The following is an 84,286-nucleotide window of genomic DNA, read 5'->3' as shown; positions in this document are numbered from 1 at the left end:
GGAACGTTCGTATAGTACGAGAGGAACTACGAATGGGTGCCACTGGTGTATCGGCTGTCCGCAAGGGCACGTGCCGAGCAGCCACGCACCACGGGGTAACGGCTGAACGCATCTAAGCCGGAAACCCACCTGAAAACGAGGTTCCACTGATCGGCTTGTAGAAGACAAGCTCGATAGACTCGGGATGTACGCGTCGAGGCAACGAGACGTTGAGTCCGCGAGCACTAACCAAGATCGCCACACAGTCATACCGCATTGGCTCAGTTTCGAGACGAACGGTCGTCTTCGAGAATGAGTCCAGGCGTAAACTGGATCGCACGTACATTAACATCGTCTTCGACCGATGGCTGGCGCCATCGTCGGCGGTTCGATTCCGCTGGTCGGCGTTAAGGCGGCCACAGCGGTGAGGCAACACCCGTACCCATCCCGAACACGGCAGTTAAGCTCACCCACGTGGCAGCAAGTACTGGAGTGCGCGAGCCTCTGGGAACACTGCCTCGCCGCCTGCCACTCATACTATCACCCTCACGAGCACACCGCTCGTGGGGGTGTTTCCATTTCGAACGCACAGCGACAGCGCCCGCCTCGCGACAGCACAGTAACCCCACAGCGGCCGCGCTGGTATGGCTGCGCCATACAACCCGCGCCATCCCCGAAACGTAGCGCTTAAGCGGGCGACGGATGTAGGATAAACTGCGCCAAGGTGGCAGAGTCCGGCCGAACGCAGCGGCCTGCAGAGCCGCCCACCGCCGGTTCAAATCCGGCCCTTGGCTTCTATCGACGCCTAACCACGCGAGAGGTATCGCCGGGGTAGCGACGGGACGCCGGAGCGACGATCCGTTGTCCGGCCCAGCACGATCGACGATTTTCGCTCGCCGCCCAACGTCAGCCGACGGAACGCCGTAGAAGTCGGGTGGCATTTGAGAACGGTCCGAATGGACCGGTTGCTACTTACTCCAGGAACGAGTAGCGTCGGGGAAGCAATCGCATGCAACGTTGCACCTTCCTCCGCACCGGAGCGATCGGTTTGGCGGGGATCGCCGGTTGTCTGAGCGGCGACGACGGTACCGATCCGAACAGTACTGGCGACGACGACACCGGTGCCGGTCAACAGGACGACGGCTGGCCGCCCGAGCTCGATGAATCGCCCGAGGAGCGCTCGATCGATACGGATGCGTTCGAACGTCTCTAGGTGAACGGTCAGGACGTGCCGCTGGTTCCGATCGACGTCGCGTACTACTGGTACTAGCGCCAGGAGGCTCGGTACGTCGACGCCAGGGGTGCCGGCCAGTACGAGGCGCTGCACATCACCGGCGCGGTCCACAGCCCGGCGCGAGGACGGGGCTCGGACGATCTCGTCACCGAGTGGCCCGTCGAAGACCGCGTCGTCTGTTACTGCGGGTGTCCTCATCACCTCTCGACAATGCGAGCCGCCGACCTGCTAGCGAACGGCCACGAGGAGGTGTACGCGATCGACGAGGGGTTCGTCCCGTGGGTTGAGAACGGGCACCCCGTGACCGGCGAGGACGAAGACGAGTACAGACTGGTCGGGACGATCGTCGGCGAGGCGCCCGAGGCAGCCACGGGATCGTACGCCTGGGCCCGGCACGCTCCGTCCGAGCAGTACGAGGCCGCACCGATCGACGCCGATGGTTCCTACGAGTTACACCTGCGGTTCGACGAGGCGTCGGCGATCCGCGTCGCGACGCCGAGTTACGAAATCGAGAAGCCGCTGGGCGAACTCACCGGCGGCGTGGTGACGGGTCCCTGAGGCGTCGTCGGTGACGATCGCGGGTCGGTCGCCTTTTTGTCGCGTCGCTCCTCGAACGGGGTATGGACGAACGTATCCGCGAGCACGCCGAGGTGCTCGTCGACTGGAGCGCTCGCATCGAGTCGGGCGACGACGTCGTGATGGCGGTCAGCGGAGGGGCCCACGAACTCGCGGTCGCCACCGCCGAGTTGCTCGGCGAGCGCGGGGCGAACCTCGTGGCGACGTACAGCTCCGGCGAGGTCCAGCGAGCGTACCTCCGCGGACACGACGACGAGTTCGACGCCGACCCCGCCCACGAACTCGCGCTGTTCGAGAACGCAGATGCCTACCTCGCACTCGGCGGCGGGCACAACACGAGCGCGACGGCCGACGTCCCCGGCGAGCGGCGTCGCGCCCACGCTCGCGCGACCGAGGAGATCCGCGAGGTTCGCCTCGCGACCGACTGGGTGAAGACGGTCCACCCGACGCGATCGCTGGCCCAGCAGGCCGGGATGGCCTACGAGGAGTACCAGGACTTCGTCTACGACGCCGTCCTGCGGGACTGGGAATCGTTGGCCGATGAGATGGAGCAACTCAAGCGGATCTTCGACGACGGTAGCGAAGTCCGCCTCGTCACCGAGGACGCCGACCTGACGATGTCGATCGAGGACCGGACTGCGGTCAACAGCGCCGCGTCGGTCGCGTACGACTCCCACAACCTCCCCAGCGGCGAGGTGTTCACGGCGCCGTACGCCACCGAGGGCGAAGTGCTGTTCGACGTGCCGATGACGATTCGGGGCAAGCGCGTCAATGACGTCCGGCTGACGTTCGAGGACGGCGAGGTCGTCGACTTCGCGGCGGGCCAGAACGAGTCCGTGATCGCCGACGTGTTAGAGACCGACGACGGCGCTCGCCGCCTGGGTGAGCTCGGCGTCGGGATGAACCGCGGGATCGATCGGTTCACCGATAACATCCTGTTCGACGAGAAAATGGGCGATACCGTCCACCTCGCGCTGGGCCGGGCGTACGACGCGAACCTGCCCGAGGGCGAGTCGGGCAACGACAGCGCGGTCCACGTGGATCTGATCACCACCGTGGGCGAGGATTCGCGGCTGGAGGTCGACGGCGAGGTCGTGCAGCGGAACGGTCGGTTCCGGTGGGAAGACGGGTTCGAGGAGTAGGGTACTGCGGGCGTCCGGATGTCGTTTCCGGCCGATCCGGCCCGCGCCGTCGGAACTATGCCCCTCCAGCCGTACGGTAGCTGATATGATCACCGAGGGAACGCAGGCGCCCGATTTCACCGTACCGGCTGCTATCGACGGTGATATCCGGGAGCTGACGTTCAGCGAGTACGCCGAGGGTCGGATCACCGTCCTCGCGTTCTACCCCGCCGACTTCAGCCCGGCCTGTACGGAGGAGCTATGTTCGCTGCGCGACATCGACCTCTTCAATCTCCAGCGCGACGTGGCGATCCTCGGCGTCTCGACGGACAGCGCGTTCAGCCACCGGGAGTTCGCGCGACAGAACGGCCTTGAGTTCCCCTTGGGTAGTGACGACGACGGCCGGGTGGCCGAGCGGTACGGCGTCCTCGGAGAGGACGTCCACGGGCACAGTCGCCTCGCGAAGCGGTCGGTGTTCGTCGTCGACGACCGCGGCGTGATCCGCTACGCCTGGACGACCGACGAGCCGACCCAGTTGCCCGACGTCGAGGCGGTCAGGGCGGCGGTCGATTCGATCCAGGACGACCGCGGCGCGATCGAGCGCTACCGGGCGGCCCACGAGCATCTCGAGTACGGCCGCTCGGAGAACGAGAGCGCGCTCGACGCCTACGACGACGGGGAGTGGCAGGTCGCCGCCGAGGCGTTCGGCGAGGCCGAGTACTACTTCCAGGAGGCCGAAACCGGGTTCGACACAGCCCGTCGATTCGCCGAGTCCGACAACATCGCGCAGGCGAGCGACCGGGCCAAACAGAAGGCGAGCCACTACCGGCAGGCGGCGCGCTGGTACGCCGCGGCAGCGCGCCGGCAGGCCGACGGGAAACGGGTCGCCGCGGAGGACACCGCCGAGGACGCCGAAGCCGCGCTCGACCGCGCTCGCGGAATGGAGCCGATCCCCGACCTCTACTCGTTTTGACGGCGCGGCTCTCGGGCGTACCGGTGGCGTGACGCCGAGCAGCGGCGCCGCCGTGCTCTCGTACCGTACTGTGGTCCGTGGTACCGCGCATACTATAATGGTCCTTAATGAAAGATAGGGGCTGTAATCCGATGGGTGACGTACTAGGCAACGTTTATAATTATCTATCATCCATTATTCGGTGATGACGCGACCCACCCAAGAGATGCTGGCCGAGACGGAGTATCCCATCACGACCGACGAACTGATCGAGCGACACGGCGACCGGCGGATCGACCTCGACGACGGCGCCGAGACGCTCCGCGAGATCCTGACGCGGACCGCCGCCGAGACGTACGAGCGTCCGGAGGACGCCGAGTACGCCATCTACTCGGCGGTCAGCGAGCACGCGATCGGCCGAAAGGGGTACAGCGACCGCGATCCGACGCCGCCGGGCAGCCCGCACGGCCCCGATCAGGTCTCGTTCTGACGCGATCGGTCCGGTCGCCGTCTCCCATTTTCTGGCTGCTGCGACGTTCGGGCGGCGGCGCCGCCGCTGGTGGAGTTCACGGCAGTCGTTCGGAAACTCGAAGCGGCCGCTCAGGCCAGATTGATGCCGTCAGCGAGGTCGAGCGGCACGGTGCCCGTCGCGTACCCCTCGATCCGGCCGGTCGGCCGCGCGCGAAACACGATCGCCGGGTGATGGGGGAGCGTCGGTCGCTCGCCCCGGACCGCGGCCCACTCGTCGTCCCGGAAGCTCGAGCAGTCGACGAACAGCACGGCGTCGCCGTGCTCGCTGAGCTGCCCGCTGGCCTTGCCGTCGGCGGTCTCCCGTACCGCGGCGGTCGGCGTGTTCGCGTTCCGTCGCGTCGGCGGCTGGGGCCGTGTCACCTCGACGATCGTCCCCCTCACGTCAGTTCCGCGGGGGTCGCCGCCGTCGGCCGCGGGGCGGTCCTCCTCGACCGCCCGGAAATCCAGCGAGTGGCCCGTCCCGACCTGTATCTCCGGCGTGATGCCGTAGCCCGCGTCGGTGAGGATCTTCGCGGCGTTGAACTCGCCCATCGCCGCGGTCATGCGCACCCGGTCGAACACCTCGCTGGTGCCGAGCTTGCCGGCCATCACCTCCCGCTCGTCGTCGAACACGCCCGTCGAGAGAAAGTCGTCGTAGAACGCCAGCGCGTCGTCGCGATCCGCGTCCGGAAACCCGGCCGCGTGCTCGCGGAAGAACGTCCGCGTCGTCTTCCGGCCGTCCTTGGACATGAAGACCGGCAGGAAAAACCACGCAAGGTGGTCGTACGGTTCGAGCCACGGCTCGGCGTCGAGCAGTTCGGTCAGCAGTTCGCGCTGGCAGAAGCGCGCGACGTGGTACGGCACCTCCGTCCAGCCGAACTTGTCGGTGCGCCAGAGCGTCTGGGGCGTCTCGGTGTTGCCGAGCCAGTACCCCTCGCCGTCGCGCCAGAGAAACAGCGCGATATCGCCGTTGTCGACGTCGAACCGTCGAACCGACCAGCCGCCGCCGGGATCGAACCGGGGGTCGACGGCGTCGGCCCCCAGGTTGTCGTCCAGCGGGGCCAGAAGCTTGCGCTCGACGCGGTCGGGCGTCCAGCGCTCGGTCGACTTGCGGAAACGAAGCGGACTCGCCACGAGGGGACGTAGGTCACCGGCCCGTATACCTGTTTTCCCCCGCGTCCGACTCCGAATCGACGTCGCGATCGGGCCGTCGGTTCCGAGGTCGGCGGCGCTCCCCGGCGGCGCCGTTTCGCTCCCCCGTTCGGCAGTGTGGTACCGTAGGAGCCCATTTCCGGCGCGGTCTCGGTGTGAACAACCGTTACATTGATAAGTGACAGCGGCCTACTATGGTTGTACTTACCATGTCAATGGGTGCCTATGACGAAGACGAGCACGAGCGCCGCGAGCAAAAGGCCAGCGAGGTCGACGCCGATTTCGACGGAGCCCGATCGGAGTACCGCGGCACCGTCGAGTACGACTCCGGCGACTCCGCCGAGGAGTTGCTCGACGCGTTCGAGCAGATCAAGTCCGAGTGAGCGTCTCTCCTTTCGAGCGCAGTAACAGGACCGACAGCCCGGTGGCGATCGTGACGGCCGCGACGTGTCCCAGCAGCGCGACGACCAGCACGGGCCGGTCGCCGACGAACGGGACGAGCGAGAGCTGAGCGGCGGCGAAGGCGACGTTCCAGGCGTCGACGCGGCTGTAGGCGTTCGCCTCCGCGGGCGTGAAGCTTCCTCGGTACCGGTAGGATCGCCAGACGGCGACGACGCTCGCCCACCAGCCGGTGCCGATGCGGTAACAGACGTCCCAGCCGATCAGCAACGCGAGGTAGACGGCCGCCAGCGGCGGGTCGACGCCGAACAGCGCCTCGACCAGCGGCTGGCCGCCCTGCCGCGGGTCGTAGACGAACAGGTGCGTGACGAACACGAGAAACGCCAGCAGCCCCAGCACGACCTCGAAGCGCGAGCCGAACAACAGCCCGCGGTACGGCTCGGGCGCCCCGAGCGCGCGGATCCGGTCGCTGACGTGCAACATCACGGCGCTGCCGACGCCGGCGACAGCGACCGCGACGGTGCCGAACGCGGCGGCGTCCCACAGGCCGTAGACGGCCGCCAGCACCAGGACGGCCGCCTCGAACAGCACCAGCTGCACCGCGACGGCCGCCGATTTCGAGAGGGTCACGCCCGGAATCGCCCCGACGATGCTCTCGTAGGTCCACGCGTCGCCGTAGTCGACGCCCCTCACTCGGCCTCCGTGGTCGTCCATCACTCGGCCTCCGCGGCCGGCGCCGCGTCGCCCCGATCGCGCTCGAACGCCCGCTCGACCGCGGTCGCGAACGGCGTCAGTTCGACGTCGACGTGCTCGCGGATGCTGTCGTTCTCGACGACGACCGGCGTCTTCAGCCCCTCGATCAGCGGGTGGGCCACGCTGCGGGGCACGTCGGTCACCAGATCGACCCAGTACGCCGACAGCCGCGGCGTCAGCACCGGCACCGGCACGATCGTCAGCCGCCGGCCGGCGACGCGGGCGGTCTCGACCAGCATCTCCTGGTAGGACAGCACCTCCGGGCCGCCGATCTCGAAGCTCCCGCCGGCGGTCGCCGGGGCGTCGAGAACCCCGGTGAGATACGCGACCACGTCGTCGACCGCGATCGGCTGGCAGGGCGTCCGCACCCACTTCGGCGTCACCATGACCGGGAGCGACCGGGTCAGCTGATCGATGATCTCGAACCCCGTGCTGCCCGCGCCGACGACGATGGCGGCCCGGAGCGTCGTCAGCTCGAACGTCCCGTCGCCGAGGATCTCGGCGACCTCCTGTCGCGACCGCAGATGGCCCGAGAGCCGCTCGTCGTCGCCGCCCTGCTCCCCGAGGCCGCCGAGGTAGATCACCCGCTCGACGCCCGCGGCGTCAGCCGCGCGCGTGAAGTTGCTCGCCGCCCGTCGGTCGCGCTCGGCGAAGTCGCCGCCGGTCCCCATCGAGTGGACGAGGTAGTACGCCGCGTCGACGTCCGCCAGCGCCGCCTCGAAGCTCCCCGGATCGAGGAGGTCGCCCTCGACGACGCCGATTCCGGCGGGCGCGTCGTACCGATCGGCGTCCCTGACCAGCGCCGTGACCCGGTGGCCCGCATCGACGAGCGCCGGCCCGAGGCGTCCGCCGATGAACCCCGTCGCACCGGTGAGCAGCACGTGCATGCCCCGTCCGAAGGACCGGAGCGCCTTAGTAATCACCGCCGGGAATCGCGTGGCTCGGCTCGACGCCGGCGCTCGCTCCCGACCTGGCGTCTTCGGAGCTCAGTCCCAGCCCGGCGTCTCCGGCGCGCCGCGGTCCTCCTCGGCGGCGCTGGCGAGCGAAGGGGCCGTCGCCTCGGCGGCGTCGGCTTCCCCCGTTGCGGCGTCGGCACGGTCCGTCCCCTCCGCGATCGTCTCGCCGACCCACGAGTCGGCCTCCAGCGCGCGCTCTCTGGCCGCTTCGTAGCGTCGCTCGTCGACGCCGGTCGCGCCCGGGCTCGACGCCGCGGCGACGCCGACGAACTCCGCGCGATCCGCCGCGGTCGGTTCTCCCCGCGCGACCCGGTCGACGACGCCCGCCAGACGCTCGGGCTCGGGATGAACGAACAGCTTCTCGCCCAGCGCCTGCGGGCCCAACAGCAGCCCCTCGGCGTCTTCCGGCGGCTCGTCGTCGAGCAGACGGTCGCCGCCGAACGATCGCTCGACGCGCTCGCACTCGGTCTCCTGGTCGAGCGTCAGGTTGTGGCCGGGGTAGCTCGCGCACTGCTGGGGGTAGAGCTCGTCGCCGTGGATGCGACATTGCAGCGTCTCGGGATCGAGGAAGACGCAGGCCGGGAGCCGCCGCGGGGCGACGTCGAACGGCGCGACCGGCTTGGGGATCTTTCTGAGCCCGACGAAGAAGGCGGGTCGACCGCCGACGCCGGCGAGCTCCCGCCCGTCGATCTCGACGCCGCCCGCATCGCGCCAGAGCCGCGGCGTCAGCGCGTCGCCCAGTCCGGCGTCGACGAACGTCCGTACCTCCCCGCGCCGGAGCGGCGTGAGGTTGTACGTGTCGTCGAGGGGTTGTCGGTCCCCACCGCGCTCGTGATCTCCGGGCGCGTCGGTCAGCGCGCGCCAGTCGACGCAACAGCCCGCGCAGCCCTCGCAGTCGACCTCCATGGGTATGTGTACGCGTCGCGCGCCAAAACGTGTGCCCCCGATCTGCTCCTCGCCGCGGACGTGAACGCTTTCACGGTGGCGGCCCAATGGGGCGCCATGAGCACCGACCCCTGCGACGGCTGCGGCGCCGCGGTGCGGATCGGCGGCGGGATCGGCGACTTCTGGACGCTCTCGCCGGGGACGACCGGCGGGATGACCCTGGAGTTCGACGACGACTCCGAGCACTTCCTCTGTTTCGACTGCGTCGACGCGCTGCCGGACTATCCGACCGCCGCGGACGTCGCCGCGCTGGACCGGTCTGTCGAGGAAGGCAACGAGAGCGACGCCGAGTGACTCGATACGGTTCGACTATTCAGTTGCGGCCGGTCTGCGCTGTTTGACGGGACCACCTCGAAAGTCCTCGGCGTCTTATAAACGACGCGGCCGGCCGTGCGGCTGCGGTGGCGCGTGCTGTCGAGGCCTCGTGCCGAGACAGCGCCGCGCGAGGGACGACCGAAGGAGCGTGCGACTGAGGGAGTCGGCTGGGGATGACGAGGCTACCGTGGGTGGGAATGAAAGGGGCCGCCGCGGTCGATCCGGTGAGACGAAGTAAGCACCGCAGCGACCGAAGGGAGCGAGGAGCACAGCGAGTCGCAACCGGTCGAGCGCGGCGGGGGCTTTCAGAGAGTTCGCAGTCGTAGCTGCTGTTCGAGAGAGTGCGGCAGAGGTTTCCCGACTGTTCGCACCATTGAACAACCAACTACGTAGCACCGGAGTCGCAGACTTTACCATCGTACGTCGCGCCCTACATCGTAGTGGACGCCAGCCGCATCCTCGACGAGTTTCCCGCGCCCTCCTACCGCGGCAACCAGCAGCAGGCGCTCGCCGATATCCGCGAGGCGTTCGACGCCGGCAACGACGTGGTGCTGGTGCGCGCCCCGACCGGCAGCGGCAAGTCCCTGCTGGCCCGCGCCATCGCCGGCTGCGCGCGCCGCGGCGACGACGCCGCGCCGAGCGAGGCGACCAGCGCCTACTACACGACGCCGCAGGTCTCCCAGCTCGACGACGTCGCCAGCGACGACCTGCTCGAGGATCTCAACGTGATCCGGGGCAAGAGCAACTACAACTGCATCCTCCCCGGCGAGACCGACACTTCCGTCGACCAGGCGCCCTGCGCCCGCGAGCGCGGGTACGACTGCTCGGTCAAGCACCGCTGTCCGTACTTCTCCGATCGCGCCATCGCCTCGAACCGCCGGATCGCCGCGATGACGCTGGCCTACTTCATGCAGACCGCCGGCTCGGACGTGTTCCGCAAGCGCGACGTCTGCGTGATCGACGAGGCCCACGGGCTCGCCGAGTGGGCCGAGATGTACGCGACGACCCACCTCGGCCCGCGGACGGTGCCGATGTGGGACGACCTGCGCGTGCCCGATCTCGACGGGCCGGACCAGGCCGTCGACTACGCCGACGCGCTGATCGACACCTGCACGAAGCGCAAGGACGACCTGCTCCAGAAGGGCGACCTCGAACCCGCCGAAGCCGCCGAACGCGACCGCCTGCAGGAACTCATTTCCGAGCTCAAGTGGTTCGTCGAGGACTACCGCGATCCCCAGAGCTCGACGACGTGGCTCGTCGACCAGAACGACCGCGAAAGCGGGGACGGCCAGGGCGAGGGCGGTCCGGTCACGATCAAGCCGATGAACCCCGAGCGCTACCTCCAGCACACCGTCTGGGATCGCGCGAACAAGTTCGCGCTGCTCTCGGCGACGATCCTCAACAAGGAGGCGTTCTGCCGGCAGGTGGGCCTCGATCCGGCCGACGTCGCCCTGGTCGACGTGGGGCACACGTTCCCCGTCGAGAACAGGCCGCTGTACGACGTCGCGCGGGGGAAGATGACCTACGAGCACCGCGAGGAGACGATCCCGAAGCTCGCTCGCACGATCGTCCGGATCATGCGAACCCACGACGACGAGAAGGGGCTTATCCACTGTCACTCCTACGACATCCAGTCCCGCCTCGAAGAGCGCCTCCGCGATTTCGGCGTCGACCGGCGCGTGCGCACCCACGATCGTGAGGACCGCGACCAGGCCCTCGAAGCCTGGAAGGACAGCGATCGGCCCGACGTGTTCCTCTCGGTGAAGATGGAGGAGGCCCTCGACCTGGAGGGCGATCTCGCGCGCTGGCAGGTGCTCTGCAAGGCGCCGTACCCCAACACCGGCGACTCGCGGGTCGCCCACCGTCTAGAGGACGGCCAGTGGGGCTGGTACTACCGCACCGCGCTGCGGACGGTAATCCAGGCCTGCGGGCGGGTCGTCCGCGCGCCCGACGACTACGGCGCGACCTACCTCGCGGACACGAGCCTGCTTGACCTGTTCGACCGGGCGAGCCACGACGTGCCCGACTGGTTCGACGAGCAGATCGCGGCGATGTCCGAGCCCGATCTGCCGGCGTTCGATCCCGACGCCGCGCTGGGCGACGCCGGATCGGCGGCCGGTCGACGCTCCGACCGTTCTACTCGCTCGGCAGGTCGAGCGAGCGATGGCGGCGATCGGGACGATCGCGGCGGCTCGTCGTCGGCGTCCGGCGGCGACGCCGCGGCGTCCTCGCGCGGGTCGCGCTCGTCGACGTCCTCGAGCGACTCCAGCCCGATCGCGGACGTCTGGGACACGGACGGCTGATCGGGCGGACCGTCGATCGACGCTGTCGGCGGTCGGGACGGCCCGGCGTCGGTACGGCTTCGGCGTCCGATCGAGTCTCCCTACGATTTACGTCGATCGAGCGTCTGAACCCCGGTGATGGACGACGATTCGGCGGCGGTGGCGTCGACGTTCGTCGAGCGGTTCGGCGACGGCGCGTTCGACGAGGCGGACGAGTTGGTCCACCCGGACGGGCCGATGGAGGGCGCGGGCGACGCCGCCATGATCTTCTCGCTGGTCCTGACCGATTTCATCGTAACGCTCCTGCTCCGGTCCGTCCCGACCGAGGTCACCGAAACGACGACGATCGAGGAGGGCCCGACGAGAGCGAGCGTCGCGGTCAGCGCGACGATCGCCGGCGTGCAGGCGCCCGAGGCGCTCGTCGAACTGCGTCGGCACGCGGACGACGACGCGGCCCCTCGCGCCGCCCGAGACGGGGACTGGCGCGTCTGGAACGTCGATACCGATCGGTGAGCGCGACCGCTCGACGGGGGCGCTCCACCGATAGACCGACCCGATTACCGATCCGTCGACGTCGACGCCGACGACGAGCCCGATCCCGACGCCGACGTGGATCGCGACGACGACGCAGAGCCGGACGCCGCCGACGAGCCGTGGCCCGCACTGACGAACGCGCGGCCGTCGTGGCTCACCGTCGCCGAGCCGGGCAGGCCGTTCTCGAACTGGACGCGCACCGCGTAGTCGATCTCGACGATCGACTCGGCGCACAGCCGGTCGTCGGCGTCGTCCGCGGCGGCCGTCACGACGTCGACCGACAGCTCGTCGTCTTCGGCGTCGTAGTCGACGCTGCCGAGTTTTGCGGTCTGACAGGCGTCGTGCCCGTGGATCGTCCCCTCGACGACGACCGCGTTCGCGTCCCTGTCGAACTCGATGTCCGCCTCGTCGACTTGCTCGCCCGGGCTGACCTCGCTCACGTCGATCGCGCTGTCGGTCAGTTTCGGCGTCTCACCGCCGTCGGACTTCTCGCTGCCCGATTCCTCGTCACTCGACCCGTTGTCGGTGGCGGTGCTGCCGAGCACGACGTCCTGATACGACACCGCGGCTTCGTCGGGCAGACCGCCGTCGAACGCGACGGTTCCCTCGTACTCCAGCGTGCCGACGCAGTCCTGGCAGGGCTCGTCGCTGCGTTCGGTCGCCAGCACGATCGCGAGCGCGTCCTCGGACTCGTCGTACTCGGCCGATTCGACGAGGACCTCGTGACAGGGCGTGCCCGCGGTCAGCAGCCCCGAGAACCGGACCGCCGTCTCGGACTCGACGAGTCGCACGTCGGCCGTCGGGTCCTCGTCGCCCGACGCGCAGTCGCTCGCGACCGTCTCGACGCCGACGGACGCGACCGAGACGCCGTCCGAATCCTCGGTTTCGGCGTCCTCGTCGGGACCCGCGTCGCCGGGATCGGATTCGTTCGGATCGCCCGGTTCGGTGGTCGCGTCCGACAGACAGCCGGCGAGGGCTGCCGCGCCGAGCGCGCTCGATCGTCGCAGGATCGTTCGCCGTTTCATACTTCCTGCTACCGTAGCCACCCAAAAAGCCGCTCCGTAGGCTCAAAGAGGCGTTGTAGTCTTCGGTCGGGACAGCGGCGCCGCTACGCGATAGTGAGCGGGATCGACGCCGTCGCCGTTCGACGGCGGACGGCTCTCGAAAATTCGTCGCTCGCGTTAGTCGGCCGGCGTCGGATCCGGCGCGGCGTCGCTCGACTGGCTCGGCGTGCGACCGGGGACGGGCTCGACGCCGGGTTGGGTCGGATACTGTGCGGCCGAGGCGGCCAATCGTCGGTAGATCGCGGGGAGGACCACACCGATCGTCGCGAGGATCGCGACCTGCAGGAGGGGGGTGACGTAACTCTGGGCGGCAAACCAGAGCCCGACCGCGATAGCGACCGACGCGTTGGTCACTATAGTTTCGCTAGTGGGCATGTTTCATAGAAGTACGTTCGGCTAAATATACCTTTCTATCGGTTGACACCATGTGTGTGTGACGCACGGACGAGGTTTTTGGTCGTTCGCGTCCCGGTTGAGCGTATGGACGCGAGCGCCGACGCCGTGCGGGAGCGCGCGGAGATCGAGCACTACGAGCCTCCGGTGTACGGCATCGAGGAACCGCTCTGGATCGCGACCGACGAAGCGACGGGCTGCTCGGGCGTCGGGAAGATCGAGGAGGAAGCGATCGGCAACCTGCTGTCGCTGGTCGCGACCCACGAGACCGCACCGGTCGACGACGCCGAGTACATGAAGTTCCCGGGCGACGTGCGAGAGAAGACCTGGACGGGCGAGAGCGACGGGCTGGTCGGCCGGCTCCTCGAGAAGTTCTGAGTCGCCCCCCCGGCTACGGCCGCGCCGCTGGGCCGTCCGGCGGGCGAGCTCTCCGTGCGCCGACCCCGATCACAGCGCCGCGGCGGTCATCGCGACCAGCGACGACACCATCAGGAACACGAACATCAGGGCGATGATCTGATTTCGATCCATAGTCGAGCGTTGCGCGCCGACCACCATAACTGGTGCGCTCCGGGCGGCGCTCGACAGCGCGCACCCGCTCGGCCAGCGGATCGGCGTCCGTTCAGGCCATCGACTGGATCGGGCGGCCGCCGTCCCGGTAGAACTGCCCGTGGAACCCGAACGGCAGCGGACGATCCAGCGGCGCCCGGGCGCGCTCCGAGAGATCGGCGGCGTCGAGCACGAGCAGCGCGGACCGTTCGGCCGCGGCGTCGAGGACGACCGAGAGCAGGACGCCGTCGTCCTCCTCGTCACGGCGTCCCGACGGCGCGGGGACGAACAGCGGTTCGCCGGGATGCACGTCGGGCTCCGACCAGGTCACCGTGCGCCCGGTCTCGACGTCGACCTTGACGATGCGATTCAGGAACGCTTCCGGCGGATTCCGCCGATTGCCGGCGCCGTAGACGTACCGGTACGCCCGCCCGTTGCGGTTCGCGTAGTCGATCGTCGGGAACGCCATCGGCCCATCGTGGAGCGTCGTCGGCGTCGGCTCGACCGGCGTCTCGGACGCCGTTGCCCGGATCGGCTGGGACGATCCCGCGCTCGGCACGTCTGCAGCGTCCGCACTCGGTCCGTCCGCGGCATCCGGCGGCGCAATCGGAAGCCGGTAGCGTCGCAGTTCGCCCGCCGGCAGAGCAGGCGACGCCGAGCGGAGATTCGGGAGCGAGAACGTCGTCACGGCGTCGGCGTCGTCGAACGCGATCAGGTCGACGACGAGCTCGCCCGCGTCGGTGTCCTCGAACGCGTTGGCGTGGTGGAAGACGAAGAACGGATCCGTCCGGTAGGGTCCGACGACGTCACCGGACTCTCGCTCGCAGAGGAAAAACCGGGTGCCTCGCTCGGGCTCCCACTCGTGGGCGTCGAGGAACGTGTCGGCGGTCAGCAGCCGGCGGGGCGACGTGACGAACGGCGGCTCGGTGACGACGGCGTACCGCTCGGTCAGCGCGAAGCTGTGGACGTACGCGGGTCGGTCCACCTCGATCGTCGCGACCGGCTCGCGGCGGGCGCTCCCGTCGGCTCTGCGGTGGAGAACGTAGCCGGCGTTCCGACCGTGACGGGTGGCCAGCCCCCACGTCTCCCCGCGTCGCGGGTCGTAGTGGCGGTGGGCCGTCGAGCCGGTCGCGTCGACGCCGTCGTCGAACCGCCGTGGATCGAGCGTGCGCAGGCTCTCGGGGTCGAACGCCCACGCCCGCGGTGGCTCGGTCACGGCGACGAACTCGCCGCGACGGTGGGTGACGGTGATCGAGGCGTTGTCGGTCAGCTCGCCGGAGAGGAGTCGCCGAACCCGCCCCAGCGGCCCGTCGTCAGGGGTGGTACCGAACTCGGCGTACCGGAGACCGCCGGTCGCCCGCGCCCGCTCGTAGGCGTCGCTCCGCAGGAATCGTGACGCGAACTCGACGCCGCCGTCGCGGATCGCGAACCGCCGGAGCAAGGCGAACCCGTCGAACCAGTGGTTCACCGTCCGGTCGCCGGCGGAGAACTTTCCGGGGCCGTTCCGCAACAGGACGCCCGAGAGCCACTCGGGGAGTTTGCCCTCGACTGGAAGCTCGGTCGGCGGACGCGCCTCGGCGTCGCGGAACCCGAGTCTGTGGTCGGCGGTCACGGTCGGAGTTCGGGTGCCAGCTACCTCAATCTGGGCCTACGCAACTCTGGCGTCCACGACGACGTGCCAGACGCCCTCGCTGTGGCTCTTGACCTTTCGCTTGCCCTCGATCTCGACGCCGCGCCCGGCCCGGTCGGCCGCAGCCTCGATCCGGCCCACGGGGCGGTCCCACAGTTCGGCCTCCGGCGTCGCCTCGTGGACGTGCAGGACGCCGCCGGACGCCGCGGCGGCGACGGCGTCGTCGAGGTACTCGTGGGCGTCGTAGTACCCCATCACGACACGGTCGGCCCCGGAGACCTCGACGTCCCGGCAGTCCGCGCGGTACGCCTCGACCCGATCCTGTACGTCGTTGAGCACGGCGTTCTCGATCAGGTAGCGGTACGCCGTCGGATTGATCTCCGCGGCGGTGACCTCGGCGCCGGCCCGCGCCATCGGCAGCGTGAAGTAGCCGATCCCGGCGAACATGTCGAAGACGCGCTCGGGGCCCTCGCGATCGGTCTCGACCGTGGGACCCGCCTCTCCGGCGATCACGTCGGCCATCCGCGCGCGCTCGGCCTTGTTGCCCGGCGAGAACATCACGTCCCGGAGATCGAGCGCGTAGCGCGTGCCGTGCTCGGTGTGGATCGTCTCCGTGCTCGGGTCGCCCGCGATCACCCGGCCGTCGGGCTCGCGGCGTTCCCCGTCGACGCCCTCGTGGGCCAGCACGGTGTCGGCCTCGCCGTGGAGCTCCAGCAGGGCGTCGCCGAGCTCGGCTTCCCGGGGGCAGTCCTCCAGCGTGACGAGGACGACGCTGCCGATCACCGCCCACGAGCCGGGCGCCCGCTCGATCTCGGCGTCGGTCCAGCCCCGTTCGGCCAGCAGGTCCGGCAGCGTCGTCCCGCGCAGCTCAGGATCGGTCTGGACGACGACCTCAAGCACGTCGGTGTCGGCGGGCGCGGTCGTCACCGGCAGCGCGACCGACTCCGGGCCGTACTCGCGGACCTTCCGGCGGTCGTCGTAGACGCCCTCGGCGCGCAGCTGTTCGGTCGCGACCTCGGCGCGGGGCTTCTCGACGACCGCGGCGAGAGCGTCGTCGTCTCCGTCACTCATCGTCCTCGCCACCGCTTCGGTCGGCTCGCTCGTCCTCGGGCAGCACGTGCAGCCCCGCGCGGCTCTTGAGCACGGGGACGGTGTCGGCGTCCGGATCGAGATAGTCCGGGCGGGCGATCGTCTCGGCCCGGTAGGTCTCGGGGTCGAGCACCTGCACCGCGCGGTCGTCCTCGACCGTCACGAGCGTCGTTTCCTCGGCGTCGTCGATCGATCCCAGCCGCCGGGCGTCGGGCGCGTCGCCCTCCTCGTAGGAGGCTTCGTAGCGCTCGCCGGTCGTGAGACGGGTGCCCTTGAGGTTCCCGCGGGCGCTCGTGACCAGCACCGGCCCCTCGCCGTCCTCGGGATCGATTACCTCGCCCGGGCGGTAGGGCGGTAAGCGGACGGCGAAGGTGACCCGGTAGACGCCGTTGCCGTCCTCGTCCTCCGAGACGAGCGTCTCGGAGTCGGAGTAGCTCCCGCCGAACTCCTCGACGACCCGGCGGGCGACCTTCATGCCGATCTTGTTGGTCGATAGCTTGAGGTTCAGCCCGGCGTCGACCTCGCTCGCGTCGGTGACGAAGGCGTTGCGGTCGCCGGTCGCCTCCATCTCGTCGACGACCTCGTTGGCGATCTCGCGGGTGCGCTCGACCTCCTCGTCGGTCGGCGTCCGGTCGCGGGCGCGCAACTGGACGATGCTGGCGTAGTAGTCCCCGGAGATCCGCCCGCAGCGATCGCAGGTCTGGCGGGTGATCTTCACCGGCACCGTCACCTGCTCCTCGACGGGCGTGCCGTTGACCACACCGGTAAAGAAGCAGTGCATCCGGATCGTCGTCTGGTCGACCTGTTCGGGTTCGACGCTCCAGGCGACCTCCTCGGCGTCGAAGTGGACCGCCAGCGACTCGCTGACCTCCTCGACGGCGACCTCGGTGTAGTCGTCGGCGCCGACGTCGACCCAGCGGTTCCCGCGGTGGACCGCGCCGCAGGTGGCACAGACCCGCACCTGCACGCGGTCGGGCGCGTCGATCAGCTCGAACTCGTCGAAGTAACAGGAATCACACAGCGCGGGGTCGCCGCGGCGCTCCTCGCGGGCCTCGAGCGGCGTGTCGATGGCGTCGCCGCAGCGGGGGCAGAACGCGCGCGTCTCGCTCATGGCCCGTCGGTACGTTCTTCCGGCGTTTAAGCCGTCCGTTCCGGGCTCGAACCTGGGGGTGCAAAGCCCCGCTGTCGCGGCGGCGTCCAGTCGCCCCGCAAACCGTTCACGCAGCCGGTACAATCGGGCTTACTGACCGGTCAGCTCGCTTAGCTGCGCATAACAAAGTGTTGCACCCCCGACGGATCTCACGTGGCGCGCCCCCACGAGCGGGGTCACGCACGCTGGGCCGCGCCACCGCCGGGCCGGCAGCTGGAGTCTCATGCTGGCGCCACCTGCCGCGCACTCGGCGTCGGGGGGTTCGCTGGCGCACCCCCTACGTGTCTCCCGTTTTTGCGTCGCTCAGCGTATCGTCCGGTAGATCGCGCCGTGTGTCTTCGGCGTTGCCGCCGTCCGTCGGCCGGTCCCCGTCCAGCAGCGCCTGCCGCGCCCAGACGGCGTTCGGATCCCCGGTACTCTCCATCCGGGCGACCAGCCGCTCGCGCAGCGCCGCTCGCACCGACTCGTAGTCGGGGGCGTCGATCCGGTTGTCCAGCTCGTGGGGGTCCTCGCGGAGGTCGTACAGCTCGTCGACGTCGGGCACGTTGTAGACGTACTTGTACCGCTCAGTCCGGAGCATCCGCTGGGAGTAGAGGCCGAACTCGTCGCCGTGGTACTGTGCGAAGACGGCGTCGGGCCAGTCGTCCGGACGCCGTCCCTCCAGCAGCGGCCGGATCGACCGACCGTGGACCGGTTCGGGCGCCGACGTGCCGGCAAGATCGAGGAACGTCGGCATCAGGTCGAGCAGGCTCACCGGCGCGTCGCAGGTCGAGCCGGGTTCGACGACGCCGGGCCACCGGATCGCGAGCGGGATCCGGTAGGTGGCCTCGTACATCATCGGCCCCTTGTTGAACAGGCGGTGGCCGCCCGCGAAGTCGCCGTGGTCGGCCGTCTTGACGACGACCAGATTCTCGATCCCCTCGGCGGCGTCGAGGATCCGGCCGAGCTGGTCGTCGATCAGCGTCATGAATCCGAAGTAGTTCGAGATCGCTTCAGCCCACTCGTCCCAGGACAGGTGGTCGACGCCGCGGTAGCGCCGGTAGTTTTCCTGGACTCGCGGCTTGCCCTCGAACGTCTCGGCGAACGACGCCCACGGCTCGATCTCGTCGGGGTCGTACATCGAGGCGTACGGCTCAGGGACGACGTAGGGGTGGTGCGGGCCGACGAAGTCGGTGCGGTGGAAGAAGGGCTCGTCGGCGGCGTCGAGGGCCTCTAGGCGATCGATCGTCTTCTCGGCGATGTAGTACGCGCGCGTGGCCTCGACGGGTATCTCCGCGGTCGCGCAGATCGGCTTGTCCGGGTTGTTCTCGTGGTAGATCGCGTCCGTCAGCTCGATCGACTCGGGATCGACGCCGTGCTCGCGCTGGTGGTCGAAGAAGTCCTCGTCCGCGGCGGCGTGGGCGCCGTCGCCGCCGCCGAGGTACTCGAACCCGAAGTCCGCGGGCGTCTGGTCGCGCCCGACGTGCCACTTGCCGGCGTAGCTGTTCCGATAGCCGTTCTCCGCGAGCACCTCGCCGAACGTCGGGATCTCCTCGGGGAAGTTCTCCAGGATCGCGTCGGGGTCGTGGCAGTTGTTCAGCATCCCGTGGGCGTGGGGATACAGTCCGGACAGCAGCGACGCCCGCGCGCTCGAACAGATGCCGATCGGCGTGTACGCCCGGTCGAAGCGCATCCCCTCGCCGGCGATGCGATCGACGTTCGGCGTCCGAACGTGGGGCCCGTCGGGCGCCGTCAGGTCGTGGCGTTCCTGGTCGGTCAACACGAGGAGGACGTTCGGGGGCATCGGGAACGTGCCTTCTGGGGCGGTCGTCGAATTAAGCGTTTTTACTCTCCCTTCACGGATTTCAATTTACTAATCAAAATTGGATTATTCCTAATATAAAAACAATCTACAGTGGTGTATAAGTGGCATACGGCACGAAAACGGACCTATCCCCCAATAGAATTAAGTCGTTACGAACTCGTTCTTCGCTCGTGTTCGACGTGTGAGCGCTTCACGCACCGCGACGGTCGACGACGTGTTGGCGGCCCTGCCGTCCAGCGGGAGCGTGCTCCTGACGGGCGCCGGTCGCGAGGCGCTGGGTCGCCTTCCCGCCCAGTTGCTTCGCGCGGCCGTGGATCCCGACGACGGGGCGCTGCTCGTCACGACCGAGGACGCCGGAGAGCGCGTCGCTCGACGGGTAACGAATCCGGGCGACGCCCCGGACCGCTCGCGCGTCGGCGTCGTCGACGCCACGTCGTCGGGGCGCCGCAGGAGCGATCCCGCCGACCGGATCTGGCACGCCTCGTCGCCGGTCGATTTCAACGGCACGGCCGCGGGGATCGACCGCTGTTTCGACGCGCTCGCGACGCAGGACCACGACGCCGTCCACGTGCTGTACGACACGCTGACGACGCCGTTTCTCTCCGCCGATTCGAGTACCGTCGCGCGCTACGCCCACCACGTCTCGCTGCAGCTCGCCGACCGGACCGGGATCGGGCTGTTTCCGGTCCACACGAACGTGACGAGCGACCGCGACGTCGCCCGGCTCAAGCACCTGTTCGACGCCGTCGTCGCGGTGCGCAAGTCCGGCGGCGACCGGCAGGTGCGCTGTGCGGGCGTCGAGGGCGACTGGCGCGACTGGCGCGACTGGCGCGACCTGCAGGACGGCGACGTCGGTAGCGGGTTCGTGGGCGTGGTTTGAGCTCCGCCGGCGCGCGACGCCGGATTCGGGTCCCTCTACTGCTTCGGCGGCCGCATCAGGTCTCCGACTCGACGCCCGTGATCTCGAACCGAGCGCCGCCACGTTCGCCGTCCCCGACGTCGATCTCCCAGCCGTGTGCGGTTGCGATCTCGCGCACGATCGCTAGTCCGAGGCCCGTCCCGTCCGCGTCGGTCGAAACCCCGTTTCGGAGGACATCCTCGCCGTGTTCGCTGGGGATTCCCGAGCCGTCGTCGGCGACGTAGAACCCGTCGTCGAGGCCGGCGACCTCAACTGTGATCTCGTTTCCGCCGTGCTCCACGGCGTTCCTGAATAGGTTTTCCAGAAGCTGTCTGAGGCGGCTTCTATCGGCTCGTACCGTCCGGTTGACGGGCAGCTGTAGCGTCGCATCCTCCGTTTCGACGGTTTCCCAGCAGCGTTCGGCGATCGTTTCTAGATCCACAGTCGTCGTGGCCTGTATCCGCTCGCCCTCCCGTGCAAGCGTCAGAATGTCATCGATGAGCTGCTCCATCCGGTCGATCGTTCGGGGGCAGTCCTCTATGTGCTCGATGTCGCCGGTCTCTTGTGCCAGTTCGACCGATCCGGAGAGAACGTTGAGGGGGTTTCGCAGATCGTGGCTCAGAGCGTGCGCGAACCGTTCCAACTGCTCGTTTTTGCGTTTGAGCTCCGTCCCGCGACGCTTGCGCTCAGTGACGTCCCGGGACGTGATCACGTACCCGTCAATCGTGGCGTCCGTGCGATTGTTGCCGACCGATTCGATCCACCGCCACGATCCGTCGGCGTGTCGCATCCGGAAGGTGATCCGTTCGGTCGTCGCCTCGGAGCGCATCGCCAGTGCGGCCAGCCGTTCCGCGACGGCTTCTTCGTCGTCGGGGTGAATGTACTCGAAGGCGGGTTCGCCTACCAGTTTGTCGGGGTCGTAGCCGAGCACGTCCGTGATCGAGGGGCTCTGATACTTGATTACGCCGTCACCGTCGATCACGGTCACGATGTCGCTCGCGTGCTCGGTCAGCGCCTCGTAGCGTTCCAGTTTGCGTTCGCGCTCCTTTCGCTCGGTCACGTCCCGCGCGGACGCGACCAGCGACGTGATTTCGCCGTTCGACGTCGTGACGGGACGTATCGTCCCGCTGACGGTGAACCGATGCTCGTCGGCCTGGAAGTGATCACGTTCGTACTCAACGTACTCGCCGTTGGCTGCGCGAGCGATCAGCTCACGAACGTCGTCCTGCAGTTCCTCGGAGTGGGACCACCAGGGGGTCTCCCAGAATGGTCGTCCGATGATCGTCTCCTTGTCGACGTCGAGGTATTCCATGGCAGTTTCGTTGGCATTGAGAAGTCGACCTTCCGGATCGAGCAATCCGACCAGCATCTTGGGATCCTCGAACACGGCCTCGAACCGTCGCTCTTGGGCGTTCTCCTCGGTGATATCGCGCGCGGAAACGATCAGCGACGTGACTTTCCCGTTGTCGTCGACCACGGGCCTGAATACGCCGCGAACGGTGTCGTGGAGGCCGTCGGACTCGGGGATCGTCGCCTCGAACTCGACGTACTCGCCGTTCGCTGCCCGATCGATGAACTCGCCGACGTTGTCCCGCTCAGTGCTCCCGGTCCACCACGGCGTCTCCTTGAAGTGGGTGCCGACGACCGCCTCGCGCTCCCAGTCGAGGTACTCCATCGCGGTCGGGTTCACGTCTATCACCTCGCCGCCCGGCGTCAGCAGCGCCGCCAGAATGTTCGGATCCTCGAAAATGGATCGATACCGCCGCTGTGCCCGCTTTCGATCCCGTTCGCGTCGGCGTCGGAGCCGCAGGTCCCGACCGATGCCGACCAGCCCGTATTCGTCGCTGTCGAGGCTCGTCAGTCGTGCACCAGTGAACTCGTGGGGGATCCGATCGCCGTCTTTCGTCCGGAACGCCGCCTCGACCTCCACGCTGCCCGTCTCGAGGGTTGTCTCGATCGCATCCGCGATGCGCTCGCGGTGGTCCTCTGCGAAGAAGTCGACTGCACGCATCCCTTCGATTTCGGCGGTGGAGTACCCCGTGACCTCCTCGAGGCGGTCGTTCCACCGCACCAGTTGCCCGTCTCGGTCAACGACGTAGAAAACGTCGTCGAGTGCGTCGAGTGCCTGTTCGATGAACGTTCGTTCGCGTCGCAACGCCGCCGTCCGCTTTTTCCGCTCCGTGATGTTCTCTCCCTCGAACACGAGCAATGTGGCCTCCCCCTCATCGGACGTGACGGGCCGGATCGACAAGTCGACGACGGCCTCGCGATCGTCGCCACGGATGGTGAGTTCCTCCCGGAACGGCACTCCCTCCCGGGCGGACTCGACGCCCCGGCGAACGCGGTCGGCGGTCGCCTCGCGCTCCGCGAACCAGGGGGTGTCCCAGAGCGGCTGGTCGACGAACGCCACTTCCCGTTCTCCGGTGAACGACAGCGCAGTGTCGTTGATCTCCAGAACAGTCCCGTCGAGATCTAGCAATCCGACGTACTGGTGCGTGTTATCGAGTAGCGCCTCCAGACGACGCTCGTGTCGCTTTCGTTCGGTGATCTCGTGTGAGACGCCGACGATCCGCTCGACGTCGCCGTCGTCGCCGACGATCGGGTCGACCTGCACGGCCACCCACCGTTCGTACCCCTCGTCCGCGTTGACGCGATACTCGATTTCGGTCGTGGCACCGCTCGACGCTTGGTCCATGGCGTCTCGAACGCGATCCCGGTCGTCGGGGTGAACCGCGTCGAGGAACTTGTAAGGGTCCTCTCGGAGCTCGTCGATCTCGCCGCCCAGGATGTCCTCGTACGCCGAGTTGACGAACAGCAGCTTCTCCCAGTCGGCCGAGTACATCCACAGGAGATCGTCGGTCTCTTCCGCCAGCTCACGGAGCCTTCGCTGGGTACGTTCGGCAGTGCGTCGGGCACGGTGCTGCTCGACCGCGTTGACGATCCGATGTGCTAGAACGGCGTACCGGTCGGTCCCGCCCTTTCGGAGATAGTCCGTGACGCCCGCGGATATGGCTTCGCTGGCGATCTCTTCGGTCCCCTTCCCCGTGAACAGAATGAACGGCAACTCGGAGTGTTCCCGGCGGACGGCCTCGAGCAGCTCGAGCCCGTCCATCTCCGGCATGTCGTAGTCGCTGACGACACAATCGACGTCGCTCGCTTCGATGCGATCGAGGGCGTCCCCTGGCGAAGTCTCGATTCGGACGTCGATCCGGTCGTCCTCACGCTCCAGATACGTCTTCGTCAGATCAGCGAACTGCTGATCGTCGTCGACGTGGACGACCGTGAGCGAGTCGAGGTCGAGACTCATAGAAGCTGATTCACATGTATCTCAATTAGGACTTAAAATTGTTGGGGGATATAAAGACTGAACGCTTATCGACGACAGATCTCGAACTTTTCGGTCGATCGAATTGATTCTCGTGAATAGCGGGACGGAACGGCGAATCGGTGGCTTCTGCCGGACGCTCAGTCCTGCTTGGCGCCGGGGTTCGTCACTGCGCCAGTACCATCTTTTTCCCGCTCGGGTCGCCTGCGGCGACCGCTCGCGGCAAAAACATGGGTGAAAAAGGCTGCTCGCTTCGCTCGCAGCGATCCGGCGGCGACGCCGGACATTCTCGCTCAGTCCTGCTTGGCGCCGGGGTTCGTCACCGCGCCGTTCTCCGCGGAGCCGAACGTCTGGCCGTACTTGGCCATCACGCCGGTCGTGTAGTTGGGATCGGGCTCCTCGCGCTCCTCGAGGCGGCGCTCGATCTCCTCGTCCGAGAGGTCGACTTCGAGGGTGCGGTCGGCGATGTCGACCGTGACGACGTCGCCGTCTTCCAGTGCGCCGATCGGCCCGCCCGTGAACGCTTCGGGCGCGACGTGGCCGATCGAGAATCCGCGGGTCGCGCCCGAGAAGCGCCCGTCGGTGATCAGCGCGACGTCCTCGGCGTGGTCCTGTCCCGCGACGGCGGCGGTGACGCCGAGCATCTCGCGCATGCCGGGGCCGCCCTGCGGTCCCTCGTTCCGGATGACGATGACGTCGCCGGACTCGACGTTGCCCTCCTGGACGTACTTCATCGCCTTTTCCTCGCCCTCGAACACGCGGACGGGGCCCTCGTGGTGGAGGTCGTCGTCGCCGGTGACCTTCAGCACCGAGCCGCCGGGCGCGAGATTGCCGGTGAGGATGCGGATCGCGCCCTCCTCGTTTTTGGGCTCGTCGACGGTGTAGAGGAAGTCGGCGTCGATCTCGTCGTCGTCCGGCAGTTCGCCTTGCTCTTCGAGGTGTTCGAGCTCCTCGGCGAGCGTCCGGCCGGTGATCGTGAGCTGGTCGCCGTGGAGCAGGCCCGCGTCGAGCAGGCGACGGAGGACGACCGGGACGCCGCCGACCTCGAAGAGGTCGTTCATGACGCGCGTGCCGCCGGGCTGGAGGTCGGCGATCTTGGGCGTCCGCTGGCTGATCTCGTCGAACTCCTCGATCGAGAGGTCGACGCCGGCCTCGGCGGCCAGCGCGAGCAGGTGGAGCACGGCGTTGGTCGACCCGCCGATCGCGACCTGCAGCGCGATCGCGTTCTCGAAGGACTCCTTGGTGAGGATGTCCGAGGGTTTCCGGTCGTTCTCGATCGCGTCGACGGCGAGTTCGCCGGCGCGCTCGGCGACCTCGTAGCGGTCCTCGTGTTCCGCGGGTGGGCCGGCGGCGCCCAGCGGCGCCAGACCGAGCGCCTCGGCGGCCGAGGCCATCGTGTTGGCGGTGAACATCCCGCCGCAGGAGCCGGCGCCGGGGCAGGCGTTGTGCTCCATCTCCTCTAACTCGTCCTCGCTCATCTCGCCCTGCGCGACCGACCCGACGCCCTCGAACACGTTCTGGATGGTGATCTCCCGGCCGTCGTGCTCGCCGGGCATGATCGACCCACCGTAGAGAAACACGGATGGCAGGTCGGTGCGGATCATCGCCATCATCATGCCGGGCATGTTCTTGTCGCACCCGCCCAGCGCGACGATGCCGTCCATGCGCTCGCCGAACGCGACGAGTTCGACGGAGTCGGCGATGACCTCGCGGGAGGTCAGCGACGCCTTCATCCCCTCGGTACCCATCGAGATGGCGTCCGAGATCGTGATCGTGCCGAACTCGATCGGCATCCCGTCGGCGGCGTCGATCGCGTCGTAGGCGCTGTCGGCGACGTCGTCGAGGTGGACGTTACACGGCGTGATGTCCGCGGCGGGGTTCGCGACGCCGACCATCGGCGCCGCCAGATCCTCGTCGTCGTAGCCCATCGCGCGGAACATCGCGCGGTGGGGCGCGCGCTCGTACCCCTCGGTGACCTCGCTGCTCCTGAGGTCGGGGTCCTTCTCGGTCCGCTGTCGCTCTTCCTGCTGGCTCATGTACCGTAAATTCTGCTCCGTCACCTTAAGTCACTTCACACGAACGTGTGACCGCCCCCGGGCGCCGCGGTACGATCGGACGCCGTCGACGCCGGGCGCGACCGGGTACCGACGATGTCGCGGCGCCCCTCCCTCGTTGCCACCGTCGAAACCCCCTTTTCGGGTGCCCCCCAACGTCGCCCCATGACTGACGCGCGAGTCGAGGCGACCGCTCGACTCCACTTCGGATTCCAAAATCTCTCGCTGGCCCACCAGCGTCTCTACGGCGGCGTCGGCGTCACGCTGGACCGGCCGGCGTTCGTCGTGACCGCCGAGCGCGCGGACGGGATCGCAGTTCGGGACGAGAGCGCCGGTTTGGACGGTCGCGACGACGCCGGCACCGCTCGCGAGACCGCGACGGTGGCCCGCGAGTACGCCCGCCGCGCGGTCGACCTGCTCGACGTCCCGGGCGCCGACGTCGCGGTCCGCGAGCGGTTCCCGCGCCACGTCGGCCTCGGCAGCGGCACGCAGTTCGCGCTCGCGGTGTACGCTGCGGTCGCGGCGGCACACGACCGATCGGTCGACGCGCGGGCTGCCGCGCCGGGGCTCGGACGCGGCGGCCGCAGCGGCGTCGGCGTCGCCGGCTTCGAGCGCGGCGGGTTCGTCGTCGACGGCGGCCACCCGACGAGCCAGTTCACGACCGCCCGACCCGCCGACGGCGAGTGGGCCGTTCCGCCCGTCACCGCCCGCCACGACCTGCCCGACGACTGGCGGTTCGTGCTCGTCCTGCCCGACGCCGACCCCGGGCGGAGCGGCGACGACGAGGACGCCAGCATGCGCTCGGTCGTCGAGGACGCCGATCCGAAACTGGCCGACGAGATCAGCGCCGCGCTCACCCGCCGACTGCTGCCCGCCGCCGCGGCCGGACGCCGCGAGGCGTTCGGCGCCGCGGTCGCGGAGATCGGCCGGCTCAACGGCGCCTGGTACACCGACGCGCAGGGCGGCGTGTTCCGCCCGCCGGTCGGCCGGATCGTCGAGGAACTCGGCGAGCATCCCGTCGTTTCGGGCGTCGGCCAGTCCTCGTGGGGCCCGACGGTGTACGGGCTGACCGATCGGTCGTCGGCCGATCGGGCGGAAGCGGCCGCGCGCGACGCCCTCGACGCCGCTGGCGTCGACGGGCGCGTGCTGGTCGCCGGCGTCCGCAACGAGGGCGCGGCGATCGAGCGGTGAGGCCGACCGATCTGTGGACCCCTGGTGGAATGCAAGGGCGAGGCGCTCGCTCCGCGAGCGGCGAGGGCTTGCACCCCACAAAGCCTAACCTACCGCGGTCCCACGTCGGGGGTATGGCCCGCGTTCCGTTCGGCATCTCCCGGCTGGACTCGATGATCGGCGGCGGCGCCCCGCCGGGCAGCGTCGTCCTGCTTGCCGGCGAGGTCGGCGCCGGCGCGCGGGAGTTCGCCTACACGAGCGCGGTGATGAACGGGCTCGCGCGGGCGGATACCGAGCAGTTCGACCTCTACTACGGCGACCTCGACGAGCGCTCGCAACTTCCCGAGGACGTCCGGTATCTTTCCTTCACGGCGAGCGAATCTGCACTACTCGAAGAAATGCGCTACACGATGGAGTTCGACCTCGTCGAGGCCGGCACCGGCCCGATGGAGTTTCTCGACCTCTCGGCGGAGTACTTTCAGCTCAGCCAGGTCCCGACCGAGTGGTACTCCGAACAGACCCAGAGCATCACGTCGCTGGGCGACGACCACGACCGGAAGGACGTGCTCGACGCGCTGGGCGACTACCTCAACGACAACGCGGAAGACAGCCTCGTGGTGATCGACTCGATCACCGACCTGCTCAGCCTCGGCGACGAGCTGCACTGGGACGACGTCCCGATGCTGCTGAAGGGGCTCAAGCGGGCCTCGAACCGCTGGGGCGGGCTGATCCTGCTTTTGGTCTCGATCGACTCGCTCTCGGAGACGCAGCTCGGTCGGCTGATGGAGGCGACCGACGGCGCGATGCTGTTCGAGTGGGCCAGCGGCGGCAGCGAGCGCGACCGGACGATGGTCGTCAAGCAGTTCCGCGGCGTCCTCTCGCGGCTGGAGGCCGAGAACATCGTCCAGTTCGAGACCGACATCACCGACAGCGGGTTCGACATCAGCGACGTGCGCAAGATCCGCTGAGGGGCGCCCGGATCGCCGTCGGCTCGGCGCCCGCGACTCGGCCTCGGGAGACGTGTCACGACGAGCGGATTTTCTCACCGACGGCGCGAGCGAAACGCCCCGAACCCTTAAGAGAGTTCTTCTCCAAAACGGTACGAATGGCGAGCGACGAGTCGGCGACCCGAGAGGTCTCGATCGATCTCTCCGAGGACGTGCGCGAGTGGCTCGACGAGCGTGCGACCAGCGACGGCGACGACGCCGACGAGGTCGCCCGCCGGCTGCTCGCCGCACACCACGAACTGGCGACAGGCGACGGGTCCGAGGCGGACGTGGCTGCATCCCCCGCCGGCGTCTCCGAGGACGAACTCGACGAGCGGCTCGCCGCCCTCGACGAGGAGTTCAACGCGCTCATCGAGGACGTCCGCAAGCGCGTCGTCCAGGTCAAGCGCGAGACCGACCGGAAGGCGCCGGAGGATCACGAACATCCCGACCTCGTCGACCGCGTCGAGGACGTCGAGCAGCGGGCGGCCGACGCCGCCGAACGGGTGGCGGAACTGGACGACGCCGTCGACAGCGTCGAGTCCCAGGTCGACGCCGGCTTCGAGAACTACGAGGACATCCTGGAGTACCTGACCGACGAGACCGGCGCGCTCCGCGAGCGGACGGACACGCTCGCGCGGGCCGTGATCGAACTCCGCGGCGAGGTCCAGCGGATCGCGGCCGAGCGCACGCGCCGGGAGGGCGTCGCGGAACTCAAGCGGGCGGCCGCCCAGTACGGCGTCCGCACGGCGGAGTGTGGCGACTGCGAGGCGTCGCTCGACGTGGCGATGCTGACCGCGCCGGAGTGTCCCCACTGCGCGACCCAGTTCACCGACGTCCGGCCCGGATCGCGGTTCCTGAAGCCGAACGTGCTAGAGACGGGCGACGCGCCGGCGCTGACCGGCGGCGACGAGGCCGATCTCGACGCGGACCTCGAGGCGATCGTCGAGGAGGACCGCGACGTCCCCGAGGGGATCGAGTGGGCCAAGGCGGATGGCGGAAAGCGAACTGAGGGAGGTGAACGGTGAGCGACGAGGATCGCGACCGCGACGATGAGGACGACACTCCGGCGGACGACCTCCCCGACGAGCCGCTGGCGGATCTGGCCGAGAACGTCCGCGAGCGCACGAGCGACGACGCGAGCGGCGGGGACGCCGATGAGGGATACTCATCGATCCCTGACTCGACTAGCGCTCGTCAGGACGCCGATCCGCCGTCGCTCGACGCCGACCGCGATTCGCCGGCAATCGATTCCGACGCCGACCGCGACCCGTCGGCGCTGCCGGGCGACACCGGCCGCGAGGGACCGCTCGGCGATCTGGCCGCCGAGGTCGATCGGCGCCGCGATGAGGCGGACGACGCGGAACTCGACGACGCCTTCACCAGCCAGGACATCGCGGATCTGGACGTCGACGCGGTCTGGGAGCAGGTCGAGTCCGGCGGCGGCGCCGACGCCGAGGAGCCAGTCGAGACCGAGGAGCGGGTCGTCTCGAAGGCGAGCTTCTGCCAGCAGTGCGAGTTCTTCTCGGAGCCGCCGGCGGTCGGCTGCGGCCACGAGGGCACCGAGATCCTCGAACTGGTCGACACCGATCACTTCCGGGTGCGGGACTGCCCGAAGGTCGCCGAGGAGGAGCGGCTGGGCGACCTGTAGCTAGTTCGAGGTACGGTATCGTGGCTGACCGGAGTTCGGCGTCGCGGCTGACCAGGGTTCGGCGTCACCCGCAAGATCGATCCGAGAGCGGGCCGCTTTTTGTCGCTCCGCTCGTAGTCGACGACATGCAGTTTTGCGACGCCTGCGGCTCGATGATGAAGTCAGTCGACGGCGAGATGGTCTGTACGAACGACGACTGCGGCGCCACCAGCGAGCGCGACGACGACCTCGCGGCGTCGTTCGTCTCGACGGAGGCCCAGAGCGGCGACGAACTGATCGAGACCGAGGAGGGCGCGGAGTTCGAGGGCAAGCCCACCAGCGACGACGTCCACTGCGACGAGTGCGGCCACGGCGTCGCCTGGTACACGATCAAGCAGACCGGTTCGGCCGACGAGCCGCCGACGCGATTCTTCAAGTGCAAGGAGTGCGGCCACCGCTGGCGGGAGTACAACTGAGTGGCTCGACGCCGTTCTGCGGTCGCTACGGCCCCGTGTTCGCTCCCGACCGCCACCAGATTTTTGACGATCTACAGACAAAACCACGATCGCAATGTCCACCGAAACCAGTTCCGAGAGTGGCGACGCGAGCCGCGCTGCCGACGCGATCGGTACCGTCGCGGACGAGCTACGGGACGAACTGGAGTCGGCGCGGCGTGAGGCGTCAGGGCGGACCGAGCAGGCGCTCCGGAAAGCACAGGATCTCTTGAACGATGCTGAGCGGGCGCTCCGAAAGCGCCTGTAGGCGGCGTCGCGACGCGTTCGGACCGCTATCGGCGCCCGCGCTGGACACCGTTCTTCGCGTAGGCAATAGTTGTCACTCGGCAGCACGCATTCCCGGCCAGCGCACCGATCGGTAGGCCCGCGCAGAACGTTCCGAAGAGCGACCGGTTCGATCGCCGACCGTTGAACGGAGTTCGCTATTTAACCCGTTGGAGCCCCACTATCGATCGATGGACCGGTCAGGGAGATTCGACGTCGACCGATGCGACGACGAGCTCGCGCTCCGGGTCCTCGAAGGCGTCGCCGACGCGGACGACAGGCGAGTGGCGGAGCTGCCGCCGCTGTATCCGACGCTGGATCCGGACGCGCTCGGCGCGCTGTTCCGGCGATCCGACGCGGATCTGCGGGTCGCCTTCGAGTACGAGGGCAAGGCGGTGACCGTGTACGAGGGCGGGCGCGTGACCGTCGACGAGGGGTTCTGAGCGGTCGCGCCGGCCGCGGGGAGCCTCGCGCCCGAGGGACGTGGAGCTGTGACGCCGCGATGTCCCTGTCGCTTAGCGGTAAGCTACCGTTACGCACGCTGCTCGGGACTGCGTGGCAGAATTCGGTCCGTAACCGGCCGCTACGCTCGGGACGGCGTCGCCCGTACTGACCGAAATCCATCACTATCGACCGTCAAACCCGGCGCGTCCGGTGACGTTCCGGAGAGTTTTAGCCGTCGGGGTTATATTCGGGAGATATGCGATTACACGACAGGGACGTCCGCCAGGACGTGCGCGAACTCGGCGCCCTGCTCGGGGACGTGCTGGAGGACCAGACCTCGCGGTCGGCGTTCGAGACCGTCGAGACGCTCCGAACGTCCGCGATCGACTACCGGGACGGCGAGCTCGACTCGCGCCAGCCGCTCCACGACGAGCTCAACGGGCTGACCCCCGACCGCGAGAGCATCGTGGCGCGGGCGTTTACGACGTACTTCGAACTGATCAACCTCGCGGAAGAGCGCGAGCGCGTCCGGGCCATCCGGACGGGCTCCCACGAGGAGACCCTCGACGATAGCCTCGAAACCGCCGCCGAGGAGCTGGCCGAGATGGACGCCGAGGAGGCCCAGCAGGTCCTCGACGACGTCCTCATCGAGCCGACCTTCACCGCTCACCCGACGGAAGCGCGGCGCAAGACCGTCAAGTCGAAGCTGCGGTCGGTGTCGAACCACCTCGAGACGCTCGACGAGCGCCGGCTCACCAGCAAGGAGCAGAGCCAGGTCGAGCGCGACATCGACGCCGAGGTCACCAGCCTCTGGCAGACGCCGCAGGTCCGGAACCGCCGGCCCGAGCCCGAGGACGAGGCGCGCAACGTCCAGTGGTACCTCGAGAACACCCTGTTCGACATCGTCGGCGAGGTGTACGACGAGCTCGACGACGCGCTGGTCGAGGAGTTCGACGACGACCTCGACATTCCGAAGCTGTTCGAGTTCCGCTCGTGGGCCGGCAGCGACCGCGACGGCAACCCCTTCGTGACGCCGGAGGTCACCGAGACCACCCTGGAACGCCAGCGCGCGGTCGTCCTCGACCGGTACGCCGGCGAGCTCAAGCGCCTCTCGGGCGTGCTGAGCCAGGACGGCGCCCGCATCGAGGTCGGCGATCGCTTCGAGGAGTCGCTCGCGGCCGACTTCGAGCGCCTGCCCGGCCTCGCCGAGGAGGTCGACGAGCGCTACCCCGACGAGCCGTACCGCCAGAAGCTCAAGCTGATGCGCGAGCGCCTGCGCCGGGTCGGCGACGTCCGCCCCGGCGGCTACGACGACGTCGCCGAACTGCAGGACGACCTCGACGTGCTCGCCCAGAGCCTGCGCGCGAACGACGCCGACTCCGTCGCCGAGGCCCACATCGATCCGCTGGCCCGCAAGGTCGACACGTTCGGCTTCAGCCTCGCCAGCCTTGACCTGCGCGACCACCAGGAGATGCACACCGCGGCGGTCGCGGAGGCGCTGGCCCGCGAGGGCATCGACTACGAGTCGATGGACGAAGACGAGCGCATGGAGACGCTGACCGAGGCCGTCCTGCAGGACGAGCGCGTCATCGACCTGGAGGACCAGTCGGACGTCTCCGACGACGCCGCCCGCGTCCTCGAACGATTCGACCGGCTGGCCGACTGGCAGGAGGAGTTCGGCATCGAGGCGATCGACACGTACGCCATCTCGATGACCGAGGAGCCCAGCCACGTCATGGAAGTGCTGTTCCTGGCCGACCAGGCCGACGTGGTCGAGCTGCCGGGCCACTGCGGGCTCGACATCGTCCCGCTGCTCGAAACCGAGAGCGCGCTGTCGGGCGCCCGTCGGATCATGGGCACGCTCTACGAGAACGAGGCCTACGAGATGGCCCTCGACGCGCGGGGCAACACCCAGGAGATCATGCTGGGCTACTCCGACTCCAACAAGGAGAACGGGTTCCTCGCGGCCAACTGGTCGCTGTACAAGAACCAGCGCCGGCTCGCCGAGATCTGCGACGACTTCGACGTGACGATGCGGCTGTTCCACGGCCGCGGCGGCTCGATCTCTCGCGGCGGCGGTCCGATGAACGATGCCCTGCTCTCGCTGCCGAACTCCACGGTCACGGGGCAGGTCAAGTTCACCGAGCAGGGCGAGGCGATCGCCGAGAAGTACGGCAACCAGCGCATCGCCGAGCGCAACGTCGAGCAGATGCTCAACGCCCAGCTCCGGGCGCGCAAACGCTCGATCGAGCAGCCCGTCGAGGACGTCCCCGAGGAGTGGTTCGACGTCATGGACACCATGGCCGACGCCGCCCGGGACGAGTACCGCGACCTGCTCGAAACGGAGGGATTCGTCCAGTACTTCGAGGAGGCGACGCCGATCACCGTCATCGAGAACCTCAACATGGGCTCGCGCCCGGCCTCGCGCTCGGGCGAGCGCAACGTCGAGGACCTGCGCGCGATCCCGTGGGTGTTCTCGTGGACCCAGTCGCGGTGTATCCTGCCGGGCTGGTACGCGCTCGCGACCGGCATCGAGGCCTACCTGGATAACGGCGGCGACGTCGAGACGCTCCAGTCGATGTACGAGGAGTGGCCGTTCTTCCGCACGAAGCTCGACAACGCCGCGATGGCGCTCGGGCGCACCGACATGGAGATCGCCGCCGAGTACGCCGACCTCGCGACCGAGGACCTGCGCGAGCAGTTCTTCCCGCGGGTCACCGACGAGTACGAGCGCGCGATCGACCACGTCGTCGAGATCACCGGCCGCGACCACCCGATCGACCGGGAGTGGCTCCGCGAGAGCTTGGAGCGGCGCAACCCCTACGTCGACCCGCTGAACCTGCTCCAGACGCACCTGCTCAAACAGACCCACCGGACGGATCTGGAGGAACAGACGCTGCGCCTGACGGTCAAGGGCATCGCGGCGGGCATGAAGAACACCGGATAATCTCGTAGCTCTCGTTTTTCGCGTCGGGACGACGCGGCGGCAGCGGCGTCCAGCTCGACGGCGGCGACGAACTCGGTTTCGTCACCGCCGTCGTCTCGATTCGACCGTCGATACGCCTTCTATCGCCCGTAGAACCAGTACGAAAACGCGAGGAACGCGACGATCGCGCCGCCGACCGTTCCGATCTCGGTGCCGAACGGGATCGACAGCACCTGCAGCGCCGTCGCGGCGAGCGCCGCGACGACCACGACGCCGATCAGTACCGCGATTCCCAGTTGCCACTGCTGAAAGTTGTCGAGCGCTGGATCGTCCGCCATGCGAACGTCCTCTCAGAGCGGCTTCATAAGCGTGCTCCCGGGTACACGGTGCGCGCAGTGACGGTCGATGCCGACAGCACGTCGGAAAAACGAACGAAGAGAACGGCAGCCCGGCCGTGACGGCCGGCAGACCCGCAGATCGAAACGGGGGCGTCGACTCGCCTACGTCGTCAGGTAGTAGCGCCCGTCGGCCGCGACGAGGCCCTTCGACTCCAGGGTCCCGAGCGTCTCGAACAGGACCAGCTTCTGGAGGTCCAGCGTCTCCCGGAGCTCGTCGACGGTCGCGGTGCCGTTGGCGTCCAGCGCGAGGTAGACCAGCTTCGCCGTCGGCGATTCGATGCTCTCGGGCAGCGATCCGGTGCGGGTCTCCTGAACCGACGTAGCCAGGCTCATCCGGACCACTCTCCGCCCATGTCGCCGCTGACGTTCGAGCGCCACTGGTCGAAGCCGCTCTCGCAGTCGGGGCTCTCGTGGATGTGGTCGATGAAGCCGGCGCCGGGGTCGGCTAACTCGCTATCGCAAAACGGACAGGTCGAGGGATCGCTCCAGTTCGTGGTGGGTGCGGTGCCGTTCATGGCTACCTGAAGATACTCCGATTTCCCATATAAGCCTATCCGGGGTATGTTTAAAATTGATATAGGGGCCTAGTATGACACTCAATGTCGATCAAAGGGTTTGGCAACAAGTGTCGGTATCGACGCCGCCGGTGAGCGGGCTGCCGCGACGCCCGGTGCGATCGGAGCGCGCCCCTTTTTGCCCGTGACGCGCTACGGACGCCCGTGTCATCCGAGGCCGACGCCGACGGCGCAGCGGGCGAGGGCCAGCCCCGCGTGGAGGTGTACCCCGGCCGGGAGGTCGTCGTCGACTTCGATCCCGACCTGACCTTCGAGTGCGTCGAGGACTGCACCTGGTGCTGTCAGCACGGCGTCTTGCTGTACGAGGAGGACTTCTACGAGCTCGCCGAGCGCGCGCCGCTCGGCGAGACGACGACGCAGTTCCGCGGGCAGGACTTCGTCCGGAAGGAAGAGAAGGATCGCGACGAGCACGTCGGCGACGACGGGCAGGCGTGTTACTTCCTGCGTGACGACGGGCTCTGCGCGCTCCACGACGAGCACGACTGGAAGCCCGCGCGCTGTTCGGTGTTCCCGCTCGCCGTCTCGGTCGAGGACGGCGAGATCCACGTCGGCATCCGCGATTCGGCCCACGAGCACTGCGACGGGCTGGACGTCAGCGAGCGCCGCGTGATCGACAATCTCGACGCCTTCCTCCCCGAGTTGCTCTGGGATCTCGACGATCCCTCCAGCGAGCGGGAGCTGTAGTCGACCCCACGTTCGGTCAGCAAGACTTTTCGAACGACCACGACTGCGGTTTATCAGTGCGCTCGTGGTCAGTCCCGATACGGCGGGCGACGACCGCGAGCGCGCCCGCCGGATTCAACCATGGCCCGAACCGAGATCACGGACGACGACCAGGGGAAGAAGGTAGTGAACGACCGCGGCGACGAGATCGGCATGGTGAAAGACGTTCGGGCCGGGACGGCCCACGTCGATCCGGACCCCGGAATGACGGACCAGCTGAAGTCCAAACTCGGCTGGGGCGACACGGACGACGACACGTACCCGCTCCAGGAGGAGATGATCGAGGACGTCACCGACGACGAGATTCGCGTCCGCGGCGACATGTAGGCCGCGACCGGCTTCCTCGGGCGTCGTTCTTTTTCGCGTGAAGCTCGCTCCGACAGCGGCGCGTCCGCCCTGCCGCGACTACCCGGCTTTAACTTTCGCCCGTCCTACCGTTCGCTCATGCAACCCCTGTCGGGCCGCTCCGTCGCCGTCGTCGGCGGCGGGTTCGGCGGACTGTCGAGCGCCTGCTACCTGGCCGACGCCGGGGCGGACGTGACGCTGCTCGAGAAGAACGACCAGCTCGGCGGGCGGGCGAGCACGCTCGAACGCGACGGGTTCCGGTTCGACATGGGCCCCTCGTGGTACCTGATGCCCGACGCCTTCGAGCGTTTCTTCGGGTACTTCGACCGCCATCCCGAGGAGTACTACGACCTCGAACGGCTCGACCCCCACTACCGGATCTTCTTCAAGGACGGCGATCGGGTCGACATGCTGCCCGATATGGACGCGAACAAGCAGACGTTCGAGTCCTACGAGCCCGGCGCCGGCGAGGCTCTGGAGCGCTACCTCGAACAGTCCCGCGAGAACTACGAGGTCGGGATGGAGCACTTCGTCTACACCGACCGAAGCCGCCCGCGCGACTGGCTCGACCGGGACGTCCTGAAGAACGCCCGCGGGCTCTCGCTGATCGGCTCGATGCAGGACCACGTCGAGGACTACTTCGAGCACCCCAAGCTCCAGCAGATCGTCCAGTACACGCTCGTCTTCCTGGGCGGCTCGCCGACGAACACGCCCGCGCTGTACAACCTGATGAGCCACGTCGACTTTAATCTCGGCGTCTGGTATCCCGACGGCGGGATGGGCGCGGTCGTCGACGGCATCGTCGAGCTGGGCGACGAACTCGGCGTCGAGTACCGGACCGGCGAGGCCGTCACCGAGATCAAGGGTCGGGAGAACGCCTTCCGCGTCGAGACCGAGCGCGGCGCCCACGAGGTGGATCTGGTGGTCAGCGACGCCGACATGGCCCACACCGAACAGGAGCTGCTCCACCCCCAAAATCGCCAGTACGACGCCGACTACTGGGACGACCGAACCTACGCGCCCTCCGCGTTCCTGCTGTATCTCGGCGTCGAGGGCGACGTGCCGGAACTGGCTCACCACACGCTGGTGCTGCCGACCGACTGGCACCAGCACTTCGACCAGATCTTCGAGGCGCCCGAGTGGCCCGACGATCCCGCGTACTACCTCTGTGTCCCCTCGAAGACCGACGACGACGTGGCGCCCGAGGGCCACAGCAACCTCTTTGCCCTCGTCCCGATCGCGCCCGACCTCGACGACGACGAAGCAACCCGCGACCGCTACCGCGAGCTCGTCCTCGACGACATCCGCGAGAACACCGGCACCGACCTGCGAGATCGGATCGTCGTCGAGGAACGGTTCACCGTCTCCGATTTCGCCGACCGGTACAACAGCTACGGCGGCACCGCGCTCGGGATGGCCCACACGCTCACCCAGACGTCGCTGTTCCGGCCCAACCACCGGTCCGACGCCGTCGACGGGCTGTACTTCGCCGGCTCCTACACCAACCCCGGCATCGGCGTCCCGATGTGCCTGATCAGCGGCGAGCACGCCGCGGCGAAGCTGATCGAGGATTACGGCAAGTGACCCGCCAGCGATGACCTCGACTACAGAAACCGACGCCACCGATGAGTACGCCACGCTCGGCGCGAAGCTCCGCCGCCTCTTCGTCCTCTCGCGGCCGCGCTTCTGGCTCTACCTCGCGGGGCCGGTGCTGGTCGGGGCGGTCTACGGCGCCGGCGAACTCTCCGATCTGGCGTCGCCCGTCCTCGTCGCGCTGTTCGCGTACTTCCTGGTGCCCGCGAACGTGTTCCTCTACGGCATCAACGACGTGTACGACGCCGATATCGACGCCGCGAACCCCAAGAAAGACGCCGACGCGCCCGAGGCGCGCTTCGGCGGCGAGCCGTTCGTCGTCTACGCGGTGGTCGTCTGCGCGCTGGCGGCCGTCCTGCTGATCGCGCTGGTGCCCGACCCCGCCCAGCTCTGGATCGCCGGGTTCGTGATCCTCGGCTCGCAGTACAGCGCGCCGCCGCTGCGATTCAAGACGACGCCGCTGCTCGATTCGATCTCGAACGGGCTGTACGTGCTGCCCGGGTTCGCCGCCTACGCCGCGCTGGCGGGCGCCCAACCCCCGGTACTCGCGATCGCCGGCGCCTGGCTCTGGGCGATGGGGATGCACACGTTCTCGGCGATCCCCGACATCGAACCCGACCGCCGAGCGGGCATCGAGACGACCGCGACGCGACTGGGCGAGCGGGCGACGTTCGCCTACTGCGCGGTCTGCTGGACGCTCGCGGCGGCGGCGTTCGGCGCGATCGACCTCCGGCTGGGCGCCGCGCTGGCGGTCTACCCGCTGTTGGCCGTCGGCGTCCCGCTCCTCGGTATCGACGTCGACCGGGCGTACTGGTGGTTCCCGGCGATCAACACGGTCGTCGGCGCCGCGCTGACGATGGGCGGGCTGTGGGTTCTTTCGGGAGGACTGCCAGTGTGACGCTGTTCGACGCCGCGACCGCCGCGTTGATGTGTCTACCGCCCGGAGTGTCTGCCGATGACTGACGGCGAGGTCGGGTCGACGAACGATGCCGAAGTCGGCACGACGACCGACGCCGACGGGCCCCCGACGAACCGGCGGGCGATCGAGCGACGGCTGGACGCCCTCGTTCGCGACAACCGGGTGACGATCGCGATCACGTTCCCGCTGGTCGGCGTCGTCCTGCTGATCGCCGCCGCGGAGGGCGCCATTCCCCAGCGAGTCGCGTTCAACCCGCTGTTGCTGCTGGGCGCGGTGCTGGTGATGCGCCTGCCGCTGATCGGCGGCCTGCTGCCGCTGGTCGACCGCCGAGCGCTGGCCGGCCTCGGCGTCCTCGCGGCGTTCACCTACGGCGTCGAACTCCTCGGCGTCTACACCGGCGTCCTCTACGGCGAGTTCGAGTACCTGATCGATCTCGGGCCGATGCTGTTCGGCGCCGTTCCGCTCGCGTTGCCCGTGTTTTACTTCCCGATCCTTCTCAATAGCTACCTGCTCGTGACGCTGCTCTCGAAGGATCGGCTCGGCGCCGCGGCGCGCTTGCTGGCCGTGCTCGCCGTCGTCGTCGGGATGGATCTCGTGCTCGATCCGGGCGCGGTGGCGCTGGGCTTCTGGGGCTGGGAGACGCCCGGAACCTACTACGGCGTGCCCGCGCGGAACTACGTCGGCTGGGTCCTTTCTGGAGTCGTCGCCGTCGCGGTGCTGTCGGCGTCGTTCGACGCCGACGGGCTGGCCGAGCGCCTGGAGCGCTGCGAGTACGTGCTCGACGACCTGATCAGCTTCGGCGTCCTCTGGGGGCTGGTGAACCTCTACTTCGGCAACTACGTCCCGGTCGCGCTGGCCGTCGCGCTGCTCGCCGTGCTGGTTCGGGCAGACCGGTTCGACGTCGCGGGGCTGGCCGCGAGTCGCGGGCCGAGGCCGGCTGACGACTGAGGGCGAGCGGGTGACTGGCGAGTGCGGCGTCGATCGCTCGGCGGGCGAAGAATCAGTCCGGCGTCGGCACGCCGTCGACCGCGCCCCGATCCGATCCCGGGCGCTCCGGCGGCGACACGGCGCTCGCGCGCCGGAACACCGCTTCCGGGTCCTTGTTCCACTGCCAGTGCCAGCGCGTCCGGGCGGCGAGCCAGAGCTTCCGCGCGGTCGAGAGGCTCGGCTCGTTGTTCACCACGTCGTACTCGCAGGCCCGGATCAGCCGGTGGTGGTCGGCGTACAGGACGGCCGACAGCACGACCGGGAACTGGCAGTCCTCGGGCAGGTACTCGATGCCGGCGACGCCCTCGCGGTAGAGCTGCTCGGTCCGGCGGAGTTCGTCGCGGACGGCGTCGGCGACGCCCGGCGAGAACTCCAGGCGCTCGATCTGCTCGGGCTCGACGCCGTTGTTCCGTAGGGTTTCCTCGGGCAGGTAGATCCGGTCGCGGTCGATCACGTCCTCGCGGACGTCCCGGATGAAGTTGGTCATCTGGAACGCCTCGCCCAGCGCGACCGCGTGGGGAACGGCGTCCTCCGGGCGCTCGGGGTCCATCACCTCGGTCATCATCACGCCGACCGCCGACGCCGACCCGCGCATGTACGCCTCCAGATCCTCGTAAGTCTCGTAGCGGCTCGTCACGATGTCCGATTTCATCGCGTCGAGGAACGTGTCGATCTCCTCGTCGGAGATTCCGTGCTCGTCGGCGATTTCGCGGAATGCCGCGAGCACCGGCCCGTCCGGTTCCGCCTCGCCGAGCGCCTGGGCGCGGAGCGATTCGAGCTCGGCGGCCTGTTCCTCGGGCGGGACGCCCTCGGCGTCGTCGACGATCTCGTCGGCCACGCGGAAAAAGGCGTACAGCACGTACGTCGGGTAGCGGACGCGCTCCGGGAGAAACCGCGTGGCGACGTGGAACGTCCGCCCGGTGCGGCGCTGGATCGCCTTCGACCGTTCGATCTGACTCTCGTCTACCATGCCTGTCCCGGTCGCCGCGTGCCTGACAGATGATCCCGGCCCTCGGACATGATGCGTGACCTTCCTAGGGGCGCTTACAGTATAATAATTGGTGTGGCGGACAAAACAAACCGGCGCCGACGGCGGGCCGGTATCGCGCCCGCGACCGGTGCGATCGCCGACCGGCACGCGGCGTCGGTCGGCGAGACTCGCGCCGACCGCGGGCTTTAGGTCGCCGGCCCGGAACGTCCTCGCATGCGCTACCTGCTCGCGACCGACTCCGTCCACACCACCGCGGCGGCCTGCGACTACCTGCAGGACCGGGCCGGACCGGACGACGGTGTCCGGGTCGTCCACGTCCAGTCCGATCAGGACGACGCGCGCGACGGCCGCGAGGCGTTGAACGTCGCGACGGTCCGGCTCGGCGCCGTCGCGGACGTCGACACCGAGCAGCGCTCGGGCCGACCCGCCCAGGAACTGCTGGCCGCCGCCGGCGAGTTCGAGGCCGACGAGATCGTGCTGGGGGTCCTCGCGAGCGCTAGCGAGGGAGGGCTCGACGGACGTGAAGCGTCCGTCGGCGTCCGCGGCGGTGACCCCGGCGCCGAGAGCGCGGTCGGGTCGACGACGCGGGCGGTGCTCGGCGACGCCGATCGGCCGGTGGTCGTCGTCCCGCAGGAAGAGCTGTAGGTCGGATTTCGCGCCGTTGCTCACTTCTCGTCGACGAGCTGGTCGGCCAGCATCGGCAGGAACGTGCCGATGTCCGACACCATCCCGATCGCCTGGGCGCTCCCGCGGTCCATCAGCTGGGTCACGGTGGAGGGGTTGATGTCGACGCAGACGAGCTTCGTCGTCGAGGGCAGGCAGTTGCCCACCGCGACCGAGTGCAGCAGGGTCGCGAGCATGATCACCAGGTCGGCGTCGCGGGCCTGCTCGCGGATCGCGTTCTGGGCCTCGATCGAGTCGGTGATGGTGTCGGGCAGCGGGCCGTCGTCCCGGATCGACCCCGCCAGCACGTAGGGGACGTTGTTGGCGACGCACTCGTACATCACGCCGCTCTGGATGGCGCCGTTCTCGACGGCCTGCTCGATGCCGCCCTGGCGACTGATCTCGCTGATCGTGTAGATGTGGTGCTTGTGGCCCTTGCGCGGGTGTTCCATGGTTTCGACGTCCATCCCGAGCGACGTGCCGTAGAGGTCGCGCTCGATGTCGTGGACGGCGAACCCGTTGCCCGCCGAGATGGCGTCGACGTACCCCTCGCGCACGAGTTCGGCGAGGTGGTCGGCCCCGCCGGAGTGGACGACCGCCGGCCCGCAGACCGCCAGCACGTTGCCGCCCTCTTCTTTGGTCTCGGCGACGGCGTCGGCGATCTCGCCGATCAGCGACTCCGAGGGGCGCTCGCTGGAGACGCCGCCCTGCATGAACCCGAAGGCGCTGTCGCCGTCGCGCGGGCGCTCGGGCGGCTCGACCCGGATTCCCGTGTCGCCGGTGACGACGAGATCGCCCTCGTCGATGGCGTTGAGGACCTTGGTGTGCGCTCTGGGCGCTTCCGATCCTTCGGTTTCGACGACGATCGCACAGTCCATCTCGACGTTCTCGACGTCTACCCACTCGCCCTCGTACCGGACGTACGTCGGGTGGTTCGTCGTCGAGTAGAAGTCGACGGGGACGACGGCGTCGTCGGGCGCCGCTTCGAGAGTGGCGTCGGCCGGGTCCGACAGCGTCGCGCCGTTCTGGTGGAGCTCGTGGACGATCTCTTGGAGCGTCGGCTCGCTGTCGGCCGAGACCTTCATCCGGCAGTACGTCTCGGCGTTCTTGTGGCGGCCGATCTCGAACTCCTCGACCTCGAAGGAGCCGCCCATGTCCATCACGACGCCGAAGCATCGACCCATCGTCCCCGAGTCGATGATGTGGCCCTCGAGTTCGACGGTGCGCGTGGGACTCATTGGCTAGGTAGATGCGGGAGCGGGGCAAGAGGGTTGTGGACTGTGTGGGTTCGGGATGTGGGAACAGTGGGTTTCGGGCTGGTTTTCAGGTCGCTCTCTGGAACAGCAGCTGCTTACACTCTGAAAGGGGCCGCCGCGCTCTCTGGGACAGTAGCGACTACTCACAACGCTCTGAAAGCCCCCGCCGCGCTCGACCGGTTGCGACTCGCTGTGCTCCTCGCTTTGCTGCGGTGCTTATTCCGGAAGACTCGCTTCGCTCGTCTTCCGACGTTCGCCTCACGAGGTTCGGCTCACCGTCGCCTCACCGGATCGATCGCGGCGGCCCCTTTCATTCCCACCCAACCGCCAGCCACATCCTCCCCAACCGATTCGCTCGCTCCGCTCGCTCATCCCTCGCGCGACGCTGTCTCGCCACGAGGGCTCGACAGCGCGCGCCACAGCGTACTATGGTGCGATATCGAACGCGTCGCTCACTCGCCCGGAGTTTCGACCCGGATCGAGAACCCCCACGACCAGTTCGTCCGGTCGTCGGCGCCGGCATCCGGCGCCCGCTCGACCGTCACGTTGTCCTCCCACCGATACGTGCCAGGCTCGAAGTACCCCGCGACCCGGAAGTCGTCCCAGACGACGTACTCGCTGCTGACCGACTCCCCGCAACTGTACGTCGTCGGATCGCAGCCGACGGGGGCGAAGTCGACGTTCTCGTCCGGGGTGAGGTCGCGCACCCACCGGCCGTCCTTCCGTTCGGTGTACTCGATGCTCGATGGGTCCTGCAGAACCAGTCCCGCCGGCGCGTCGCTCAGGCTCGCACCGTAGTTGAACAGTTTGCAGTCCTCGTCCCCGACCGAAATCGCCCGCGTCGGGCCGAGATTCGTCGTCGTGATCCGAATTCTGGCGGGTTTCTCGGCCGTCATCGCCGAGCGGAGCATCTCCACGTCGATCCGAACGTCGCTTCCTTCGGGAACCTCGTCGACCGCCGCGAGAGTGATTCGACGTTGTACGTCACCGTCCACCTCGCCGGTCGTCGATTCGGACCGCTCGTCGGCAGCCTCGGGAACGTCGCACGAACCCGGAGAGGCTGAGCTGTTCGGTGACTCGTTCTCCGCGGGCACCGCGGGCGATCCGGCATCGCCCAGACAGCCCGCCAGCGTCGCGGTCCCGCAGCCCAGCGCCGCGAGGAGATCGCGTCGGTCCATCGTCGTCGTGTTTCGGGACCGACAATAAGTGCTTTCTGCCGCCTTGACCGTCGGAAGCGCTGCCGCGATTACCGAGTGGTCGATTACTCGAATCGCTCCCGAATCCGATCGCCCGCGTCCAGCCCCGTCCCGATCGCGGCGTGGGATCGCGCTTCGCCGGCTACCCAGTCGCCCGCGAACCACAGGCCGTCCTCGTCGACGGCGTCAAGCAGCGCCGGGTCGACGCCGTCGTCGGGCAGCGCCAGCCCCCAGCGCTGGTGATCGGTCCAGTCCGGATCGGCGAGTCGGTCGTCGTCGAGCAGGTCGGCGACGATCGGCAGCGCTTCGGCGACGACGTCCGCCCCGTCGGCATCGTAGCGCTCGGCCGACCAGTCGGGCGCCATCTGGACGATCAACAGCGACTCGCCGTCCGGGACGTGACCGGGCTTGCACTCCTCGCGGGAGAGCCAGCCGATCTCGTGGTCGCGGTCGGTGTTGACCAGCGCGTAGTAGGGCCGCTCCAGTTCGTCGGGGTAGTGCAGCGCGAGCGACCAGATCGTCCGGTACGGAACGTCCCGCAGCGCCCCGACGAGGGCGTCCTTGCGGTCGTGGTCCCAGTCGGCGTCCGCGAGAAGCTCGCCGGTCTGAGGCGCCGGCGGCGTCAGCACGACGCCGTCGAACGGCTCGAACACCCGCCCATCGCTCGTCTCGACCATCCACTCCTCGCCGTCGCGCCCCAGCCCGGTCACTTCCGCACCCGTCTCGACCGTGGCGTCGCTCCGGTCGACGAGCCGACCGGCGAGCGTCTCGACGCCGCCCTCGTAGGTCCACTTGCGGCCGTTCCCCCGGCCCTCGCTGATCTGTCCGTCGGCGTCGAACGTCCAGACCGGTTCGGCGATATCGACGAGTCCGTCCGAGAGCTCCTCGGCGAGCAGCTCCGCGACGCGCTCGTCGTCGTCGGTGACGTAGTTCGCGCCGTAGTCGTACACCGCCTCGCCGCGGCGTCGCGTCGCGGTGCGGCCGCCGACCCGGTCGGCGCGCTCGAAGATCGTCACGTCGACCCGATCCGCCCCGAGCGCGTGCGCGACGGCGGCGCCGGCGACGCCTCCGCCGACGACGGCGACTCGTGGTGTCATCGTCCGGATCTGGGGCCGAGCGACGCAAAAAGGCGTCCCTCCGCGCCCGCTCGCCGACGCCGCGGCGGCGTCCGGTTCACCCTACAGCCGCTCACTCCTCGGGCTCGGCCGCGAACAGCTCCTCGTGGCGCCCGGCGAGGTCCGTGTAGGCGCCCGATGCGAACTCCTCGTGGATGCGGTCGGTGTCGATCGTCGTCTGGGAGAGCGGCGTCACCTCCGCGGGGACGCCGCGGGCGAAGGAGTCAGACGGGATCGAGTAGCCTTGCGGGACCACGGTTCCGGAGGCGACGATCGATCGCTCGCCGACGCTGACCTCGGAGTTCAGCGTCGCGTTGAACCCGATCAGCGCCTCGTCGTCGACGGCGGCGTCGTTGCACACGGCGCCGTGGCCGACCATCACGTTTTCGCCGATCGCGGAGGCGTGGAGGACGGCCGTGTCGCCGACGTGGGCTTGCTCGCCGATCCGGACCGGTCCGACGTCGCCCCGCAGGACGACGCCCGGCCAGACGCTGGCGTCGGCCGCGACGGTCACGTCGCCGACCAGCGTCGCTTCGCGGCTCACCCGCGCGCTCTCGTGGATCTCGGGACTGGCGCCCTCGAACGCGTAGCGTCTGGAGTCTCCCATGTTGAACGGTACCATTTGCCGCAAGGTAACTGTTGGTAGCTGTCCGGAAGTCGAGAGGTAATAGCGGTACATAGTGGTATGTACTGGCACGCCCCTGGGTGTACCCCTCATAGCAGCCTACTTACTCCGTTATCGTCTCCCTTCGCGTGATGTCACTGACTCGACCGGACGACGGCGGTGGCGCCGGCGCCGCGACGGGCCGAACCGGCGGGACGGAGGTGGCCTGACGATGCCCCGAGAGGAGTACCGCGAGCAGCTCGACGCGCTGCGCGAGGCCGTCCTCGAGCTGAGCGAGCTCGCCCTCGACCGCCTCCGGCAGGCGCTGGCCGCGCTCGACGGCGGCGACGAAGCGCTCGCCCGCGAGGTCGTCGCGGGCGACGCCGAGATCAACCGTCGGTACCTCGATCTGGAGGGCGACTGCGTCGACCTGCTCGCGCTCCAGCAGCCCGTCGCCGGCGATCTGCGGCTCGTGGTCGCGTCGTTCAAGATCCTCACCGACCTCGAACGGATCGCCGACCTCGCCACGAATCTCGCGAGCTACGCGCTGGAGATGGATCGGGACGTCGCCCCCGACGTCGACCTCCAGCGCATCGGCGCGCTGACGGTCGCGATGGTCGAGGACGCGATGGCGGCGTACGCCGACGCGGATCCCGACGCCTGCCACGAGATAGCGGCCCGCGACGACGAGGTCGACGAGCGCTGCGAGCGCGCCAGCGAACGGATCGTTCGCGCCCTGATCGAGCGGGAACACGGCGCGGCCGACGATCGATCGACGGAGGAACTGCTCGGCGACGTGTCGCGACACCTGCTGACGATACGGGACCTCGAACGCGTCGGCGACCACGCCGTCAACGTCGCGGCGCGAACACTGTACGCCGTCGAGAACGACGACGAGCTGATCTACTGATGCGAACGATAACCTTCCATCGGGAACCCACCCCATGACGACGAACGGCACCGACGAGCCGATCCGGCGCAAGGTCCAGCTCACCGGCGGCTCGACGTACACCATCTCGCTGCCCAAGGAGTGGGCGACCGAGAACGGCATCGAGACGGGGACGCCGCTGTACCTCTACGCCGCCGACGACCGGCTCGTCGCCGCGCGCGACACCGGCGAGGACGGGCGATCGATCGAGATCGACGCCGCCGAGTTCGATCCCGAGGCGCTCGCCGACACCGTCATGACTGCCTACGTCGCCGGCTACGACGAGATCGTCCTGACGAGCCCGGTCGAGTTCGACGCCGACGCTCGGCGGGCCGTCCGCTCGGCGGTGACCCGGCTCGTCGGCGTCGAGATACAGACCCAGACGCCGACCCGGATCACGATCCGAAGTCTGCTCGACAGCGCTGAAGTGTCGCTGCGCCAGACGGTCGTCCAGATGCGCCTGACCGCGCTGACGATGCACGAAGACGCCCTCGACGCGGTTCTGGAGCACGACGCCGAACTCGCCCGCCGGGTCGCCGAGCAGGACGGCGAGGTCGACCGGCTGTTCGCGCTGGTCAGCCGGCAGTTCCACCGCGGGCTGGCGGACGTCCGCGAGGCGGTCACGTTCGACGTCGACCGGACGACCGCGTTCGCCTACTACCGGATCGCCCGACAGCTGGAGCGGGTCGCGGACCACGCCGAGAAGATCGCTGGCGTCGCGACCCGACAGTCGGCGGCCCCGCCCGCGGAACTGGGCGAGGAGCTCGACGAGCTCGGCGAGCGCTCCCGGGAGATCGTCAGGACGGCGCTGGACGAGCAGCTCGACGAGCCGTCGCTGTCGGGACTCCGGGGCGTCGCCGAGCGCCGCGACGCCCTCGTCGAGGACGCACACGCCGTCGACCGCCGGCTGTACGACGGCGACGTCGACGAGGCCCACCTGCTGGCGACGGTGCTCGACAGCGTCGAGCGCACCGCCGAGTACGGCGCCAACGTCGCCGAGATGGGCCTGCAGTCCGCCCTGCGGACCCCCGACGGCGACGACGACGACGCGCTGTCGAACTGACGGCCCGCAGAACTGTCGCGCTCGGCTCCCGCGGCGAGCCGGTCACTCGTCGATCGAGACGACCAGCACCGTCCGGTCGGCGTCCTCGACGACCCGCTCGGTGACGCTGCCGAGGTTCTCCAGGCGATCCCGCCCCGTTCGGCCGTGGGTGCCGATCGCGATCAGGTCGACCCCGTGCTCGTCGGCGTAGGCGAGGATCTCCTTGTGCGGCGTCCCGTCGACGATCTCGGCTGTGACCTCGACGTCGGCGTCGGACAGCCGATCCTCGACCAGTTCGATCGCGTCCTCGGCCTCCCCGCGTAGCTTCGCCATCACGTCGTCGCGCTCGTCCTCCTCGGCGGCCAGATACACCCGGCGGTCGACCACCGACAGCGCGTGGAGGCGCGCGCCGTGGTTCCGGGCGATCTCGACGGCGTGGTCGAGCGTCCGTTCGGTTCCGTCGCTCCCGTCGGTCGGCACCAGGATGTCGTCGTACATCTCCTTCGGTCCGTGTGGTTTGTCACGGCGTAGCATAAACTTCCTGCCGATCAGAACTCTTAGCCAGTGTAACGTAGAATTGAGACACCATAAAATCCCTCGACGGTTGCTAACTTTCATATCATTTTGCCTCCATTGCTTCAGCACTGGTGACTCGAACGTGACACAGTGCGAGATTTGTGCGCGTGAGATGGACGAGTTCGCGTTCAAGTGCAACTACTGTGATCGCGTGTTCTGCACGGAGCATCGCCTTCCGGAGCGCCACGACTGCAAAGCCCTGGACAATCCGCAGCTGTTCAAGAAAAACAGCCGCTCTGATCAGGAAGACATCGATAATACGTCTACAACGGTGGCTGAGGTTGATCTTGAAAGCGATCGCCATTACTCCGAGATAGACGTCGAACCGATGACCGTTTCTCGCGAGCAGACGGTCGGAAGTACTTCTAAATCCCCAATTTCTGATTCAAGTCCGGATGTCGCACCCGACGGTTCGCTCGTTTACTCGGACGACGATACCAATGAGGAAGAAACCGACAGTGCAGACCGAGATTCTAGGACCTTCTCGCTCCCCCTGATCGTGCTTATCGTGATTTTCGTTATAGCTGCTCTGTCGGTCCTTTTCCTTGTTCTGTGATCTCTAAACTGCGTTCGTGAATCGCAGGAAGTCTCTCAAGGACTCCAACGACGGTTGCTCGCGAACAGTCCATACAACTGTTAAGCATCGGCGCGTAGCCCCTGCCATGCGAGTGGCAATTCTGGCCCACGAGAAGTTCCCCGGCGACGCGAAGACGGCGCTGGGCGTCCTGCGGTACGCCGACCACGACGTCGTCGCGGTGCTGGATCGGGACAGCGCCGGAACGCAGGTCGGCGATCACGTCGCCGACGTGCAGGACGCTCCGATCGTCTCGGGGATGAGCGCGGTCGACGCGTCGATCGACGCGCTGATAATCGGCGTCGCGCCGATCGGCGGCGGCTTCGACGAGTCCTGGCGCGCCGACGTCGTCACCGCCCTCGAACGGGGCTGTGACGTGATCGCCGGACTGCACTACTTCCTCTCGGAGGACGAGGAGTTCGCCCGTCTCGCCGAGGAGCACGGCGGCGAGCTCCGGGACGTGCGCAAGCCGCCCGAGGATCTGACCGTCAGCCAGGGCCGGGCCGACGAGGTCGACGCGGAGGTGATTCTCACTGTGGGCACGGACTGCAACACTGGGAAGATGACGACGACGATGGAACTCGCCCGCGCCGCCGCCGAGGCCGGGCACGACGCCGCCGTCGTCCCGACGGGCCAGACCGGCATCATGATCGAGGGCTGGGGAATCCCGATCGACCGGACGATCTCGGATTTCACCGCGGGCGCGGTCGAGCGCATGATCCGAGAGGTCGGCGACGACCGCGAGTACCTGTTCGTCGAGGGCCAGGGCAGCATCGTCCACCCGGCGTACTCGGCGGTGACCTGCGGCATCCTCCACGGCGCGATGCCGGACAAACTGGTGCTGTGTCACGAGGCGGGTCGGGAAGCGATCCACGGCTACGAGTCGTTCGAGATGCCCGCGATCGAGACGTACGTCGACCTGTATGAGGGGCTGGCGGCGCCCGTCCGCGAGACAGAGGTCGCCGCCGGCGCGCTCAACACCTCGGAGTACCCCGAGACCGCGGCGGCCGACGCGATCGCCGAGTTCGGCGACGCCGTCGACGCGCCCGCCGCGGACCCGATCCGACAGGGCACCGACGAACTGGTGGAGGCGCTGCTGTGACGCTCGACGCCGAGTTCGAGACGCTCTCGCTGGACACGGAGCGCCCGTTCACGATCGCTCGGGGGACAACCCGTACCGTCGAGTACCCGCTGGTCAGGATCAGCGACGGCGACGGCAACGAGGGGATCGGCGGCGCCGCGCCGACGCGTCACTACGGCGAGACCGCCGCGACCGCGGCGGCCGTCCTCCCCGACCTGCTCGACGCCGTCGAGACGATCGGCGACCCGCACGCGCTCGACCGGATCGAGCGTCGCCTCGGCGAGGTCGTCCGCCGGAACCCCGCCGCTCGGGGCGCCGTCAGCGTCGCGCTCCACGACCTCGCCGCGAAGCGCGCCGGGCTCCCGCTGTACCGCCTTTGGGGGCTCGACCCCGACCGAGCGCCCGAGACGTGCTACACGATCGGGCTCGACGACGTCGACGCGATGGCCGAGCACGCCCGCGAGGCCGTCGACCGGGGCTTCTCGACGCTGAAGGTCAAGCTCGGCACCGACCGGGACCGCGAGATCGTTCGAACTGTGCGCTCGGCCGCGCCCGACGCCGCGCTGCGGGTCGACGCCAACGAGGCCTGGTCGCGCGCCGACGCCGTCCGGATGGCCGAGTTCCTGGCGGACTTCGGCGTCGAACTGCTCGAACAGCCGGTGCCCGCCGACGAGCCCGAGGCCCTGCGCCGGGTGTACGAGAGCGCCGCGCTGCCGGTCGCCGCCGACGAGAGCTGCGTCCGGCTGCCGGACGTCCCCGCGGTCGCGGATCGGGCGGACGTGATCGTCATCAAGCTCTCGAAGTGCGCGAGCCTGCGCGAGGCCCGGCGGATGGCCCACGCCGCCCGCGCCGAGGGACTCGACGTGATGCTGGGCTGCATGGTCGAGGCCCAGCCCTCGATCGCCGCGATGGCCCACCTCGCGCCGCTGGCCGAGTACGTCGACCTCGACGGCTCGCTGCTGCTGGCCGACGACCCCTTCGAGGGCGTGGGTATGCCCGGCGGCGAGATCGACCTCGCGGCGGTCGACCGGCCGGGCACCGGCGTCCGCGAGCGGTGAGCGGTTTCCGCCGGAGCGCGGCTGCCCGACTCGTCTGTCGCTACCCAAACCGTAACGGCGCTCCCGCTCGTCGAATGCGGGTATGCAACGGCGACGACTCGGCGACACCGGCTGGAACGTGACGGAGATCGGCCTCGGGACGTGGAACGTCGGCTCGGACTGGGGCGACGTTTCGGAGGAAGAGGGTCGCGCTGCGATCAGCGCCGCTCTCGACGAGGGCGTCGACTTCGTCGACACAGCGGACGTGTACGGCGACGGGCGCAGCGAGCGCCTCATTCGGGAGGTCCTCGACGAGCGCCACGAGGACCCGATCGTCGCGACGAAGGCGGGCCGCCGGCTCGACCCCCACGTCGCCGAGGACTACGACCGCGAGCACATCGAGCGGTTCGTCGACCGCAGCCGGGAGAACCTCGGCGTCGAGACGCTGGATCTGCTGCAGCTGCACTGCCCGCCCACCGACGCGTACTACCAGCCCGAGACGTTCGACGCGCTGGCCGACCTGTCCGACGCCGGCAAGATCGACCAGTACGGCGTCAGCGTCGAGCGCGTCGAGGAGGCGCTCAAGGCGATCGAGTATCCGGGCGTCGAAACGATACAGATCATCTTCAACCCGTTCCGCCAGCGCCCCGCCGAGCTGTTCTTCGAGGAAGCGAAGCGCCGCGATATCGGCGTCATCGTGCGCGTCCCGCTCGCGTCGGGCCTGCTGACGGGGAAGCTGGATCGGGACACCGAGTTCCCCGAGGACGACCACCGCAACTACAACCGCCACGGCGACGCCTTCGACGTCGGCGAGACGTTCGCGGGCGTCCCCTACGAGGTCGGGCTCGACGCCGTCGACGAACTCCGCCCGCTCGTCCCCGAGGAGATGACGATGGCCCAGTTCACGCTCCGGTGGATCCTCGACCACGACGCCGTCTCGACCGTGATCCCCGGCTCGACCGATCCCGACCACGTCGCCCAGAACGTCGAGGCCGCCGGCTTCGACTCGCTCGACCACGAGACACACGGTGCGGTGCGAGACGTCTACGACGAGCACGTCCGCGAGCACGTCCATCACCGCTGGTAACGACTCCCCTCTCCGTTCGAGCGACGGTTCCGCTAATCGCCGACGCCCTTCTGGCGCTCCCGTTCGAGGCGCTGACAGCCGACGACCAGCGAATCCGGCAGCTCGGTCGCGGTCGAGTGCAGCGCCTCGAACACGACGGCCGCTTCGTCGAATCGGGGGCCCCTGGATGCGACCAGCGGATCCTCCTCCCACGCGACGATCCCCAGATCGGCCAGCTTCGGCAGGTGATGGTGGTGCAACTCTCGGCGAAGCGCCTCCCGATCGGGCGGGACGTTGGGGTTCACCGCGCTCTCGGGCAGGGGAACCGACTCGGCCGGCTCGGCGTCGAGCAGGGAGACGACGAGTTGACGCCTGGGCTCGGCCGAGAGCGCTTCGAACACGTCGTCCCAGCGGTCGATGACCTGCTCGCCGTTCCGATAGTGTGGCTTCATCACGTGACATTGTTATGCACACACTCATAAGTATCAGATACATGTGAGGATCTGGGTGACAGAGACGCAGTGGTACTGACTTCGATCTCCGCTATGGGTCTCACCGAGTTGCGCGATAGCTAACGGTTGGCACGTTCCGCTCCGTAGCAGCCGCGTTTTTCGGCTCTCAATTGTAGAAAATATTCAGAAAAATCTATCACGAACCGCGAACAACGTACAAACGAGCGCAGGAGGTGAGAACCGATGGCGCTGCCAACTGGTCCAACTGGCTCCTGGTTCCAGAGCACAGACCTGCCAAGTCGACTGTTCGAAGGTAGTCGCAGCGACTACGAACTGTACGAAGAGGACGACGAGTTCGTCCTGAGCGTCGAGCTGCCGGGCTTCGATCCCGAGGAGATCGACGTCGCTTGGGACGACGGCGTCCTCAACATCGCCGCCGAGCACGAAGACGACCAGCGCGGCGAGCGCAAGACCTACCACCGTCGGTTCCGCTTCCCCAAGACCGTCGACGACGACGAGATCGCGGCCCGCTACAACAACGGGATCCTCGAAGTCCGGCTGCCGGTCCAGACGGGCGCGACAACCCGCGGCAAGCAGATCGAGGTGGAGGGCTGAACGCGCCCGGCGCGGAACCGGTCTTCGTAGCGTCGTCCGAGAGTCGATTTTTCTGCGCACAACCGAGGTGAGAGCCATGCGACTCACGGTCAAACAGCTCAAGAACCGCGAACCGGGCAGCGGCATGGCCGTCATCGACCGCGAGGCGCTGGGCGAGTTGGGGGTCGCCAGCGGCGGCCAGCCAGGAGACTAAGCGGACTTCGACTCGTCGTCGCTTTGCGGATCTGCGGCGTCGACGCGCCGCTCGAGTTCCTCGTCGAGGCGTTCGTCGACCTCCTCGTCGACCCGTTCCTCGACTTCGGTGGGAACTTGCTCTTCGAGCTCCGTCTCGATCTCGTCCGAAACCTGCTCCTCGACTTCGGCTTCGACCTGCGCCTCCGCTTCTCGGGAGACGGTCTCTTCGAGGATCCGCTCGTAGATCGACATCTTCTCCCAGATGCGCAGCAGGTAGCCGACGACGAGGCCGCCCTCGAACGCCGCGACCCGCGGATCGACGCGGAAGACGAGGTAGCCGAACCCGGCGATAAACAGCGCGCCGTACAGCAGCTCGATGTGGAACTGCGTCTGCCTACCCTGGAAGCGTTTCCGAGCGTTGCTCAGGGACATGGTCGTCGGAGATTGGGCGCTCTCGCGGAAAAATCTGACCTGGGCGTCGGCGCGACGCGAGGTTCCCGCCCGGCTCTCCGACCGAGTCCGGGATCACGCGAGCGTACCGAACCGCTGCGCGACCTCGAACGCGACGAACGCGACGGCGCCCGCGACGGTCGGGGTGGCGATCCACGTCGTCACGATCCGCTTGGTCGTCGTCGGATCGAACAGGTCGAGCTGATCCTCGGCCCACGTCGACTGCTCCCCGTTCGTGAGCCCCTCCGGGCGGACGATCGCCTGGAGCGGCACCCGGCGGCTCGCCCGGCCCCAGCCGAGCCCGATCACGCAGGCGGTGAGCACGACCGCCAGGCTCGCGGGAATCCCCGCCCAGCTCAGCCCGGTGAGGATCGTCGCGGCGATCGACTCGGCGATCAGCGACGCCTCCAGCGAGAGGTCGGTGATGTCCTCGCCGACCGTCTCCATCGTCCGGGGTCCCAGCGCGAACGCGCCCGCGCCGATCGCCAGCCCGGCGAGCGCGACGCCGGCGGTCATGCCGAGCTGGCCCGAGCCGACCAGCGGCGCGACCGCGTTGGCGACGTTCGAGGCGCCCGCAGAGAACGCCATGTAACAGCCGATTCCGATCACGGCCAGCTCGGCGACCCGGTCGTCGGCGTCGAAGTCGAGCGCCGCGACGACCGAGTCGTACAGGTACCGGCCGACGAACGCGCAGAGCCAGAACGCCAGGATCGTCGAGAGCACCCACCAGATGACGACGACGCCGACGGTCTCCCAGTCGAGCGCGCCCAGCGCCGCGCCCATCCCGACGACTGCGGCGACCGCGGTCTGGCTGGTGCTGGTCGACACCTTCAGGACGTTCCCGAGCAGGATGCCGAGGCCGACGAACAGGAGGACGCCGATCGACGCGCCGGGCGTGAAATACTCTCCCGAGACGAACTCGGTGCCCAGCGTGTCGACGACGTTCGTCCCGATCGTGAACCCGCCCAGTAGGACGCAGACGGCCATCAGGGCGGAGGCCTGCCGCATCGACAGCACGCCGCTGCCGGTCGCCGGCCCGAACGCGACGCCCGTCGAGGACCCGCCGATGTTTACGCCGACGAAGGCGGCGACCGCTATCCCGAGCAGGAACAACGTCGACGGCACGACAGGCCGTCGTTGGCGCGCGATTTAGAAAAAATATTCGACGGCGCATCCCCATCGGAGCGGCGCCGTGCGCGCCATCGCAACTGCTTCCCGTCGCCTGGCGGTCCGCAGACCGCGCGTTCACTCGTCGTCGTCCGACGGGTACGCACCGACCCGCCGGGGGAGCGCCCCGCCGAGCCCGAGCCGGCCCTCACACTTCGCCAGCACGCGCTCGCGGAGGCCGTCGACCGTCAGCCGCTCCTCGCGCCCGGTCTCTGACACCGCGACCGGGAGCACCCCCTCGTCCAGTTCGCGATCCCCGACGACGGCGACGTACGGCACGCGCTCGCGTGCCGCCCGGTCGAGTCGCTCGCCGACTGTCGCGTCGCGGGCGTCGACGTCCGCGCGCACGCCCTGGTCGCGCAACTCGATCGCGGCGTCGTCACAGAAGCCGACGTGGCGATCGTCGATCGGCACCAGTCGCACCTGCGTCGGCGCCAGCCAGATCGGTAGCCCCCTGCGTTCGGACGCCGCGGCGGGGCCCGCCAGTGCCGCGATCGTGCCCTCGACGTCGCCGATCGGCGCGGCGTGGACCAGCACCGGCGTCCCGCCGTCCACGCCCTCGATGCCGAACCGCGCCGGCGTCGCGGCGTCGAGTTCGACGCTTCCGAGCGGGAACTCCCGGCCGTCGTCGTCTGTCGCGACGAACGCCAGCCGGGCCGCCCAGTAGCGCGAGTCATCGGCCACCGTTTCGACTGCTACCGGATCGTCCAGCGCGGCGGCGATCCGGTCGCCGAACGCCGGCCGGTCCACGGCGAACCCCTCTGCGAGCGTCAGCGTCGCCGCGTCGGCGCCGAGCGTCGCCGCCTCCGCAGCGACGCCCAGCGCCGCCGACGCCTCCGCGATAACGCCGACGAGGCGCTCGAACTCGTCGATCGCGGCCGCCTCGTCCGGCAGGGCGGCGTGATACTCGGACCTGACGCGTCGGTCGAACGCCTCCGGCGGAACGTTCGCGGCCCGCTCGGGCCTCCAGCGCGCGGTTTCGCGGAGCCGAACGGGCGCATCGTCGGCGCCGACGCCGTCGCCGATGGCGTCACCGAGCGCCGAGAGTAGCCCGCCGTGGACGCTGGGACGCAGAAGCTGGGCGCGATCGGCGGGACCGACGATCGAGTCGGAGCGCTCGGTCCCTTCGCGCCGATCCGCGGCCGCGTGGACGTCGATCGCGGGCGTCGAGACGGGCACTGCGTCCGCGTCGGCGAGCAGTTCCTCGGCGTACTCGCGGAGCGCGCTCCGGAGGAACTGCCCCCGGGGCAGCCAACGGAGGGCGTCACCGTCGCCCGCCGAATCCCGCACCGCCAGCCCGAGCTCCGAGAGCGCGTCGATCGCGTTCGCGCCGCCTCGATTCGGCGTCGCCCCGTCGGCGTCGCGCCGCCGCGGAACGACGCGGATCGCCCGCTCGGCGAACGGGTGGCCCTTCCGCTCGACGTCGACCGCGAGCTGCCAGCCGACCGGCGCGCGGAGCAGTTCGCGCTCCGGGTCCAGTTGCTCCGCGAGCGCTTCCAGCGCTGCGGCCGCGGCGTCGGCGCTCGCCGGATCGTCGATCAGGTGCTCGCGCGGGATCAGCCCGATCCGCTCGGCGCCCAGCCGATCGGCGACCGCATCCAGTTCGGCGGCGGCGTCGGTCGCGACAGCGTCGCGATCCGCTCGATCGCTCCGCTCGACTGCGACGAAGCCGACGACGCACTCGCCGAGTTCGCCGGTCGCCGGCCCGCTGGCGGGCGTCGCAGCGTCGCTCTCGCTCGCGGGCTGGACCGCCTCGAACGCCAGGCCGTCGGCGTGGACCGCGAGCACTCGCATAGCTGATCCTCGCCGCGAACCGCAAAAAGTAGCACGGAGCCGGGCGGCTACCGCTTCTCGCGGTCGGCTCGGACGGCCTGCTCGGTGGGCCGGAGGATGAACGGGCCGACCGCGAGCGTCCGGCGAACCACGGTGAGCACGCGCAGCAGGTACGCCAGCAGCACCGCGAACGGCGAGAGCGCGACGCCGAAGGCCACGCTGGTAAAGAGGAAGGCGCCGCTGAGCCCGAACCACCAGCCCGGGACGGCGCTCGGATCGAACGCGAGGTTCATGAAGGAGACGATCGCCAGCGGCGGGATCGAGCTGTACAGCACCGTTCGCGAGATGTCGATGATCTCCCACTGGAAGTACAGCGACTTGAAGAACTCGCGAGCCGTTCCGAACAGCCCCAGCGCGCCGACGACGCCCGAAAAGGCTTCTTCGACGTCGTCGCCGTGGGCTTCGGCGTAGGTGTTCCGGAGCTCTCGAGCGGCGAACAGCTTCCAGGCGTAGTTGAAATCGAGGATCGGTTCGAGCACCTGAAACCCGCCGAACTCGCGATCCTCCAGCCGTTCCGCGACCATCTCGCCGTGGCGCTCGACGATCTCCGCGAACCGCCGAATCTCCGCGACGCCCTCGTCGTTCGGGCTCTCCTCGACGGCGGCCGCCAGTTCGCCGGCGTTCGACCGCACCGCCTCGACCAGTTCCCGCGCGAACGACGCCGGGCCGGGCGAGCTCACCGGCGCCGAGATGAACTGCTCGACGTCGCCCTTGAACGTCAGCTCCTCGTCCATCTCGGCGCGCTCCTCGCCCAGCGGCCGGATCTCCTCCGAGAGGATCAGCTGCGAGACGGTCAGTACGAGCGTGACGGTCGTGACGACGGCGATGAGCACCGAGCCGAACAGCCCGCCGGCCAGCTCGGTCGTCACGAGCTTGCGCATCGAACTCGGGCCGACGATCGCCAGCGCGACGAGGATCGTCCACCCGACCAGCAGAATCACGGCGGCGACCGCGAGCCGGTTGCCCGTAAGCAGGAACCACATCTTCAGTCGCCCAGCCTCGGCCCGCTCGCGCATCGTGTCCGCCGGCGGCGAGTCGAGGTCCGCTCGGCTCACGCGATCGGCGCCCCCGCGCTCGGCCCGTTGCTGTCAGCTCCGCCGGCTCCGAACCTGTCGCTGACGTGTCCAGACACGGTACGTACAGGTGTCGACGACGCGTCGCAAAAGCGTGGGTGGTGGTTCGGCGACCCGAGCGGCCGCCGTCAGTCTCTCGATCGAACGGCCGCTCAGGCGTCCTCGTTGTTGTCCTTGAGCTCGCTGAGTTCGGCTTCGATCTCGTCCTCCGAGACGTCCGCGCCGCCGTCGCTCTCGCTGAGCTCGGCTTCCAGATCGGTCGCGGACGTCTCCTCGTCCTCGCCGCCGGTGCCGCCGTCGGTGCTGGACTCGGTCTCCTCGCCCATATCGGCCTTCAGCGTCTCCAGCTCGGCGTCGACCTGCCCCTGCGTGGTGACGTCGTCGAGCTCGCGTTCGAGGTCGCTCTTGTCCGAGAGCTGGTCCTCGAGAACGCCCTCCTCCTGCAGTTCGTCGAGCGCGGCCGAGCGCGCTTCCAGTTCCTCGGTGTTTTCCTCGGCGCGCTCGATGGCGCGGCCGACGTCCTGGAACTTGTCGCCGGCGCCCGTGACGGCCTCCGAGACGCGGGCGTTGGCCTCGGCGGCCTCGTGGCGGGCCTTGATCGTCTCCTTTTTCGTGCGGAACTCCTCGATGCGCTGCTGGAGCGTCTCCTTCTGCTCGACGAGCTGGTCCTGGGTCTGCTGCAGGTCGGCGATCTGTCCCTCCAGCTCCTCGATCTGTGTCATCTTCGTCTTTTTTTTCTCCAGCGCACGGCGGGCCAGATCCTCCCGGTCCTGCGAGACGGCCTGCCGTGCCTGCTCGTTGTGCTTCTCGACGTTCTCCTCGAGCCGTCGCTTCTGCATCTCCAGACGTTTCTTCTGGGTCGTCAGGTCGGCGATTCCCTTCTTGACGTCCTGCAGCTCGTCGCGCAACTGCTCGTAGGAGTAGTCGAGCGTCTCCGCTGGGTCTTCGGACCTGTTGAGGACGGCGTTGATCTTCGACCGGATCACGTACGAGGCGCGCGAGAGTACTCCCATACAAACTCTTGAACACCCGGCGAGTAAAAACACCACCGACGAGGATCGAATATTTCCGCCGCGAACCCACCTGAACCATGCCACGAACGGTCAACTCCCCCGAACGATGCCGCGACCCGTGATCCTCCCCGGCGCGCGCGACGTCCGGGGTCGTCTGGACGAGGCGAGTGCAAACGGCAGCGAGCCCGACGCCGCGGTCGTCGCGTGCCCGCCCCACCCGGAGCAGGGCGGCAGCCGATCGGATCCCCGCCTCCGCGCGGTCGCGGACGCGCTGGGCGAGCGGGGCGTCGACTGCCTGCGGTTCGACTACGGCCCGTGGGACGAGGGCGTCGGCGAGCGCGCCGACGCGCGCGACGCCGTCGCGTGGGCGACGGAACGGTACGACGCCGTCGGCCTGTTCGGCTACAGCTTCGGCGCGTCGGTCGCCGTGCTCGCGGCCGCCGACCTCGACCTGCGGGCGCTCTCCGCGCTCGCGCCGACCGCCCGTCTCGCTCCGGATCTCGACGCCGTCGCCGCGCTCGACCGGATAGACTGTCCAGCGCAAGTGATCGTCGGCGAGCGCGACGACACGGTCGACTGGGAACCGGTCGCCGAGCGGGCCGCCGAACTGGGCCACGCCGTCGAGCGGCTGCCGGCGGACCACTTCTTCGTGGGCCGGCACGACCGCGTCGGCGAGCTCGCAGCGGCGTTTCTGGCGTCCGAACTGCGCGAGACGTCGTGAGTATCGCGTTCAGGCGCCCGGCTCGTCCGGATGCCGATCGTCGGCATCGGCGTCCGGCTTCTGATCGTCGGCGTCCGCGCGCTCGACGCCGCTGATCTCGAAGCGCGCGCCCCCCGCACTGCCCTCACAGACCGACACCGACCAGCCGTGGGCGTCGGCGACCTCCCGAACGATCGACAGGCCGAACCCGGTGCCGTCCTCGTGGGTCGTGTACGCCGTCTCGAACACCCGCTCGCGCTCCTCGGGCGGGATGCCGGGACCGTCGTCTTCGACCGCGAACCCGTCGTCGGTGACGACGACGTCGATCGAGACGTCGGGACGGCCGTGCTGAACGGCGTTCTTGAACAGGTTCTCCAGCAGCCGCCGGAGCTGGGAGCGATCGGCGACGATCTCGACGTCGGGCGGTAGCGAGATGTCGGCTCTGGGCGCCGAAACCGAGTGGCCGGCGCCGCGGCTGATCGCGCGCAGCGAGACGGGCTCGCGGTCGAGTTCGGCGTCGCCGTGCCGGGAGAGCGCGAGCACGTCGTCGACGATGGCGTCGGCCCGGTCCAGCGCCTCGACGACCTCCTCGACGTGCTCGGGATCGCCGGTCGCGGCGGCGAGTTCGAGGCGGCCGTCGGCCACCGTCAGCGGGTTCTTGATGTCGTGGCTCACGACGTCGGCGAACTCGGCGAGCCGCTCGGTCTTTTGCTCCAGTTCCTGTTCGGCGCGCTTGCGCTCGGTGATGTCCCGCGCGACGCCGATCAGGCCCACCACCTCGCCGTCGTCGTCCGTCCGGGGCACCTTCGAGGTGAGGTTCCACTGGTCGAACTCGGAGAGGTACTCCTCCTGATCGAGGATCGGCTCGCCAGTCTCGATCACCCGCAGATCGTCCTCGTAGGCGCTCCGCTTGGCGTCTTCGTGCTTCCCCTCGACCTCCAGGTCGGTTTTCCCGACGAGCGACTCGCCCATCTCCCGCTGGTCGCTCACCCGCAGGTGGACGCCGTCGGTATCTTTGACGAACAGGTGGACCGGGATGCTCTCGAAGATGCCGTCCAGCAGCTGCGAGTCGTCTTCGAGGTCGGCGATCTCCGTTCGCTCGTCGGTCACGTCGAAGAGAACGCCCTCGAGCGCGTCTGGCGCGTCTTCGGGGACTGTCCCTCTGTCGCGGACCCAGCGGTACTCCCCGCCCTCGCGTCGGAGGTGGTCCCCGCCATCGTGCCGGACGCGGTAGGTCGCGTCGACGCGCTCGCCCGGCGCCAGATCGGCGACGGCGTCGCGAACGTCCCCGCGGTCGTCGGGGTGGACGACGTCGAGCCAGCCGCGGTCGTTCCCGTCGAGCGACTCGGGATCGACGCCGAGCAGCTCGCGCATGCCCTCGCTGTCGGCGTCCAGCGGCTGGTCGCCGTCGCGACGCCGCCGGTAGGTCGCCCCCGACGCGGCGCCGACAACCCTGTCGAGCACGTCGTCGAGCGTTCGGTCCTCGGTCATTCTGATCGCTCCGTGTCGTCGGTCGTCTCTCTCAGTTCGACGCCGGTGATCTCGATTCGCGTCCTGCCGCCCGGCGCGTCGGGGCTCTCGGGCGTCGGGTTCGCGAGGGACGCTCCGCCCGCCGCCCGGATCGACCACCCGTGGCCCGCGACGATCTCCTCGACGAGTCCCAGCTCTAGCCCGGCGCCGTCGCCGCGTTGTCCCGCGTCGACCGCCTGCGGGTCGTCGCCGACCCCCCGTTCTCGCGGGGTGTCCGTCCAGCCGGCGAGTTCGACCGCGAACCCGTCGTCGGTCGTCTCGACGGCTACCGGAGCGGCGCCGCGCCGGAACAGGTTCTCGAACGCTCGCCGGAGGTGCGAGCGGTCGGCGCGGAGTTCGACGTCCTCTGGTGCCGCGAGCGCGTCCTCGTCGTCGCCCGCGCGCTCCCAGGCGTCGACGACAACCGAACGCAGCGACACCGGTTCGGGATCGAGCGAGAGCTCGCCGTCCCGGGAGAGCGCGAGCACGTCGTCGACGACGGCGCCGGCTCGCCGGACCGCCTCGCGGGCCGCCTCGACGTGGGCCTCGTCGGCGTCGGGATCGTCGATCTGCCGGGCGCGGCGTCGGGCCTCGCTCAGCGGCTGCCGGATGTCGTTTGCGACGACGTCGGCGAAGTTATCGAGCCGCTCGGTCTTGCGCCGAAGCTCCTGCTCGGCGCGCTTGCGATCGGTGATCCGGCGGGTGGCGCCCAGCAGACCCATGACCTCGCCGTCCTCGTCGTACAGCGGCACTTTCGAGGTGAGGTCCCACTCGCCGACCGCCGGGTAGTGTTCCTCCTGGTCGAGCACCGTCTCGCCCTCCTCGATCACCCGCATGTCGTCCTCGTAGGCGGCCCGCGCCGACTCCTCGTTGATGAAGTCGACGTCGATGTCGCGCTTGCCGATCACGTTCTCGGGGAAATCGAGGAAATCGCTCCGGTGGACGTGCCGTCCCTCGCAGTCTTTCACGAAGACGTGGATCGGGACGTGTTCGAAGATCGCCTCCAGCAGTTCGGCGTCCTCGGCCAGCTCGCGCCGCCGCCGTTCGGTCTCGGTCACGTCGAGGGCGACCCCTTCGATCACCGCCGGGTCGTCCGGCGCGGCGAGAAACCGGTCGCGAACGAACCGGACGTCGCCGTTCGCCCGTTCGATCCGGTAGGTCGCTTCGTTCGCCTCGCCGTCGGCGTCGGCAACCGCCGCGCGGACCTCCTCCCGGTCGTCCGGATGGACGAGGTCGAGCCAGCCGCGCCCCTCCCTCGCCAGCGCATCGGCGTCGTGCCCCGTCAGGTCGCCGATCCCGTCGCTCGCCGAGACGATCGGCTGCCGATCCTCTCCCCGACGCCGGTAGATCGTCCCCGGCGTCTCGTCGATCGCGACGCGGCGGCCGTCTCCGGTGGCTCCGTCCATCCTTGGATACTCCATCCCTCCCGTCCGTTCCGACGATCGGACGTGTGCCTCTACAGTTAGTTAGCTGACCATATCGCCGTTACCCGTAGTAAACGTTCGGATATCGGATGCTACGGGTCAGGATCCGTTCCCGGACGCGCCGTCCCAGTCGACGCCCTCGATCTCGAAGCGCGCGCCCGTCTCGTCGCTCTCGCCGATCGATACCGTCCAGCCGTGGGCGTCGGCGATCTCCTCGACGATCGTCAGTCCGAACCCGGTTCCGTCCTCGCCGGTCGCGTAGGACGGGTCGAACACGCGATCCCTGTCTTCGGGCGGGATGCCCGGCCCGTCGTCTTCGACCGCGAACCCGTCCTCGGTGACGCCGACGACGATCGAGACGGCGGGGTTGTGCCGAGCTGCGGTCTCTCCCCCCGATTCGGTGTCCTCCGCGTGGGTCACCGCGTTCTGGAACAGGTTCGCAAGCAGTCGACGGCACTGCGCCCGGTTCGCCCGCAGCACCGGCTCGCCATCCGGCAGCTCCAGCGTCGCCGCGGGCGCGTCGACGTCCTGCCACGCGGCGAGCGCGACCGAGTTCAGCCGCAGCGGCTCGGTTTCGAGCTCGCTTCCGTCCTGTCGCGAGAGTGCGAGCACGTCGTCGATGATGCCGTTCGCGCGGTCGACGGCGTCGGCGATCTCGTCGACGTGTTCGTCCGGATCCACCTGCGACCGCGCGTCCGGATCCGCGGCGCGTTTCTCGTCTGCGGCCTTCGCCAGTTCGACGCGTTCGCGCGCGACGTTCAGGGGGGTCCGGATGTCGGTGGAGACGACGTCTGCGAACTCGGCGAGCCGCTCGGTCTTGCGCCGGAGTTCCTGCTGGGCGCGCTTGCGCTCCGTGATCTTCCGCGAGACGCCGACCAGCCCGCGCACCTCGCCGTCCTCGGTCCAGGGAACCTTCGAGGTGAGGTTCCACTGGTCCAGCGCCGGCAGGAACTCCTCCTTGTCGAGCACCGGGTCGCCGTCCTCGATCACCCGCAGGTCGTCCTCGTATGCCTGCCGAGCGTGTTCCTCGGTCACCTCGTCGATCTCGGGATCGGTCTTGCCGACGTACGGTTCGCTCCGGTCGAGGTAGTTGCTCACCCGCAGGTGGACCGCGTCGTCGTCCTTGACGTACAGGTGGACCGGAATCGCCTCGAGAATGGCGTCCAGCAGGGCGGCGTCGCGGCGCGCTCGCGTCACCGAGCGCGGCGTCGCCTGATCGGAAGCCGACGCTCGGCTGGCGGCAGTTTCGGATCCGGCGTCCGACTCCGGTTCGGCGACCGCCCGGTCGTCGGCGTCGGTCTGCCCGTCGGTCCCGTCGTCGGAAGCCGCGTCCGACAGCCAGCGATCGCCGAACCGCTCGGTCTCGTCGAGGAGCACTCCCTCGATGACGGTCGGATCGTCGCCGCTGACGCGCATCCGATCCTGAACCCGCCGCAGCTCCCCGTCGGGGCGGCGAACTCGGTACGTGAGCTCGACGCCCTCGCCGGGGTCGGCTGCCGCGACAGCGTCGCGGAGCCGGTCCCGATCGTCGATGGCGACGAGTTCGAGCCAGCCGCCCCCCTCTCCCGCGAGCTCGTCGGCGTCCCACCCCGTCAGCGCCGCCAGCCCGTCATCGGCGTCCAGCAGCGGCTGGTCGCCGTCGCGTCGACGCCGGTAGGCGCCCCCCGGCGTCGCCGCGACGACCGAGTCGAGCACCGACTCGATCGGTGGTTCGCCCGTCATGGTTCCGAACTCACGGCGCTTCGGCGCCGTCCGTCGCGAGATCTGTGATCGGTCCGGACGCCCCGCCGTGCTGCCGGTAGGTCCCCGCCGAACGTACTAAACGTTCGGGTCGGACGGATCGTCGACGTGCGGATCACGAGTCTTCCTCGCCGGAGCGCCGGACACCCGTGATCTCGAAGCGAGCGCCGGACGACGAGCCCCGCCCGTCGTCCGAGGACCGCGATCCTGTCGGTCGCTCCGCGCCGCCGCGTTCGCCCTCGACGACCTCTCCCGTTCCCTCGACGGCTTCGACCGACCAGCCGTGGGCGTCGGCGACCTCCGCGACGATGCCCAGTCCGAGCCCCGACCCCGACTCCTCGGTCGTGTAGGCCATCTCGAACACCTTCTCGCGTTTCTCGGGCGGGATGCCCGGGCCGTCGTCTTCGACCGCGAACCCGTCCGCGGTCGCCTCGACGGCGATCGTCACGCCGTCGCCGCCGTGTTCGACCGAGTTTCGGAACAGGTTCTCGAGCAGCCGGGAGAGCTGCGAGCGGTCGGCGATCAGGTCGACGTCCTCGTCGGGGAGTTCGAGCGTCGCCGACGCCGTCGTCACGCTCCGCCAGGCGCTGCGGGCGACGCCCGTCAGCGAGACGACCTCCTCGTCGAGCTCGATGCGGTCGTGGCGCGAGAGCGCGAGCACGTCGTCGACGATGGCGTCGGCGCGATCCAGCGAATCGGCGACCTCCTCGAGGTACTCCTCGCGGTCCTCGGCGCCGCGGGCGAGGTCGACGTACCCCCGGGCGACGCTCAGCGGGTTCCGGATGTCGTGGGAGACGACGTCCGCGAAGTCCTCGAGGCGCTCGGTCTTGCGCTCCAGTTCCTGCTGGGCGCGCTTGCGCTCGGTGATCCGCCTCGTGACGCCGATCAACCCCGTCACGTCGCCGCTGGCGTCGTGTAGCGGAACTTTCGAGGAGAGGTTCCAGTGGTCGATCTCGGGGAGGTACTCCTCCTCGTCGAGGATCGGCTCGCCCGTTTCGATCACGCGCATATCGGCCTCGGTCGCCTGGCGGCCGTGCTCCTCGTCGACGAACTCCAGATCGGCGTCACGCTTCCCCACCAGCTCGTCGGAGCGCTCGAGGAAGTCGCTGACCTTGCGGTGGCGCCCCGCGGCGTCCTTGACGTAGATGTGGACCGGAACGGACTCGAAGATGCCGTCGAGCATCGCGGCGTCCGCCCGGGCCTGCGCGACCGACTCGGTCGCGTCGAGTGCGACCCCCTCGATCGACGCGCCGTCCGACGCGACCGAAAACCGGTCGTCGACCCACCGCTCGTCGCCCCCGGCCGTTTGGATCCGGTAGGTCGCCTCGACGCGCTCGCCGGGGGCGACATCGGCGACGCGTTCGCGGAGGTGCTCGCGGTCCTCGGGGTGAACGACATCGAGCCAGCCGCGATCGTCGCCCGCCAGCGCGTCGGCGTCGCAGCCGGTCAGCGCGGCGATCCCGTCGCTCGCCGCCCGGATCGGCTGGGCGCCGTCGGCGACCCGCCGGTACACCGTTCCCGGCCCGGCGTCGACGGCCGCCGCGAACGCGTCCGAGAGCGCTCGCTCGCTCCCCCGGTCGCTCACGGTACCACGCGGCCGTGGAAGATCCGGGAGGGCGCCGGTCGGGACTCGGCCGCTCGGAGCGTCGCCGCCCGGCCGGTCGACTCTACGCGACTCATGCTATCCAACTACAGCGAGTTATCCGTAGTAAACGTTCGGGCGGCGGCGACCGACTCGGACGGCCGTCGGGGTGTTCGGAGGGGGTCGGACAGTTCACGCGACCGCGACGTACAGCGCCCCGAACAGCGCGGCGTTGTAGGCGCCGTGGCACAGCGCCGGGACGACCGCGCTGTCTGTGCGGTCGTACGCGACGCCCCAGATGAGGCCCTGAATCACCAGCAGACCGACCGTGACGGCGATCGCGATCGGCGCTCCGCCCGCGTAGGAGGGGACGTGGGCCAGCCCGAACAGCAGCGCCGCGCCGCCGATCGCGCCGCGCCGGGAAACGGCCTCGGCGAGGCGCTTCTGGACGACGTTCCGGAAGAACAGTTCCTCGATCGGGGCGTTGACCGTCACCGCGAGCACGACCAGCGCGAGCGCGAGTTCCGGGCCGATCGCCTCGACCTGCTCGCCGAGCGAGTGGCCGGCCATCGGCAGGCCGGCGAACCGGTTGCCCGCGACGGCAGCCGCGTAGACGCCGAGCGACGCCAGCGTCCCCGCGGCGGCCACGCGGAGGTCGCTCCGCGTCGGCGTCCGGACGTCGAGGTACGCCCGGCGGTCGGCGAGCTGGAGGTAGGCGACGACCGCGAGGCCCCAACCGACGTAGGCCGCGACGAAGGCGAGAACCGCACCCGCAAGCCCGTCGAGGGGGACCAGCGCGACGACGCTGAGCCCGACGTTCGCCGAGAGCGCGACGCCGAGCGCCACCAGCCCGACGGCGAGTTCGACGGCGAAGATCGGATCGGCGGTTCCCGTACGCGGGGCGCCGGCCAGCTCGGCGACCGCGAAGCGGTAGCCGCCGTGCGCGAGGACGACGCCGACGATCGCCAGCGCGATCGCGGCGCCGGCGGTCGCGGCCGTCGAGAACGGCCCCAGCGCGAGCAGCGGGCCGGCGAGCGCCAGCGCGAGCATCGCGGCGCCGTGGACGACGATCGCGAGCAGCTCCGGCGGAAGCGTCTCGACGGCGTCCAGAATCGTCCCGCGCTCGGTGTTCGGCAGGAGCGTCCCGACGCCGACGGCCGCGCCGGCGCTGGCGGGCAACAGCGCGAGCCAGTAGCCGCCGATCGCGAGCGCGTGCCGCGGCGACAGCGCGTCGATCGCGAGCAGCCCCGTCCCGAGGACGACCAGGGGCGCCCCGAGGGCGACGCCGGCGACGATCCTGGCGCGGACGAACGTTCGCTCGGGCGTCCCCGAGAGGACGAGCTGGCCGAGCATCGACCCCTCCTCGCCGAGCGGGTTCAGCCCGAACACGCCGCCGGCGAACCAGATCCCCAGCATCACCAGCGAGGCGCCGATCGCGGTCGGCGCGACGTCGGGCTCCAGCAGCGCGGGCACCGCGACGAAGCCGACGAGCATCACGTAGTAGGCGACGAACGCGAAGCGCCCCGGGCGGCGGACGACCCGCCGGAACAGGCCGGTGACGACCGCGGCGGTTCGCCGGTCCAGCAGCGGCAGCGACGCCCCATCGCCGAGGAAGCCGTCGCTCGCCCGGGCTGCGGCGTCCGAATCGGCGTCGACGGCGTCGCCGTCCTCTCCCGCGGTGGCCGGGTCGGCGCGCCAGAGCCGCGGCGCGAGCGCGACCACGGCGGCCACCGACAGCGGGATCGTCGCGACGAGCAGCGCCGCGCTCGCGACGGCGCCGAGACCGATGCCGTCGACGAGCGGGGTGCCGACGAACAGCAGGTCGGCGTAGTGCGTCGGGACGGGCGGCGCCGCGGCGTCGGGCGTGAGCGCCGACAGCGATAGCCCCCCTTCGACTTCCGCGCTCGTCTGGCCGACCAGCCCGCCGACGGCGGCGCCCAGCAGCCCGCCGGCGACCGTCCCGCTCGTCTTGAGCAGCGAGCGCGCTCGCGGGGACAGCGGCACGCGCACCAGGCCGAGCCGGACGAGCAGCCCGACGGCGAATCCCGCGACGGTGCCGGCCGTGACGAACACCACCGCCGCGAGCGCGCCGACCGCCGCCGGCACGATCGTCCCCGCGCCGTACGCGAACGCGGCGAACAGGAGCCCGATCGATCCGGCGACCCAGAGCGTGACCGATCTGAGACCGGCAAACAGCAGTCCCAGCCCGAGCGTGCGGTCGGCCACCGCGGTCAGGTGTAACTTCCGCGCCCCGAAGTCGACGAGCGGCTTGCGGGCCTGGATCGCCCCGAACACGACGAACAGCGCGAACGATCCCGGCAGCGTCCACCGCGCGAGATCGAGCAGCGCCGGGAGCTCCCCGTCGGCGACGGCGCCGCCCGCGACGTACGCGCCAAAGAGGATGCCGGCGAGGATCGGGAGGTACGCGGCGACCGCCAGCGCGACCAGCGCCTTCTTGCGGCGCGTGGCCAGGTAGCGGTGGGCCTCGCGCTCGCTCTCGGCCTTCGCGATCGCCCGAACGACGCGGAGCCGCGACCTCGCGGTCGGCGCCGCGCGCGTCCCGGCGTCGATCGCCGTCCGGTCGTCCCGGCCGTCCGCTCCCGTCTTCGATCGATCCGACGGATCGCGGTCGCGCTCTCCGGCCGTCGCACGGTCGCGCTCTCCCGTCATCGCTCGCCCGGCGCGGCGGTCGCGCCGACGACGCCGGACTCGTCGGTCACCTCGAGGAACGCCCGTTCGAGCGAGCGCTCGCTCCCGTCGTCGGCCCGCCGCTTCAGCTCCGCGGGCGCGCCCTCGGCGACGATCCGCCCCTCGTGGAGGACCCCGACGGTGTCGGCCAGCTCCTCGACGACCGGCAGGACGTGAGTCGAGAGGAACACGGTCGTCCCGGCGGTCGCGAGGTCGTCGATCAGGTCGACGACCTCGCGGGCCGCGCGCGGATCGAGGCCGTTGGTCGGCTCGTCCAGAAAGAGCACGTCAGGGTCGTGCAACAGCGCCTGGAGCAGGCCGACCTTCTGGCGCATCCCCTGGGAGTAGTCGTCGATCAGCCTGTCGGCGTCCGCGGCGAGGTCGACTCGCGCGAGCAGTTCGTCGATCCTGTCGGCCGCGCGGTCGTCGTCGAGCCCGCGGAGCACCGCGACGTACTCCAGCTGTTCCCGCGCGCTGAACGCGTCGTACACCGGCGGCTCGTCCGGCAGGTAACCGATGTGGGGTTTGATCGCGTCCCGGTCGGAGATCGGGTGGCCGGCGACCGTCGCCGTCCCCGCGGTCGGCTCGACCAGCGTCGCGAGCATCTCGATGGTCGTCGTCTTGCCGGCGCCGTTCGGTCCGAGAAAGCCGTACACCGCCCCCGAGGAAATCGACAGGTCGACGCCGTCGACGGCCTCGACGTCGCCGTACCGCTTCGTCAGGCCGTCGGCGGTGATCGCCGCTTCGCTCACGTCAGTCATGATATAATTCCTGGCGGCTCCCGACATAGATTTTGCCATCCCGATCCGGTTCGGCCGTCGGCGCGGCCGCGCTGGCGTCTTCCAACCGGCGGACTCCGAACGCCGATCCACCGGTGCGACGCCGCGCCCGCGCGTGGCATCGTTTCACGCGCCGCGCGCTCTCCGAAATCGTTTTGGCGAACGCTCGCGGAAAGTCGGTATGCCGACCGAATCGGACACCGACTACGACCCGACCCTCGGGAACAAGTTCATTTTCGTCACCGGGGGCGTGATGTCAGGACTCGGCAAGGGGATCACGGCCGCCAGCACCGGCCGGCTCCTCAAGAACGCCGGGTTCGACGTGACCGCGGTCAAGATCGACCCGTACCTCAACGTCGACGCGGGGACGATGAACCCCTACCAGCACGGGGAAGTGTACGTCCTCAAGGACGGCGGCGAGGTCGACCTCGACCTGGGGAACTACGAGCGGTTCCTCGACGAGGACATGACCTTCGATCACAACATCACGACGGGCAAGACCTACCAGCACGTCATCGAGAAGGAGCGCTCGGGCGACTACCTGGGCAAGACCGTCCAGATCATCCCCCACATCACCAACGACATCAAGCGGCGCATCCGCGAGGCCGCCGAGGGGACCGACGTCTGTCTCATCGAGGTCGGGGGCACCGTCGGCGACATCGAGGGGATGCCCTACCTCGAGGCGCTCCGGCAGTTCGCCCACGAGGAAGACGAGGGCGACATCCTCTTTACCCACGTCACGCTCGTCCCCTACTCGAAGAACGGCGAACAGAAGACAAAGCCCACCCAGCACAGCGTCAAGGAGCTGCGCTCGATCGGGCTCCAGCCCGACATTCTCGTCGGGCGCTGCGACGACCACCTCGACCCCGAGACCAAGGAGAAGATCGCGCTGTTCTGCGACGTGCCGACCGACGCCGTGTTCTCGAACCCCGACGTCGAGGACGTCTACCACGTCCCGCTGGTCGTCGAGGAGGAAGGCCTCGACGAGTACGTGATGGAGCGCCTCGATCTCGCCGACGACGCCCTGCCGAAAAGCGAGCGCGACAACAGCTGGCGCGACCTCGTGACGAAGGACCGCACGGGCGAAGTCGAGATCGCGCTGGTCGGCAAGTACGGCCTCGAAGACGCGTACATGTCGATCCACGAGTCGCTCAAGCACGCCGGACTCGAAGCCGGCGTCGACGTCGAGACGACGTGGGTCCACTCCGAGGAACTCGCCGGCGGCCACGACGGCCAGCTCGACGACGTCGACGGCATCGTCGTCCCCGGCGGGTTCGGCTCGCGCGGCACCGAGGGCAAGATCGAGGCCGTCCGGTACGCCCGCGAGAACGACGTGCCCTACCTCGGGCTCTGTCTGGGCTTCCAGATGGCCGTCGTCGAGTACGCGCGGAACGTACTCGGGCTGCAGGACGCCCACTCGGCGGAGATCAACGAGGACACGCCCCACCCCGTCATCGACATCCTGCCCGAGCAGTACGAGGTCGAGGACATGGGCGGCACGATGCGTCTGGGCGCCCACGAGACCGACATCGAGCCCGGCACGCTCGCCCACGACGTGTACGACGACACGTCCTGCACGGAACGGCATCGCCACCGCTACGAGGTCAACCCCGAGTACATCGAGGATCTGGAGGAGGCGGGCCTCGTGTTCTCCGGCAAGTCCAACAACCGGATGGAGATCGTCGAACTCGACGACCACCCCTACTTCCTCGGGACGCAGTTCCACCCCGAGTTCCGGTCGCGGCCCACCCGCGCGAGCCCGCCGTTCGTCGGCTTCCTCGACGCGGTGCTGGACCTGACGGGCGTCGACGGGTCGGCCGAGGACCACCAGGAGGTGGAAGTCTGATGGTCGACGTCGATTCGTTCATCCCCGAGAAGATCGACGAGATCGCCGAGGAGGTCGGCGACGCCAACGCCGTGATCGGCCTGTCGGGCGGCGTCGACTCCTCGACGGCCGCCGCGCTGGCCTACGAGGCCATCGGCACCCAGCTGACCGCGGTGTACGTCGACACCGGTCTCATGCGCAAGGGCGAGACCGACGAGATCCGCGAGACGTTCGACTACATGGAGAGCCTGCGGATCGTCGACGCACAAGACCGGTTCCTCGACGAGTTAGAGGGGGTCACCGACCCCGAGGAGAAGCGCCACATCATCGGCGAGCAGTTCATCCGGGAGTTTGAAACTGTGGCCCGCGAGGTCGACGCCGACTACCTCGTCCAGGGGACGATCTACCCCGACCGGATCGAATCGGAGGGGACGATCAAGTCCCACCACAACGTCGGCGGCCTGCCCGAGCGGATCGACTTCGACGGGATCGTCGAGCCGATGCGCGACCTGTACAAGGACGAGGTCCGCGAGGTCGCGCGCGAACTCGACCTCGAAGAGATCATCGCCGAGCGGATGCCGTTCCCCGGCCCCGGACTCGCGGTGCGGATCATCGGACCCGTCACCGAGGAGAAGCTGGAGGTCGCCCGCGAGGCCAACCACGTCGTCGAGGAGGAACTCGAGGAGTACGAGCCGTGGCAGGCGCTCGCGGCCGTCATCGGCAAGGCCACCGGCGTCAAGGGCGACAACCGCGTCCACGGCTGGGTCGTCTCGGTGCGCTCGGTCGAATCCCGCGACGGGATGACCGCCCGCGCCCAGGAGATCGACTGGGAGACGCTCCAGCGCATCCAGTCGCGGATCACCGGCTCCCACGAGAACGTCGCCCGCGTCGTCTACGACGTCACGCACAAACCGCCCGCGACCATCGAGTACGAGTGATGAAGGCCATCGTCGCCGGTCCCGACGCGGACGACCTCGCGGGACGGCTGGGCGAGAACGGCGTCGACGTGACGCCGATCGAGGACGTCGCCACGCGCCCGAAACTCGAGGAGGCGGGCGCCCACGACGCCGACCTGTTCGTGCTGACCGACGTCGGTCAGGCGACCTCGATCCCGATCGTGAAGGATCTCAACGACGGGATCCGCGCGGTCGTCTACGACCGCAACTCGCTGCCCGACTTCGTCGCGAGCCAGACCGACCTCGCGGTCGACCCCGAACTGCTCGGGGCCGACGCCGTCGCTGAAGAACTGGCCGCCGAGTAACGGGCCGGTTCTGCCGTCGCGGTTCTACGAGTCGCCTTCGAGCGCTTGCAGCCGCCGGACCCGCCGCTCCGTGTCGGGGTGGTAGCTAAACGCTGGTGCCAGCAGCTTCCGGACGGTCTGGGGCAGTAGTGCCATCGGCGTCTGCCAGCCCGTCGCCCACGAGTTCGGGCCCTCCGAAAGCGGGGCGACGGCGAACGCTTCGATCCCGACGGCGCGGAGATCGGTCGCCGCCGGACCGCCGCCGTCGAGCCGCTGGACCGTCGCCGCGACCAGCGACGGCTCGCCGGTGATCGCGGCGGCACCCCGATCGGCGGCCAGTTCCCGGTGGCGCGCCAACCGCGCCGTCGCCAGCCGAGCGGCGATCCAGAACAGGCCCGCCGCGACGCCGAGGATCGCCGTCAAAACACCGTGGAATCGTCCGGTGGATCGGGACGCGCGCCCGTCCGCCGAGCGCCGATCCGATCGTTCGTCTTCCGTCGCGATCGTCCAGAGCCCCTCGGCGACGACGACGGGGCCCATCGCGACCGTCATCGCGCTCACGTCGCGGTTCTTGACGTGGCTCAGCTCGTGTGCCAGGACGGCCCTGAGTTCCTCGTCGCTCAGCCGTTCGAGCAGCCCCCTCGTGACCGTGATCCGGGCCGAGCCGGGTCGGGCGCCGGTCGTGAACGCCGTCGGAACTGCGGTCTCGGCGACGCGCACCGTCGGCGTCGGGACGTTCGCGATCCGGGAGAGGTTCGCGAGCGCGCGTTCGACGTCGTCGGGCGGGTCCCGCAACCCCGCCTCGAACCGACGACGAAGTAGCCCTCGACGCCAGCGATCGAGCGCCGCGAGTCCCGCGAAGGCCCCGACGGTGAGCGCCGCGGGGAGGACGATCGTGAGCCACGGCGACAGTCCGCTGGGGCGATACGACACTGCGGCACCGACGACGTCGCTCCGGACGCTGCCCAGCAGTACGAGCGTCGCCATTCGCACGCCGGCGGCGACGGCGAGAACGAACGCGCCGGTGATCGCCGCGAGCAGCGTCAACGAGAGCGCCATTCGGGCGATCAATCTCCAGTCGGTGTTTGCGCCGCTCCACGGCATCGATACGTTCCATCATTCGCTCCGGGAATAAAACTGGACGGATCGCTGCCGCCGTTCGGACGGAAGTACGTCGCGAACTAGTCGTCGCTCTCGGCCGCGCTCGTTTCGCCGGCGCTCTCCTCGTCGTCGCGCTCCCCCGGCGTCAGCTGCTCGGGGTCGCGCTCGTAGGGCGGCGTTTCCAGGAACTGTTCGATCCGCTCGCGGTCCTCGTCCGACAGTCCGGGGTCGCTCATCGCCGATCACCCCCCGTCGTCTGCCGATTCGGTCCCCCTGCGCTCCCCTCCGGAGCCTCGTCGTCGACGTACATCTGCCCCGGAGTACGTCAGTACCTCAAAAAAGCTCCCGGTCTAAACGATTAGGTCCGCGTCAGCGATCCGGTTCCCGTCGGACGCTCGCCGTTTCATCCATTGGGCGCTCACCGCTCCAGCACGATGCCGCTGGCTCCGACCGCGAGGTCGTCTCCGGCGCCCGCCTTCAGGTTCGCGCCGGTCGGCGTGTCGACCTGCGACCAGCGCCCGCCGGCCCGCTCGAAGATCGTTCCGCCGCCGCCGACCGCGACGCCGTCGCCGTCCTCGGTCTCGACGTCCAGCAGGTCGGCGTCGCCGAGGCTCTCGGGGGTCCACTGTGAGCCGTTCCACTCGAACACGCTGGCGTTGCCGCCGCTGACGGTCACGTCGTCGCGCCCGTCGCTGTCGAGCCCGTAGAACGTGACGTCGGCGTCCTCGATGCCGATCGGTTCCCAGGTGACGCCGTCGGTCGTCTCGAACACGCGCCCGTTCGTGTCGATGGCGTGGGCCGAGCGCGCGCCGAACGTCTCGATCGCGGGGAGGGCCGACCCGCTCCCGGGCGTGACGTAGTCCCAGGTGCCCTCCTCGCCGTTCGCGAAACTGTAGTAGATCTTGCCCGAGTCGCCGGCGACGTACACCTCGGCGTCGCCGGCCGATCCGACGACCGCGACGTCGTTGAAGTTGTTCGTGACGTCCATCGGAGCCGAGCGGTCCTCGAGGTTGCCCGTCTCGACGTCGTACTCGCCGATCGCGCCGCTGGAACCGACGAACCAGAGGCGCTTCCCGTCGTCGGTCGCGGCCGCGCCGTAGAGGTTGTTCCCGTTGCCGGTGGGGCCGCCGTCGAGCAGCTTGCGCCACCCCTCGTCAGTCCGGCGGATCACGACCCCGCCGCCGCCCACCGCGTGGGCGTCGCGCGCGGTGTACTGCACGTCGTGGAGGGTTCCGTCGACGGGGGATTCGGCCACCGTCCACCCGCTGTCGGACGTCGCTGCGCCGACGCCCGCGGCGACGGTCGTCGCGGCAAGCGATGCGCCTGCGGCTTTCAGCACCGAACGTCGGGTGCGCTCTGACATGACGCGATCGTTGCTTTCCGCGCTTGTCATGTAAGGCCCGGCGACGTTTGACGGCGTTCACGACGCTTCAAAACCGGCTAACACCCGGCCGAACGATCGGATTTGCGCCCGCTCAGAACCGGTGGTTTCGCCCCGATTTGAACGGTCAATTCAGCGTCTCGATGATCGTACCGATAGTGTGACGCGCCCGGCGGCTCCGTTCGACACTCCTCGGTCGCTCACATGCGAGGATATCCGTCGAAAGCGGCGATTCGGGGCGCGTAAACGGTCCTAAAACGGCCGTGACTTCCCGGTCACCGCGGATGTTTCTCGGGGTCGCCCGTCCGCGCCAGCCCGGCGACGTGACCTGCTTCCTCGACGACGATCCCCTCGGTCCCGAGGCGGGCGGCCCGCTCGCTGCCCGGCATGCAAAACACCGGCACGTCGGTGACGATCCCGGCGGTCGCGCGCGTCGCGACGACTTTCGTCGCGACCTCGTCGTACGACAGCAGGCGAAACAGCTCGCCGAAGCCCGGCAGCTCCTTGTCGAACAGCGGCTCGACGGCCTCGATCGTCACGTCGTCCGCCGTGATTCCCGTGCCGCCGGTCATCACCACGACGTCGACGTCGCCCCGATCCGCCAGCCGGTTGATCGTCTGCTGGATGTTGTCGTACTTGGCTTCGATCAGCTCCCGGGTGACGATCTCGTGGCCCGCGTCCTCCATCCCGGCGACGACGGCGTCGCCCGCGGGGTCGTCCGAGAGCGATCGCTCCGAGGAGACGGTCACGACCGCGGTGCAGAGCTCGTCGGGATCGAACTCGTCGTACTCCTCGGTGTCGTGAAGTTCGTCGCCCTCGACGTCGGGGTCGCCCTCTCCGACCTCCGGGTCGGGCTCGGCGTCGCTCGACGTGTCCCGATCGGTCGCCGGCTCCTCTCCCGACTCGTCCTCCTCGTCCCGCAGATCCCGCCGGGTGTCGCGCTGCTGGAAGTCGACCATGGGCGGCGTTTCGGACGAGGTCCTGAAACCCCTTGCGCCGCGCTCCGGGGAGCCGCGCCGCCGGCCGATCCGAAACCGGCGACGCCGTCCCCGTCGCGTACTGTTTTCACCGCGCCGGACGACCACTCGCGCATGGACGCAGTCAAATTCACCGACCACGGCGGTACCGACGTCGTCGAGTACGGCGAGTTCCCCGACCCGGAGATCGGCGCCGACGACGTGCTCGTCGACGTGAAGGCGGGCGCGCTCAACCACCTCGACGTCTGGACGCGCCGCGGGATGCCGGGGCTGGACCTGGAGATGCCCCACGTTCCGGGCAGCGACGGCGCCGGCGTCGTCGAGGCTGTCGGCGAGCACGTCTCGCGGTTCGAACCGGGCGATCGGGTCGCGCTCACGGCGGGCCGGTACTGCGGCGAGTGCGAGTACTGCCGCCACGGCGAAGAGCCCCAGTGCGTCAACTACCACATCGTCGGCGAGCACGTTCGCGGCGTCCACTCCGAACTCGCGGCGATCCCCGAGGAGACTCTGGTCGCGGTGCCCGAGGGCGTCGACTGGGAGACCGCGGCGGCCGCGCCGCTCGTCTTCCAGACCGCTTGGCGCATGCTGATGACGCGCGCCGACGTCGAGCCGGGCGAGACGGTGCTCGTGCTCGGGGCCAGCGGCGGCGTCGGCCACGCCGCGGTCCAGATCGCCGACTACGCCGGCGCGACGGTGTACGCGACCGGCGGCTCCGACGAGAAGTGCCGGTACGCCGAGGAACTCGGCGCCGAGGCGGCGATCAACTACGAGGAAGACGACTTCGCCGACGAGATCCGCGCCATCACCGGGAAGCGCGGTCATCAGACTACGTCTGATGGGCCGTCAGAACGCAGGCGTTCTGACGACGGCGTCGACGTCGTCGTCGACCACGTCGGCGCCGACACGTGGTCCGACTCGCTGGCCAGCCTCGCGAAGGGCGGCCGGCTGGTCACCTGCGGCGCGACGACGGGCCACGCGCCCGAGACCAACATCAACCGCATCTTCTGGAACCAGCTCAGCGTGCTCGGCTCGACGATGGCGACGCCCGGCGAGATCGACGACGTTCTCGAACGCGTCTGGGACGGCACCTTCGAGGTGCGGATCCGCGAGACGCTGCCGATGAGCGAGACGGCCAGGGCTCACGAGCTACTGGAGAACCGTGAGGGCTTTGGCAAAGTGGTCGTAAGACCCGACAGTGAACTCTGAGGGAGACGGCGCGGGCGACGCCGGATCGGTGGGCGATGCTGACGCGCGGGACGCCGCCGGATCGTCGAGCGACGCGTACACCCACGATCCGTCCGCGTTCAACGCCGACGGCGAGCGGGTCGAGGACGGCGCGGAGTCCGGCGACGCTGCCGATCGACCCCACCCGGACGACGCCGACCGCGAGTTCGACTGGCGCGGCTGGACGCTCGTCGGCGTCATCTTCTTTTCGTTCGTCGTGGCGCCGATCGTCACGTACCTGCGCCCGCCCCAACTGCCGTACATTCCGACGCTGATCGTGTTCCCGCTACTTCCGGCGCTGTTCCTCGGCGTCGTGGCGGTGTGGGCGACGACGCGGCCTTGAACTGTCGACGTATTCCTTGCGACTGCCGGAATCGCGCCGGTCAATCCGGCTCTGAGAGCTCTTGTACCGCCCCTGGTATAATTTCTTGTTCTGCTAACAGGACCTCCTCGAAAGCTCTCGGGCGGCTCCTATCAATTGCAACAGCTACCGACGATAACATCTTGAAAGCCCTCGGTCCGCTCGCCCGTTCTCAGGGAGATATCCTCACTGCGTTCGGATAGAGCCCCCTGAGAACGGGCCACCGGCCCTCGCCCTTTCATTCCGCCGGAAGACTCGCTACGCTCGTCTTCCGAGCCCTGCCTCGCTGCGCTCGGCAGGACGCCAGGAACAGCCACCGCAGTGCGCGGGTCGCGTTGCGACCACGCGCAACCCCGGCCCTCCCCCGGGGCGCGACACAAGGTCGCGCCCGGCCCCGCGGCTGCGGTGGCGCGCGCTGTCGAGTCCCTGTGACGAGACAGCGGCGCGCGAGGGACGACTGAGGGAGCAGCGCGACCGAAGGAGTCGGTTGGGGAGGACGAGGCTGCGGTTGGGTGGGAATGAAAGGGGCCGTCGGGCTCGATCCGGTGAGACGACGCAAGCACCACAGCGACTGAAAGGAGCGAGGAGCGCAGCGAGTCGCAACCGGTCGAGCGTGGCGGGGGCTTTCAGGGCGTTATCGTCTAGTGCTGTCCCAGAGAGCGCGGCGGCGACTTTCGGAGCGTATCCAGCGGGTAATTCAAGACCACCAGCTCGGCAGTAGCCGTTATCGAGGCGACCACACCGAAAAACGAGCCGAGAATATCCGCCAGTCGATCAGTTCAGCGCGGTCGGCGGTTCGACGAACGTCTCGTCGAGCCGTCGGACGAGCCCCACCGCGGCGGCGACGTCGTCCTCCGGCGTTTCCGGCTGTTCGGCGTACTCGGAGAGCGCACGGCGGAGGCGCCAGGCCTCATAGCAGGTGAACGGTCGGTCGGTGCCGGCCGTCGACTCCTCTACCGGCCGGTCTTCGAGCTTTTCGATCGCGTTGATCGCCCACCAGGGCGGGGACTCGCCGTCCTCCCGGTGCGCTTCGACCTGCTGCAGCATGACGTGGTGGACGACCCACTGTTCTGCGCGGCTCATGTCGACTCGGGTCGCGTCACGCCGTCGTGCGGTGGTACTCATGGTCTGTCGCGGGGCCGTTCACCTGCCCCTACGTACGAGTTAGTCGGGACGGGTTATAAATCCTTGCCACGTGTTAACATACCTTATCAGCGTTACGGCTGGCGCTTCGACTGCGGGAACAGGGTGCCTCGCGAGAAAGTGATCGTCGCGCGCGTTACTTACCGGACGTCGCGGCGCATCGCGATCTCGAACCAGGGGCAGAGGCGGAGCTGGCGGTACCACTCGGGGTGTTCGTGCAGACGCTCGTAGGGGACCCACATCAGGCCGGCGACCTCCTCCTCGTCGGGGTCGAGAGAGGTGTCGTCGAGCGTGAGTTTGAGCACCGCGCAAACCTCGTGCTCGACGCCCGCGTTCTCGTAGTAGCGCTTGTACTCGAACCGGTCGGTCACGCGCAGATCGTCGTACTGGTCGGGCGAGATCCCCAACTCTTCGTCGAGGCGCTGGCGGGTGGCCTCCTTCTGGGTCTGGCCCTCGACGGGGTGGGAGGCGACTGTGCCGTCCCAGTGGGTGTCCCAGAGGCGCTTGTTGGCGGCGCGCTGGGCCAGCAGGATGTTGCCCTCGCCGTCGAACACCAGCGAGGTAAAGGCGCGGTGGCGGATCCCGTCGCCGGTGTGGGCGTCCAGTCGGTTCACCAGTCCCTCGGGGTTGTCGTCGGCGTCGACGGCGATCACGTCCTGCTCGGCGTTCTCGTGTGCCGGCTCGTCGGCGTTCTGCGTGCTCATTACGGCTATCATCTCCGACCGGATTGAAACTCCCTTCGGTTCTTCGTGGCTCACTGTGACGGATTCACGAGGTCGGCTCCGGATCGTACCCCTCGCCGACGAACAGCGGGAGCCGTCGCCGCTCGATCGAAACGTCGAGCGACGGCGTCGACACCATCTCGCCGTCGAGGCTGAACTGGATCGGCTCGTCGTCGAGCGACTCGATCGAGAGCGCGGGCGCCCGGAGCCGGTGCATCGCCGTCTCCTCGCCGGCGAGCAGCCGGCCGAGCGCGCCGTCTCCGAGCAGGTCGCCGGAGGGCTGGCCGGCGACGACGGTCACGTCCAGCAGCCCGTCTTCGGCGTTTCCCGGCGCGGGCCATCCCTGCCCGGGGAACCGCCGGGCGTTGCCGATCAGCACCATCAGCGCCCGGCCCTCCCAGTCGGGATCGCGCGCCGTCGCGTCGGCGTCGGGCTCGGCGTCGGCCGGTTCGATCGCCTCGTCGACCACCTCGTCGGTCCGGACGCGCAGCGGCAGCCCGTCGTAGTCCGGCAGGTGCCGGATCGTCGTCAGCACGTACGCGAGCACGCCCAGCCGCTCTTTCATCTCGCTGTCGGTCGCCGCGCTGGCGTCGGCGGTCAGCCCGGCCACGCAGGAGTTCAGGAAGAGCCCGTCGTTGGCCGTCCCGACATCGATCTCCCTGACTTCGCCCCGCTCTATCGCCCGGAACGCGTCGGCGATCCCGCCGATGCCGACGTTCGACGCGAAGTTGTTGCCCGTCCCGGCGGGAACGACCGCGAACGCGACCTCGCCGAGTTTCTCCGCCGCCTGGATACCGCGGACGACCTCGTTGAGCGTCCCGTCGCCGCCCGCCGCCGCCACGACTGACGCGCCCGCCGCCGCGGCCTCGCGGGCGAACTCGACGGCGTCGCCCTCGCCCTCGGTCTCGCGGACGTCGAACCCGTGTTCGGCGGCGCGCGAGCGCACCTCGGCGACGTGGTCGCCGGTTCCGGCAGCCGGGTTCAACACGAGCACGCGCTCGGCGTCGCAGCCGTCGGTCCTGACTCCCGCCCCGTCGTCGAGCGCTTCGAATCGACGCTCCGTCCCGTCGTCCCCCATGGTCCCCAGTTCGAGAGACGGGGCAAAAGGCGTCGGGCGTCGAACCTATGCCGGTCGGGACCGTAGCGCGCGTATGAGCACAGAACCTCGCACCGACGCCGCGACGCGCGTGGTCGTCTCCTACCCAGCCGACCTCAGCGACTGGGGCCGCCGCCAGGTCGACCGCTCGTCGTTCCGGGCGTTCCTCCGGCGCACCCGTGAGACTGCCCAGGAGGGCGACGTCTGGGAGGAGTTCGTCGGCGTGGGCTGCTGTGGCAACACGCTGGACGTCCCGCTTCGGGTCGAGCGCGTCGAGGGAGGTTCGACGGTCGACGCCGACACCGCGTTCGACTTCGAGGTGCGCGAGGCCTGCGGGATCGAGGGGAGCTGGCGCGTCCAGAGCGCCGGCGGCCCGTCGACGGCGAACGAACCGCCGGGGTCGGACTGACCGAGTCAGTCCGGCAGGTAGCGCACGTTCACGACGCCCTCGTCGTCGTCGGCCCTGACCTCGACGCGGACGGCGCCGAGCCGCGCGGCGCGTTCGAGAGTTCCCGTATCGTCGAGCACGTCCGCGGCGGCGTCGGCGGTGCGCTCGGGCGGCACCGACAGCACGTGAATCTCGCCGTCGCCGGCGCGATCGACGCGCTCGACCTCGCCGACGGCCTGTTCGGCGGCGATCTCCATCGCCTGCGTCGTCGGCGAGAGGTCGGTGTCGACGAGTTCGACGGCGCGCCGCTCCTCGACCTCGACGACCTCCCAGGCGACCTCCATCGGCGGCTGGGGACGGATCGTCGCCTCGAGGACGTCCCGTTCTTCCACGTCCGGGTTCGACGCCATCGTGTGGACCTGCCCGTCGCTCACGTCGCGCAACACCGCCGACCCCTCGTCGGCGTGCGTGACGAGGAAGGTTCCGGTCTTCTCGGTCATACGGTCGTGTAGGCGCCGGCGCACACTTCGGGCTTTCGAGGCGGCGTCGGCCGGATCGGTTGCGGCGTCCCGCCGGGCGCGCCGACGCCGGCGTCGGCCGGTCCCGGCGCCGCTACCGGACGACCCGCTGGACCAGAGCGATCACCAGCGCGCCCAGGATCGGCACCGCCAGGCTGTACAGCGGCGGCAGCGAGTAGGCGAGTTCGATCGCCGGCGCGAGCGCGCCGGACGGTTCCGATCGGAACTCCGCGGGCGCCGAGACGACCAGCGCGAGGTAGATCGAGAACACGTACAAGTAGCCCGCCACCCCCAGCGCGGCGTCGCGACGCCGCGTTGCGGTTCCTCGCCGGTGGTTCCGGGCGACGTAGACGGCGGGCGCGAACAGCGGCACGAGCAGGCCCAGCACTACCACTGGCAACACGCCCCGAGAAATCTTGTTGAGTGCGGTGTGACCCACCGTCTCGGCGATCCAGACCGGCAGCGCCAGCAGGACCGTCAGCACCAACAGCAGGCCGACCAGCGCGCTGACCCATACGTACGTCCGCAGCGTCAGCGACTCGCTCTCCCGTCGCGACCGTCCGAGCGCCCGGCGGAGCGCGCTGTACGACGCCGACCGGTCGTCGTCCGCGGCGTCGGCGTCGACCGTCCCGCCGTCCGCGGCCGTGGCGCCTGCAGCTCCGCCGTCCGGCGTCGCGGCGTCTCCGGTACCGCCGTCCGCGGCCGCGGCATCGCCGTCCGCCCCGTTACTGACGTCGCCGTCGGTCATTCCGCGAAACTTGGGGCGGACCGGGGTTAAACGCCGCGGTGTCGGTCGCCGGAGACCGCTCTCGGGGGTCGGTCCGACCGGTTGGCCTGCGACGCCCTCCGCAAACTCACCCCGGCGGGTTTTTCTCTCCCGGCGCTCAGGGTTCGCGTATGTACGTCGATCTGGGTAACGCGCTGTCGTCGGTCGCCTCGCCGGGCGTCTCGCGGGCGTCGCTGGAACGCCTCGACGAGGACGTGGCGGCGGCCCACGAGCGCATCGAGCGGGGACGAGCGAACGACGAGCACGGCTACGCGGCGCTGAACCTGCCCGAGACGGCCGATCCCGACGCGATCACGGCGACCGTCGAGCCGGTCGCGGACGCCGAGGCGCTGGTGATCGTCGGTATCGGCGGCTCCGCGCTGGGTGCCGCCACGCTGGCCGACGCGCTCGACAGCGACGTCGAGACGCACGTGCTCGACAACGTCGATCCCGAGCACACGAACGACCTCCTCGAGGGGCTTCCGCTCGCCGACACCGCGATCAACGTCGTCTCGCGCTCGGGGACCACGGCCGAGACGCTGGCGAACTTTCTGGTCGTCCGCGAGGCGTTCGAGGACGCGGGCGTCGACTGGACGGAGCGCACAGTCGTCACGACCGGCGAGGCGGGGCCGCTGCGGGATCTGGCCGACACCCACGACCTGCCCGTGCTGAAGGTTCCTGATGGTGTCCCGGGCCGATTCTCGGTGTTATCGACGGTGGGCCTCGCCGCGGCGGCGATCCGCGGCGACGACGTCGAGGCGCTGCTGGCGGGCGGCCGCGACGTCGCCCGGAACCTGTCGGGCTCGCTGTTCGAATCGCCGGCGTACGCCTACGGCGCCACGACCTACGCGCTGGACAACCGGGGCGCCTCGATCAACGCGATGCTGCCCTACGCCGAGGGGCTGGAGACGTACGCCGAGTGGTACGCGCAGCTGTGGGCCGAGAGTCTCGGCAAGGACGGGCTGGGACAGACGCCGGTGCGCGCGCTGGGCGCGACCGATCAGCACTCTCAGCTCCAGCTCTACCGGGCGGGCCCGCGCAACACGATGGTCACGTTCGTCCGGCCGCGCGAGCGCGCCGACCGGACGATCCCCGAGACGGACGTCGAGGGACTGTCGTATCTGGGCGACGCCACGCTGGGCGAGCTGCTCGACGCCGAGTTCGAGGCGACCGAGGCCAGCCTCGCCGCGGCGGGGCGCCCGAACGTCCGCGTCGAGCTCGACCGCGTCGACGAGCGCGGACTGGGCCAGTTGCTCTACGGCATGGAAGCCGCCTGCGTGCTGGCGGGCGAGCTCCACGGCGTCGACACGTTCGTCCAGCCCGCCGTCGAGTGGGGTAAAAACGCCGCGCGCGGGCTGCTCGGCGCCGAGGGCGAGTACCCCGAAGCCGACGCCGTCGAGGACAAAGAGCAACTGCTCGTGGAGTGACGGCGTCGTCGTGACGGCCGCCCGCGTCGTCGTGACGACTACAGGCGTCGTCCCGTGCGACGGCGTCACCTCGCGGATCCGATAACGCTGGTTCTTTGGTAGCGACGCCTCTGCGTTGGAGCATGAGCGAACGGTACGCCTCCGGCGTCGGCCTCGTCCTCTCCGGGCTCGCGCTCGTCGCGGCGCTCCAGCCGTGGCCGGATTCGGGGACGCTGACCGCCGAAATCCCCATCGCCGGTGAATCGGCCAGCCTGACGCCGATCGCGGCGGCGCTGGCGCTGGCCGCGATCGCGGCGTTTCTCGCCCGCCGGTACGAGCTCCTCGGCCGGATAGAGGTGAGCCTCGCCGCCGGCGTCGCGAGCGTCGCCGTCGCCCTGTACGCCCTCGGCGTCGCCGTCCGGACGGTCGGCGCTGGCGACGATCCGGGCGTCTGGCCCACCGTCGCAGTCGCCGCCGGCGCCGTCGCCGGTCTCGCCGCGCTCGTCGACGGACTCGGCTTCGACGCCGACGACGTGCTCGACCGCGTGCAGCTGACCGTCACGGGGACGATCGTCGGCGTCCTCGGGCTGCTGGGGATCACGCTCTGGAACACGCTGCTGGTCTCGATCGCCGCGGGCGTCGCCGGCTCGACGACTCCCGGCACGCGAATCCTGCTCAGCACGGTCGCGACCGGGCTGGGTAGCGCAACCGTCGTGCTGGGCTATCTGGACGGCACCGACCGCGGCCTCGGCTTTCTCGACGTCGACTGGCCCGACACTCGCGACGTCGTCTACGGCGTCGGCGGGTTCGTCGTCCTGCTGCTCGTGTTGCTCGTCGGCGCCGAGTTGATCGACGTACTGGGTTTCTCATCGGCCGAGCACGGGATCGTCCAGACCGCCCGCGAGAACGACCCCGCAATCCTGCTGTGGCTGATCCTCCCCTCGGTGCTGCTGGTCGGCCCCGGCGAGGAACTGCTGTACCGCAACGTGATCCAGAAGTCGCTGTACGACTCGTTCTCTCGGACCGGCGCGGTGCTGGTGACCAGCGCGCTGTTCGCCCTGGTTCACTTCCCGGCGTACGCCACCGGCGGCTTGCTCGAGACGATCGGCAGTCTCCTGCTGATCGTTCCGCTGTCGATCGTGCTGGGCTTCGCCTTCGCTCGCACCGAAAACGTCGTCATCCCGGCGCTGATCCACGGCGCGTTCAACGCCTTTCAGTACGCCGCGCTGTACGTCGCGATCACCAGCGGCGTCGAGTTCATCTGACCGTCCTGCGCGCTCGGCGACGCAACCATTCGGAAACCGGATCGGCCCAAACGCCCACATACGTTTTTAGCTCGATCCCTCGGTAGTTTCACACGAACCATGCAACAGCCCGGAGCCACCGCCGCGCGCGTTCCCGACGAGCTGGACTCGCCCCGCGCGAAGCTGGTGTACCTCCACCTCTCGACGGCGGGGTGGAGCACCGTCGCGGACATCCAGCACGCGCTCGGGCTCAAGAAGATCGCGCTCATGAGCATCCTCGACACGCTCCACAGCCGCGAGCACGTCGAGCGCCGCGGCAACGCGTTCCGCTGTCGGCCGCGCTGATCCGGCGCGAAGGCGGGGTCTCGATCGCCGCTCGTCGAGCCGTAGCGCGATCCCCGCTCCTCGAGCCGTAGCGCGACTCCGA

83 protein-coding genes, 1 tRNA gene, 2 rRNA genes and 1 pseudogene are annotated in these 84,286 nt (G+C 69.1%); 45 read left to right on the top strand and 42 right to left on the bottom strand.

The genetic code is table 11. The features are described 5' to 3' along the window. The 8 genes and pseudogenes from ABDZ81_RS10695 to ABDZ81_RS10660 all read left to right on the top strand — a co-directional run. Nucleotides 1-244, top strand: a 23S ribosomal RNA gene (locus ABDZ81_RS10695); the annotation flags it as partial. Nucleotides 245-387: 143 nt separating this feature from the next. Beyond that, nucleotides 388-509: ribosomal RNA gene (gene rrf / locus ABDZ81_RS10690) — 5S ribosomal RNA — on the top strand. 188 nt (nucleotides 510-697) lie between these two features. Further along, nucleotides 698-773, top strand: a tRNA-Cys gene (locus ABDZ81_RS10685). 215 nt (nucleotides 774-988) lie between these two features. Next, nucleotides 989-1,192: a hypothetical protein gene (locus ABDZ81_RS10680; protein ID WP_343773957.1), complete on the top strand. Its 204-nt coding sequence runs from the start codon at nucleotides 989-991 to the stop codon at nucleotides 1,190-1,192. A gap of 84 nt (nucleotides 1,193-1,276) precedes the next feature. Further along, nucleotides 1,277-1,771 (top strand): annotated as a pseudogene (locus tag ABDZ81_RS10675) (rhodanese-like domain-containing protein); the annotation flags it as partial. 62 nt (nucleotides 1,772-1,833) lie between these two features. Beyond that, nucleotides 1,834-2,931, top strand: coding sequence for an aminopeptidase (locus ABDZ81_RS10670; protein ID WP_343773956.1), 1,098 nt, complete (start codon nucleotides 1,834-1,836; stop codon nucleotides 2,929-2,931). Nucleotides 2,932-3,016: 85 nt separating this feature from the next. Then, complete coding sequence (locus ABDZ81_RS10665; protein ID WP_343773955.1) at nucleotides 3,017-3,883, top strand: redoxin domain-containing protein; 867 nt, start codon at nucleotides 3,017-3,019, stop codon at nucleotides 3,881-3,883. Between the two features lie 184 nt (nucleotides 3,884-4,067). Further along, nucleotides 4,068-4,352, top strand: a complete 285-nt coding sequence (locus ABDZ81_RS10660; protein WP_377074464.1) for a DUF5789 family protein — start codon at nucleotides 4,068-4,070, stop codon at nucleotides 4,350-4,352. A gap of 110 nt (nucleotides 4,353-4,462) precedes the next feature. Here ABDZ81_RS10660 and ABDZ81_RS10655 read toward each other — a convergent pair whose 3' ends face one another. Continuing rightward, complete coding sequence (locus tag ABDZ81_RS10655) at nucleotides 4,463-5,506, bottom strand: DUF5784 family protein (protein ID WP_343773953.1); 1,044 nt, start codon at nucleotides 5,504-5,506, stop codon at nucleotides 4,463-4,465. Between the two features lie 227 nt (nucleotides 5,507-5,733). On the opposite strand from ABDZ81_RS10655, the gene ABDZ81_RS10650 reads away from it, so the two are divergent. Further along, nucleotides 5,734-5,907 carry a DUF5786 family protein gene (locus ABDZ81_RS10650; RefSeq protein WP_343773969.1) on the top strand — a complete coding sequence of 58 codons (174 nt, stop codon included), beginning with the start codon at nucleotides 5,734-5,736 and terminating at the stop codon, nucleotides 5,905-5,907. Here ABDZ81_RS10650 and ABDZ81_RS10645 read toward each other — a convergent pair. From ABDZ81_RS10645 to ABDZ81_RS10635, 3 genes are all read right to left on the bottom strand, one after another. Further along, nucleotides 5,894-6,637 (bottom strand): DUF7530 family protein, encoded by a 744-nt coding sequence (locus tag ABDZ81_RS10645; protein WP_343773952.1) that lies wholly within the window; start codon nucleotides 6,635-6,637, stop codon nucleotides 5,894-5,896. The genes ABDZ81_RS10650 and ABDZ81_RS10645 overlap by 14 nt on opposite strands. Then, nucleotides 6,637-7,563 (bottom strand): NAD(P)H-binding protein, encoded by a 927-nt coding sequence (locus ABDZ81_RS10640; RefSeq protein WP_343773951.1) that lies wholly within the window; start codon nucleotides 7,561-7,563, stop codon nucleotides 6,637-6,639. The genes ABDZ81_RS10645 and ABDZ81_RS10640 overlap by 1 nt, the downstream gene beginning before the upstream one ends. Before the next feature lie 99 nt (nucleotides 7,564-7,662). Further along, entirely contained in the window at nucleotides 7,663-8,538 is an 876-nt protein-coding gene (locus ABDZ81_RS10635; protein WP_343773950.1) for a YkgJ family cysteine cluster protein, read from the bottom strand. A gap of 96 nt (nucleotides 8,539-8,634) precedes the next feature. Between ABDZ81_RS10635 and ABDZ81_RS10630 the strand changes: the two genes are divergently transcribed. The 3 genes from ABDZ81_RS10630 (at nucleotide 8,635) to ABDZ81_RS10620 (ending at nucleotide 11,687) form a co-directional block, all read left to right on the top strand. After that, a complete protein-coding gene (locus ABDZ81_RS10630) occupies nucleotides 8,635-8,871 on the top strand; it encodes a DUF7561 family protein (protein WP_343773949.1) in 237 nt (78 codons plus the stop codon). Nucleotides 8,872-9,332: 461 nt separating this feature from the next. Then, on the top strand, nucleotides 9,333-11,195 hold the full coding sequence (locus ABDZ81_RS10625) for a helicase C-terminal domain-containing protein (protein ID WP_343773948.1): 1,863 nt from the start codon (nucleotides 9,333-9,335) through the stop codon (nucleotides 11,193-11,195). 117 nt (nucleotides 11,196-11,312) lie between these two features. Next, nucleotides 11,313-11,687, top strand: coding sequence for a hypothetical protein (locus tag ABDZ81_RS10620; RefSeq protein ID WP_343773947.1), 375 nt, complete (start codon nucleotides 11,313-11,315; stop codon nucleotides 11,685-11,687). A 44-nt stretch (nucleotides 11,688-11,731) separates the two neighbouring features. On the opposite strand, the gene ABDZ81_RS10615 is transcribed toward ABDZ81_RS10620, so the two are convergent. Further along, on the bottom strand, nucleotides 11,732-12,733 hold the full coding sequence (locus ABDZ81_RS10615; RefSeq protein ID WP_343773946.1) for a hypothetical protein: 1,002 nt from the start codon (nucleotides 12,731-12,733) through the stop codon (nucleotides 11,732-11,734). Nucleotides 12,734-12,889: 156 nt separating this feature from the next. Further along, on the bottom strand, nucleotides 12,890-13,147 hold the full coding sequence (locus ABDZ81_RS10610) for a DUF7987 family protein (RefSeq protein WP_343773945.1): 258 nt from the start codon (nucleotides 13,145-13,147) through the stop codon (nucleotides 12,890-12,892). A gap of 105 nt (nucleotides 13,148-13,252) precedes the next feature. On the opposite strand from ABDZ81_RS10610, the gene ABDZ81_RS10605 reads away from it, so the two are divergent. Further along, the gene (locus ABDZ81_RS10605) at nucleotides 13,253-13,543 is read left to right on the top strand and encodes a hypothetical protein (RefSeq protein ID WP_343773944.1); all 291 of its coding nucleotides are present in this window, start codon (nucleotides 13,253-13,255) and stop codon (nucleotides 13,541-13,543) included. 244 nt (nucleotides 13,544-13,787) lie between these two features. On the opposite strand, the gene ABDZ81_RS10600 is transcribed toward ABDZ81_RS10605, so the two are convergent. From ABDZ81_RS10600 to ABDZ81_RS10585, 4 genes are all read right to left on the bottom strand, one after another. Next, nucleotides 13,788-15,326, bottom strand: a complete 1,539-nt coding sequence (locus ABDZ81_RS10600) for a carotenoid oxygenase family protein (protein WP_343773943.1) — start codon at nucleotides 15,324-15,326, stop codon at nucleotides 13,788-13,790. A 36-nt stretch (nucleotides 15,327-15,362) separates the two neighbouring features. Beyond that, nucleotides 15,363-16,415: a class I SAM-dependent methyltransferase gene (locus ABDZ81_RS10595; protein WP_343773942.1), complete on the bottom strand. Its 1,053-nt coding sequence runs from the start codon at nucleotides 16,413-16,415 to the stop codon at nucleotides 15,363-15,365. Beyond that, nucleotides 16,408-17,544 carry a 60S ribosomal export protein NMD3 gene (locus ABDZ81_RS10590; RefSeq protein WP_343773941.1) on the bottom strand — a complete coding sequence of 379 codons (1,137 nt, stop codon included), beginning with the start codon at nucleotides 17,542-17,544 and terminating at the stop codon, nucleotides 16,408-16,410. The genes ABDZ81_RS10595 and ABDZ81_RS10590 overlap by 8 nt, the downstream gene beginning before the upstream one ends. A gap of 316 nt (nucleotides 17,545-17,860) precedes the next feature. After that, nucleotides 17,861-19,366: a sulfatase family protein gene (locus ABDZ81_RS10585; protein ID WP_343773940.1), complete on the bottom strand. Its 1,506-nt coding sequence runs from the start codon at nucleotides 19,364-19,366 to the stop codon at nucleotides 17,861-17,863. 202 nt (nucleotides 19,367-19,568) lie between these two features. Between ABDZ81_RS10585 and ABDZ81_RS10580 the strand changes: the two genes are divergently transcribed. Further along, nucleotides 19,569-20,267, top strand: a complete 699-nt coding sequence (locus ABDZ81_RS10580; RefSeq protein WP_343773939.1) for a DUF7504 family protein — start codon at nucleotides 19,569-19,571, stop codon at nucleotides 20,265-20,267. 55 nt (nucleotides 20,268-20,322) lie between these two features. On the opposite strand, the gene ABDZ81_RS10575 is transcribed toward ABDZ81_RS10580, so the two are convergent. Continuing rightward, the gene (locus ABDZ81_RS10575; protein WP_343773938.1) at nucleotides 20,323-23,592 is read right to left on the bottom strand and encodes a PAS domain S-box protein; all 3,270 of its coding nucleotides are present in this window, start codon (nucleotides 23,590-23,592) and stop codon (nucleotides 20,323-20,325) included. Nucleotides 23,593-23,903: 311 nt separating this feature from the next. Beyond that, the gene (ilvD, locus tag ABDZ81_RS10570; protein ID WP_343773937.1) at nucleotides 23,904-25,646 is read right to left on the bottom strand and encodes a dihydroxy-acid dehydratase; all 1,743 of its coding nucleotides are present in this window, start codon (nucleotides 25,644-25,646) and stop codon (nucleotides 23,904-23,906) included. 183 nt (nucleotides 25,647-25,829) lie between these two features. Here ilvD and ABDZ81_RS10565 point away from each other — a divergent pair, with 183 nt between their 5' ends. The 8 genes from ABDZ81_RS10565 to ppc all read left to right on the top strand — a co-directional run bounded on the left by ABDZ81_RS10565 (nucleotide 25,830) and on the right by ppc (nucleotide 33,620). Next, on the top strand, nucleotides 25,830-26,855 hold the full coding sequence (locus ABDZ81_RS10565) for a beta-ribofuranosylaminobenzene 5'-phosphate synthase family protein (RefSeq protein WP_343773936.1): 1,026 nt from the start codon (nucleotides 25,830-25,832) through the stop codon (nucleotides 26,853-26,855). A 113-nt stretch (nucleotides 26,856-26,968) separates the two neighbouring features. Continuing rightward, nucleotides 26,969-27,802 (top strand): RAD55 family ATPase, encoded by an 834-nt coding sequence (locus ABDZ81_RS10560; protein ID WP_343773935.1) that lies wholly within the window; start codon nucleotides 26,969-26,971, stop codon nucleotides 27,800-27,802. A 137-nt stretch (nucleotides 27,803-27,939) separates the two neighbouring features. Continuing rightward, complete coding sequence (locus ABDZ81_RS10555; protein ID WP_343773934.1) at nucleotides 27,940-28,848, top strand: hypothetical protein; 909 nt, start codon at nucleotides 27,940-27,942, stop codon at nucleotides 28,846-28,848. Further along, a complete protein-coding gene (locus tag ABDZ81_RS10550) occupies nucleotides 28,845-29,471 on the top strand; it encodes a DUF8135 domain-containing protein (RefSeq protein WP_343773933.1) in 627 nt (208 codons plus the stop codon). Before ABDZ81_RS10555 ends, ABDZ81_RS10550 begins: the two co-directional genes overlap by 4 nt. A gap of 125 nt (nucleotides 29,472-29,596) precedes the next feature. Continuing rightward, nucleotides 29,597-29,926, top strand: a complete 330-nt coding sequence (locus ABDZ81_RS10545; RefSeq protein WP_343773932.1) for a transcription factor S — start codon at nucleotides 29,597-29,599, stop codon at nucleotides 29,924-29,926. 94 nt (nucleotides 29,927-30,020) lie between these two features. Beyond that, nucleotides 30,021-30,212, top strand: a complete 192-nt coding sequence (locus ABDZ81_RS10540) for a hypothetical protein (RefSeq protein ID WP_343773931.1) — start codon at nucleotides 30,021-30,023, stop codon at nucleotides 30,210-30,212. Nucleotides 30,213-30,420: 208 nt separating this feature from the next. After that, complete coding sequence (locus ABDZ81_RS10535) at nucleotides 30,421-30,672, top strand: HalOD1 output domain-containing protein (RefSeq protein WP_343773930.1); 252 nt, start codon at nucleotides 30,421-30,423, stop codon at nucleotides 30,670-30,672. Nucleotides 30,673-30,929: 257 nt separating this feature from the next. After that, nucleotides 30,930-33,620 carry a phosphoenolpyruvate carboxylase gene (ppc, locus tag ABDZ81_RS10530; RefSeq protein ID WP_343773929.1) on the top strand — a complete coding sequence of 897 codons (2,691 nt, stop codon included), beginning with the start codon at nucleotides 30,930-30,932 and terminating at the stop codon, nucleotides 33,618-33,620. A gap of 119 nt (nucleotides 33,621-33,739) precedes the next feature. On the opposite strand, the gene ABDZ81_RS10525 is transcribed toward ppc, so the two are convergent. The 3 genes from ABDZ81_RS10525 to ABDZ81_RS10515 form a co-directional block, all read right to left on the bottom strand. Next, a complete protein-coding gene (locus tag ABDZ81_RS10525; RefSeq protein ID WP_343773928.1) occupies nucleotides 33,740-33,937 on the bottom strand; it encodes a DUF8144 family membrane protein in 198 nt (65 codons plus the stop codon). A 162-nt stretch (nucleotides 33,938-34,099) separates the two neighbouring features. Further along, nucleotides 34,100-34,330 (bottom strand): MarR family transcriptional regulator, encoded by a 231-nt coding sequence (locus ABDZ81_RS10520; protein WP_343773927.1) that lies wholly within the window; start codon nucleotides 34,328-34,330, stop codon nucleotides 34,100-34,102. Next, on the bottom strand, nucleotides 34,327-34,512 hold the full coding sequence (locus ABDZ81_RS10515; RefSeq protein ID WP_343773926.1) for a DUF7501 family protein: 186 nt from the start codon (nucleotides 34,510-34,512) through the stop codon (nucleotides 34,327-34,329). The genes ABDZ81_RS10520 and ABDZ81_RS10515 overlap by 4 nt, the downstream gene beginning before the upstream one ends. 204 nt (nucleotides 34,513-34,716) lie before the next feature. Here ABDZ81_RS10515 and ABDZ81_RS10510 point away from each other — a divergent pair, with 204 nt between their 5' ends. From ABDZ81_RS10510 to cruF, 5 genes are all read left to right on the top strand, one after another. Then, entirely contained in the window at nucleotides 34,717-35,256 is a 540-nt protein-coding gene (locus ABDZ81_RS10510; protein WP_343773925.1) for a hypothetical protein, read from the top strand. Between the two features lie 120 nt (nucleotides 35,257-35,376). Continuing rightward, complete coding sequence (locus ABDZ81_RS10505; protein WP_343773923.1) at nucleotides 35,377-35,622, top strand: PRC-barrel domain containing protein; 246 nt, start codon at nucleotides 35,377-35,379, stop codon at nucleotides 35,620-35,622. Between the two features lie 117 nt (nucleotides 35,623-35,739). Continuing rightward, a complete protein-coding gene (locus ABDZ81_RS10500) occupies nucleotides 35,740-37,224 on the top strand; it encodes a phytoene desaturase family protein (RefSeq protein ID WP_343773922.1) in 1,485 nt (494 codons plus the stop codon). A 10-nt stretch (nucleotides 37,225-37,234) separates the two neighbouring features. Continuing rightward, a complete protein-coding gene (locus ABDZ81_RS10495; RefSeq protein ID WP_343773921.1) occupies nucleotides 37,235-38,131 on the top strand; it encodes a prenyltransferase in 897 nt (298 codons plus the stop codon). 57 nt (nucleotides 38,132-38,188) lie between these two features. Further along, nucleotides 38,189-39,100: a bisanhydrobacterioruberin hydratase gene (gene cruF, locus ABDZ81_RS10490; RefSeq protein WP_343773920.1), complete on the top strand. Its 912-nt coding sequence runs from the start codon at nucleotides 38,189-38,191 to the stop codon at nucleotides 39,098-39,100. Between the two features lie 52 nt (nucleotides 39,101-39,152). Here the strand turns inward: cruF and ABDZ81_RS10485 are convergent, their stop codons facing one another. Beyond that, nucleotides 39,153-40,109 (bottom strand): phytoene/squalene synthase family protein, encoded by a 957-nt coding sequence (locus ABDZ81_RS10485; protein ID WP_343773919.1) that lies wholly within the window; start codon nucleotides 40,107-40,109, stop codon nucleotides 39,153-39,155. Nucleotides 40,110-40,343: 234 nt separating this feature from the next. Here ABDZ81_RS10485 and ABDZ81_RS10480 point away from each other — a divergent pair, with 234 nt between their 5' ends. Then, a complete protein-coding gene (locus ABDZ81_RS10480) occupies nucleotides 40,344-40,775 on the top strand; it encodes a universal stress protein (RefSeq protein WP_343773918.1) in 432 nt (143 codons plus the stop codon). 20 nt (nucleotides 40,776-40,795) lie between these two features. On the opposite strand, the gene ABDZ81_RS10475 is transcribed toward ABDZ81_RS10480, so the two are convergent. The 4 genes from ABDZ81_RS10475 to ABDZ81_RS10460 all read right to left on the bottom strand — a co-directional run bounded on the left by ABDZ81_RS10475 (nucleotide 40,796) and on the right by ABDZ81_RS10460 (nucleotide 44,967). Beyond that, entirely contained in the window at nucleotides 40,796-42,031 is a 1,236-nt protein-coding gene (locus ABDZ81_RS10475; protein WP_343773917.1) for an ornithine cyclodeaminase, nickel-pincer nucleotide-dependent, read from the bottom strand. Between the two features lie 470 nt (nucleotides 42,032-42,501). After that, nucleotides 42,502-43,227: a hypothetical protein gene (locus tag ABDZ81_RS10470; RefSeq protein WP_343773916.1), complete on the bottom strand. Its 726-nt coding sequence runs from the start codon at nucleotides 43,225-43,227 to the stop codon at nucleotides 42,502-42,504. Nucleotides 43,228-43,310: 83 nt separating this feature from the next. Further along, nucleotides 43,311-44,342: an NAD(P)/FAD-dependent oxidoreductase gene (locus ABDZ81_RS10465; protein WP_343773915.1), complete on the bottom strand. Its 1,032-nt coding sequence runs from the start codon at nucleotides 44,340-44,342 to the stop codon at nucleotides 43,311-43,313. A 91-nt stretch (nucleotides 44,343-44,433) separates the two neighbouring features. Beyond that, the gene (locus ABDZ81_RS10460) at nucleotides 44,434-44,967 is read right to left on the bottom strand and encodes a gamma carbonic anhydrase family protein (RefSeq protein ID WP_343773914.1); all 534 of its coding nucleotides are present in this window, start codon (nucleotides 44,965-44,967) and stop codon (nucleotides 44,434-44,436) included. 229 nt (nucleotides 44,968-45,196) lie between these two features. Here ABDZ81_RS10460 and phoU point away from each other — a divergent pair, with 229 nt between their 5' ends. Together phoU and ABDZ81_RS10450 are read left to right on the top strand one after the other, a co-directional pair. Beyond that, nucleotides 45,197-45,874, top strand: a complete 678-nt coding sequence (phoU, locus tag ABDZ81_RS10455; protein WP_343773913.1) for a phosphate signaling complex protein PhoU — start codon at nucleotides 45,197-45,199, stop codon at nucleotides 45,872-45,874. Between the two features lie 34 nt (nucleotides 45,875-45,908). Further along, the gene (locus ABDZ81_RS10450) at nucleotides 45,909-46,955 is read left to right on the top strand and encodes a PhoU domain-containing protein (protein WP_343773912.1); all 1,047 of its coding nucleotides are present in this window, start codon (nucleotides 45,909-45,911) and stop codon (nucleotides 46,953-46,955) included. Nucleotides 46,956-46,997: 42 nt separating this feature from the next. On the opposite strand, the gene ABDZ81_RS10445 is transcribed toward ABDZ81_RS10450, so the two are convergent. Next, nucleotides 46,998-47,432, bottom strand: coding sequence for a universal stress protein (locus ABDZ81_RS10445; protein WP_343773911.1), 435 nt, complete (start codon nucleotides 47,430-47,432; stop codon nucleotides 46,998-47,000). Between the two features lie 190 nt (nucleotides 47,433-47,622). Here ABDZ81_RS10445 and ABDZ81_RS10440 point away from each other — a divergent pair, with 190 nt between their 5' ends. From ABDZ81_RS10440 to ABDZ81_RS10425, 4 genes are all read left to right on the top strand, one after another. Next, nucleotides 47,623-48,066, top strand: a complete 444-nt coding sequence (locus tag ABDZ81_RS10440; protein WP_343773910.1) for an AN1-type zinc finger domain-containing protein — start codon at nucleotides 47,623-47,625, stop codon at nucleotides 48,064-48,066. Between the two features lie 106 nt (nucleotides 48,067-48,172). Next, a complete protein-coding gene (locus tag ABDZ81_RS10435; RefSeq protein WP_343773909.1) occupies nucleotides 48,173-49,186 on the top strand; it encodes an N-acetyltransferase DgcN family protein in 1,014 nt (337 codons plus the stop codon). Next, nucleotides 49,183-50,223, top strand: a complete 1,041-nt coding sequence (locus tag ABDZ81_RS10430; protein ID WP_343773908.1) for a dipeptide epimerase — start codon at nucleotides 49,183-49,185, stop codon at nucleotides 50,221-50,223. The genes ABDZ81_RS10435 and ABDZ81_RS10430 overlap by 4 nt, the downstream gene beginning before the upstream one ends. Before the next feature lie 82 nt (nucleotides 50,224-50,305). Continuing rightward, nucleotides 50,306-51,289: an aldo/keto reductase gene (locus ABDZ81_RS10425; protein WP_343773907.1), complete on the top strand. Its 984-nt coding sequence runs from the start codon at nucleotides 50,306-50,308 to the stop codon at nucleotides 51,287-51,289. A gap of 32 nt (nucleotides 51,290-51,321) precedes the next feature. On the opposite strand, the gene ABDZ81_RS10420 is transcribed toward ABDZ81_RS10425, so the two are convergent. Further along, nucleotides 51,322-51,720 carry a DUF7344 domain-containing protein gene (locus ABDZ81_RS10420; RefSeq protein WP_377074811.1) on the bottom strand — a complete coding sequence of 133 codons (399 nt, stop codon included), beginning with the start codon at nucleotides 51,718-51,720 and terminating at the stop codon, nucleotides 51,322-51,324. A gap of 243 nt (nucleotides 51,721-51,963) precedes the next feature. On the opposite strand from ABDZ81_RS10420, the gene ABDZ81_RS10415 reads away from it, so the two are divergent. Then, nucleotides 51,964-52,335, top strand: a complete 372-nt coding sequence (locus tag ABDZ81_RS10415; protein ID WP_343773905.1) for an Hsp20/alpha crystallin family protein — start codon at nucleotides 51,964-51,966, stop codon at nucleotides 52,333-52,335. Between the two features lie 189 nt (nucleotides 52,336-52,524). Here ABDZ81_RS10415 and ABDZ81_RS10410 read toward each other — a convergent pair whose 3' ends face one another. The 5 genes from ABDZ81_RS10410 to ABDZ81_RS10390 all read right to left on the bottom strand — a co-directional run bounded on the left by ABDZ81_RS10410 (nucleotide 52,525) and on the right by ABDZ81_RS10390 (nucleotide 58,045). Then, entirely contained in the window at nucleotides 52,525-52,941 is a 417-nt protein-coding gene (locus tag ABDZ81_RS10410) for a hypothetical protein (RefSeq protein ID WP_343773904.1), read from the bottom strand. A gap of 93 nt (nucleotides 52,942-53,034) precedes the next feature. Next, the gene (locus ABDZ81_RS10405; RefSeq protein WP_343773903.1) at nucleotides 53,035-54,084 is read right to left on the bottom strand and encodes an inorganic phosphate transporter; all 1,050 of its coding nucleotides are present in this window, start codon (nucleotides 54,082-54,084) and stop codon (nucleotides 53,035-53,037) included. A gap of 120 nt (nucleotides 54,085-54,204) precedes the next feature. Beyond that, entirely contained in the window at nucleotides 54,205-55,920 is a 1,716-nt protein-coding gene (locus ABDZ81_RS10400) for a threonyl-tRNA synthetase editing domain-containing protein (protein ID WP_343773902.1), read from the bottom strand. Between the two features lie 47 nt (nucleotides 55,921-55,967). Beyond that, entirely contained in the window at nucleotides 55,968-57,014 is a 1,047-nt protein-coding gene (locus ABDZ81_RS10395) for a DUF7972 family membrane protein (protein WP_343773901.1), read from the bottom strand. A gap of 170 nt (nucleotides 57,015-57,184) precedes the next feature. Next, nucleotides 57,185-58,045, bottom strand: coding sequence for a PspA/IM30 family protein (locus ABDZ81_RS10390; protein WP_343773900.1), 861 nt, complete (start codon nucleotides 58,043-58,045; stop codon nucleotides 57,185-57,187). 106 nt (nucleotides 58,046-58,151) lie between these two features. Here ABDZ81_RS10390 and ABDZ81_RS10385 point away from each other — a divergent pair, with 106 nt between their 5' ends. Beyond that, on the top strand, nucleotides 58,152-58,766 hold the full coding sequence (locus tag ABDZ81_RS10385; protein WP_343773899.1) for an alpha/beta hydrolase: 615 nt from the start codon (nucleotides 58,152-58,154) through the stop codon (nucleotides 58,764-58,766). Between the two features lie 9 nt (nucleotides 58,767-58,775). Here the strand turns inward: ABDZ81_RS10385 and ABDZ81_RS10380 are convergent, their stop codons facing one another. The 6 genes from ABDZ81_RS10380 to ABDZ81_RS10355 all read right to left on the bottom strand — a co-directional run bounded on the left by ABDZ81_RS10380 (nucleotide 58,776) and on the right by ABDZ81_RS10355 (nucleotide 68,449). Continuing rightward, a complete protein-coding gene (locus tag ABDZ81_RS10380; RefSeq protein WP_343773898.1) occupies nucleotides 58,776-60,236 on the bottom strand; it encodes a PAS domain-containing sensor histidine kinase in 1,461 nt (486 codons plus the stop codon). Further along, nucleotides 60,233-61,660, bottom strand: a complete 1,428-nt coding sequence (locus tag ABDZ81_RS10375) for a PAS domain-containing sensor histidine kinase (protein WP_343773897.1) — start codon at nucleotides 61,658-61,660, stop codon at nucleotides 60,233-60,235. The genes ABDZ81_RS10380 and ABDZ81_RS10375 overlap by 4 nt, the downstream gene beginning before the upstream one ends. 117 nt (nucleotides 61,661-61,777) lie before the next feature. After that, on the bottom strand, nucleotides 61,778-63,400 hold the full coding sequence (locus ABDZ81_RS10370) for a sensor histidine kinase (protein ID WP_343773896.1): 1,623 nt from the start codon (nucleotides 63,398-63,400) through the stop codon (nucleotides 61,778-61,780). Between the two features lie 133 nt (nucleotides 63,401-63,533). Then, on the bottom strand, nucleotides 63,534-65,003 hold the full coding sequence (locus ABDZ81_RS10365; RefSeq protein WP_343773895.1) for a PAS domain-containing sensor histidine kinase: 1,470 nt from the start codon (nucleotides 65,001-65,003) through the stop codon (nucleotides 63,534-63,536). A gap of 189 nt (nucleotides 65,004-65,192) precedes the next feature. After that, nucleotides 65,193-67,670, bottom strand: a complete 2,478-nt coding sequence (locus tag ABDZ81_RS10360; protein WP_343773894.1) for a CPBP family intramembrane glutamic endopeptidase — start codon at nucleotides 67,668-67,670, stop codon at nucleotides 65,193-65,195. Continuing rightward, nucleotides 67,667-68,449, bottom strand: coding sequence for an ABC transporter ATP-binding protein (locus tag ABDZ81_RS10355; protein WP_343773893.1), 783 nt, complete (start codon nucleotides 68,447-68,449; stop codon nucleotides 67,667-67,669). Before ABDZ81_RS10355 ends, ABDZ81_RS10360 begins: the two co-directional genes overlap by 4 nt. 199 nt (nucleotides 68,450-68,648) lie before the next feature. On the opposite strand from ABDZ81_RS10355, the gene pyrG reads away from it, so the two are divergent. Genes pyrG through ABDZ81_RS10340 form a run of 3 tightly spaced genes read left to right on the top strand, consistent with a single transcriptional unit; the run spans nucleotide 68,649 to nucleotide 71,553 of the window. Further along, nucleotides 68,649-70,313 carry a glutamine hydrolyzing CTP synthase gene (gene pyrG, locus ABDZ81_RS10350; RefSeq protein ID WP_343773892.1) on the top strand — a complete coding sequence of 555 codons (1,665 nt, stop codon included), beginning with the start codon at nucleotides 68,649-68,651 and terminating at the stop codon, nucleotides 70,311-70,313. Next, nucleotides 70,313-71,230, top strand: a complete 918-nt coding sequence (gene guaA, locus ABDZ81_RS10345) for a glutamine-hydrolyzing GMP synthase (RefSeq protein ID WP_343773891.1) — start codon at nucleotides 70,313-70,315, stop codon at nucleotides 71,228-71,230. The genes pyrG and guaA overlap by 1 nt, the downstream gene beginning before the upstream one ends. Next, nucleotides 71,230-71,553: a DUF7126 family protein gene (locus ABDZ81_RS10340; protein ID WP_343773890.1), complete on the top strand. Its 324-nt coding sequence runs from the start codon at nucleotides 71,230-71,232 to the stop codon at nucleotides 71,551-71,553. Before guaA ends, ABDZ81_RS10340 begins: the two co-directional genes overlap by 1 nt. Nucleotides 71,554-71,577: 24 nt before the next feature. On the opposite strand, the gene ABDZ81_RS10335 is transcribed toward ABDZ81_RS10340, so the two are convergent. From ABDZ81_RS10335 to ABDZ81_RS10320, 4 genes are all read right to left on the bottom strand, one after another. Continuing rightward, on the bottom strand, nucleotides 71,578-72,591 hold the full coding sequence (locus tag ABDZ81_RS10335; protein WP_343773889.1) for a M48 family metallopeptidase: 1,014 nt from the start codon (nucleotides 72,589-72,591) through the stop codon (nucleotides 71,578-71,580). A gap of 122 nt (nucleotides 72,592-72,713) precedes the next feature. Then, a complete protein-coding gene (locus tag ABDZ81_RS10330; protein WP_343773888.1) occupies nucleotides 72,714-72,869 on the bottom strand; it encodes a hypothetical protein in 156 nt (51 codons plus the stop codon). Between the two features lie 182 nt (nucleotides 72,870-73,051). Then, a complete protein-coding gene (locus ABDZ81_RS10325; protein ID WP_343773887.1) occupies nucleotides 73,052-73,996 on the bottom strand; it encodes a beta propeller repeat protein in 945 nt (314 codons plus the stop codon). Nucleotides 73,997-74,289: 293 nt separating this feature from the next. Further along, complete coding sequence (locus ABDZ81_RS10320) at nucleotides 74,290-74,973, bottom strand: MogA/MoaB family molybdenum cofactor biosynthesis protein (protein ID WP_343773886.1); 684 nt, start codon at nucleotides 74,971-74,973, stop codon at nucleotides 74,290-74,292. A 132-nt stretch (nucleotides 74,974-75,105) separates the two neighbouring features. On the opposite strand from ABDZ81_RS10320, the gene ABDZ81_RS10315 reads away from it, so the two are divergent. Both ABDZ81_RS10315 and ABDZ81_RS10310 read left to right on the top strand, forming a co-directional pair. Then, nucleotides 75,106-76,197, top strand: coding sequence for a zinc-binding dehydrogenase (locus ABDZ81_RS10315; RefSeq protein ID WP_343773884.1), 1,092 nt, complete (start codon nucleotides 75,106-75,108; stop codon nucleotides 76,195-76,197). Beyond that, the gene (locus ABDZ81_RS10310) at nucleotides 76,187-76,558 is read left to right on the top strand and encodes a DUF7977 family protein (protein ID WP_343773882.1); all 372 of its coding nucleotides are present in this window, start codon (nucleotides 76,187-76,189) and stop codon (nucleotides 76,556-76,558) included. Before ABDZ81_RS10315 ends, ABDZ81_RS10310 begins: the two co-directional genes overlap by 11 nt. 792 nt (nucleotides 76,559-77,350) lie before the next feature. Here the strand turns inward: ABDZ81_RS10310 and ABDZ81_RS10305 are convergent. From ABDZ81_RS10305 to ABDZ81_RS10295, 3 genes are all read right to left on the bottom strand, one after another. Continuing rightward, complete coding sequence (locus tag ABDZ81_RS10305) at nucleotides 77,351-77,659, bottom strand: DUF7853 family protein (RefSeq protein ID WP_343773881.1); 309 nt, start codon at nucleotides 77,657-77,659, stop codon at nucleotides 77,351-77,353. Between the two features lie 200 nt (nucleotides 77,660-77,859). After that, on the bottom strand, nucleotides 77,860-78,423 hold the full coding sequence (locus ABDZ81_RS10300) for an NUDIX hydrolase (protein WP_343773880.1): 564 nt from the start codon (nucleotides 78,421-78,423) through the stop codon (nucleotides 77,860-77,862). A gap of 64 nt (nucleotides 78,424-78,487) precedes the next feature. Beyond that, complete coding sequence (locus ABDZ81_RS10295) at nucleotides 78,488-79,519, bottom strand: diacylglycerol/lipid kinase family protein (RefSeq protein ID WP_343773879.1); 1,032 nt, start codon at nucleotides 79,517-79,519, stop codon at nucleotides 78,488-78,490. Nucleotides 79,520-79,592: 73 nt separating this feature from the next. On the opposite strand from ABDZ81_RS10295, the gene ABDZ81_RS10290 reads away from it, so the two are divergent. Beyond that, entirely contained in the window at nucleotides 79,593-79,946 is a 354-nt protein-coding gene (locus ABDZ81_RS10290; RefSeq protein WP_343773878.1) for a DUF7968 family protein, read from the top strand. 5 nt (nucleotides 79,947-79,951) lie between these two features. Here the strand turns inward: ABDZ81_RS10290 and ABDZ81_RS10285 are convergent, their stop codons facing one another. Then, a complete protein-coding gene (locus tag ABDZ81_RS10285) occupies nucleotides 79,952-80,425 on the bottom strand; it encodes a DUF5812 family protein (protein ID WP_343773876.1) in 474 nt (157 codons plus the stop codon). Between the two features lie 112 nt (nucleotides 80,426-80,537). Further along, on the bottom strand, nucleotides 80,538-81,191 hold the full coding sequence (locus ABDZ81_RS10280) for a DUF8056 family protein (RefSeq protein WP_343773875.1): 654 nt from the start codon (nucleotides 81,189-81,191) through the stop codon (nucleotides 80,538-80,540). A gap of 149 nt (nucleotides 81,192-81,340) precedes the next feature. Between ABDZ81_RS10280 and ABDZ81_RS10275 the strand changes: the two genes are divergently transcribed. The 3 genes from ABDZ81_RS10275 (at nucleotide 81,341) to ABDZ81_RS10265 (ending at nucleotide 84,204) form a co-directional block, all read left to right on the top strand. Continuing rightward, the gene (locus tag ABDZ81_RS10275; RefSeq protein WP_343773874.1) at nucleotides 81,341-82,636 is read left to right on the top strand and encodes a glucose-6-phosphate isomerase; all 1,296 of its coding nucleotides are present in this window, start codon (nucleotides 81,341-81,343) and stop codon (nucleotides 82,634-82,636) included. A gap of 122 nt (nucleotides 82,637-82,758) precedes the next feature. After that, nucleotides 82,759-83,880 carry a CPBP family intramembrane glutamic endopeptidase gene (locus ABDZ81_RS10270; RefSeq protein WP_343773873.1) on the top strand — a complete coding sequence of 374 codons (1,122 nt, stop codon included), beginning with the start codon at nucleotides 82,759-82,761 and terminating at the stop codon, nucleotides 83,878-83,880. A 99-nt stretch (nucleotides 83,881-83,979) separates the two neighbouring features. Further along, nucleotides 83,980-84,204 (top strand): MarR family transcriptional regulator, encoded by a 225-nt coding sequence (locus ABDZ81_RS10265; protein ID WP_343773872.1) that lies wholly within the window; start codon nucleotides 83,980-83,982, stop codon nucleotides 84,202-84,204. The last annotated feature ends 82 nt before the right edge of the window (nucleotides 84,205-84,286 follow it).

Origin of the sequence: Natronoarchaeum mannanilyticum, assembly GCF_039522665.1 — an archaeon.
GTDB classification, from domain to species: Archaea; Halobacteriota; Halobacteria; order Halobacteriales; family Natronoarchaeaceae; genus Natronoarchaeum; species Natronoarchaeum mannanilyticum.
Note: the sequence above shows the minus strand (reverse complement) of the source record. Positions and strands in the feature narration are given on the sequence as shown.

Coding starts and splice junctions, on each gene's coding strand:
- ABDZ81_RS10670 (WP_343773956.1), top strand. CDS start 1,834: ATGGACGAACGTATCCGCGAGCACGCCGAGGTGCTCGTCGACTGGAGC.
- guaA (WP_343773891.1), top strand. CDS start 70,313: ATGGTCGACGTCGATTCGTTCATCCCCGAGAAGATCGACGAGATCGCC.
- ABDZ81_RS10500 (WP_343773922.1), top strand. CDS start 35,740: ATGCAACCCCTGTCGGGCCGCTCCGTCGCCGTCGTCGGCGGCGGGTTC.
- ilvD (WP_343773937.1), bottom strand. CDS start 25,646: ATGAGCCAGCAGGAAGAGCGACAGCGGACCGAGAAGGACCCCGACCTC.
- ABDZ81_RS10280 (WP_343773875.1), bottom strand. CDS start 81,191: ATGACCGACGGCGACGTCAGTAACGGGGCGGACGGCGATGCCGCGGCC.
- ABDZ81_RS10630 (WP_343773949.1), top strand. CDS start 8,635: ATGAGCACCGACCCCTGCGACGGCTGCGGCGCCGCGGTGCGGATCGGC.
- ABDZ81_RS10270 (WP_343773873.1), top strand. CDS start 82,759: ATGAGCGAACGGTACGCCTCCGGCGTCGGCCTCGTCCTCTCCGGGCTC.
- ABDZ81_RS10545 (WP_343773932.1), top strand. CDS start 29,597: ATGCAGTTTTGCGACGCCTGCGGCTCGATGATGAAGTCAGTCGACGGC.
- ABDZ81_RS10355 (WP_343773893.1), bottom strand. CDS start 68,449: ATGACTGACGTGAGCGAAGCGGCGATCACCGCCGACGGCCTGACGAAG.
- ABDZ81_RS10300 (WP_343773880.1), bottom strand. CDS start 78,423: ATGAGCACGCAGAACGCCGACGAGCCGGCACACGAGAACGCCGAGCAG.
- ABDZ81_RS10275 (WP_343773874.1), top strand. CDS start 81,341: ATGTACGTCGATCTGGGTAACGCGCTGTCGTCGGTCGCCTCGCCGGGC.
- ABDZ81_RS10305 (WP_343773881.1), bottom strand. CDS start 77,659: ATGAGCCGCGCAGAACAGTGGGTCGTCCACCACGTCATGCTGCAGCAG.
- ABDZ81_RS10495 (WP_343773921.1), top strand. CDS start 37,235: ATGACCTCGACTACAGAAACCGACGCCACCGATGAGTACGCCACGCTC.
- pyrG (WP_343773892.1), top strand. CDS start 68,649: ATGCCGACCGAATCGGACACCGACTACGACCCGACCCTCGGGAACAAG.
- ABDZ81_RS10620 (WP_343773947.1), top strand. CDS start 11,313: ATGGACGACGATTCGGCGGCGGTGGCGTCGACGTTCGTCGAGCGGTTC.
- ABDZ81_RS10385 (WP_343773899.1), top strand. CDS start 58,152: ATGCCGCGACCCGTGATCCTCCCCGGCGCGCGCGACGTCCGGGGTCGT.
- phoU (WP_343773913.1), top strand. CDS start 45,197: ATGCCCCGAGAGGAGTACCGCGAGCAGCTCGACGCGCTGCGCGAGGCC.
- ABDZ81_RS10285 (WP_343773876.1), bottom strand. CDS start 80,425: ATGACCGAGAAGACCGGAACCTTCCTCGTCACGCACGCCGACGAGGGG.
- ABDZ81_RS10520 (WP_343773927.1), bottom strand. CDS start 34,330: ATGAGCCTGGCTACGTCGGTTCAGGAGACCCGCACCGGATCGCTGCCC.
- ABDZ81_RS10390 (WP_343773900.1), bottom strand. CDS start 58,045: ATGGGAGTACTCTCGCGCGCCTCGTACGTGATCCGGTCGAAGATCAAC.
- ABDZ81_RS10615 (WP_343773946.1), bottom strand. CDS start 12,733: ATGAAACGGCGAACGATCCTGCGACGATCGAGCGCGCTCGGCGCGGCA.
- ABDZ81_RS10440 (WP_343773910.1), top strand. CDS start 47,623: ATGGACGAGTTCGCGTTCAAGTGCAACTACTGTGATCGCGTGTTCTGC.
- ABDZ81_RS10560 (WP_343773935.1), top strand. CDS start 26,969: ATGGCCCGCGTTCCGTTCGGCATCTCCCGGCTGGACTCGATGATCGGC.
- ABDZ81_RS10330 (WP_343773888.1), bottom strand. CDS start 72,869: ATGAGCGACCCCGGACTGTCGGACGAGGACCGCGAGCGGATCGAACAG.
- ABDZ81_RS10265 (WP_343773872.1), top strand. CDS start 83,980: ATGCAACAGCCCGGAGCCACCGCCGCGCGCGTTCCCGACGAGCTGGAC.
- ABDZ81_RS10665 (WP_343773955.1), top strand. CDS start 3,017: ATGATCACCGAGGGAACGCAGGCGCCCGATTTCACCGTACCGGCTGCT.
- ABDZ81_RS10640 (WP_343773951.1), bottom strand. CDS start 7,563: ATGCACGTGCTGCTCACCGGTGCGACGGGGTTCATCGGCGGACGCCTC.
- ABDZ81_RS10610 (WP_343773945.1), bottom strand. CDS start 13,147: ATGCCCACTAGCGAAACTATAGTGACCAACGCGTCGGTCGCTATCGCG.
- ABDZ81_RS10450 (WP_343773912.1), top strand. CDS start 45,909: ATGACGACGAACGGCACCGACGAGCCGATCCGGCGCAAGGTCCAGCTC.
- ABDZ81_RS10540 (WP_343773931.1), top strand. CDS start 30,021: ATGTCCACCGAAACCAGTTCCGAGAGTGGCGACGCGAGCCGCGCTGCC.
- ABDZ81_RS10325 (WP_343773887.1), bottom strand. CDS start 73,996: ATGTCAGAGCGCACCCGACGTTCGGTGCTGAAAGCCGCAGGCGCATCG.
- ABDZ81_RS10410 (WP_343773904.1), bottom strand. CDS start 52,941: ATGTCCCTGAGCAACGCTCGGAAACGCTTCCAGGGTAGGCAGACGCAG.
- ABDZ81_RS10505 (WP_343773923.1), top strand. CDS start 35,377: ATGGCCCGAACCGAGATCACGGACGACGACCAGGGGAAGAAGGTAGTG.
- ABDZ81_RS10650 (WP_343773969.1), top strand. CDS start 5,734: ATGTCAATGGGTGCCTATGACGAAGACGAGCACGAGCGCCGCGAGCAA.
- ABDZ81_RS10420 (WP_377074811.1), bottom strand. CDS start 51,720: ATGAAGCCACACTATCGGAACGGCGAGCAGGTCATCGACCGCTGGGAC.
- ABDZ81_RS10565 (WP_343773936.1), top strand. CDS start 25,830: ATGACTGACGCGCGAGTCGAGGCGACCGCTCGACTCCACTTCGGATTC.
- ABDZ81_RS10425 (WP_343773907.1), top strand. CDS start 50,306: ATGCAACGGCGACGACTCGGCGACACCGGCTGGAACGTGACGGAGATC.
- ABDZ81_RS10290 (WP_343773878.1), top strand. CDS start 79,593: ATGAGCACAGAACCTCGCACCGACGCCGCGACGCGCGTGGTCGTCTCC.
- ABDZ81_RS10315 (WP_343773884.1), top strand. CDS start 75,106: ATGGACGCAGTCAAATTCACCGACCACGGCGGTACCGACGTCGTCGAG.
- ABDZ81_RS10595 (WP_343773942.1), bottom strand. CDS start 16,415: ATGAGTGACGGAGACGACGACGCTCTCGCCGCGGTCGTCGAGAAGCCC.
- ABDZ81_RS10575 (WP_343773938.1), bottom strand. CDS start 23,592: ATGAGTCTCGACCTCGACTCGCTCACGGTCGTCCACGTCGACGACGAT.
- ABDZ81_RS10415 (WP_343773905.1), top strand. CDS start 51,964: ATGGCGCTGCCAACTGGTCCAACTGGCTCCTGGTTCCAGAGCACAGAC.
- ABDZ81_RS10515 (WP_343773926.1), bottom strand. CDS start 34,512: ATGAACGGCACCGCACCCACCACGAACTGGAGCGATCCCTCGACCTGT.
- ABDZ81_RS10435 (WP_343773909.1), top strand. CDS start 48,173: ATGCGAGTGGCAATTCTGGCCCACGAGAAGTTCCCCGGCGACGCGAAG.
- ABDZ81_RS10660 (WP_377074464.1), top strand. CDS start 4,068: ATGACGCGACCCACCCAAGAGATGCTGGCCGAGACGGAGTATCCCATC.
- ABDZ81_RS10460 (WP_343773914.1), bottom strand. CDS start 44,967: ATGGGAGACTCCAGACGCTACGCGTTCGAGGGCGCCAGTCCCGAGATC.
- ABDZ81_RS10320 (WP_343773886.1), bottom strand. CDS start 74,973: ATGGTCGACTTCCAGCAGCGCGACACCCGGCGGGATCTGCGGGACGAG.
- ABDZ81_RS10475 (WP_343773917.1), bottom strand. CDS start 42,031: ATGAGTCCCACGCGCACCGTCGAACTCGAGGGCCACATCATCGACTCG.
- ABDZ81_RS10605 (WP_343773944.1), top strand. CDS start 13,253: ATGGACGCGAGCGCCGACGCCGTGCGGGAGCGCGCGGAGATCGAGCAC.
- ABDZ81_RS10380 (WP_343773898.1), bottom strand. CDS start 60,236: ATGACCGAGGACCGAACGCTCGACGACGTGCTCGACAGGGTTGTCGGC.
- ABDZ81_RS10535 (WP_343773930.1), top strand. CDS start 30,421: ATGGACCGGTCAGGGAGATTCGACGTCGACCGATGCGACGACGAGCTC.
- ABDZ81_RS10360 (WP_343773894.1), bottom strand. CDS start 67,670: ATGACGGGAGAGCGCGACCGTGCGACGGCCGGAGAGCGCGACCGCGAT.
- ABDZ81_RS10335 (WP_343773889.1), bottom strand. CDS start 72,591: ATGGCGCTCTCGTTGACGCTGCTCGCGGCGATCACCGGCGCGTTCGTT.
- ABDZ81_RS10645 (WP_343773952.1), bottom strand. CDS start 6,637: ATGGACGACCACGGAGGCCGAGTGAGGGGCGTCGACTACGGCGACGCG.
- ABDZ81_RS10295 (WP_343773879.1), bottom strand. CDS start 79,519: ATGGGGGACGACGGGACGGAGCGTCGATTCGAAGCGCTCGACGACGGG.
- ABDZ81_RS10555 (WP_343773934.1), top strand. CDS start 27,940: ATGGCGAGCGACGAGTCGGCGACCCGAGAGGTCTCGATCGATCTCTCC.
- ABDZ81_RS10635 (WP_343773950.1), bottom strand. CDS start 8,538: ATGGAGGTCGACTGCGAGGGCTGCGCGGGCTGTTGCGTCGACTGGCGC.
- ABDZ81_RS10445 (WP_343773911.1), bottom strand. CDS start 47,432: ATGTACGACGACATCCTGGTGCCGACCGACGGGAGCGACGGAACCGAA.
- ppc (WP_343773929.1), top strand. CDS start 30,930: ATGCGATTACACGACAGGGACGTCCGCCAGGACGTGCGCGAACTCGGC.
- ABDZ81_RS10585 (WP_343773940.1), bottom strand. CDS start 19,366: ATGCCCCCGAACGTCCTCCTCGTGTTGACCGACCAGGAACGCCACGAC.
- ABDZ81_RS10680 (WP_343773957.1), top strand. CDS start 989: ATGCAACGTTGCACCTTCCTCCGCACCGGAGCGATCGGTTTGGCGGGG.
- ABDZ81_RS10375 (WP_343773897.1), bottom strand. CDS start 61,660: ATGGACGGAGCCACCGGAGACGGCCGCCGCGTCGCGATCGACGAGACG.
- cruF (WP_343773920.1), top strand. CDS start 38,189: ATGACTGACGGCGAGGTCGGGTCGACGAACGATGCCGAAGTCGGCACG.
- ABDZ81_RS10340 (WP_343773890.1), top strand. CDS start 71,230: ATGAAGGCCATCGTCGCCGGTCCCGACGCGGACGACCTCGCGGGACGG.
- ABDZ81_RS10525 (WP_343773928.1), bottom strand. CDS start 33,937: ATGGCGGACGATCCAGCGCTCGACAACTTTCAGCAGTGGCAACTGGGA.
- ABDZ81_RS10590 (WP_343773941.1), bottom strand. CDS start 17,544: ATGAGCGAGACGCGCGCGTTCTGCCCCCGCTGCGGCGACGCCATCGAC.
- ABDZ81_RS10400 (WP_343773902.1), bottom strand. CDS start 55,920: ATGCGAGTGCTCGCGGTCCACGCCGACGGCCTGGCGTTCGAGGCGGTC.
- ABDZ81_RS10465 (WP_343773915.1), bottom strand. CDS start 44,342: ATGACACCACGAGTCGCCGTCGTCGGCGGAGGCGTCGCCGGCGCCGCC.
- ABDZ81_RS10470 (WP_343773916.1), bottom strand. CDS start 43,227: ATGGACCGACGCGATCTCCTCGCGGCGCTGGGCTGCGGGACCGCGACG.
- ABDZ81_RS10485 (WP_343773919.1), bottom strand. CDS start 40,109: ATGGTAGACGAGAGTCAGATCGAACGGTCGAAGGCGATCCAGCGCCGC.
- ABDZ81_RS10480 (WP_343773918.1), top strand. CDS start 40,344: ATGCGCTACCTGCTCGCGACCGACTCCGTCCACACCACCGCGGCGGCC.
- ABDZ81_RS10370 (WP_343773896.1), bottom strand. CDS start 63,400: ATGACGGGCGAACCACCGATCGAGTCGGTGCTCGACTCGGTCGTCGCG.